This window comes from Leeuwenhoekiella sp. W20_SRS_FM14, from assembly GCF_052119605.1.
In the GTDB taxonomy this organism is placed as follows: Bacteria; Bacteroidota; Bacteroidia; order Flavobacteriales; family Flavobacteriaceae; genus Leeuwenhoekiella.
Map to the genome: position 1 here is coordinate 346,028 of NZ_JBGQOK010000001.1, position 115,343 is coordinate 461,370.

At 36.0% G+C, this 115,343-nt stretch carries 74 protein-coding genes and 1 tRNA gene (2 of these 75 running past the window's edge); 43 read left to right on the forward strand and 32 right to left on the reverse strand.

Annotation, left to right across the window (positions count from 1 at the left end; all coding sequences use genetic code 11):
• On the reverse strand, nucleotides 1-517 hold the beginning of the coding sequence (locus ACEN25_RS01490) for a hypothetical protein (RefSeq protein WP_441801321.1). The gene continues 2,585 nt to the left of window position 1, outside the view; the window shows 517 of its 3,102 coding nt (coding positions 1-517); the start codon lies at nucleotides 515-517; its stop codon lies off the left edge, out of view.
• 188 nt (nucleotides 518-705) lie between these two features.
• On the opposite strand from ACEN25_RS01490, the gene ACEN25_RS01495 reads away from it, so the two are divergent.
• Complete coding sequence (locus ACEN25_RS01495; RefSeq protein ID WP_441801322.1) at nucleotides 706-1,524, forward strand: dolichyl-phosphate beta-glucosyltransferase; 819 nt, start codon at nucleotides 706-708, stop codon at nucleotides 1,522-1,524.
• A 133-nt stretch (nucleotides 1,525-1,657) separates the two neighbouring features.
• Nucleotides 1,658-1,731: transfer RNA gene (locus ACEN25_RS01500), tRNA-Arg, on the forward strand.
• Between the two features lie 78 nt (nucleotides 1,732-1,809).
• Here the strand turns inward: ACEN25_RS01500 and ACEN25_RS01505 are convergent.
• From ACEN25_RS01505 to ACEN25_RS01515, 3 genes are all read right to left on the reverse strand, one after another.
• The gene (locus ACEN25_RS01505) at nucleotides 1,810-5,346 is read right to left on the reverse strand and encodes a VCBS repeat-containing protein (protein WP_441801323.1); all 3,537 of its coding nucleotides are present in this window, start codon (nucleotides 5,344-5,346) and stop codon (nucleotides 1,810-1,812) included.
• 97 nt (nucleotides 5,347-5,443) lie between these two features.
• On the reverse strand, nucleotides 5,444-7,033 hold the full coding sequence (locus ACEN25_RS01510) for a RagB/SusD family nutrient uptake outer membrane protein (protein WP_441801324.1): 1,590 nt from the start codon (nucleotides 7,031-7,033) through the stop codon (nucleotides 5,444-5,446).
• A 17-nt stretch (nucleotides 7,034-7,050) separates the two neighbouring features.
• A complete protein-coding gene (locus ACEN25_RS01515) occupies nucleotides 7,051-10,140 on the reverse strand; it encodes a SusC/RagA family TonB-linked outer membrane protein (protein WP_441801325.1) in 3,090 nt (1,029 codons plus the stop codon).
• 719 nt (nucleotides 10,141-10,859) lie between these two features.
• Between ACEN25_RS01515 and ACEN25_RS01520 the strand changes: the two genes are divergently transcribed.
• From ACEN25_RS01520 to ACEN25_RS01560, 9 genes are all read left to right on the forward strand, one after another.
• Entirely contained in the window at nucleotides 10,860-13,919 is a 3,060-nt protein-coding gene (locus tag ACEN25_RS01520) for a SusC/RagA family TonB-linked outer membrane protein (protein WP_441801326.1), read from the forward strand.
• 27 nt (nucleotides 13,920-13,946) lie between these two features.
• Complete coding sequence (locus tag ACEN25_RS01525) at nucleotides 13,947-15,554, forward strand: RagB/SusD family nutrient uptake outer membrane protein (protein WP_441801327.1); 1,608 nt, start codon at nucleotides 13,947-13,949, stop codon at nucleotides 15,552-15,554.
• Between the two features lie 142 nt (nucleotides 15,555-15,696).
• Nucleotides 15,697-18,054, forward strand: coding sequence for a GH92 family glycosyl hydrolase (locus ACEN25_RS01530; protein WP_441801328.1), 2,358 nt, complete (start codon nucleotides 15,697-15,699; stop codon nucleotides 18,052-18,054).
• Nucleotides 18,044-19,606 carry a glycoside hydrolase family 28 protein gene (locus ACEN25_RS01535; protein WP_441801329.1) on the forward strand — a complete coding sequence of 521 codons (1,563 nt, stop codon included), beginning with the start codon at nucleotides 18,044-18,046 and terminating at the stop codon, nucleotides 19,604-19,606. The genes ACEN25_RS01530 and ACEN25_RS01535 overlap by 11 nt, the downstream gene beginning before the upstream one ends.
• Nucleotides 19,607-19,629: 23 nt before the next feature.
• Nucleotides 19,630-21,867, forward strand: a complete 2,238-nt coding sequence (locus ACEN25_RS01540) for an alpha-N-acetylglucosaminidase (RefSeq protein WP_441801330.1) — start codon at nucleotides 19,630-19,632, stop codon at nucleotides 21,865-21,867.
• The gene (locus tag ACEN25_RS01545) at nucleotides 21,867-23,012 is read left to right on the forward strand and encodes an acyltransferase family protein (RefSeq protein ID WP_441801331.1); all 1,146 of its coding nucleotides are present in this window, start codon (nucleotides 21,867-21,869) and stop codon (nucleotides 23,010-23,012) included. Before ACEN25_RS01540 ends, ACEN25_RS01545 begins: the two co-directional genes overlap by 1 nt.
• A gap of 6 nt (nucleotides 23,013-23,018) precedes the next feature.
• Nucleotides 23,019-25,982, forward strand: coding sequence for a glycosyl hydrolase 115 family protein (locus ACEN25_RS01550; RefSeq protein ID WP_441801332.1), 2,964 nt, complete (start codon nucleotides 23,019-23,021; stop codon nucleotides 25,980-25,982).
• 3 nt (nucleotides 25,983-25,985) lie between these two features.
• The gene (locus tag ACEN25_RS01555; protein WP_441801333.1) at nucleotides 25,986-27,836 is read left to right on the forward strand and encodes a metallophosphoesterase; all 1,851 of its coding nucleotides are present in this window, start codon (nucleotides 25,986-25,988) and stop codon (nucleotides 27,834-27,836) included.
• Nucleotides 27,837-27,849: 13 nt separating this feature from the next.
• Nucleotides 27,850-31,896: a two-component regulator propeller domain-containing protein gene (locus ACEN25_RS01560; protein WP_441801334.1), complete on the forward strand. Its 4,047-nt coding sequence runs from the start codon at nucleotides 27,850-27,852 to the stop codon at nucleotides 31,894-31,896.
• A gap of 31 nt (nucleotides 31,897-31,927) precedes the next feature.
• On the opposite strand, the gene ACEN25_RS01565 is transcribed toward ACEN25_RS01560, so the two are convergent.
• Nucleotides 31,928-33,355, reverse strand: a complete 1,428-nt coding sequence (locus ACEN25_RS01565) for a nucleoside hydrolase-like domain-containing protein (protein ID WP_441801335.1) — start codon at nucleotides 33,353-33,355, stop codon at nucleotides 31,928-31,930.
• Between the two features lie 439 nt (nucleotides 33,356-33,794).
• Between ACEN25_RS01565 and ACEN25_RS01570 the strand changes: the two genes are divergently transcribed.
• From ACEN25_RS01570 to ACEN25_RS01580, 3 genes are read left to right on the forward strand one after another with little or no spacing between them, the layout of a single operon-like run.
• The gene (locus ACEN25_RS01570) at nucleotides 33,795-34,964 is read left to right on the forward strand and encodes an endo-1,4-beta-xylanase (RefSeq protein ID WP_441801336.1); all 1,170 of its coding nucleotides are present in this window, start codon (nucleotides 33,795-33,797) and stop codon (nucleotides 34,962-34,964) included.
• A gap of 59 nt (nucleotides 34,965-35,023) precedes the next feature.
• A complete protein-coding gene (locus ACEN25_RS01575; RefSeq protein WP_441801337.1) occupies nucleotides 35,024-36,757 on the forward strand; it encodes a glycoside hydrolase family 43 protein in 1,734 nt (577 codons plus the stop codon).
• Between the two features lie 46 nt (nucleotides 36,758-36,803).
• A complete protein-coding gene (locus ACEN25_RS01580) occupies nucleotides 36,804-37,766 on the forward strand; it encodes a glycoside hydrolase family 43 protein (protein WP_441801338.1) in 963 nt (320 codons plus the stop codon).
• A 63-nt stretch (nucleotides 37,767-37,829) separates the two neighbouring features.
• Here ACEN25_RS01580 and ACEN25_RS01585 read toward each other — a convergent pair whose 3' ends face one another.
• Together ACEN25_RS01585 and ACEN25_RS01590 are read right to left on the reverse strand one after the other, a co-directional pair.
• On the reverse strand, nucleotides 37,830-40,631 hold the full coding sequence (locus tag ACEN25_RS01585) for a glycosyl hydrolase 115 family protein (RefSeq protein WP_441801339.1): 2,802 nt from the start codon (nucleotides 40,629-40,631) through the stop codon (nucleotides 37,830-37,832).
• Between the two features lie 23 nt (nucleotides 40,632-40,654).
• Entirely contained in the window at nucleotides 40,655-42,805 is a 2,151-nt protein-coding gene (locus ACEN25_RS01590) for an alpha-glucuronidase family glycosyl hydrolase (RefSeq protein WP_441801340.1), read from the reverse strand.
• 247 nt (nucleotides 42,806-43,052) lie between these two features.
• On the opposite strand from ACEN25_RS01590, the gene ACEN25_RS01595 reads away from it, so the two are divergent.
• The 5 genes from ACEN25_RS01595 (at nucleotide 43,053) to ACEN25_RS01615 (ending at nucleotide 54,010) form a co-directional block, all read left to right on the forward strand.
• Complete coding sequence (locus ACEN25_RS01595; RefSeq protein ID WP_441801341.1) at nucleotides 43,053-44,990, forward strand: sialate O-acetylesterase; 1,938 nt, start codon at nucleotides 43,053-43,055, stop codon at nucleotides 44,988-44,990.
• 611 nt (nucleotides 44,991-45,601) lie between these two features.
• The gene (locus tag ACEN25_RS01600; RefSeq protein ID WP_441801342.1) at nucleotides 45,602-48,769 is read left to right on the forward strand and encodes a SusC/RagA family TonB-linked outer membrane protein; all 3,168 of its coding nucleotides are present in this window, start codon (nucleotides 45,602-45,604) and stop codon (nucleotides 48,767-48,769) included.
• A gap of 10 nt (nucleotides 48,770-48,779) precedes the next feature.
• Nucleotides 48,780-50,414, forward strand: a complete 1,635-nt coding sequence (locus tag ACEN25_RS01605; protein ID WP_441801343.1) for a RagB/SusD family nutrient uptake outer membrane protein — start codon at nucleotides 48,780-48,782, stop codon at nucleotides 50,412-50,414.
• Nucleotides 50,415-50,445: 31 nt separating this feature from the next.
• Entirely contained in the window at nucleotides 50,446-51,810 is a 1,365-nt protein-coding gene (locus tag ACEN25_RS01610) for a glycan-binding surface protein (RefSeq protein ID WP_441801344.1), read from the forward strand.
• A gap of 16 nt (nucleotides 51,811-51,826) precedes the next feature.
• Nucleotides 51,827-54,010, forward strand: coding sequence for an endo-1,4-beta-xylanase (locus ACEN25_RS01615; protein ID WP_441801345.1), 2,184 nt, complete (start codon nucleotides 51,827-51,829; stop codon nucleotides 54,008-54,010).
• A 204-nt stretch (nucleotides 54,011-54,214) separates the two neighbouring features.
• Here the strand turns inward: ACEN25_RS01615 and ACEN25_RS01620 are convergent, their stop codons facing one another.
• Nucleotides 54,215-58,333, reverse strand: a complete 4,119-nt coding sequence (locus ACEN25_RS01620; protein WP_441801346.1) for a hybrid sensor histidine kinase/response regulator transcription factor — start codon at nucleotides 58,331-58,333, stop codon at nucleotides 54,215-54,217.
• A 601-nt stretch (nucleotides 58,334-58,934) separates the two neighbouring features.
• Here ACEN25_RS01620 and ACEN25_RS01625 point away from each other — a divergent pair.
• The 3 genes from ACEN25_RS01625 to ACEN25_RS01635 all read left to right on the forward strand — a co-directional run bounded on the left by ACEN25_RS01625 (nucleotide 58,935) and on the right by ACEN25_RS01635 (nucleotide 61,461).
• Complete coding sequence (locus tag ACEN25_RS01625) at nucleotides 58,935-60,821, forward strand: PAS domain S-box protein (protein WP_441801347.1); 1,887 nt, start codon at nucleotides 58,935-58,937, stop codon at nucleotides 60,819-60,821.
• 11 nt (nucleotides 60,822-60,832) lie between these two features.
• Nucleotides 60,833-61,216 carry a response regulator gene (locus tag ACEN25_RS01630; protein WP_441801348.1) on the forward strand — a complete coding sequence of 128 codons (384 nt, stop codon included), beginning with the start codon at nucleotides 60,833-60,835 and terminating at the stop codon, nucleotides 61,214-61,216.
• Nucleotides 61,217-61,323: 107 nt separating this feature from the next.
• A complete protein-coding gene (locus ACEN25_RS01635; protein ID WP_159106006.1) occupies nucleotides 61,324-61,461 on the forward strand; it encodes a hypothetical protein in 138 nt (45 codons plus the stop codon).
• 57 nt (nucleotides 61,462-61,518) lie between these two features.
• Here ACEN25_RS01635 and ACEN25_RS01640 read toward each other — a convergent pair whose 3' ends face one another.
• From ACEN25_RS01640 to sbnA, 5 genes are all read right to left on the reverse strand, one after another.
• Nucleotides 61,519-63,660, reverse strand: coding sequence for a catalase (locus ACEN25_RS01640; protein WP_441801349.1), 2,142 nt, complete (start codon nucleotides 63,658-63,660; stop codon nucleotides 61,519-61,521).
• Nucleotides 63,661-63,938: 278 nt separating this feature from the next.
• A complete protein-coding gene (locus ACEN25_RS01645; protein ID WP_441801350.1) occupies nucleotides 63,939-64,358 on the reverse strand; it encodes a hypothetical protein in 420 nt (139 codons plus the stop codon).
• 67 nt (nucleotides 64,359-64,425) lie between these two features.
• Nucleotides 64,426-65,844, reverse strand: coding sequence for a Y4yA family PLP-dependent enzyme (locus ACEN25_RS01650; RefSeq protein ID WP_441801351.1), 1,419 nt, complete (start codon nucleotides 65,842-65,844; stop codon nucleotides 64,426-64,428).
• Nucleotide 65,845: 1 nt separating this feature from the next.
• Nucleotides 65,846-67,606 (reverse strand): FAD/NAD(P)-binding protein, encoded by a 1,761-nt coding sequence (locus tag ACEN25_RS01655; protein WP_441801352.1) that lies wholly within the window; start codon nucleotides 67,604-67,606, stop codon nucleotides 65,846-65,848.
• Nucleotides 67,606-68,583, reverse strand: coding sequence for a 2,3-diaminopropionate biosynthesis protein SbnA (sbnA, locus tag ACEN25_RS01660; protein WP_441801353.1), 978 nt, complete (start codon nucleotides 68,581-68,583; stop codon nucleotides 67,606-67,608). The genes ACEN25_RS01655 and sbnA overlap by 1 nt, the downstream gene beginning before the upstream one ends.
• 203 nt (nucleotides 68,584-68,786) lie before the next feature.
• Here sbnA and ACEN25_RS01665 point away from each other — a divergent pair, with 203 nt between their 5' ends.
• Complete coding sequence (locus ACEN25_RS01665; protein ID WP_441801354.1) at nucleotides 68,787-69,329, forward strand: DUF421 domain-containing protein; 543 nt, start codon at nucleotides 68,787-68,789, stop codon at nucleotides 69,327-69,329.
• Nucleotides 69,330-69,384: 55 nt separating this feature from the next.
• On the opposite strand, the gene pepT is transcribed toward ACEN25_RS01665, so the two are convergent.
• Nucleotides 69,385-70,620, reverse strand: coding sequence for a peptidase T (pepT, locus tag ACEN25_RS01670; RefSeq protein WP_441801355.1), 1,236 nt, complete (start codon nucleotides 70,618-70,620; stop codon nucleotides 69,385-69,387).
• Nucleotides 70,621-70,947: 327 nt separating this feature from the next.
• Here pepT and ACEN25_RS01675 point away from each other — a divergent pair, with 327 nt between their 5' ends.
• Genes ACEN25_RS01675 through ACEN25_RS01685 form a run of 3 tightly spaced genes read left to right on the forward strand, consistent with a single transcriptional unit; the run spans nucleotide 70,948 to nucleotide 74,895 of the window.
• Nucleotides 70,948-71,967, forward strand: a complete 1,020-nt coding sequence (locus tag ACEN25_RS01675; protein WP_441801356.1) for a quinone-dependent dihydroorotate dehydrogenase — start codon at nucleotides 70,948-70,950, stop codon at nucleotides 71,965-71,967.
• Nucleotides 71,968-72,024: 57 nt separating this feature from the next.
• Nucleotides 72,025-73,971 carry a tetratricopeptide repeat-containing sensor histidine kinase gene (locus ACEN25_RS01680; RefSeq protein WP_441801357.1) on the forward strand — a complete coding sequence of 649 codons (1,947 nt, stop codon included), beginning with the start codon at nucleotides 72,025-72,027 and terminating at the stop codon, nucleotides 73,969-73,971.
• A 57-nt stretch (nucleotides 73,972-74,028) separates the two neighbouring features.
• Nucleotides 74,029-74,895: a hydroxymethylglutaryl-CoA lyase gene (locus ACEN25_RS01685; RefSeq protein WP_441801358.1), complete on the forward strand. Its 867-nt coding sequence runs from the start codon at nucleotides 74,029-74,031 to the stop codon at nucleotides 74,893-74,895.
• Between the two features lie 51 nt (nucleotides 74,896-74,946).
• On the opposite strand, the gene ACEN25_RS01690 is transcribed toward ACEN25_RS01685, so the two are convergent.
• A complete protein-coding gene (locus ACEN25_RS01690) occupies nucleotides 74,947-77,166 on the reverse strand; it encodes a TonB-dependent receptor family protein (protein ID WP_441801359.1) in 2,220 nt (739 codons plus the stop codon).
• Nucleotides 77,167-77,350: 184 nt separating this feature from the next.
• On the opposite strand from ACEN25_RS01690, the gene guaB reads away from it, so the two are divergent.
• On the forward strand, nucleotides 77,351-78,823 hold the full coding sequence (gene guaB / locus ACEN25_RS01695; protein ID WP_441801360.1) for an IMP dehydrogenase: 1,473 nt from the start codon (nucleotides 77,351-77,353) through the stop codon (nucleotides 78,821-78,823).
• Between the two features lie 78 nt (nucleotides 78,824-78,901).
• Here the strand turns inward: guaB and ACEN25_RS01700 are convergent, their stop codons facing one another.
• The 3 genes from ACEN25_RS01700 to ACEN25_RS01710 form a co-directional block, all read right to left on the reverse strand.
• Nucleotides 78,902-79,411 (reverse strand): OmpH family outer membrane protein, encoded by a 510-nt coding sequence (locus ACEN25_RS01700; protein ID WP_028375538.1) that lies wholly within the window; start codon nucleotides 79,409-79,411, stop codon nucleotides 78,902-78,904.
• A 110-nt stretch (nucleotides 79,412-79,521) separates the two neighbouring features.
• Nucleotides 79,522-79,758 carry a hypothetical protein gene (locus tag ACEN25_RS01705; protein WP_441801361.1) on the reverse strand — a complete coding sequence of 79 codons (237 nt, stop codon included), beginning with the start codon at nucleotides 79,756-79,758 and terminating at the stop codon, nucleotides 79,522-79,524.
• 38 nt (nucleotides 79,759-79,796) lie between these two features.
• Nucleotides 79,797-80,240 carry an SRPBCC family protein gene (locus tag ACEN25_RS01710; protein WP_441801362.1) on the reverse strand — a complete coding sequence of 148 codons (444 nt, stop codon included), beginning with the start codon at nucleotides 80,238-80,240 and terminating at the stop codon, nucleotides 79,797-79,799.
• A gap of 201 nt (nucleotides 80,241-80,441) precedes the next feature.
• On the opposite strand from ACEN25_RS01710, the gene ACEN25_RS01715 reads away from it, so the two are divergent.
• The 5 genes from ACEN25_RS01715 (at nucleotide 80,442) to ACEN25_RS01735 (ending at nucleotide 87,190) form a co-directional block, all read left to right on the forward strand.
• Nucleotides 80,442-81,308: a peptidyl-prolyl cis-trans isomerase gene (locus tag ACEN25_RS01715; protein ID WP_441801363.1), complete on the forward strand. Its 867-nt coding sequence runs from the start codon at nucleotides 80,442-80,444 to the stop codon at nucleotides 81,306-81,308.
• Nucleotides 81,292-82,722, forward strand: a complete 1,431-nt coding sequence (locus tag ACEN25_RS01720; protein WP_441801364.1) for a foldase protein PrsA — start codon at nucleotides 81,292-81,294, stop codon at nucleotides 82,720-82,722. The genes ACEN25_RS01715 and ACEN25_RS01720 overlap by 17 nt, the downstream gene beginning before the upstream one ends.
• A 4-nt stretch (nucleotides 82,723-82,726) precedes the next feature.
• Nucleotides 82,727-83,680, forward strand: a complete 954-nt coding sequence (locus ACEN25_RS01725) for an AAA family ATPase (RefSeq protein ID WP_028375533.1) — start codon at nucleotides 82,727-82,729, stop codon at nucleotides 83,678-83,680.
• A 246-nt stretch (nucleotides 83,681-83,926) separates the two neighbouring features.
• The gene (locus ACEN25_RS01730) at nucleotides 83,927-86,191 is read left to right on the forward strand and encodes an aconitate hydratase (protein WP_441801365.1); all 2,265 of its coding nucleotides are present in this window, start codon (nucleotides 83,927-83,929) and stop codon (nucleotides 86,189-86,191) included.
• A gap of 117 nt (nucleotides 86,192-86,308) precedes the next feature.
• Nucleotides 86,309-87,190, forward strand: a complete 882-nt coding sequence (locus ACEN25_RS01735; RefSeq protein WP_441801366.1) for an anti-sigma factor — start codon at nucleotides 86,309-86,311, stop codon at nucleotides 87,188-87,190.
• A gap of 80 nt (nucleotides 87,191-87,270) precedes the next feature.
• Here ACEN25_RS01735 and ACEN25_RS01740 read toward each other — a convergent pair whose 3' ends face one another.
• On the reverse strand, nucleotides 87,271-88,005 hold the full coding sequence (locus tag ACEN25_RS01740) for an XRE family transcriptional regulator (RefSeq protein ID WP_028375530.1): 735 nt from the start codon (nucleotides 88,003-88,005) through the stop codon (nucleotides 87,271-87,273).
• A 412-nt stretch (nucleotides 88,006-88,417) separates the two neighbouring features.
• Between ACEN25_RS01740 and guaA the strand changes: the two genes are divergently transcribed.
• Together guaA and ACEN25_RS01750 are read left to right on the forward strand one after the other, a co-directional pair.
• Entirely contained in the window at nucleotides 88,418-89,950 is a 1,533-nt protein-coding gene (gene guaA / locus ACEN25_RS01745; protein WP_441801367.1) for a glutamine-hydrolyzing GMP synthase, read from the forward strand.
• Between the two features lie 194 nt (nucleotides 89,951-90,144).
• Entirely contained in the window at nucleotides 90,145-92,130 is a 1,986-nt protein-coding gene (locus ACEN25_RS01750) for a LysM peptidoglycan-binding domain-containing protein (protein ID WP_441801368.1), read from the forward strand.
• Nucleotides 92,131-92,461: 331 nt separating this feature from the next.
• Here ACEN25_RS01750 and rplT read toward each other — a convergent pair whose 3' ends face one another.
• The 10 genes from rplT to ACEN25_RS01800 form a co-directional block, all read right to left on the reverse strand.
• Nucleotides 92,462-92,806 (reverse strand): 50S ribosomal protein L20, encoded by a 345-nt coding sequence (gene rplT / locus ACEN25_RS01755; RefSeq protein WP_028375527.1) that lies wholly within the window; start codon nucleotides 92,804-92,806, stop codon nucleotides 92,462-92,464.
• A gap of 109 nt (nucleotides 92,807-92,915) precedes the next feature.
• Nucleotides 92,916-93,113, reverse strand: a complete 198-nt coding sequence (rpmI, locus tag ACEN25_RS01760; protein ID WP_028375526.1) for a 50S ribosomal protein L35 — start codon at nucleotides 93,111-93,113, stop codon at nucleotides 92,916-92,918.
• Nucleotides 93,114-93,226: 113 nt separating this feature from the next.
• Nucleotides 93,227-93,754, reverse strand: coding sequence for a translation initiation factor IF-3 (gene infC / locus ACEN25_RS01765; RefSeq protein WP_051621242.1), 528 nt, complete (start codon nucleotides 93,752-93,754; stop codon nucleotides 93,227-93,229).
• 49 nt (nucleotides 93,755-93,803) lie between these two features.
• The gene (gene thrS, locus ACEN25_RS01770; protein WP_441801369.1) at nucleotides 93,804-95,750 is read right to left on the reverse strand and encodes a threonine--tRNA ligase; all 1,947 of its coding nucleotides are present in this window, start codon (nucleotides 95,748-95,750) and stop codon (nucleotides 93,804-93,806) included.
• Between the two features lie 83 nt (nucleotides 95,751-95,833).
• Nucleotides 95,834-97,168 carry a DUF58 domain-containing protein gene (locus tag ACEN25_RS01775; protein WP_441801703.1) on the reverse strand — a complete coding sequence of 445 codons (1,335 nt, stop codon included), beginning with the start codon at nucleotides 97,166-97,168 and terminating at the stop codon, nucleotides 95,834-95,836.
• A gap of 5 nt (nucleotides 97,169-97,173) precedes the next feature.
• Nucleotides 97,174-98,223 carry an AAA family ATPase gene (locus ACEN25_RS01780; RefSeq protein ID WP_441801370.1) on the reverse strand — a complete coding sequence of 350 codons (1,050 nt, stop codon included), beginning with the start codon at nucleotides 98,221-98,223 and terminating at the stop codon, nucleotides 97,174-97,176.
• Complete coding sequence (locus ACEN25_RS01785) at nucleotides 98,207-99,439, reverse strand: DUF4350 domain-containing protein (protein ID WP_441801371.1); 1,233 nt, start codon at nucleotides 99,437-99,439, stop codon at nucleotides 98,207-98,209. The genes ACEN25_RS01780 and ACEN25_RS01785 overlap by 17 nt, the downstream gene beginning before the upstream one ends.
• On the reverse strand, nucleotides 99,436-100,182 hold the full coding sequence (locus ACEN25_RS01790; RefSeq protein WP_441801372.1) for a DUF4129 domain-containing protein: 747 nt from the start codon (nucleotides 100,180-100,182) through the stop codon (nucleotides 99,436-99,438). The genes ACEN25_RS01785 and ACEN25_RS01790 overlap by 4 nt, the downstream gene beginning before the upstream one ends.
• Nucleotides 100,182-101,039 (reverse strand): hypothetical protein, encoded by an 858-nt coding sequence (locus tag ACEN25_RS01795; RefSeq protein WP_441801373.1) that lies wholly within the window; start codon nucleotides 101,037-101,039, stop codon nucleotides 100,182-100,184. Before ACEN25_RS01795 ends, ACEN25_RS01790 begins: the two co-directional genes overlap by 1 nt.
• Nucleotides 101,036-102,004 carry a stage II sporulation protein M gene (locus ACEN25_RS01800; protein ID WP_441801374.1) on the reverse strand — a complete coding sequence of 323 codons (969 nt, stop codon included), beginning with the start codon at nucleotides 102,002-102,004 and terminating at the stop codon, nucleotides 101,036-101,038. Before ACEN25_RS01800 ends, ACEN25_RS01795 begins: the two co-directional genes overlap by 4 nt.
• Nucleotides 102,005-102,159: 155 nt before the next feature.
• Here ACEN25_RS01800 and ACEN25_RS01805 point away from each other — a divergent pair, with 155 nt between their 5' ends.
• The 4 genes from ACEN25_RS01805 to ACEN25_RS01820 all read left to right on the forward strand — a co-directional run bounded on the left by ACEN25_RS01805 (nucleotide 102,160) and on the right by ACEN25_RS01820 (nucleotide 105,429).
• Complete coding sequence (locus ACEN25_RS01805; protein WP_441801375.1) at nucleotides 102,160-102,882, forward strand: RDD family protein; 723 nt, start codon at nucleotides 102,160-102,162, stop codon at nucleotides 102,880-102,882.
• On the forward strand, nucleotides 102,883-103,521 hold the full coding sequence (locus ACEN25_RS01810) for a trimeric intracellular cation channel family protein (protein WP_441801376.1): 639 nt from the start codon (nucleotides 102,883-102,885) through the stop codon (nucleotides 103,519-103,521). It abuts the gene before it with no gap.
• Nucleotides 103,522-103,537: 16 nt separating this feature from the next.
• On the forward strand, nucleotides 103,538-104,080 hold the full coding sequence (locus ACEN25_RS01815; protein ID WP_441801377.1) for a pyridoxamine 5'-phosphate oxidase family protein: 543 nt from the start codon (nucleotides 103,538-103,540) through the stop codon (nucleotides 104,078-104,080).
• A 65-nt stretch (nucleotides 104,081-104,145) separates the two neighbouring features.
• Nucleotides 104,146-105,429, forward strand: coding sequence for an erythromycin esterase family protein (locus ACEN25_RS01820; protein WP_441801378.1), 1,284 nt, complete (start codon nucleotides 104,146-104,148; stop codon nucleotides 105,427-105,429).
• A 74-nt stretch (nucleotides 105,430-105,503) separates the two neighbouring features.
• On the opposite strand, the gene ACEN25_RS01825 is transcribed toward ACEN25_RS01820, so the two are convergent.
• On the reverse strand, nucleotides 105,504-106,232 hold the full coding sequence (locus tag ACEN25_RS01825) for a peptidylprolyl isomerase (RefSeq protein WP_441801379.1): 729 nt from the start codon (nucleotides 106,230-106,232) through the stop codon (nucleotides 105,504-105,506).
• 2 nt (nucleotides 106,233-106,234) lie between these two features.
• On the opposite strand from ACEN25_RS01825, the gene ACEN25_RS01830 reads away from it, so the two are divergent.
• The 4 genes from ACEN25_RS01830 to ACEN25_RS01845 all read left to right on the forward strand — a co-directional run bounded on the left by ACEN25_RS01830 (nucleotide 106,235) and on the right by ACEN25_RS01845 (nucleotide 111,676).
• On the forward strand, nucleotides 106,235-106,879 hold the full coding sequence (locus ACEN25_RS01830) for an NUDIX hydrolase (protein WP_441801380.1): 645 nt from the start codon (nucleotides 106,235-106,237) through the stop codon (nucleotides 106,877-106,879).
• Nucleotides 106,880-106,946: 67 nt separating this feature from the next.
• Nucleotides 106,947-107,750, forward strand: a complete 804-nt coding sequence (locus ACEN25_RS01835; protein ID WP_028375512.1) for a lysophospholipid acyltransferase family protein — start codon at nucleotides 106,947-106,949, stop codon at nucleotides 107,748-107,750.
• Nucleotides 107,751-107,910: 160 nt separating this feature from the next.
• Nucleotides 107,911-108,849: a serine hydrolase gene (locus ACEN25_RS01840; protein ID WP_028375511.1), complete on the forward strand. Its 939-nt coding sequence runs from the start codon at nucleotides 107,911-107,913 to the stop codon at nucleotides 108,847-108,849.
• Nucleotides 108,842-111,676, forward strand: coding sequence for an Npt1/Npt2 family nucleotide transporter (locus ACEN25_RS01845; protein ID WP_441801381.1), 2,835 nt, complete (start codon nucleotides 108,842-108,844; stop codon nucleotides 111,674-111,676). Before ACEN25_RS01840 ends, ACEN25_RS01845 begins: the two co-directional genes overlap by 8 nt.
• Before the next feature lie 39 nt (nucleotides 111,677-111,715).
• Here ACEN25_RS01845 and ACEN25_RS01850 read toward each other — a convergent pair whose 3' ends face one another.
• On the reverse strand, nucleotides 111,716-112,681 hold the full coding sequence (locus ACEN25_RS01850; RefSeq protein WP_441801382.1) for a tRNA dihydrouridine synthase: 966 nt from the start codon (nucleotides 112,679-112,681) through the stop codon (nucleotides 111,716-111,718).
• Between the two features lie 177 nt (nucleotides 112,682-112,858).
• Here ACEN25_RS01850 and ACEN25_RS01855 point away from each other — a divergent pair, with 177 nt between their 5' ends.
• Nucleotides 112,859-113,809 carry a lipid A-modifier LpxR family protein gene (locus ACEN25_RS01855; protein WP_441801383.1) on the forward strand — a complete coding sequence of 317 codons (951 nt, stop codon included), beginning with the start codon at nucleotides 112,859-112,861 and terminating at the stop codon, nucleotides 113,807-113,809.
• A 1-nt stretch (nucleotide 113,810) separates the two neighbouring features.
• Here ACEN25_RS01855 and ACEN25_RS01860 read toward each other — a convergent pair whose 3' ends face one another.
• Nucleotides 113,811-115,343: the 3' portion of a SulP family inorganic anion transporter gene (locus ACEN25_RS01860; RefSeq protein ID WP_441801384.1), read on the reverse strand. 183 nt of this gene lie beyond the right edge of the window; only the last 1,533 of its 1,716 coding nucleotides appear in the window; the start codon falls outside the window, past its right edge; it ends in the stop codon at nucleotides 113,811-113,813.

Sequence of the window (115,343 nt, forward strand, 5' to 3'; positions counted from 1 at the left end):
AAAGGGATAAGGAGGTAATAAAGTATTTTTTTCGACCGGTAATAAGCCATAAATAGATTTCCGGTAGACAATGCATAAGTATAGAAACACCAATTATACTAGGCAGCTGCCCAAAAACATGAAGTGTTTCAACAAAAGAAGAAGAGAATACAGCCACGATAGCAGCATAACCTGCAGCATTTGCATTTGCGGTAATGAGTAGGGCAAATCGATATACCCCGGTTATAAATAGGATAACACCAATTAAAGCCACGGTAAACATTCCAAATTTTAGTCCGCCTACAAGCGATAAAACGGCAATTGCCTGATGCACCAGCGGCGGATACCCCATAACCGTAAAGCCGGTGTACCAGCTATAATTCCATGGTTCAAACCAGTGTGTAGCATAATGATCTGCAAAGAAGAGGTGTATTAATGCATCGTAGGTACCTTCTAAAGTAAAAAAGATTCCAAAGCCGTGAAAGACAACCCCAATAAGTAGGGCAATGATTAAATATCTGTTTGGAGTACTCTTCATTTATATGGGTAACTACTGGTTTCTTATTTCTTACAAAGCTAAGATAAGACTTTCGATGAATGGCTCGTCTGTCGATGAATGGTTTTCATCTAAAGTGAAAGTTTAGCCATCGAAAATCAACAATTTACCCCTCGTAACCACGGTATGTTTGTAGTGTAATTAATCGATTTAGCAAAAACCCAAACACTATGAAAACTGCAATTATAATACCTTGTTACAACGAAGCTAACCGTATCAACAAAGCTGCTTTTGAAAGATTTATCAAAGAATCTGAAAATTACCATTTATGTTTTGTAAATGATGGTAGTAAAGACGAAACTCTTAAAGTTTTAAAGAATATTCAAAGAGTAAATGAAAATAAAGTAACCGTTATTGATATGAAACGTAATTCGGGTAAAGCTGCTGCAGTAAGAGCCGGAGCACGTTATTTATATAACAGAGAAGATATTGATAATGTAGGATTTATTGATGCAGATCTTTCTACAGATTTTGAAGACTTTATCTCATTAGATGACACGCTAAAGCGTAATACTACTTTGAAAATGGTATTTGGATCACGAGCAAAAGACAATGATGGCGATGGTATTCAAAAAGACCCATTGCGCGCCATATTCTCTAAAATTATAAAAATGTGTGTGTTTTTAATTTTAGGTCTTCCTATAGAAGATACACAGTGTGGTGCTAAGGTTTTTAGAAAAGAATTAATTCCGGTAATTTACTCAACCAGCTTTTTAAGCAAATGGTTATTTGATGTAGAAATGTTTATACGTTTAAAAAAATATATGGGTGGAAAAAATGCTGTTATGCAGATTATACAAGAACAAGCATTAAATAGATGGGTACACGTTGATGATTCTAAATTAGGTTTAAAAGATTCTTTAGAAATACCATTACGATTACTAGTGATCTGGTTTAACTACAATGTATTATCTACCGTAGGTAATTTAAGTACTCGTGAAGAAGGAGAGGCGTTTACAGAAATTGCAAATTTCCCAATGGCTGCATAAATTTACATATTAATTACAACCTTAAAAGCCAGATTTCTAGTGATCTGGCTTTTGTTTTTAAAATAATTTTTATTTTTTTTCAACTAATACTTTAACTTTTTAGTTAAAGCATTATATTTGCACCCGCAAAAAGGGTCGCGTAGCTCAGTTGGATAGAGCATCTGCCTTCTAAGCAGACGGTCACAGGTTCGAATCCTGTCGCGATCACTTCTTCAAAGCCTCAGTTTTACTGAGGCTTTTTTTATTTTTAAGATTTGAACTAAAAATTTTAAAACGCTTAATCTTTTAGAGTTTGTTTTCAAACACATTGCTCTTTTCTCCTTTAGAATTCTCAACTTCAATCTTAGCTATCGTTTCATCAATTTTAATTGATCTGGTAGATTGAGATAAATAGGAGGAGCCGTAATAAAACTCGAGAGCCCGCTTCTTTCCATTTTTATATGTAATTAAACCTTTTGCTGCAAATGCGTTTACTTGTAGCGTTTTAAAGGCTTTTGCATTTGAAGGTTCATAGATTGTGAGCGAATCAGAATTTCGACCAAATAGATAGCGTGAACTTTGATTTCCTGCAAGAACAGCAGAACCACGTACCTGTCCCTCTAAATTTAAACCATCTTCATAAATGCCCATTGGCTGAAAGCCTCCTGTGCCGTTTCCGCTTAATATTAGCCCTTTTAAGGCATCGTATCTCCCGGCATCAACACTGGTCCCAAAATCGTTACCACTCACGATTAGATCTAAGATGCTATCGTTATTTACATCATCAACCAGTATGCTGTAGATGGGGCCTAATTGTGCTGCAGTAGGTAAGGAGTGTATTGCAAAGGTGCCGTCTCCATTATTCATTAATACGGAAGAGGCAAATGTAAATGCACGGGCACTGTACGCGCGGCTTTTTTCTTGCGAAGTAAGCACCTCGTTTAAGCTTGCGTTTGCATAACTGGCATAATTGGGGAATTTTTTCTTCATTGCAGGTATCTGCTTGATCAAATCATCTCTAGAGTGCACAAGTACCTGAACACCATTTTTATATGTGGCTAGGATAGGATCTAAGCTTCCGTTGTTATCATAATCTAAAGCATAAACGGTCATTGGCTCTTCTGAAGAAACCTGATATTTTGTATTTAATCCTAGATTTCCTACCACATAATCTATATCGCCGTCATTATCAAAATCACCGGCATTTATAGAGTTCCACCAACCTGAAGTTTTGCTAAGTCCTGTGGTTGCCGTTTTATTCTCAAAAATTCCGTTTTCATTTTTTATAAATTGAATTGCCATAAACTCACCTACAACCACCAGGTCTGTATCTCCATCATTGTCATAATCGCTCCATAAAGCATCGGTTACCATTCCTAATTTAGATAGGGAAGGAGCTAGACTTTTTGTCTTGTCTTTAAAAACACCATTTTCATTTACCAATAAATAACTTTGTCCCGGTAAAGGATATTTAAGTGCGGACAATCTTCCGCCTACAAACAAATCGAGATCACCATCTTTATCAAAGTCAGCTGCGCGTACACACGAACCGCTAGCAGTAATTTGAGGTAATGCGTAGGGATTCAATTTAAAATTACCGAGCCCATCGTTTATATATAAGCGATCTTGAAAAAACTCAGAATCAGGATAAAATTCATTACTCCCTGATGCTATATATAAATCGAGATCACCATCATTATCGGCATCAAAAAGTAAAACACCGGTGTCTTCTTCAAATTTTTCTTTCTCATTTGCTACAAGCGCTGTTTGAGTAAATGTGCCGTTTTTAGAACCTTTAAAAATCTGACCACTTTGATTGTAGGCACCACCTATAAAAAAGTCTTCATAGCCATCATTATTGATATCTCCTACAGCTATGCCAGGACCTTGAAACGAGTGTTTATGCGGTAGTAAAAATTGGCGATTAAAATCGTTATAAAAAGGATCTGTGTGCAGATAATTAACAGAACTTTTTTTGCTTATCTCAACCATAAATTGTTCCGGTTTTGATTTAGCTTTTGGAATATATTCAGCTAAATCATTTTCTGAAAGCTTCAGTAATTGATTTGCTTTAACGTTTTTTAAAATTCCCATCTTCCCGGTAGGCCAGGAAATGATAAGGCTATCTATTTTTTGTGATGTTAGCCCAAAATGTAAAATGGGATCAACAGAAGATTGATACCCACGGGTAACACTTTGCTTTACTTTTTGAATTTTCCCATCTTGAAAAAGAGATATTTCGCTTCCGAAGGCAAAAGTATTTAATGAATCGCCGGTTAAGGAAACACGTAAGTAATTTCCGTTACTTATTTCATTCTCATAGATAAAAGCTTCCGCATTAATATTATTTACAACCAGATCAAGATCACCATCATTATCAAGATCTGCATAAGCAGCACCATTAGATAGCGAAGGTTCACTTAATCCCCACGGGTTAGAAACGTTTTCAAAACGAAGCGAATCTGTATTTTTAAACATGTAATTTGCCAACTTCAGCGCTGGCATCGTTTTAGCTTTATTTTTTAAAATGGAATCTAAAGTTTTTAATGTAGGATTACCAGAAAGGGTGCTGGTGTAGTTAATAAAATCAAGGTCGGTTATATCGCGTAAATAGCCGTTTGTGATGTATAAGTCTTTGAGACCGTCATTGTCAAAATCTGCAAAAAGCGGCGCCCAGCTCCAGCTTGTAGCATCTATACCTACAAGTTGGCCTACTTCAGAAAAACTTTGTTCGTTTGCAGAAGTACCGCCGGTGTTTATTTGCAAATTGTTACGCATATATTGAGGTAAGTAGCCTTCTTGAAGCGTGTATTGAAATAAATCATTATTTAAGGGGCCAGACATTTTTTTCTCCTGAAAATTATCTGGAGGGAGCATATCTGCAGTTACGATATCAACCAGGCCATCATTATTAAAATCTGCGAGGTCATTACCCATACTAAAATGGCTGTTATGTCCCAGAAATGCATGTGCTTTTTCTGTGAAGGTTCCGTCTTGATTATTTAGGTAGAGATAGTCATTTGCTATAAAATCGTTTGTTATAAAAATATCATCCCAGCCGTCATTATTCACGTCTGCAGTACCTATGCCCAGACCCATACCATCGTAGAGAATTCCTGCTTCGAGGGTAACATCTGTAAAGTTGATGTTGCCGGTCTCAACTTCCATATTTTTATAGAACCGGTCATTTGCGAGACCGCTACCGTCTTTTGTTAATGCCTTTACATTATTAGGATCGCGTATCTCGTTACTGTGATTGAGTAAGTACATATCTAGATCCCCATCGTGATCATAATCTAAAAATGCAGCCTGAGTAGAGTAGCTGGTATCGGCTAAACCATAAGTCGCTGCTTGTTCTTTAAATGTGGTATCTCCCTGATTTATATAGAGTAGGTTTGCACGTTTTTCAGGGGTATAATTCCCAGATCTACTTACATAAATATCAAGTAAACCATCGTGGTTAATATCTATCATGGTAACACCGGTAGACCAGCCGGGTTTATTAATCCCCGCGGAAACGGTAATGTCTTTAAACTTGAAGTCACCTAGATTGAGATATAATTTATCATCCACAAAATTGCCTGTAAAATAAATATCGGTTAGACCATCATTATTAATGTCACCTAGCGCAACGCCACCACCATTATAGACATAAAAATAATCGACCATATTAAAATCGGCATTTTCTACAATGGTATTTGTAAAGTCAACTCCTGTTTCTTTTGAAGTGTGTAACTTAAATAAGCTGCTTTTAGTTATGGCTTCATCGGTTTTAGGTGAAGTACACGAAGCAACACTTAATATGAGCAGTATTGATTTAAAGTATGAAGAAAAACGATGCATTAGTTAGATTTAGATGAGAAAATTAAAGATAGAAATAGGTCATTAAAAAACCTGCCATTGCTGGCAGGTTTTCTTACAGAACAATTAAAAAAAATAATTACTGATATAGAGGATTTTGAGTTACGTTAGGATTACCCAAAACTTCATTTAAAGGAAGTGGTAAAACGTAATCTTTAGCTTTTAAGGTACGATCAACATTGTATTGATCAATGAAACTTTGAATATAATCTCCTAAGTAATCCTGAGCACCACCAAAGGTACTTTTACGCTTAAGTTCAGGATAGGTTTCATTTTCCATAGCAAACTCAAGTACACGCTCGTTTACAATTGCATCTCTCAACGCTGCCTGTCCTAAACCTGATAAAAATGGAAGGCCTGCACGCTCACGTACTAAGTTAATTCCGTAGTAAGGATCGCCTGTGCCGCTCTCGTTAGCTGCTTCAGAATGGCCTAAAAGAACATCAGCATATCTCAAATAAACGATGTTTTTCTCATTTGCATAAGGGTTAGTTAGACCTAGTTCTGTGTATTTAGCAGAGAAACCACTAGAGAAAATTAATTCGTCAGGATTATTAGGATCTGCATCTACAGGAACAAGACCACCAGTTACTCCTAAATTATAAGGTGCATCTTTGCTCCATCTTACAACTGGACGCTCACCGGCTGCATTTAAAGCAGGTCTTGTTGAAGGATATTCACTAATAAAAGTACCAGCTATACGCTTATCATTTACATCATAGCGCTCACGAAAAGCTCGTGTGCTATTAAGCCAATGCCAGCCCACACCACCTAAATCATTAGGTAAATCTCTAGGTACAAAGTGTGCATGGTAATTTTGATATTCATTAGGATTTGCACTAGCAGAAACTTGTGCTTCAAAAATACGTTCTCCGCTGTTTTCTGTTGCAACCGCAAAGTTATCTGCGAAGTCTGTAAATAGACTTATACCAGACTCATCAATAATAGTCTGAGCGGTTGTGTAAGCAGGACCCCATTTTTCATCCTGTAAATAAGCCTTAACCAGTAAAGCCATCGCTGCCCATTTAGTTGCTCTTCCTGAATCTTCGCCAGTATAGGATTCTGGTAATATTTCTGCAGCCATCATTAAATCTGATTGGATTAGGTCTAAAGCTAGACGCTTACCATTTTCATTAGATGGTAAATCTTTATCATCAATAGATCTTGAAGTCTTAACAGGAATATCGTCAAAATAACGTACAAGATTGTAGTAGTAAAAAGCTCTTAGAAACAAAGCTTCAGCTTTTACACGATCTATCTTTGCAACATCGGCTACACCAGCTTCTTTAAGCTCATCTGCTTTTTCAATAAGCGTGTTTGCTCTATTGATGTTTTCATAAGAAATTCTCCAGTATCTACCTATGTAGAAATCTGCAGGATCTACGTTTCCGGTTTGGTAGGCTAGTGGGCCTTTTTCATAGCCTACTTGATACCCTACTAAACATTCAAATACAAATCTATTGTAGTAGTGATTTTCCCAGTCTCTACCGGTACCTATACCATCATATACAGCATTAACACCAAGTTCAAGCTGATCTGCTGTTTGAAAAAAGTTTTCCTGAGTTGTAAAATCTGGATTTTCTTCAAGGTCTGTACAGCTAACCATAGCTGTCACCACTACAAAAGCGTAGAGTAATTTTAAAGGTTTAAATTTTGAATTGTTTTTCATAGTTCAGCAATTTTAAATTAAAATTCTAAGTTAATACCCATTGTAAATGTACTTGAGCGTGGGTAAGCATCATAATCATCACCTCTATTTAGGTTGTTTTGACCGCGGTTGTTTACCTCAGGATCAAATCCGCTATAATCAGTAATGGTAAGTAAGTTTTGACCACTTACATAAAAACGTAGTTTGCTTATGTTTTCATTAAAGTTAGGCAGTGTATATCCTAACGATAAGTTTTGTAAACGTATAAAAGAACCGTCTTCAATAAAGTAATCAGAATCTCTGTATGAGTTTGCAAAGTCTCTACTTGCATCAATTACAGGACGTGAAGCATCTGTATTTGTAGGTGTCCAGGAGTCTGTTAAAATTGTACTTAACTGATTGATACGTTGTACACCGTCACCTAATTCTGATGCCTGTAAGTTACGTACGTCAAAACCTTGTGAGCCTCTAAAGAAGATACCTAAATCAAAATTCTTATAATTTAAAGTAGAGTTAAGACCCCAGGTAAAATCTGGATTAGGATCACCTATAATTACGTAATCGTCTGGTGTAATCTCACCATCTCCGTTAGCATCGCGGTATCTTGGGTAACCTGGTTTATCACCAGATCTGGAAGCATTATTAGCGATTTCATCTTCAGATTGAAAAATACCTACATAGTCATAACCTCTCCATACACCAATAGGATTTCCTGCTTCTACCCAGCTACCATCAACACCTAAGTGACCACTTGTAGTTTGAGAGAAAAATGGAGTACTGTCACCAAGACTGGTAAGTTTATTTCTAAGGAATGATATATTACCAGCGATGTTCCATTTAAAATTTTCAGTATTAACCACATAACCATCTAAACCTATTTCAAATCCTTTATTTTCTAAAGAGCCTGAATTTTTTAAGATAGATTCAAAACCTAAACTACTTGGGATAGATACAAATAGCAATAAATCTTCTGTAGTATTGCTGAAGTAATCAAGTGTTAAATTTAATTTATCATTAAAGAATGATGCATCAAGACCTATGTTTCTCATCGTTGTAGATTCCCACTTTAAGTCTGGATTTCCTAATCTTCCGTCTGCAAGACCAAGAGCGTTACCACCATTAAATACGTAATTAAACTCACTAAGGTTTGCAAGAGAGTTATATACAGGAATTTCTGAGTTACCGGTAAGACCTAAACTACCTCTAAGTTTAAACTTGTTCATCACGTTAGCGATGCTAGATTCTTCGTAAAAAGATTCATTTGCAAGATTCCAACCTAATGCTACAGAAGGAAAATTAGCCCATTTATTTTCGCTTCCAAAACGAGAAGAACCGTCACGTCTAAAGGTAAAAGTAAATAAGTATTTACTGTCGTAGTTATAGTTTACACGACCTAAAAGCGATTCTAATAACCATTCTCTTCTACCTGAAAAGGGAGTTAAAACATCTGGACCACCTTGTAAGGTTGCCTGATCAACATTTGATGCAGTAATACCACGGGTTGTTGCCTGCATATATTTGTTAACCTCTTTTTGATAGGTGTAACCTGCAACTGCGTCAATATTATGTTTTTCACCAAATTTCTTAGTATAAGTAAAGATATTCTCATTTAAAATATTACCTACATCACGATTTGCGAGTGTTAATTCACCAGAATTTTCTCTACCTAAACGCGAGTTACCGGAAGGATAGAACGTTGTTCTGGAAACATTTAATATATCTGCTCCTAAGCTCGTTTTAAACTTAAAGGAATCGCTAAGATTAAAAGTAAGACTGGTTGTTCCTAACACACGATTTGTAATGTCACGATCTGTAACAAAGTCTAATTCTTGTAAAGGGTTTATTGCAAAACGACCATCGTATGACGCTAGGGCATATGAACCATCTTCATTGCGTACCGGTACTGTAGGATCTAGTCCTAAAGCAGTAATAATAATACCACCTGGTCCACCACCATCTGTAGGCGCGTTATTTGATATTGCACGGTTATAAGTCCAGCTAGATGAAACATCTATAAAATCATTAAGTGCTTTATTATCAACGTTTATACGTATTCCGTAACGTTTGTAATTGGTTTCTTTAATAATACCATTGTTATCGTGGTAGTTACCGGTAAGTGCAAATCTATTATTTTCACTACCTCCGGAAAATGTTAACTGGTGATTCTGAATGATTCCAGTTCTAGTTACTTCATCAATCCAGTTAGTACCTGCTCCAAAAGAATCTATTTGTTCCTGGGTATAAACCGGGTTACCACCAGCGCTTTGCTCTAAAATATTGATGTATTGAGCAAATTGAGTACCATTTAATACATCTATAGAGTTGCTTATTGTCTGGGTAGAAAAAGACCCGTCGTAGCTAATTTTAGTTTTTCCTGCTTTACCACGTTTTGTTGTAATAAGTACTACACCATTAGAACCTCTAGAACCATAAATTGAAGTTGCAGAAGCGTCTTTAAGTACCTCAATAGATTCAATGTCATTAGGATTAATAGAAGCCATTACGTTTGTAGGCTGCCTGTTACCACCTGCACCATAGGCGCTGTTATCTGGGTAAATAGGGAATCCGTCTATAACATATAAAGGTTCACTACCACTATTAATAGAGTTAGAACCACGTATACGTACAGATACACCACCACCTGGCGCACCAGAACTTTGAGTTACCTGTACACCCGGAGCTCTTGCCTGAATAGCTTGATCTACAGAGGTTACTGGTAATTCTTTAAAAGCATCCCCGTCTATAGTAGAGACAGAGCCGGTAAGGTCACTTTTCTTAACCGTACCATATCCTACTACAATTACCTCATCGAGATCTTCTGATTTTGAAGCTAGAACTAAGTCTATTACGCTTCTTCCTTCTATCGCAATCGTTTGCGTAGCATAACCTAAAGTAGAAAATGTAAGCTGTGTAATACCTGCAGGTACGGTTACTTCATACTTTCCGTCAAAATCTGTAATAGCACCTGCGGTTCCGGCTATAACATTTACCCCGGGTAGGGGTTCTGCATTGTTAGCGTCTGTAACAGTTCCTGTAATTTTTGTCTGTGCCTGCATAAAAGCACCCGAAAAAAGAATTACAGCAATAAGTACAAATCGGTGATGAAAACTTGAGTAGATTTTCTTCATAAGAATTTGATTAATTGATTTAGTAAAAATGTAATACGGAATAAAGGTATAAAATACTTTTAATATTTTTACAAGTATTTTAAAAATTTGCAAAGTATTTTTTTAATCTATTGTAAATAACTTAAAATATAAGCTAATAAGTGTGAATATGACAATTTTTAAATTTTAGTAAAATTTAGGGATAAAAATATTTAATAAGAACTTTTTACAATTCTTAATCAGTCTTTTCAAGACTTCCTCTTAATATACTTATGGCAGAAATTCAATTTTAAATTCGGATTGTAATTCTCAGTTTAATCATATCTGTCAAATTAGGTTTAGCCTATAGTGTTCTTCACTTAATTAAAATCAATTACACGTTCTTTAAAATTTAAGTTATTGATCTCTTATAGTGTACATTCAATGATGAGGACTAAAATTATATTTCTTGATGAAATTCTATGCTGTTTAAATTTACTTAAAGAGTATAGGTAACCCTATAGGTATATAGATGAATACATCAAGAGTAAGGATTTTCTATTCATAAAAAATTATAATTAGCTAAATATTAAAGATATAAGGTTTATTTAATGGATTAGTTTCTAAAATTTACATCGTTGTAGTTTTAAGTGATTCCTCTATGTTTTTGGGTAATATATCCATTTAATGAACAAGCTGTCTGGGTAATTTCATTCTGTGATTTTTTCACAAGAATTTAACTATTAACCAAACAAACAATAATGGAGAAACTTAGACTTTCATTAATAATCCTAACACTTTGTTTTGTATCCAGTTCCTGGGCACAAAAAAATGTATCAGGGGTAGTCACAGATGCTAATAATATGCCCGTACCCGGGGTAAATATTGTAGTAGAAGGAACATCAAACGGAGCAGTTACCGATTTTGATGGAAATTATTCACTTTCGGTTAACGCAAACGATGTATTAGTATTTACTTATGTAGGATATACTACAGCAAAACGCACCTATACTGGTCAGGCTAGCATAAATGTTAAGCTTGAAGAGAATAGTGCAGAACTTGATGAAGTAGTAGTAATTGGTTACGGTACTGTAAAACGTAAAGATTTAACAGGTTCTGTAGTTTCAGTAGGATCTAAAGACATTGAGCAGGCAAATAAAGTAGACGCAATATCTGCTTTGCAAGGTCAGGCGCCGGGTGTTGTTATTCAGCGTACCGATAATAAGCCCGGTGGAGGCGGTTTTAATATTCGTATACGGGGGGCAAGTACGATAAATTCAAACCAGACTGCTTCAAATGGTGGTTTTAATCCCGGGCAAAATCCATTATTTATTGTTGATGGGATTTTCGTTGATGATATTTCGTTCTTAAACCCGGCAGATATTAGTAGAATGGACATCTTGAAAGATGCCTCTGCAACAGCGGTTTATGGTTCTCGTGGTAGTAATGGTGTGGTTTTGATTGAAACCAAACGTGGTAAAACTGGAGAATTAAAAATAGATTATAGCAATTATGTGGGGTATAAGGAGGCTTATAATTTACCAGATATATACGATGGTCCCGGCTATGTAGAATTATTGAGAGACGTTGCATTAGGACAGGTGTTTAAAAGCACAGATGGTGATCTAAATACGCGACGTGGCGATGTAAATATTGCAGATTATTTAGACGAGCAGGAATTGCAAAATATTGCAGATGGGGTTAGTACAGATTGGGTTGATTTACTTTTAGAAAAGGGCTTTCAAACAAATCACACCATAAGTTTAAGTGGTGGTACTGAAAAGACAACCTATTCTGCGGGTCTGGCTTACACGCTTGATAAAGGAAACTTTGCCGGTGAAGATTTTAAACGATATAATATTAGAGGAAGTTTAAACAGTGATTTGAAAGACTGGTTAAATATTAATATAAGTAATTATATAACTACAGCTACTCAAAATATAGGTACACTTGAAGCATTTAGAAGTGCCTATCGTCTTAAGCCTATCGGTAGCCCGTATAATGAAGATGGTAGCCTTCGTTTTACGCCTATAGATAAAGAAACTCAAATAACGAACCCATTATTTGATCTACAGAACATTACACGTGAGCAAAAATTCTTACAGTATATAGGTGATATTGCTTTAAAAGTAGAACCTATTGAAAACTTAACGGTCACGTCAAAATTTTCTCCAAATATAAAATACCAACGTTATGGAGAATACAGAGGTTTATTTACTAAAAGTACAAGTGGTAATCCCGCTAACCGTAGGGCGGTAACTTCAAACTCAAATTATTTCTCCTATGCCTGGGATAACATTTTAAACTACAGTTTAGAGACCGGTGTACACGCCCTAAACTTTACAGGGGTTGTTTCACGTTTTATGGAACGCAGAGAGAATTATGATAATGAGGTACGTAATTTTACTACAGACGCTTTTACGTTCTATAATTTAGGAGCGGGTTTAAGTATTAGAAACCTGGGAAGCGGTTTTTCTAAACAAACATTAGAATCTTATACAGGTAGAGTAAATTATACCCTTGCAGATAAATATTTATTTACTGTAACAGGTAGATACGATGGTTCTTCAATACTTTCAGATAAAAATAAATGGGCATTCTTTCCTTCAGCAGCATTTGCCTGGCAGGTTATTGATGAGGATTTCTTAGCTGATCAGGATGTATTATCGAATGCAAAATTACGTTTAAGTTATGGCCAGACTGGTAACAATGGTCAGGGTGGTGGCTTAGGGCCTCTTGCATCTCAATCTCTTTTAGGATCTGGTGCTACTAATCTAGGAGACTCATCGGTTTCTACAGCATTTTTAACAGGTATTGCAAATGAAAACTTAACCTGGGAACGTACTACAGAAATAAACCTGGGAGTAGACTTCGGATTTTTAAACAATAGAATTTCTGGTTCTGTAGATGTGTATAGAAGAAAAAACACAGATATTATTTTCTTCACTCCATTACCTAATGTAACCGGTTTTGGAGGAACCTATGATAACGTAGGAGAATCTACAAATCAAGGTATCGAAGTTTCTTTAAACACTACCAATATTGATAATGGTAATTTTAGATGGACAACTAATTTCAACTTCGCTTCTAATAAAAATACCCTTGATAAATTATATGGAGATTTAGATGAGATCATTTTTAACGTAAATGGTACAAATCTTATACATAGAGTAGGTGAGCCTATAGGTGCGGTTTATGATTACGAGTATGCTGGTATCTGGCAATTAGATGAGGTTGAAGAAGCTGCAGCATTTAACCAGCGTCCCGGTCAGGTACGTGTTACAGATGTAAATGGTGATGGTCTAATCACTCCAGGTGAAGATCGTAAAGTGATAGGGCAGGTTACTCCAAAATGGACAGGTGGTATCACGAGTACGATGAACTATCAGAATTTTGATTTTTCATTCTTATTAAACTTCAGTCAGGGCAATACCTATAAAAGTGTTTTCCACAGTAACTATGCCTGGGGGTATGATAATGAGCCTTCTCGTTTATTTAATGGTTATAAAACAGATTACTGGACTCCAGAAAATACTACTAATGATTGGTTTCAGCCGGGTAACCCTGGTCAATATAGAGATGCCATTCTATATATGGATGTGTCTTACGTAAAAGTAGGTTATATGACACTGGGATATACCTTACCGGCAAATATGCTTGATAAGATTAAAATTAGAAACTTACGCGTTTATGCAACAGTTCAAAATCCGTTTGTATTTACAAAATATGATGGTTGGGATCCAGAAAGTGCAGGAAGAGATCAGTATGGTGCGGCTTTTATGACCCGTACGTTTATGACCGGGCTCAACCTTACTTTTTAATTACGAAATAATCTAAAATATTATAAAATGAACTATATAAATTATAAACTAATTGTTGGGTTCTTAGCACTGGGAGCACTTAGCTCTAGTTGCGACAGTTATTTAGAAGAAGAGAATAACACATCTATAAGTATTGAGAACGCAAATAATGATCCGGAAACGTTTAATCAATTAGTCGCTTCTGTTTATGAGCGTTCCCGCGAGACCAGTACCTATTACACATCTAATTTGTATTATGCGTTAGAAGATTTAGGTACAGATATCGTTACCCGTGATGCTCCTATAACAGGAACCAGTGATCTTAATGATTATGTTAACTTCAATTCTTTAAATTATGCAATTGATGTGTATTGGGATAATCAATATAGAATCATTGCAGCTTCAAATCTAGCCATAGATAATGCAGACATTATTCAAAATGTGCCAGATGATGTTAAGACTAGAGGTATTGCAGAAGCTAAATTCTTTAGAGCATACGCTTATTTTAGATTGGTTGAAAACTACGGAGGTGTACCATTAGTACTTAATCAAGTAAGTACTTCAAGTACAGAATATGCGCGCAGTTCTGAGGCTGACGTATATGCACAGATTCTTACAGATTTACAAGATGCTCTGGCAGGAATTCCCGAAACCGTAAATACTTACGGTCGTCTAACAAAAGATGCCGTTAGACATTTTACTTCTAAAGTATTACTTACTAAAGGTTATAAATCTTTTGGTTCTGATGCAGATTTTACTCAGGCAGCAGCTTTAGCAGAAACAGTTATCAGCAAACACCAGTTAGTTCCTTCGTTTAGCGATTTAGTAAGCATTACAAACCAGAGAAATTCTGAAGTTGTTTTCTCTTTTCTATTCGGAAGCAATTCAGTTTCTCGAGGATGGGGTAACTCAAGACATATGCTGTACAAATTTAGATTTTTTGATTACAAAGGTTTATCACGATCTGTAAAAGGATTAGGACCTATGCCTACACCGTTTTTCTACAGTTTATTTTCTGAAGAAGATGAGCGAGCTCAGGCAACGTATGCACGCGTGTTATACGCTACCGAAAATGAGGCGCCTATCGCTATTGGTGATACCGCAATATTTTTTCCTAAAACAGTATGGACTCAGGAAGAGATAGATTCTAAAGAATATGCAGTAATCAATCCCGGAACTTATTTTAAAAATGATGGTACCACGCCAGTTCATTACCCAATGTTTAAAAAATTTGACGATCCTAGCGTTCCATTTACGCAACCAGATCAGCCTTCTCAAGGGGAGCGTGATATGGTAGTTATGCGCTCTGGTGAAGCTTATTTATTTGCTGCAGAAGCGTACCTTCAATTAGCAAACACAGGAGATGCAGCGGCCAGACTTAATACTTTACGCTCTAGAGCAGGTATTACAACTCCACTTGTTGCATCAGATGTTACAATAGATCTTATACTTGACGAGCGTGCCCGTGAGTTGGTAGGTGAAGTAAACCGCTGGATGGATCTTAAGCGTACCGGAAGACTTATTGAACGCGTTCTTGCAAACAACCCACACGCTGCTTTAAACAAAGCACTTCAAGAGAAACATTTATTAAGACCTATACCACAATCTGAAATAGATAATACAGGTGGTTTAATCACTCAAAATCCAGGATACTAATCATAAAATTAATTTGCCGAAAATTGTGTGTATCTAAATAGATTGCAGGCAAGCAATTGCCTGCATCTATTTTTTATACCCAGGTCAATATGGTTCGTTTTGAGCTATATTGCTGCAAAATGACGTTTCAGCCCTAATCAATATGAGCGTGAAAAAAATTAAACTTCACCAAGCATTACTTCTCGTATTAGTAACCCTAATACTGGCTTGTAAAGCAGAAGAACACAAAGTCACAACTTCAGAAGAACTCGTAGATAAGGTATACCCACTATTAGATACCGAAAATTCGAGATGGTTTTTCTTTTCCTCAGCAAGCAGACCTTTTGGTATGGTAAATCTTAGTCCAGATACCCAAACTAATGGGGCGTGGGGTAGCGGTTATCGATATAAGACAGATACGATTAAAAGCTTTAGTCACGTACACGCGTGGCAAATGGCAGGTCTTTCGGTAATGCCTGTAAGTTTAGATTCAATATCTCAAAAAACAATTTTCACAGATTTTTATTCCAAATTTGATCACGATAAAGAAGTAATTCATCCCGGTTACCATAAGTTAGTGTTAGAGCGTTATGGTATTAATGCTCAGTTAACCAGTACAAAACGGGTAGGTTTTCATAATTATACGTTTAAAAAAGATCAGGAACGGGCAATCTTATTCAACCTCAATACCCTGTTAGGACCTTGTGAAAATAGATTGGGTGTGCTTGAACTAAATGGCAAACAGGAGCTTTCAGGAAGCTTTATAATGACACCAACTACACGCAGACCAAAACCACTTACTACGTATTTTAAAATAAAATTAAACACCCCGGTTACTTCTCTAATTAAAGATGAAGAAACAGGAAATTTCCTCATAAAATTAGATCATACTTCAGATGAAGTTTTAATGAAGGTAGGGATCTCATACACCTCCCTGGCAAATGCCGAAAATAATATACAGCAAGAATTGCCCCATTGGGATTTTGATCAGGTGGTTTCAGAATCAAGAACAGCGTGGAATGCAATGCTGGGAAGAATAGAAATTGAAGGTGGAAGTGAAAAACAACAGAAACGTTTTTATACAGATTTATGGCACGCACTTCAGGGGAGACGTACTATAAGCGATTTTAATGGTAATTATCCTGATAATACAGGAACAGAGTTTAGAATAGGACAGTTGCCCCTTGATGATGCAGGAAAACCCTTGTTTAATCATTATAATTCAGATTCCTTTTGGGGTGCACAATGGACGATAAATACACTTTGGGGACTTGTTTACCCAGAGATAATGGATGAGTTTACTTCTTCTTTATTACAATATTATAAAGATGGCGGCTACATTCCGCGGGGTCCTTCAGGAGGAAATTACACCTATGTAATGACCGGAGCATCGTCTACACCCTTTATTGTAAGTGCGATTCAAAAGGGCATTGTTACAGAAAATCTTGATACTTTTTATGCAGCGCTTAAAAAAAATCATATGCCCGGTGGTGCGATGAGCAAAGCAGGTTATGAACATTACACAAATAAAGGTGGTGGTTTAGAATATTATATAGAAAATGGTTTTGTACCGCATCCACTTCCGGTGCCGGAAGATGAGTACGGGATACACAAAGATGGTTCTAGTCAGACCTTAGAATACGCATACCAGGATTATACACTGGCACAGTTAGCTGAAAAGTTAAATAAGAAAGATGAATTCAATTATTTTCTAAGTAGATCAAAAAATTACAAAAACGTTTTTGATACAAAAACCGGCTGGATGTCTGCGAGAAGTGTAGACTTAAGTTTTAATAAAGATTTTGATCCATATCAATATGAGCACGGTTTTGTTGAGGCCAATGCTGCACAGGCAACCTGGTTTGTACCCCACGATTTACCAGAACTAGCCCAGCTTATGGGAGGTGATAAATTAGCTATTGCAAAACTCGAATCCCAATTTGAACAAGCCGAAAAAATGGGCTTTACCTCAGGAACTTCTCACGATGCAGAACTGCATCCGGAATACAGTAGAATTCCTATAAATTATGGTAATCAACCTTCTATACAAACCGCATTTGTATTTAATAAGTTGGGTGCTCCACAGCGTTCACAGTATTGGTCACGTAAAGTGGTAGATCGTGTATTTTCAGATTTATCGCCAAGTAGGGGATATAACGGGGACGAAGATCAAGGGCTTATGGGGAGTCTTGCGGTATTGATGAAAACGGGATTGTTTCAAATGAATGGCGGTACCGAGGCTGATCCTGAATATCAATTAGGAAGCCCACTATTTAATAAAATTACCATACATCTCAATCCCGATTACTATAGTGGGAAAACGTTTATTATAGACGCTCAGAATAATTCGGAGACCAACGTTTTTATAAACAAAGCAGATTTTAATGATAAACCCCTACAGGATTTAAACTTAAAACACAGCGATATTACAGCAGGAGGTGTTTTAAAATTGCAAATGAGCAGCGAAGCACATAAACCATTAGAAACCTTAGCAGTAAAAGCAAAAAGTGATGAAAATTAAAAATAAACTTGTAGGTGTATTACTAATTTTTCAGGCAATTATTTTTGCTCAGGATACAGCTACGCGGGAGTTTTCTATTTTAGATTTTGGGGCCGTTGCAGATGGTAAAACCCTCAATACAGCCCCCATTCAGGCAGCGATTGATAAGGCTTTTGAACAAAATGGAGGCACGGTTGTTTTTCCTAAAGGAACGTTCTTAACCGGAAGTCTGGTTCTTAAAAGTAATGTGCATATAGAAATTGAAGAAGGTGGGGTTTTATTAGGAAGTACATCGCCACAGGATTATAAAAAACTTGATATGCCGGGAAGGCCGGTATCTCCTAAAAAGGATGATAACTCACAACTGGCTTTACTTTTAGCGTATAAAGCGAAAAATATAAAAATAACAGGTAAAGGTAAAGTTGATGGTCAGGGATTAAAACTAGCTCTAGCGATAGATAGTTTACACCACGCAGGAATTGATATTGATACCCAATACAATTACAGGCGTAATCGTCCTAACGAAACCAAACGTCCCAAATTAATTCGGTTTTCACAATGTGAAGAAGTAAGCATTACCGATTTGTCTCTGGGTGCAGCAGCTTGCTGGGGGCTTTCGTTTGAGTTGACCGAAAATTTGATTTTAGACAATCTTAAAATAGTAAACCGCGCTTATTGGAATAATGACGGAATTGATATCACAGATTGCAAAAATGTGAGCATTATCAATTGTGATTTAAATACCGCCGATGACGGGATCTGTTTAAAATCGTATTACCCTGATTACGCAAATGATGGAATTTTAATTAAAAATTGTACCATACGATCGAGCGCCAGTGCTATAAAATTTGGCTCTGCTTCTTATGGAGGTTTTAAAAATGTAACCATAGACAGCATACAGGTTTATGACACCTTCCGCTCTGCCATTGCTTTAGAATCGGTAGATGGTGCAGCAATTGAGAATATCCAGATATCTAATATAACCGCTAAAAACACAGGCAACGCGCTGTTTATACGATTAGGTAATCGTTCTGGTGAGCAACCGGGTTCGGTTAAGAATGTGAGTATAAAAAATATGCTTGTTGAGGTCCCTTTTGGCAGACCTGATATGGACTATGATTTACGTGGACCCGAAGTTGATTTTTTTCACAATCCTTTTCCTGCGTCTATTGTAGGTCTTGAAGATGCTGTAATTGAAAATGTAAAGCTTGAGAATATCACTGTTCTCTATCCCGGTAATGCAACAAAAGGAATGGGGTATATTCCGTTGAGTAGGCTTGAGGCAGTTCCCGAAGAACGCGCAGGTTATCCTGAGTTTTCGATGTTCGGTGAATTGCCTGCCTGGGGGTTGTATGTGCGTCACGCAAAAAACCTGAAACTTAAGAATATCAATTTCGCTTTAGCTAAAACAGATTTTAGACCGGCTTTTGTATTTGATGATGTAAGTCAATTACAATTAGAAAATATAATGTTACCATATAACCTCACACATCAGATTGCATTAAAAAATGTTAAACCTAAGCCCGAAGCAACCGATTGTATTAAAAAACATTTTGATCTTATAGAACAGTAATACCGCAACCTAAAATTGAACATATGCGACTTCTTAATACATATGCCGGTTATCTTGTATTCTTGCTTATATGCAGTTGTACTTCTCAGCAAACTAAAGAGCATACAGAATCTGTAGATACTCCGGAATATGCGTTATTAAAACGCACCTTACCCAACCACGCAGATCAATTTGTAATAGAATTAGACAGTACTGTTCAAGAAGATTGGTTTGAGATTGACTCGCATAATGATAAAATACGCTTAAGCGGAAACAACGGTGTTTCGGTAGCTTCGGCATTATATTATTACATAAAAAATGTAGTTCACGGGCAAATCACCTGGAATGGAACCAATCTTAATTTTCCTGAAAAACTTCCGCTGCTAAGCGAAAAAATAATCAAAAAAACACCTTACGAATACCGGTATTATTTAAACTACTGCACCTTTAATTATACGATGAGTTGGTGGGATTGGGAACGCTGGGAAAAAGAGTTAGACTGGATGGCGTTACACGGTATAAATATGCCGCTTGCCATTACCGGTGAAGAGTTTATCTGGGATAACGTATATAAATCCTATGGTTTTACAGAAGAAGATCTGAGTGGCTTTTTTAGTGGTCCGTCGTATTTCTCCTGGTTCTGGATGGGAAATTTGGACGGCTGGGGTGGTCCTTTACCACAAAGCTGGAAAGAGAGCCACCGCGATCTTCAAATTAAGATTCTTAATCGGGCACGCGAGTTGGGGATGACTCCGGTTTTACCGGCATTTACAGGGCACGTTCCGGCATCATTTAAGCGTATTTTTCCTAATGCAAAACTGAAGCAAACCAATTGGGGTAATGATTTTGAGGACACCTATATTCTCGATTGCGACGATCCGCTTTTTGCTGAAATCGGTAAACGCTTTCTGGAAGAACAAACTAAAATTTATGGTACAGACCATCTGTATTCTGCAGATACCTTTAATGAAAATACACCACCTTCTAACGATCCTGAGTATTTATCAAACCTGAGTAAACAAGTGTATGAGGGGATGCGTTCTGCAGATGAAGAAGCGGTGTGGGTGATGCAGGGCTGGTTGTTTTACAGTCATCGTGATTTTTGGGAAGCTCCGCAAATAAAAGGGCTGCTTGATGCGGTACCTGATGATAACATGATTATTCTCGATTTGGCTACGGAAATTGAACCGGTGTGGAAACGTACCGAAGCATTTTATGGTAAAAAATGGATTTGGAATATGCTGCATAATTTTGGAGGAAACATTAGTATGTTTGGGCGTATTGAAACTGTGGCAACACAACCTGCTGCTGCTTTACAAGATAGTACTTCAGGTAAATTGAAAGGCATTGGTCTTACAATGGAAGCCATAGAGCAAAATCCAGTATTATATGAGTTAATGACCGATAATACCTGGAACAACGAGCCCATTGAACTTAATAACTGGCTGAAAAGTTACAATCTTAACCGTTATGGGGCTGTAAATTTTAAATTGCTTGAAGCCTGGGATATTTTGGTGCAAACGGTTTACAATGGACAAACCATACGCGATGGCGCCGAATCGATTATTGTAGCGCGCCCCACTTTTGAAGGCTATCGCAGATGGGCACGGACAAAGCTCAATTATCCCGCAGAAGATTTACTACCTGCCTGGGATTTATTTGTTGAGGTTTCTTCAGAGTTTGAACATTCTGACGGCTTTAAATATGATGTAGTTGATGTGACGCGGCAGGTACTGGCAAATTATGCGTTGCCGTTGCAGCAGCAAATTTCATACGCCTATAATAATGGAAATCAGGAAGCTTTTAAAATGTATTCCACCGAATTTATAGAACTTATAGAAGATTTAGACCGACTATTAGCCACCCGAAAAGATTTTTTATTAGGTCCATGGATTGCAGATGCGAGAGGTTGGGGAACAACACCAGATGAAAAAGCACTTTATGAGCAAAATGCACGCGATTTAATTACACTTTGGGGAGGAGCAGATAACAGACTTCACGAATACAGTAATCGACAGTGGAGTGGCTTAATGAACGATTTTTACAAACCTCGTTGGGAGCAATTTTTCGCCGAAGTGCAAAACAACTGGAGCGATTTTGATCAAAACCAGTTTGATGAAGCCATTAAAACCTGGGAATGGAATTGGGTAACAACCGAAAAGTCTTTTCCTGTTGAGGCCAGCGGAAATGCAATAGAAGTTGCAAAAGAATTGCACGATAAATACCGCAGTAAAATAGAGCCGTTAATCGCAAAGATGAAACCTATAATTTACGATTATTAATGGCTATAGCATCTGCACTTAAACAATCAAAACGTTTTTTATCTCTTGATGTATTTAGGGGATTAACCATCTGTTTAATGATTGTAGTAAACACTCCGGGATCTGGCGCAAAATTTTACACTGCGTTTACCCACGCATCCTGGTTCGGGTTTACCTTAGCAGATTTGGTTTTTCCGTCGTTTCTGTTTGCTATGGGTAATGCAATGAGTTTCTCGATGCCCAGATTTAAAAATGGTACTTCTGCAGCATTTTGGAAAAAGATTATTAAGCGCTCCCTTATTATTTTTTTAATAGGATATCTAATGTACTGGTTTCCATTTTTTGAGTACGGTACAGATGGTGCATTACAGTTAAAACCTATCTCAGAAACCCGAATTATGGGGGTGTTGCAGCGTATTGCTTTATGCTATTTTTTTACGGCTATTCTGGTTCACTATTTTAAAACAAAATGGATTCTTATAATCTCTGGTGGAATATTAATGGTATACTGGGCATTGCTTTATTTGTTGGGAACTAACGGACACGAATTAGAGATGGCAACAAATGGAATTACCTGGCTTGATCAGACTATTTTTGGCGAAAGCCATATGTATAAAAAAGACCGTATTTCATTTGACCCCGAAGGACTTTTAAGTACACTACCTGCAATAGTTAATGTGGTAGCAGGTTACCTTGCCGGTGCATTTATTATAAAATCTGGTAAAAGTTATAAAACCATTGCACAACTTTTAATCGCCGGTGTTGTGCTTTATGCAGTGGCTTTGATTTGGGAGGTGAATTTTCCGCTAAGTAAAAAATTATGGACCAGCTCTTTTGTACTTTATACAGTAGGGATAGACCTGTGCATCATTGCGTTATTAATTTTCAGTATTGAATTAAAGCAACTCAAATCTGGAACGTATTTCTTTACAGTTTTCGGTAAAAATCCGTTGTTTATTTACCTGTTTTCAGAGTTGTTTTATGTGATTTTAGTACTGATAAAAACTCCGTCGGGACTGTCGGTTTTTGATTGGGTAAGTCAGGAATTTTTTCAAAAATTAGCTTCGGGTAGTTTTGGAGCACTACTTACCGCATTAGTATTTATGCTGCTTTGCTGGTTGTTAGGATATATCTTAGATAAGAAATCAATCTACATTAAAATTTAAGTGTTTATGAAGAGTTCACCTCAAATCTATTTGTTCTTTGCAATCCTCTTTACTTTAGGTGGGATTACAAATAGCACTGCGCAGACATCATTTAAGTTGGTAGATTCTAAAGAAAACACCAGTGTAATTATTGATGAAAGCGAACCAAAAGTGGTTCATATTGCTGCTGAAATGCTTAACGATGACGTGTTCAAAATCACCGGAAAGCAATTAGGAACAACAACAACAACAAATACCACGTCAACGGCTATACTTGCAGGAACTTTAGGTACGAGTTCTTTTATAAATGATCTGGTAGCTGCAAAAAAAATCGATACTACACAGCTGAGTGGTAAATGGGAAACTTATTCAATTCAATTAATAGAAAATCCTACTGAAAATATTAAACAGGCTTTAGTAATTGTAGGATCAGACCGTCGTGCCACAGCATACGGTTTATTAGAAATCTCAAGGCGTATAGGCGTTTCTCCGTGGGAATGGTGGGCAGATGTTACTCCCGATAAAAAAGAACAACTAAGCTTAACTATAACGCCTCAAGTATATGGTGAACCTTCGGTAAAATATAGAGGGATATTTTTAAACGATGAAGATTGGGGCTTGCAGCGCTGGGCCGCTTTAAATTTTGAGCCAAAAACGGGTGATATCGGTCCTAAAACCTATGCTAAAGTTTTTGAATTATTATTGCGTTTACGGGCAAATACCATTTGGCCGGCTATGCATACCTGTACCAAGGCTTTTTACCATTATCCCGAAAATAAAGTAGTCGCAGATGATTATGCGATAGTCGTTGGGAGTTCGCACGCAGAACCCATGTTATGCAATATAAATGCTGAATGGAATCACGATACGATGGGTGATTACCGCTATGATACCAATGCAGGAGAAATCAAAAAATTGTTTAAAAAGCGAGCCAAAGAGACTGCAGATTACGAAGGTATTTATACTTTAGGAATGCGTGGTGAGCACGATTCGCCAATGATTGTGGGAGATGATGACACGCCTTCTCAGGTAAAGTTATTAGAGCAGGTAATTACCGATCAACGGGAAATTTTAAAAGAAACCAAGCAGGATTTAGCTCAAGTTCCGCAGGCCTTTGTGCCTTATAAAGAGGTGCTGCATTACTATCAAAACGGTTTAAAATTGCCCGAAGATGTAACTCTGGTTTGGACCGATGACAACTACGGGTACTTACGCCAATTGAGCAATCCGGAAGAACAAAAACGCAGCGGTGGGGCGGGTATTTATTACCACACTTCATACTGGGGAAGACCGCACGATTACCTGTGGTTAAACTCAACGCACCCGGTTTTAATGTGGGAAGAACTTTCAAAAGCCTATAGCTTCAAGGCAGAAGATATCTGGATTTTAAACGCCGGAGATATCAAACCCCACGAATACAATACTGAGTTGTTTATGGATATGGCCTGGGATATGTCAAAATTTGAAACAAGCGCAGCAGTTGCAAAGCATCAATTCGATTGGGCAGCACGTGAATTTGGTACAACAAATGCTACCCAAATAGATGCTCTTTTAGACAGCTTTTACCAGTTGGCTTTACAACGCAGACCCGAATTTATGGCGTGGAGTGCCGTAGAGCCGGTTACAAAAAGTGGTGAGACGCAGTTAACACAAATACATTATGGCGATGAAGTAAGCAAACGTATTGATGCCTATCAAACTTTAATAGCAGAAGTGGAAGCATTAAAACCAACTATTTCAGCAAATCGAAAAGATGCATTTTTTGAATTGGTTTACTATCCGGTAATGGGAGCAGCACAGCTTAATCAGATGTGGTTATATGCGTATAAAAATAAACACGTGGCAACTCAAGGCCGAGCCAGTGCAGCGGTATATGCACAAAAATCTGCTGAATCGTATGATGCAATAGAGCGACTTACCCGCTATTTTAATGATACGATACAAGACGGCAAATGGCAGCATATTATGAATAAAGCACCGCGTAATTTACCCGTATTTTCAAAACCTGTAGTCTCGCTTGTAAACTCTCAAGAACCTGGTGTAGGTCTCTCTTTAGAAGGCTATAAAATGGAATATAACAACGAAACGACCAATTCATTTGCAGATGTTTTACCGGTATTTAATGCTTATACAAAAAGCAGATATTATATAGATGTATTTTTAAAAGGAAGCGAACCGCAAACCTGGTCTGCTACACCTGCAGAATCGTGGATAGAGCTCTCTACAACTTCGGGTAAACTCTCTTTAGAAAATCCGGAGGAGCGTGTTTGGGTTACCATAAATTGGAATCAGGTTCCGCAGGGAACCAATAAAAAAGAAGCACCGTTAGGCCACGATCATCAATTGATACCGCCCAGTTATAAAGTGAATTCTAAGATAGATTTTAAAACCGGAACTTCAGAAAAAACAGTTGGGGTTTCGGTGTTCAATCCGCAGTTTGAGGCGTTGAAAAATTTTAACGGTTTTGTTGAGGATAAAGGTTTTGTGGTGATTAATGCTGAAAATCCTTCCGCAGTACAAAAAGGAAAAGAAGCATCTTGGAAAGTCATAAACCGACTCGGTTACAGCAATAGCGTAATGCGCGCAGAACCATTTACCGCAGCCTCAGAAACGACACCAGAAGCACTACTGAAAAACGCTCCTGTGCTGGAATATGATTTTTATACGTTTAATTTTGGGACCGTTGATGTTAAGGTAAGCGCATTACCTACACATGCTGTTTATCCCGGAAAAGGGGTGCGTTGCGCAGTATCGATTGATGGTGCGACACCGCAAATAATAGACTTTCAGACTGAAGGCCGCAGCGTGTCCTGGAAAGAAAACGTACTCAAAAACCGAAGCGTACAAAGCGCCTCTCAAATTGTAAATAAACCGGGTAAACATTCGCTAAAAGTTTATATGGTAGATCCCGGTGTAATGCTTGATCAAATTGTGATAGATTTGGGTGGACTAAAGGATGCCTATGCATTTCCCGAAGAGACTAAAAACTAATTTATGAGTATTAATAAGCACGTAAAACATTTAGGATTACTGCTTGGCATTCTTATTTTTTGTGCCTGTAAACCCTTACAAAATACCCCAAAACCCGTTCAGGTAGCATTCTTATCTGATGTACATCTCACTGATATTTATGGCGAATTTTCAGATTCTGACTATAAGGGAGTTTTAAATCCTAAAACAGGTAAGAACACGATTTTAAGAACGATGCAGGCGCAGTTGCATTCTACGCGCTTATTTAATGAAAATTACTTCGCATTTCTTGCTGCTTTAGATGATGTGGTTGCCCGGGGAATAAAATATGTGGTGTTTCCGGGAGATTTTAGTGATGACGGACAACAGTTTAACTTACGCGGCTTACGGAAAATTTTAGAGGAGTATACAGCTAAATATGGCATTCATTTTATGCTCACCACAGGTAATCACGATCCTGTAAAACCCTTTATAACAGATGCGGGTAAGGCAGATTTCATGGGGGCAGGAGGGAAGCAGCAGCCTATTTATAGTAAAGAAGGTTTGTTTAAAAATAAGACTGGTGAGGATTTACCAGTTATCATCACACAAGACTTTGCGCAATTAGGGTATGAAGGTATTCTTGATGAATTAAAAGATTTTGGTTTTTACCCAAAGCCTCAGGATACCTATTGGGAAACTCCATTTACAAACTATAATTATAAAAACTACACCTATCAAATAGCCTCAAATGCTGAAGGGATTGCAGCACGTAATTATACCTTACCCAACACAGATTTAGAAGTACCCGATTTGAGTTATTTGGTCGAAAAAGGAGATAATATTTGGTTTCTGGCCATAGATGCTAATGTTTATATACCTAAATCTAAGGTAGAAAAAGAAGCTGGAGAATCTGTAGAATTTGAAGGAGCAGGAACAGGTTATAAAAATGTGTTGACGCATAAAAAACACCTGTTATCCTGGATTGCTTCAGTTACAAAACGTGCCAAAGTATTAAATAAACAATTAATCGTTTTCAGTCATTTTCCCAGTGTAGAATTTAACGATGATTCTTCAGATTTGATGGGTCAATTTTTTGGTGAAAACAAAATGCAATTGCATCGGGTTCCTACAGAAGAAGTTTCAAAGGCTTTAGCAGAAGCAGGAGTGCAACTTCATTTTGCAGGTCATATGCATATTAACGATACAGGAAGATATGATTTAGATGCATCCAGAACATTATTTAATATTCAGGTTCCGTCGCTGGCAGCGTATATTCCGGGCTATAAAATTGCGACAATTAAAGGGGATTCTAACATCGAAATAGAAACCATAACGCTAGATGAGGTTCCAGATTTTGATGATTTGTTTCCGCTTTATGCGTTAGAAAAAAAATATTTAGAAACTAAGGGAGAAACAGCTGCCTGGAATGCCGAAATTCTTAATGCAAATACGTACAAAGAATTTGTTTTAAAGCATCTGGAAGAATTGGTACGCTTGCGGTTTTTAGAACAAGATTGGTCAGCAGAATTAAAGGATTTACTGGTGAATAAATCGGGTTTAGATCTGCTAAAAATGACTTTTAAAAAGCAAGAGGAATATGAAGTTTACAAAGCTGAAAACACTTTTAAAATCTCGCAAAAAGATTTATCAAGCTGGACCGGTTATGATATGATTCAGGATTTTTATAAATTAAAAAATGCTGATAGACTCGCACTTTCTGATATTGGTAAATCCCGTTTTAATGAATACCTTATGGTTTGTGAGCAGTTGCAAAAGACAGACAATACCCAACTTCAACTCTGGGGAGCAATTTTTAGTAAAATTAGCACCGGTTTACCGGCTACCCATTTTGTAATAGATTTAAATTCAAACACCATAAAAGATCTCAATTGAGCCTTTTAAAATTATGAAGCATACCACATTTTATATTTTTCTTTTAGTCTTAACAGGTATTTCTGCTCAAAATATCAAGTTTGAGCATTATAACGACACCTATGGTTTGTCTCACAATTCGGTGCGGCATATTGTGCAGGATGATCAGGGATTTTTGTGGTTAGGAACCTTTGGCGGTCTTAACAGATTTGACGGTTATCAATTTAAATCGTATTTGAGTACTACAGAAGATTCAAACAGACTGCAGAATGACGACATAACGGCACTCGAACTCGATGCAGATTCTCATAATTTATGGATAGGTACCCGAAAAGGGCTCACTCTTTTTCAAACAGATAAACAAAAGTTTACAACCTACTTATCAGATTCTTCTAAGTCTGGAAGCCTGCCCGACGAGGAGATACGGGCAGTTTTAATAGATAAAAATAAGCGCGTTTGGGTAGGTACAAAGAATGCCGGTCTTTATTTATTTGATTCAGAAAATCAAATTTTCAAAAAAATTGATCTTCCTGATGTTAGTTATGTTAAAGAGATTTTTGAAGATTCTCAGGGGAATATTTGGATAGGAAGTTTTGGTAAGGTAGGAGTTGCTAAAATTACATTGAATTCGGTTAATGCGATTCAAGAAATAAAAACCTACAACTTGGCTATACATAATTCTACAGAAACAAATCCGTATCTCAATTTTATTTTTGAAAATACTCAGGGTGAATTGTTTGCAGGGACCCGCAAAGGTCTTTTTAAATTAGACCGAAGTACCAATACATTCACCGATTTATATATTGAAGACGAGACGATACGAGAAAATTTAGGACCGTATTTTCTATCTATAGCAAAAGCTCCAGATGGTAAATATTGGTTAGGAACTCTTGGCGGACTTATAGTTTGTGATCAATTAGAAGATATTCAATCAGGTAATTTTACGTGGTATTATGCCATACTTTCTGACGATACCTCGCTGATAGATAATTTAATTTCAGCGTTGTATTTTGATGCTTCCGGAGTATTATGGATAGGCACCGAAGATGGTCTCGATAAATACGATCCCTATGAAAATGAGTTTAAGCTCAATAAAGATATATCAACATTTATAGACAATCAGGCTCCCAGAATTCGGGGTTTTGCACAAACCTACACTGGTGATTTAATCGTTGCGACCTGGCATAATGGGCTGTTTTTATATGTTAACAATCACATAAAACCACTACAGGATTTTAAGGAAAATATTGCAAGTATTCATTCTGATGATGGTATCACTTTTTACTGTGGTCTATGGAATGGCGATTTACTGGTTTATAATTATAAAAGTAACACCGGGAAAGTTGTAGATATTGGTTTTACAAACTCGGCGGTACTATCTGTATTAAAATATGATGCTAACACTTTGATTGCAGGGTCTTTTGGTGAGGGTCTGCGTATTCTCGATTTAGAGACGTTGCAACCTAAAGTTGATCACGGTAATTTATTTTCGGGCTACGAGATAAATACTATTAAAAAACTAGAAAATACCTTATGGATTGCTACGGAAACCGGAGTGCTAACCTTTGATGTATCTACTCAAAAAACACGGGAATACCGACATTCAAAATCAGAAAATTTTGAACTTCCGCAAGATAATATCAGTGATATTTATATAGATACATTACACAATAAAATATGGGCAGCCACGCGTCTGGGGCTGGCTGCATATGATAAAACAACAGATCGCTTTAAATTCGTAGAGGAGCCAAAAATTCTAAAAAATAAATGGATTACAGATATAGCCTTAGATAAGCGAGGCAATATGTGGCTCAATATGAATAATAATAGTATTGCAAAGTATGATGTAAACACTAAAACAGCTAACATTTATAATGTTATGAGTGGTAATCGTCTGGATATTTTTAGTTCTAGCGGTTTTTACAATTTTGATGATGCTACGATTTATTTAGCCGGAAAAGACGGTGTTCTATATTTTTCGCCTTATGCAATTACCGAAAATACCTACGCTCCTAAACCCATAATTACCGAGTTTAAAGTTCAGAATAAAGAAATATTACCGGGCACCACTGTAAATGGACAAGTACCCTTTGAAGAGGATATTAACCACAGCAGAAGCGTTACGCTCAATTATGCAAATCGCAATTTTTCGATACAGTTTTCTACACCTACGTATACGAACGAACGTCTTAATAAATTTCAGTATAAATTAGAAGGTTTTGATAAAGATTGGATAGAAACTACCAGCGATTCACGTACGGTGCAATACACAAATTTATATCCCAGAACCTATGTATTTAAATTAAGAGCAGCAAATAGTGATGGCGTATGGAGTGAAACCGCTTCTTATCAAATAGAGATATTACCCTCTTTTTGGCTAAGTTATAAAGGTGTTCTCTTAATACTGCTTTTTGTGGGTATTCTATTTTATATCCTTAGAAAACAACTCAAAATACGACTGGCATTAAAACAGGAATTACTTCTGGAAAAAGTAAAACGAGAGAAGGATGAGAAATTAAATAATGATAAGCTGCGTTTTTTTACAAATATCTCACACGAATTAAGAACACCGCTAACCTTAATCCTGGGTCCTGTAAAGCAATTACTGGAGCTTGATAATACAACAGATTATGCACGCAGTCGTGCAGATTTAATTTATCAAAATGCCAATAGGTTGCTGCGTCTGGTAAATCAAATTCTTGATTTTAGAAGAGCAGAAACCGGTGAACTAAAACTCAGGGTTTCTAAAACTGAAATTTTAGTAAGCACAAAAAATATATTCAACAGTTTTATTGAACTGGCCCATTCTAAAAATATAAATCTTAATCTAAATATTGAAAAGGAACATCTTATGTGCTGGATTGATATGGATAAGTACAATAAAATCCTTTATAATTTACTTTCTAATGCGTTGAAGTTTACAAATACATTTGGTAATGTAGATCTGTATTTAGGTTTTAAAGACGGGAATAAAAAAATATTAGTTATTGAAGTTAGCGATGACGGAATAGGAATTCCTGTAGAAAGTCAGGAAAAGATCTTTTCAAGATTTTATCAGGCTCAAAACAGTAAAGATAATACCACCGGCACCGGTATTGGGTTGTCACTGGTAAAGGCTTTAGTAGAAATTCACAAGGGAGAAATTCGAGTAAGTAGTAATCCCGATAGTGGGAGTGTTTTTACCATAGAATTGCCGGTAAATAAAAAGGCCTATAAACGCGAAGAAATTTATGATTACAAACCAGATCCTAAAAGTATTGAAGAGTTAGTACCCATACAGCATTTAGAAAATACCCTAACTGCTGTAAAATCTGTACCCGGAAATACCAATATAAAGCATAAAATTCTGGTAATAGATGATAATACCGAATTACGTAATTATATTGTAGAATACCTGTCTGGCTATTACAAAGTGTTTGAAGCCGAAAATGGAAAAGAAGGGCTTGAAATCTGCCGTAAGGAAAAACCGGTACTTTGTGTGGCAGACGTTATGATGCCCGTTATGGATGGGTTTGAATTTGTAGAAGAACTAAAAGCAGATGCTAATATTAGTCATACTGCTGTAGTGATGTTAACCGCTTTAGCTGAAAATGAAAATCGAATAAAAGGTTATAAAATAGGAGTAGATGGGTATTTAGTTAAACCGTTTGATCCGTCGCTTTTAAAGACACGGATAGACAACATCATTAAAATTCATTTTGATCTGAAACAGAAATTTTCGGGAGAAGAAGAAGGTGATGTACTCAAGCTGGCACATTCGCAAATAGATATAGATCTTATCTCAACGATAAAAGAAATCATAGATACAAACATCAATAACCCGGAGCTCACTCCCGGCTTTTTAAGTGATGCAATGGCAATGAGTTCGTCAAAGCTATATCGTAAAATCACCCAGCTTACAGATTTATCTCCAAACGAATTTATACGAACCATTCGACTTAAAAAATCTGTACAGTTATTAAAGACAAAAAACTACAACGTCTCTGAAGTTGCTAATTTAGTAGGTTTTAATGATCCTTTATATTTTAGTCGCTGTTTTAAAAAGCAGTTTGGCAGGTCTCCCAGCTCCTTACTTAAATAGAATTAGGTTTAATTTTGATAGACCCTTCAACCTAGGGTTTAATGGTTACTATAACACGTTTATAACTAGACAATGCTGGTTCTCCCTTATCGGTTACTTTGAGTATAAAATGTGCGGTTTCTGGCTTTGTAACACGAGGTGCAATCACATATGCATTGTGTACATTTTCTGCACCACCTACTTTGATTAGCTTTTTATAAGAACCGGCTTCAGGATAATTAAACCATAAAAAACTAAGATTATCGCCATCAGGATCTGTAGTTTCAAAGGCATCTAAAGCAAAACCTTCACCAGATTTTACCGTTAAGCGATCAGAGTGACTCAATTTTATTATCGGATTGTGATTAGCATCGGCGTAGCTTTGAACAGACCAGTCTATACGCGCTGCAAAATCATTCTGAAAATCTGCTCTCCAGCGCCATAAGGTAGCTTTATTATCAGCATAGGTGATAGTGGTGTCGATCTTTACACTTCTGCCATATTCATTAGGTTTGTAGGGTATATACGTGTCTATGGCATCTGTATAAATAGGACGTGTTTCTGCTTCAAAAGGCACTCCAGAATTTCCTTTTTTTTGTTTTGAAAAATCGGGTGTATACAATTCATAGCGGCCACCCCAGCCGCCCCATTCGGGATGTTCAGGAACATTTAGACCGTTAGGGATTAAAGATAGAAAAGAGGGAGTATCACCTTCAACTCCCCACGCAACATCAGGATAAGCAGCACCTAAAGGACCGTGATTTTGCTGAATGTTTTCTGCTAACCACGTATTACTTATTTGCGAATTATCAATTCCCTGAATTACACTGTTTATGGTAATCCAGGTTGCACTACCGTAATTGTCCCCGGGACTTACAATGTAAAATAGATCGGGAAAATTTTTACGTATCCAGACGCCGCTATCATCCTGATCTGAAATAGTATATACTCTAAGTTTTGCAATAAGGCGTTTTGCTTCAGTAGCAGTGCGTGTATTTTTAATAATAAATAAGGCTTGCGCTAAAGTATTTACACCTCCCCAAACAGGTATCCATAACGGGCGGGAATCTTCTTTTTCTAGTTCCTGAATAATCCACTTAGAACCTTCACTTTCTTTTCCTGCACCTACGCCTAACATTCCATAGACAGACGGCCCTTTTTTAACTAAAGAGGACAGAGTAGAAGCTTCGGGAAAACCCTTTGCGTGTTTTAGAAGATTTGGCTGAACTCTAGCATACGCATTAATTATTTTATGAATAGACTCGGGGTTGATTTCTGTTTTATGCCAAACAGAAGTTGTGGCAATAAGACCCTTTAAGTCAATTTCATTAGCATATAAAAACAAACGAATAAAAGATTGTGTATCATCTGGATCAGCTTCAATATCTGATAAAATAATAACTCGATGTTTAGTGACGTCTTGGGCTAAAACCAGCGAGACATTTACTAAAAAGATAAAAGCAATTAAAATTTTTTTCATAATAAATTTTATAGATGAAGCCGCAAATCAGGTACAACTTAGAGTTACCAAAATTTTGAGTTCAATCAGATTCAAGATTTTGAGATTGCTAAATTGTTCTTACAACGCTGCTCTACAGCAAGTTAAAAATATATTTATATCAATATTTAAGAATAGCCTGTAAATATCAATTAATAATACTATACTTGTAGTCAAATAAACTATAACTATTTAAAAGTAGTAAATATTTTAGTTGTTTACATTTTTTGTAGAAGCAATTTTTTAAAAAATCTACATAATGGCTTTGCGTAAATTGAAAGAATAGAAGAATGGTCTTGTTAATTATTATGTGATTTTCATTTTACGAAATCGATATACTTAGAAATTTTTGGTCACTTTAGAGTGAATAAAAATGGTGAATTACGATAGATTAAATTATAAACTTCAAAAATTAAAAATTATGTATAGGATACAGAATTCCATTTTTAAAAACATCGTTCTTGTAGGTTTGATTTCGTTTGCTTTTTTGAGTTGTAAAACCAATAATTCAAAGGAGCAGGATGAAGTTGTTGCTGAAAAAATGCTTTCGTTAAAAGATGCGTTTAAAGGTAAGTTTTTAATAGGTACTGCACTAAATCTAAATCAGATAGAAGGTCGTGCAACTAGTGACATCGCACTCATAAAAGAGCAGTTTAATTCTATTGTTGCTGAAAACTGTATGAAGAGTGAAAACTTATTTACCGCACAAGGGACTTACGATTTTACGGCAGCAGATGCTTTTGTAAAATTTGGTGAAGACAATAATATGGTGGTACATGGACATACGCTTATCTGGCATTCACAACTTCCGGAGTGGTTTTTTAAAGATAGTTTAGGTAATCAAATAGATAAAGTAGCACTTACCGAACGGATGAAGAGTCACATAAGTACTGTTGTAGGGCGCTATAAGGGCAGAGTAAAATCGTGGGATGTGGTAAATGAAGCGGTATTAGATAACGGTGAATTGCGTAAAAGTAAATTTTATGAAATTCTGGGTGACTCTTACTTAAAACTGGCTTTTGAATTTGCTCACGAGGCAGATCCCGAAGCAGAATTGTATTACAACGACTATAACACTTCATACCCAGAGAAAAGAGCAGGAATTATAAAAATGCTCTCAAAACTTCAAAGTGAGGGTGTGCAGCTAGATGGTATGGGAATGCAAGGTCATGTAGGTGTAGATAAACCTACGGTAGCTGAATTTGAAAAAAGTATTACGGCTTTTGCAGATTTAGGGTTAAAGGTTGCAGTTACCGAATTTGACATAACCGTACTGCCATTTCCTAAAAACTTAGATGGAGCAGAAGTAAGCAATAATGCCGAATATAAAGAGGAGATGAACCCGTATATAAATGGAATTCCAGATTCTCTAAATGTAAAGTTTACTAACCGCTATCTCGACTTTTTTAAAGTGTTTTTAAAGCATCAGGATAAGATGGAAAAAATTACTTTTTGGGGTGTTAATGATGGAAACTCGTGGAGAAATGACTGGCCTATAGCCGGTCGTACAGATTATCCTTTACTATTTGATAGAGAAAATAAAGCAAAACCGGTAGTTGATTCTATAATTAAACTGGCACTTAAAAATTAGCTAAACGGTGTGTACAGTTCCGGTAGCATAGTTCAATCTTCAGCATTAAATATGTCTTTATGAATACGCGTATATCTATTGTGTTAGTTAGTTCAGTACTACTTTTTAGTTCGTTTTTAGTACAAAATAAATTTAGTGAGCCTAAGATATCGGCAACTCGTAATCCGGTATTTAAACAGGCTATTTATGAAGGAAAAGATGAGGTATACCAAAATTATCCTCTAGCTGAAGGAGAGTTTTACAACCCTATATTGCAAGGTTGTTATCCTGACCCTGCCATTACACGTAAAGGAGATGATTATTATTTGGTTTGTTCTTCCTTCGCGATGGTTCCGGGAGTTCCTATATTTCATTCTAAAGATTTAGTAAACTGGACGCAGCTGGGTCACGTCTTAGATCGTAAATCTCAATTGAAGGTTGAAAACTCTGGTATTAGCGAAGGTATTTATGCACCAGGGATTACCTATAATCCCAATAACGACACATTCTATATGATTACAACGCAAATTGCCAGCGGTATTGGCAACATGGTTGTAAAAACTAAAGATCCTAAAAAGGGTTGGAGTGATCCTATAAAACTAGATTTTGGTGGGATCGATCCCGGTTTGTTTTTTGATGATAATGGCAAAGCTTATGTGGTGCATAATGATGCTCCAGATGGCGAACCGCTTTACAACGGTCATCGCGTAATTAAAATTTGGGAATACGATGTGGAGACCGATAAAATTATACCGGGTTCAGATCAAATTATCGTTAACGGTGGTGTTAATCTTAACGATAATCCTATATGGATTGAAGGTCCGCATATTTATAAAAAGAATGGTTTATATTATTTAATGTGTGCCGAAGGAGGAACTGGCGATTGGCACAGTGAAGTGATCTTTGTGAGCGATAAGCCCACGGGACCTTACACGCCTGCGCCATCGAATCCTATTTTAACCCAGCGTCATTTTCCTAAAGATCGTAAAAACAAAGTAGACTGGGCGGGTCATGCAGATTTGATACAGGGTCCTAATGATACGTACTATGGAGTATTTTTAGGGGTGCGACCTAATGAGCAGGATCGTGTAAATACAGGTAGAGAAACCTTTATGTTACCAGTGGACTGGTCTGGAGAATTTCCGGTATTTGAGAACGGCTTAGTGCCTTTAAAACCTATATTAGAAATGCCTGCGGGTGTGGTTAATCAAACAGGTAAAGCGGGATATTTTCCTAACGGAAATTTCACCTACACAGAAAATTTTAAAAGTGATACGCTTGATTACCGATGGATTGGATTAAGAGGACCGCGTGAAGATTTTATAAAACAAACAAAAGCAGGTTTAGAAATTAAATCCTTTGCAGTTTCTATAAAAGAGAAGAAGCCCACATCAACATTATTTCACAGACAACAACACAAAAACTTCTCGTTTACAACGACGCTTACCTTCAATCCTAAATCGGAAAAGGAGCTGGCAGGACTTGTATGTCTGCAGAATGAAGGGTTTAATTATGTTTTTGGAGTTACCAAAAAGGGTAGTAAAAATCACCTGCTTCTTGAGCGAACAGAAAATGGAAAATCTACTCTTATAGCTTCCGTTGCGATTGAAAATACAACTAATTTAAATCTTAGAGTAGAAGCTCAGGGCGATGCATATCGCTTTAGTTTTTCCGAAGAAAATAGTAACAATTATATAAATCTGGGAGGTACTGTGTCTGGAGATATATTATCTACAAACAATGCCGGTGGTTTTACAGGATCACTAATTGGCTTATATGCAACAACTGCAAATGACAACATTCTCGGTAAATAGATTATTGAAGACCGCATTAAATTAGAATTAGACAAATACATTATTCATGAAAGAACCAAGATATCTAGTCGATCACGCGTATATGGCAGATCCTTCTGCACACGTTTTTAATGGAAAAATTTACATTTATCCTTCTCACGATGTAGAATCGGGTATTGCCGAAAATGACAATGGCGACCATTTTGATATGCGCGATTATCACGTATTTTCTATGGAAAAGATTGACGGTGCAGTAACTGATCACGGTGAGGCCTTACACGTGAGCGATATCCCATGGGGTGGAAGACAACTTTGGGATTGTGATATCACTTTTAAAAATGGTACGTATTACCTATACTTTCCGCTAAAAGATAAAACAGATATTTTTAGAATAGGAGTAGCAACCAGCGATAAACCCGAAGGTCCTTTTATACCCAGGGACGCACCTATGAAAGGGAGTTTTTCTATAGATCCCTGCATATTTGAAGATAACGGAAATTACTATATGTATTTTGGAGGTTTATGGGGCGGTCAGTTGCAACGCTACCGTGATGGTAAAGCCATTGAGAATCCGTCTGAGCCTGCAGATGACGAACCAGCTTTGCCATCTCGCATAGCAAAGCTTTCTGATGATATGCTTGAGTTTGCAGAAGAATCTAAGCCTATTGTAATTTTAGATGAAGATGGCAAGCCATTAACAGCAGGCGATCACGACAGACGCTTTTTTGAAGCTTCGTGGGTTCATAAATACAACGACACGTATTATTTTTCATACTCTACAGGAAATACGCATAAGTTATGCTATGCCACAGGAGACAGCCCCTATGGGCCGTTTACATATCAAGGAGTTATTATGACACCGGTTGTAGGCTGGACAACCCATCATTCTATACTCGAGTTTGAAGGTAAGTGGTATTTATTTTACCACGACTCAAAACCTTCTGGAGGTAAAACCTGGTTGCGTAGTATGAAAGTGGTGGAGCTTGAATATGAATCAGACGGCAGTATAAAAACCTTAGAAGGTTTGTAAATGCAGAATCAAAAAGAAAAAAAGAGAGGCATTAGCCTCTCTTTTTATTTTACTGCTTGATGTTTACTTCTCAATAACCAAACTTTCTGGAGGAACGAGATATGATTCTTGTTTATTTGAGGAAGCTTGTAAAACTATATGCTGAAGTACAATACCGGGATCTTTACCATAGACGTTGAGTGTATGTTTTCCCGCTTTTAAACGTAAGGAAGTTTTAATACGATTTCTATTAGTACGCAATGCTTCATCCCAATCCTGCAAACCATCTTTCTCTAAATTAAGTGTCTTAATCTCATCATTATCTAGTGAATAGCTAAATTCTAGACCTCCCTGATTAAGAAAGTCTAGGGTAGGAGATAACAAAAACTCAAGATTACCTTCAAAATCTTTTTTAACCGTAAAGTCATAGGTAATCACTGTATTTTTCGGGTTAATGTCTTTACTAAATTTATGTATAGGTCTTATTGCGCTGTTTAGGACTCCTAAATCGGGGATGAGTTCCCAACCTGTTTGAGTTGTAAAAGCCGTTGCCGGATTACTTACTATACCATTATATTCAAGATGTCCTGCAGTTTCTACAATAATTGGCTCATAAACTACGTGAAGTATGGTATTAGAATTACCTTGTGAGATAGTAAATTCTGCAGCTGTTTTAGCGTTTGGAATTTTATCCTTTTTTAATTTTAGCGTTAGCTGAAGATCTTTTGTTAATGCTCCTTTTTTGCTCGAAATACTAAGCCATTCCGGAAGATTTTTTACGTTATAAATAATCTGTTTTTTTCCGCGGTTAAATAAAGTAATGGTCTGCTGACTATGGTATTTGTCAAAGGCTAATATATTTAAGGTGTCTTTTTCAGGAAAAAAATCGGTGCTTCCTGCAGAAGAAACTCCCAGACTTCCGGCTTCGGGAATAATTATAGATGCAATTGATGGCATCGTGTTCTCTTCGGGTTGTTGCCAGTAGGTATATCCTATATGGGTTTGAGACATCATATGATTCCATTTAGAATCGTTGAGCTGGTGGTATTTTTCAGTAAGTTTTTTATCTTTTTCAAAATACTCCTCAACCTGCTTACCATAGTCAGCCGTTGATAATCTGCCTTGCTCTGCATAGCGTTTATTTTTCGCGGAAGCGATATACATACGGTTAAGATTTGCCAGTGCTTGAATGGGAAATAAAACCAATTGATAATAGGCAGCTTGATGAGTTTCGGGTAATTTTTGCTGAATAGCTAGAGCCAGATCCTCAAGATCTGCATACTCTTTTAAAATCGTGTCAGCTTCCTCAAAATTATCTAGACTATAGGTTTCTGAATCTAATAACTCGGGTTTACGTCTACTTGCCAATGTTGAATACGTTTGCAGCAGCTCAGCAATTTCAGCTGAGTAGGTGACACCAAATTGGCCGGTAGCCCATTTTTGAGGATAGGCTTTTAAATCACTAAGTGTAAACGCTTCAGGATTCCAGGCGTAGTCAAGGAAAAAGCTGGTAGGGTATTCCATAGGCTTAATATCGCCAACATTTACAAGCCATATTTTTTGAGCGTTGTAAGCATAAGCGAGTGACATTTGCTCATAAACCCGGCTTATTTGTGTTGTGTTTAGCCACTTATAACTGCGTGGACCGCCCACATAATCAAAATGATAATAAATACCGTAACCCCCTTTACGGTTACCCTCATCTAAAGGCGGCAGTTTTCTAATATTTCCCCAGTTGTCGTCTGCCAGAAGCAGCGTGATATCTTCAGGGACGCGCATTCCCTGATCGTAATAGTCCTGTACTTCTTTGTATAACGCCCAGAGCTGTGGCGTCTCTTCTGCCGGTTTTTGCGTCACTGAGGCAATAATTTTACGTTGCTCGTTTACTATGGTTTCTAACAGCGAAATGGCTGTTCCTTCGGTCATCGGTTCGTCGCCATCTCCCCGCATCCCAACAGTTACAATACTTTCCTGAGCACCCATACGCTCAATACCTGTTTTCCAGAATTCTTGCAGTTTTTTTGCATTGGTATTATAATTCCATTCACCACTCCCATATTTTTTCCATTCAGACTGTGCTCGCATTAAGGGTTCGTGATGAGAAGTTCCCATTACAATCCCGTATTTATCTGCCAAAATAGGGTTTTGAGGATCGTCATCATTAAAAGATTTACCCCACATTGCAGGCCACAGGTAGTTTCCTTTCAGTCTTAAAATAAGTTCAAATACGTGTGCGTAGAACTGGTGGTTAAATCCACCAAATTTTTCCTCAGCCCAACCAGATAGTGCGGGCGCTTCATCATTTATAAATATTCCCCGATACTGTACTTTAGGTCCTGGGTTGACGTACATTTTTTCGGTAACATACAATTCTGATGCCTTCGCTATGGGTACATCTGCCCACCAGTACCAAGGAGAAACGCCCATTGCTTCAGAAAGGGTATAAACTCCGTAAATCGTGCCGCGTTTATCGCTTCCGGCAATGATTAGGTTTCCATTTATTTGTTGAATTTTAAAAGCTTCCCAGGAATTTCTGATTGAGTTTACATCAAGATTTCCTTCTTCAATAAGATTATCTATAAACCTGTTTTTACCAATAGTACCTATAATTATAGATCCTATTTTTTCAACATTATAGCGTTTAGAACTGCTTTTAGCGGTTACCCGTTCGATATCCTTAATAAAGTTATCTGCGGCCAGCAGAACACCTTCAAAATCACTGGAGTCTACTATAACAGGCGCTGTATCTTTAGTAGATGCAAGGGTAAAACTTCCAGTTACAAATTCAGTTGAAATTAATTTTTGCTGCGCAAATAGCGTGCAGTTTAACAGAAGCAACACCAACGTAAAATTTAAGCGCTTTCGATACATTGTATTAGTATTCATAACTGATAATAAAATCTATTCTATTAATCCCATGAGGGGTTGATTCCGGGTGCATACCTATTTCTAAAATTTTTGTAATACCCAAGCGTATGGGGCGCTTTGGGAATAAATGCGGGCATTTCTAATTGCGAAAATTCCTGAAAATACAGCAAACACGCGTCACGCCACCATTGTGCTTCTTTAAGCTGAAGTTTTAAAAGCATTTCGGTTTCTGTAAAAACATCAGTTCCCACATAAGGTTTCATTTGCTGCCAGGTAGTACTCATATTTTCAACAGCTTCAACACCGTTTTGATAGTGCTGCGCAAGATTATACCATAGCGTATTGCCATTGTTCAGGGTATAATCCCAGGGTAAATGATGAAACCAAAGCAGGTAGTTCTCAGGTGTTGTTTTTGGGTCATTATAGCGTTCCTGCAGCTCTGGCGCATATTGTTCTAGCGCATTACTACCCGTTTTAGTGCGGTCAAACCCAATGCCGTTTTTATCTGCTTTGTGATAATACACCGAGTTCCAGTCTGCTCTTCCCAGATAATCTACCCACGGTCCGGGACCCTGGTGATGACCCGCTGCCATAATATGATGCAATCCTAATGGAGTTCTATAATCTACGGCAGCTTCGCGTGAATTTAGAAGCAACCGGGTCATGGGTTCTACAAACTTAGGGTTTGAAGTAAAGGTCATTTTAAGCCATTCTTTCGCAATATTTTCAGCTTTTAAAATGGGATTCCACGCGAGTCTGCCATAGCCATACCAATTGGCCTGTGCAAATGGGTGTCCCGTCCAATTATGGGCGGTTCCTATATTAGATACTCCTGCAATACCGGTAAGTTTTTTAGAACTTAATGACCCATCAATGACTTTAGCCACCGTACTACCTGCTCCCTGCCTAAACGTGTCTTCTTGCAGGGTTTCTTCAAATAATTTAGGCAAGAAGGTTAGATGTGAAATACCTCCCAGATATTCTTGAGTAATTTGAAATTCGATCATTAAAGACGAATTAGGCATAGCGCCAAAAAGCGGATGAAACGGCTCTCTGGGCTGAAAATCGATGGCACCATTTTTTACCTGAACCAGCACATTGTCTTTAAAAGTACCATCAAAAGGTACAAACTCGGTATAGGCTTGTTTTGCCCGGTCGTCTGGTTTTTCGTCTGAATATACAAATGCCCGCCACATTACAATACCGTTATGAGGTTCAAGGGCTTCAGCCAGCATATTTGCACCATCTACGTGCGAACGCCCATAATTATTAGGACCCGGTTGGCCTTCAGAATTAGCTTTTACCAGAAAGCCTCCAAAATCAGGTATCTGCGTGTAAATCTCCTTTACTTTTTGGTTCCACCAACTACGCACCTCTTTATTTAATGGGTCTGCTGTTTCCAGACCGCCTATTTCAATAGGAGCAGAAAAGCGTGCAGTAAGATATACCTGTATTCCATAAGGGCGAAAAGCATCTGCGAGTGCTTTTACTTTTTCCAAATAAAAGGGTTCTAGAATTTCGGCACTTGCGTTTACATTATTTAAAACCGTACCGTTAATTCCTATTGAAGCGTTAGCTCGTGCATAATCTATATATTCTTTTTTAATAACCTCTGGCAATAGGTGCCAATCCCAGATAGAAAAACCGGCATAACCGCGCTCTACGGTGCGATCTAAATTATCCCAATGATTTAAAAGTCTTTTTTGTAATTGCGGATTTTCAAGTACATCTATGTTTTGCAGGGAATTATTTTGCTGCATTTGGTTCAATAGGTAATAGGTGCCGTATAAAAGTCCCTTATCTGTTGTCGCAGTTATAAGAAGAAGCTTCTTTTTATTGACTTGAATAGGTTTAATATAAAAACCTTCTGAACCTATTTCCTGAGTGCTACTAAGTTGTTCTGATTCTGTTTTAGAAAGATCTGCTACTTTAGAGATAAGCAGTGTAGGCGAGGAGGTAGCAAAATTGGGGTTGATACTCAACATAGCTGGTACAGCTATATTTAATTCGTTTTTTATAACAGCTGAAGTGGGTGTAGTACTACGAAGTTCCACAGTATTAAGAATCGCGGTATATTCTTTTGACAGGGTTTCATTTTGAATTGGATGGTATTGTAACCATAAATTGTATGCATCTTGACTGTAAGAATGCATAGAAACGCAAAGCATTATTAAGAATAAAAGTTTTTTCATTGTATACTGTTCTGAATGTGAGTAAGTCGCTTTAAAATGAGCTGTAGGCTACCTTTAAACGAAATCGATTGCATGATTTTAAATTTAATAACACGAATTAAGAGGTGATCAATCAAATTTAATTAAATTTAACCACATATAGTAATAATGACCATATCATAATTTTAATTATTAGTGGTCTTTACGATATTAGAATAACACGTTCACATAAGCCAAAACATCATTTTTTTAAATAAAAGTAGAGACTATGAATACATATATATTTAGAAGCACAAACAGTATTTTAGTTTGTCTGTTCATGTTATTTTCAATATTTCGGGTTGAAGCTCAACTAAAACTACCTAAGCTCGTAAGTGACGGGATGGTCGTACAACGCAATACCGAAATCAATATTTGGGGTTATGCAGATGCCGGTGCGCCTGTAATGGTGTCTTTTTTAGGAAAGCAAAAAAAAGTGAAAACTAATGAAGCAGGAACCTGGCTTACATCATTTAAAACTCCTAATCAAGCAGAAGCATCCTCAATTACCATAACATCTGCCTCAGAAACGCTTACTGTAGACAACGTACTGGTAGGCGATGTCTATCTATGCTCAGGACAGTCAAATATGGAGTTGCCTATGTCGCGTGTAAAACCTCTTTATGAAGAGGAAATCGCCACAGCAAATTTTCCTGATATTCGTTATTTTGAAGTTCCGAAAATATATGATTTTTCAGGCCCTCAATTAGATTTACCGGGTGGTAAATGGGTTGCGGTAAACAGCGCAACTATTGAAGATATTTCTGCAGTTGCCTATTTTTTTTCTAAAGAAATTCATTTAGATCAAAATGTTCCTGTGGGGATCATTAACGCCAGTTTAGGGGGTTCTCCTATAGAATCCTGGTTAGATTATGATGCACTAAAATCATTTCCCGGAGCACAGGCTTCAGCTCAAAAATTTAAAAGTAATAGTTATAGAGATAGTATAGCAACTAGCGATACAAAACGGCAGCAAGACTGGTATTCAAAATTAAATAACGCTGATAACGGCTTAAAGAATAACTGGAAATCGGGAGAATTTGAGATTTCAAATTGGGATTCGATGCAAATACCCGGCTATTGGGCAGAAACTAATCTAGGCGCTCTTAATGGTGTTGTTTGGTTTACAAAGACAGTTAATCTTCCTAAAGAACTCATAGGAAAAGCAGCGCATCTAGAAATGGGAAGGATTGTAGATGCAGATTCAATCTTTATTAATGGGACATTTATAGGAAACACGACCTATCAATATCCACCAAGACGTTATGAGATTCCAAAAGGTATTTTAAAAGAAAAGAACCAGCTTGTAGTTCGGGTAATTAATGAACAGGGACGTGGGGGTTTTGTTGAAGATAAAGACTATGAAATTCGTTTTGAGGATACAGTGATAGACCTTAAAGGCACGTGGCAGTATAAACTGGGAGCTCTCCAAGAGCCGTTAGCTTCTCCTACTTTTATTAGGTGGAAACCTACCGGATTGTACAACGCCATGATAAACCCATTATTAAATTATAAAATAGCCGGTATGCTCTGGTATCAGGGTGAGTCTAATGTGAGCAATGCAGATGAATACGATGAGTTGATAAAAATTTTAGTTACTGACTGGCGTTCTAAATGGGGGCAAGGGGATACACCTTTCTTATTGGTGCAACTTGCTAATTTTCTTAAATCTTATGAAGAACCTACAGAAAGTGACTGGGCCAAGATGCGCGAATCGCAGGAAGCTGTGCTAGATTTAAAAAATACGGCTATGGCCGTTTTAATAGATGTGGGGGAGTGGAATGATATTCACCCATTAAATAAAAAGGATGTAGGTCATCGGCTTGCCTTAGGAGCTAAAAAACTGGTCTATCATAAAGATGTTGTGAGCAGCGGACCCCGATTTAAATCTTTAAAAATTGAAGATAATAAAGCAATCGTTCATTATGACTTATTTAATTCTTCAATTCAAATACAAGGAGCTAAACCCCAGGGATTTGCTGTAGCAGGAGCAGATGGTAAATTTTATTGGGCGGAAGCTCAGGTTGTAGGAAACACGATTGTATTAACAAGTGAGCAGGTTTCAAAACCAGTGTATGTGCGGTATGCGTGGGCAGATAATCCTGATACTGCAAATGTATTTAATACTCAAGGATTACCTGCATTGCCATTTAGAACTGATAAATAGCGATGAGTGCTTTTACCTAATACTTATAGACTCTAGTTAAAATATCTAGTAAAATATAAAAAATACCCCGAGACGTTATTCCGGGGTATTTTTTTTTGGAGTGCGTGTTATTCCAGATCAAATTAAATGCGTGTTATGAGCAATTTTTGTGTGCGATACAAATTGTAATCAAATTATATCCTTCTACGAAGAATGTAAAAAATACATTAATAATTTTGAAAACGTAAAAATTTCAAAATTATAGTCATTTTGACTACAAGTTGTCGTTTTAGCGCGAAATTTTCACCAAAAACTATGTGAAAATTGGTCAAAAAAGCGTGTTTTTCGCCTAAAAATGAAGCGATTTTTGTTAAAAAAATTGGCGTTAGCCCAGTGTATACAGGCAATGCTTCAAAATTACGGTTGGCTTGCTACAAATCTTTTACACAATTCTTGATTCTGCCGATATATTTGTTAGAAGTCATCAAAAAATAATCAACCTCTTATTTACTTCAATCGTTTTCGTTTGATTGAGCAAATTCTAAAAAATAATAGAATGCACATAAATTCAATCGATATAGTAAAGCAGTTGCTTAATCATCTTTAAACTCGTTATTAAACTATCTATGACAATGACAAAACATTTACTTAACAAACTCAAACCGAAGTTTAGTGTTGTGTATCTCACGCTACTGGTGAGTCTGATTTCGCTTGCGGGATTCGCTCAATCTACAATTACCGGTACAGTATCTGATAATACTGCACCTATACCCGGTGTTTCTGTTTTATTAAAAGGAACCCAAAACGGTGTCGTAACCGATTTTGACGGAAATTATTCAATTAGTAATGTTCCTGCAGATGGCGTACTGGTCTTTAGTTATGTAGGATTTCAGACAAAACAAGTACCTGTAAATAACCAGACAACTATAAATCTTACACTTGAGGTTGATGTATCATCTTTAGATGAAGTGGTGGTAATCGGTTATGGTAAAATGAAACGTTCTGATGTTACCGGAGCCGTAGTTTCAGTTTCTAGTGAAGCGATAGAAAAATCGATACCTACCACTCTAGATCAGGTTTTACAGGGTAGAGCTGCCGGTGTTCAAATTCAACAAAACAGTGGTGCTCCAGGCGCAAGTTCTTCTATACGTATTAGAGGGGTGAGCTCAATCACGGGTTCTAATGAACCTATTTTTGTTATAGACGGGGTGATCGTAGACAGCAATACAGGTCAGGGTGGTCAAAATGCATTTGCCTCTATTAACCCATCAGACATTGTTTCTGTAGATATTTTAAAGGATGCTTCGGCAACGGCTATTTACGGTTCGCGTGCAGCAAACGGAGTCATTCTTATCACTACTAAACGAGGAAAAAACGGTGCGGCTACAATCACGTATTCCAATTACATAGGTTATCAGGAAATTCCCAAACAATTAGAGTTATTAAACTTAAGGGAATATGCTATTCATAAAAATAACAGAGCAGATCTGGGTATCGTACAGCGGGATGCAGACTTTATAAGACCAGATTTGTTAGGTGAAGGTACAGACTGGCAGGATGCGATGTTTGACCGGGCGATGATGAAAAATCATAACCTTTCTGTCTCTGGCGGAAATGAGAAAAGTACTTATAATATGAGTATAGGTTACTTAGATCAGGAAGGTATTGCGCTGGGTTCTTCTTTTGAGCGTTTTACGATGCGTGGTGTTTTTGACTCTCAGGTAAAAGATTATGTGAAAATGGGAATCAATTTTGCGTTCAATACCATTAATCAAAATACAACCTTTTCAGATCAATCTTTAATTCTTACGGCCTTAAGACAAACACCTAATGTCGCTGTACGTAATGCAGATGGCGATTTTTCGGGTCCGGTAAATGAAGAGTTTCCGCAGAGTAACCCGGTAGGTTTAGCTTTTCTTCGTGATAATCGTGCCGAAAATACGGGTATACGAGCCAATACTTTTGCTGAGATCGAATTTGTTGAAGGACTTAGTTTAAGAACGGAATATTCTATTGATTACGGTTTTCAAAATGCCTACACATTTAACCCGTCGTATTTTTTTAGTGAAAGTGTTTCTAACACAAATAGAGAGGGAACGCGTACTAAAGGATATAATAAATATTACAACATACGTAACGTATTAACCTATGATCGCTCGTTTGGGGTGCATAGTATAAATGCAATTCTGGGGCAGGAATATCAGGAATCTTATTTTGAAAATTTATTCGGGTATCGATCTGGCTATTTAACAAATGGAGCTACAGATTTAAATGCAGGAGATGCTACTACAGCTCGTAATTCTAATGCCAGTTTTAAAAGTTCTCTTAATTCGTATTTCGCAAGAGCCTTTTATTCATTTGATGACAAATATCTTTTAACGGCAACCATACGTTATGATGGTTCTTCAAAATTTTCAAGAGAAAACAGATGGGGTTGGTTTCCTTCTGCAGCATTAGCCTGGAAGGTTTCAAACGAAGATTTTCTAAAAGAAAATGATTACATAAACAATCTTAAACTACGTCTGGGATATGGAGCGGTAGGGAATCAAAGTGTTCCTAACTATGCATACACATCTATTTATGCCGCTTCTCCTACACCTTTTGGCGCCGGTTTATTAGCAGCAAACACCGCAAATGCAGATTTGCAATGGGAAACTACCTATTCAAGTAATTTAGGTCTTGACCTTAATATGTTTAATAACCGCATAGAATTTATCGCAGACATTTATTATAAGAAAACTAAAGACCTTCTCTTACTGGCTCCCTATCCTGATTATGCAGGTACAAGCGGAGTAGGAGCAACTTCAGCACCTTATGTAAACATTGGGTCGCTTGAGAATAAAGGTCTGGAGCTTACTTTAAATACGGTAAATATTGACAACGGCAATTTTCAATGGAAGTCAAACCTCATATTTACATTAAACAGAAATAAAGTTTTAGGTCTGGCTACCGAAACCGGAATTTTAAATAGAACACTTCAGCAAGGCTCAGATATTACGATTGTAACGCGTACAGCTGTAGGAAAACCTATAGGGCAGTTCTACGGCTATAAAGTGATAGGTCGTTTTGAAGATGCTACAGATTTTTATTACCGAAATGAAGCCGGAGAAGTTGTTCCTACTGCATTACCCGAAGGCTTAACCATAAGTGAAAATGGCGTATGGATAGGAGATTACAAATTTGAAGATATCAATAACGATGGCGTAATTAATGAGCAGGATCGGGATTATATAGGAAACCCATTACCAGATTTTAGTTATGGTATAGGAAACTCGTTTAGCTATAAAGGTTTTGATCTTAACGTACAGCTATCTGGGCAATATGGGAACGAAATTGTTAATTATCAAAGACGTTTCTTAGAAAACCCAAGAGGTAATACAAACCTATTACATACTGCTTTAGGTTATGCAGAACTAGGCTTAATTAATCCTGATGGTCCTAATGATTACCGAAATGTGCAGATTGTAGGCGGCGACCGGTATATGCCTAGAATTGCTGCATCATCGGCGGCATCAACCTCAAACTTTAGATACAGTAACCGCTTTTTGGAAGACGGCTCTTACTTAAGAATTCAAAATATTTCTTTTGGATACAGTCTTCCTAGAGATTTTATAGAAAAATTCGGGTTACTCAATTTTAAAATATTTACAAACCTTCAGAATGTTTACACATTCACGAAATACTCTGGTTACGATCCTGAAGTGGGCTCCCTTAATCAGGATGCACTATTAACAGGTATTGATAATGGTCGTTATCCATCACCTCGTATTTATACACTGGGTCTAAATGTCAATTTTTAATAAAAATACTATGCGAACACATACCTTAATTTATACGTTTTTAATTACCGCTCTGGCACTTAGTATTTCTGGCTGTAGCGATGATCTGGAGATAGAACCTAATGATCAGATTGCAAAAGAAAATTTCTTTCAGTCTGAAGAAGATTTTAGAGCTGCTACTGCACCCTTATACAATCGCGTTTGGTTTTCATTTAATGATAAATTCTATTTTGGTTTGGGAGACGGGCGTTCTTATAATCTTTATGCGCCATTTTCAGATTATATCTATCCGTTTAGTGATTTAACTGAAACAGGACTAACCGGACCTTTAGTTGAAGCCTGGAGATCATTTTATATTGTAATTCAGCAGTCCAATAATACGATTGAAGCCATAGAAGGCAGTAGTGTTGAAGAAGAATTAAAAACGCAATATATCGCCGAAGCTCGCTTTATGAGGGGCGCTGCATACTGGTATATCGCCTCGTTGTGGGGTGATGCTATTATTGCTACCAGTCAGGCAGATATCATTAGCAATCCTATTGTGAATAAAAGCCCGCGTACCGATGTGTACGAGTTTGCAATACGCGATATGGAGTATGCTGCTAAGTTTTTACCAGAACAGGCCGGTCAAGCCGGAAGAGTAACAAAATACAGTGCCTTTGGGATGTTATCACGTTTATATCTGTCATATGCAGGTTTAAGCGACAATGCAAATAGTGGAAACAGAAATCAACAACTACTTGACCTGGCTAAACAGGCTGCGGCAAAAGTAATTGAAGAAGGACCGTATACCTTATTAGATGACTATGAAGATCTCTTTAAAGTCGAAAATAATAATAATTCGGAATCACTTTTTGCATTGCAATGGGTTCCTAACGGAGAGTATGGTGTAAATAATCCGCATCAGGCATTCTTTGCCTTAGGTTCTGAAATTACCGGTGATGATGCTGCTTATGGTTTTTTTACTCGAGCGTCTTATGATGTATTAGAAGAGTATGAAGCTAGAGATTTGCGTCGCAAAGCAACCTGGATGGCAGATGGAGATTTTTATCCCGAGTTGAGCAAAGCTAATGGTGGGTATCTTGTAGATCACGAGAATACGTATGTGAATGTAAAAAAGGGAGTTGTAGGTTCTACTAAAGATAATCCTAGTATTTCACGACAAAATTCTGCTTTAAATACCTATATGTTGCGCCTGGGTGAGGTGTATTTAAATTATGCAGAAGCTGCATTAGGCAACAGTGCTTCAACTACAGATGCAACCGCTTTAATGTATGTAAATGCATTACGTACCAGAGCGGGTCTCTCCTCAAAAACATCTTTAACATTTAATGATTTGTTTCACGAGCGTAGGGTTGAACTGTGTATGGAAGGGCAATTCTGGTATGATATCGTGCGTAGAGCCTATTACAAAGAGCAAGAAATGATCAACTATATAAGTGCTCAGGATCGTGATGTAGTTGTGCCATTTACATATGATGAAGAAAAGAACGAAGCAAATATAGATGATACGCGTGACCCGGAATCTCGTGCTATAGGTGTGGTTGATGAAGGCATTTTTTTATTACCATATCCTGAATCTGAAGTGGTTCAAAATCCGCTATTGAGAGAAGCTGCTGTTCCTTATGAATTTACTGAAGAACGCATTACAGACTTATTTGAATAACACCTAAGAAATAACTAAAACTAGTTTACAGATGAAAGACATATTATTAAAAAACCTGAACAGGAGCATAGCCCATTTTTTTGGGGCATTCTTGTTCATTTTAATTCTTGCAGGTTGTTCTAGCGATGACGATGCAACGGGAGGAGAGATAACCGTAAATGCGGTTTTTCTTCAGGATGTAAATTCTACAGTACCAGACCGTCAGGTAGAATTTGTAAGATTAGGACAATTATTACGCATAGAAGGTTCGGGGTTTACAGGCCTTAAACGCGTATTTATAAATGGTTATCAAACCGGTTTCAATCCGGTTTATGTATCAGATACCTCGATGCTTATTCGGGTTTCGGGTGATACCCCTACGGTAGAAGCAGCTGATGAGGTACGCAATACGATACGTTTTGTAAAAGACAGTTCAGAAAAGATTATTGAATTTGAAATTAGATCATCTGCACCTCAAATAACCCGTATTTCACACACTATGCCCAAGCCCGGTGAAGAAATCACGGTATATGGTTCTGGTTTGATTGAAGTTACCAAGGTAGTTTTTCCGGGAGACGTAGAGGTTACAAGCGGAATAACATTTGACGAAGTTGACGGTGAATTTTTTACGGTTACAATGCCCAATGGAGTAGCGACCTCAGGAGGTTCTATCTATATAGAATCTGCAAATGGCGCAGCCTATTCTCCGGCATATTTCAATTTTAAAGAAGGTGTGATTCTCAACTTTGATGGTATGGGAGGTATTGGTGAATTTGGAAACACCATTCGCACAACTCAATTAGAATCTGAAGTAATTGGAGAAGGTAATACGTCACAAGGTACTTATGTACCGCATCGTCCTGAAGGAACAGGAACGTTTCCGGCAGGTTCAAATCGTTTATCTGAGGTATTTACAACAGGTAGTGAAAGTTGGCGCACACAGTTCACACCCTTTTTCCCAACAACTACTCCGCTTGATTCTTTAGCATTTCAATTTGATATTTATGTTCCTAAGGCCTGGAACACCGGCGTATTACAAATTTTACTCATCAATAATTTTAATGGTGGTGAATGGAGTGGCGGAACCTATAACTATGTACCGTGGATTGTAGATGAGGAGCGTGAACCTTTTATGACTGAAGGCTGGACCACGGTTACCATACCGTTTACAGACTTTTACAATTTTGAAGCTGAAGATACAGAATTCACCTTCGCAGACCTGCTGGCATTCCGTGAAGCGGCTACATATAAAAATTTTGGAATGTTTTTTAATAACACAGATGTTTTATTGAGTAACGTAACCAGAAGTCCCAGTGATATAGAATTTGCTGCCACCCCTACAGATGTAGATATATACACAGACAATTGGAGAATTGTATCATTAGAAGTACCTACAGTTACAGATTTTCCTGAATAACATAAAAAATTGAGCGATGAAAAAATTTAAATTAATACCGGTATTCCTAATTTTTGTAGGATTGATGTCCTCTTGTGAGGATACTATAATGGACTGGGAAGAAGTACCGGAAGAGAATCAAGTCACCACAGCAGAATTACCACTTGAACTTGCTGAAAAAATAAGTCGCTACGAGCCGCTTAAAACCTATACAGATGTTGTTTTAGGTGTAGGTATCGTTATGGATTTATATGTCAATGACGCGGCTTATAGAGCTCTGGTAAATGAGAATTACGATGATGCAACGGTAGGTTATGCGATGAAACATGGCGCGATGGTTAACAATCAGGGGCAAATTAATTTTGGACCGGTAGATAATTTTATCGCATTGACTAATGAAGCCGGTCTTGATGTGTATGGGCATACGCTAGTATGGCATGCAAATCAAAATGCAAATTATCTTAATAGTCTTATAGCACCCACCATAATTCCCGGAACCAGTGGAGGTAATATTTTAGATCTATCAACTCTAAAAGATGGAAGTCTTAACGGCTGGGAAAAAAATGGGACTGTTACAGTTGCAGCAGACGAAGGTCTTGCAGCAGGATCACGAGCAGTAAAATTTGAAGCGGCAACTCCGGCTAATTATTACGATTTACAGTTTAGATCTCCATTAAATACCAGTATTGTAGCCGGGCATACGTATGAGATTTCTTTTTACGTGCGATCAGACAATAGCGGAAACGGTAAAGTTACCTTTAGAGGCTTAGACAATAATTACCCTTATAAAGATTGGTATGGTTCTGGCGCCTCAGATAATTTTGCAACAACCTCAGAATGGAAACAAGTAAAATTTACAGTAAGTGATTTTAAAACTGAAGGTGGCCAATTACAACCTTTTGGAATAGATTTTAATTTCGGTTATGGATCTAATATTAATTATTATGTAGATGTAAATACCTTGAGTCTTGTAGATCTTGATGCAGAAACCGAAGTGGTAAATTTAATCACAAACAGTGATTTTGAAAATGCCTCTTTAAACCCGTGGAGTGGTTATGGCAACGGATCGTCCCGTTCTGTATCTGCACAGGGAGCAGGGTATAGCAGTGATTATGCGATGGTGTTAACAAATCCTGTAGTTGCTAATTCATACTCGGCTCAGCAGGTTTTTGAATTTCCGACAGCTTTAGAGAGTGGGGTAGCGCATACCATCTCTTTCTACATAAAATCTGATGTAGCAGCATCTTTAGAAGTAGAATTGCAAAGTCCAGATTATTCTGCAGATTATTCGGGAGCTATTAATACGACTACAAACTGGACGCAGGTGGTGCGCACAATAACTCCGAGTACAACAGATCGTACCAAATTTATATTTGATTTTGGAGCTTCTGCAGCAACATTTTATATTGATGATATAGTACTTACTACAGGAGAGATTGCGGCAGGTTCAGAAACTATAATCATAGAAAAAACAGACGAAGAAAAAGCAGAGTTAATAGGTGCAGCTATGGAAGACTGGATGTCTCAAATGCTTACTCACTATAAAAGTGATGTTCACGCGTGGGATGTTGTAAATGAACCTATGAAAGAAGGAGGTAATTTGCGTGATGGTAATGTAACAGATCCTGCAAATGATGATTTTTATTGGGTAAAATATTTAGGAAAAGACTATGCTGTAACAGCATTTAAATTGGCAAGACAATATGGTAATCCTGATGATGTTCTGTTTATAAACGATTATAATTTAGAGTCTAGTTTAGCAAAATTAGATGGTCTTATTGAGTATACAAATTACATAGAAAGTCAGGGTGCTGAGGTTGATGGTATAGGTACACAAATGCATATTTCTTTGAATACAAGCAGAGATAATATTGTACAGATGTTTCAAAAGTTAGCGGCCAGTGGTAAACTGATTAAGGTTAGCGAACTAGACGTACGATTAGGCACCGCATCACCCACTATGCAGCAATTGCTAGACCAGTCTGCTATGTATCAATTTGTAGTAGATTCTTTCCGTGAGATTATACCCGCATCGCAACAATATGGGATCACCTTATGGAATTTATCTGACAAAGCAAATGAACATGAGTTCTGGCTACCCGAGGAATCTCCTAACGTATTTGACACTAACTTCGGTAGAAAACCGGCGTATAAGGGTGTGGCAGATGGCCTTGCAGGGAGAGATGTAAGTGAAGATTTTAGTGGCGAACTTGTAGATTAACTCATTTATCTGAATTTACAATTAGCAACGAAAATGAGGGCGAAAGCCCTCATTTTTTTGTTATATATACTACTAAACGGTAAATCGTTCAGCTGTATGCAATCGTGCTATGAGTTAGTTTTATGTAGTTAAATTAGCTTTAAGCGGGATTTTAAATCTTCACCCTGTGAGTTTATTTATTTATTTATTTATGTATAATATGTTTTAATCCTTTTTGATTTCAGTAGGAAGTATCCCAAAGTGTGCTTTGAAGCATTTTGAGAAATAGGAAGGAGACGAGAAGCCTACATTAAAACTGATTTCACTGATAGCAGTGTTGCTCTCTTCAATCAACTTCTTAGCACGTTCGAGACGCAAATTGCGTATAAATTCATTTGCAGTTAAACCGGTAAGTGCTTTTATTTTTCGGTAGAGCTGACTTCTACTTAGGCTAAATTCATCTGCTAGTTTTTCAACATTGAGTTCAGACTCATGAATGTTTTCCTGTATATAAGCGATTATTTTTAATATAAACTGTTGATCTAGAGAAACCGGATTTGTAGCTGGTTTTACCGGGGCTACATTGCCAATAAATTTTTTAAACAGTAATTCTCTGTTTTTAACCAATTGTTTGAGGTGCGATTGCAAGACCTCCATATTAAAGGGTTTGTTGAGGTAAGCATCTGCGCCAGAATCTAAACCTTCTATCCAGTCATCTGCCACTGCCTTTGCGGTGAGCATAAGCACCGGTATATGACTGGTTTTAAGATCGCTTTTTAGATGTGAACATAAGGTTACGCCGTTCATCTTTGGCATAATCACATCGGTTATTATAATATCTGGAGTGGTTTCAATAGCTATTTTTAAGCCTTCTTCACCATCTTCAGCCTCGAGAATAGTATAGTTTTCAGAAAGTTCGGAAACTAAATAGTTTCTGAGTTCGAGATTGTCTTCTACAATTAATAGAGTTTTTTTATTAGTATCACTTTCTACTTCAATAGCAGGAGCTGCTTGCTGAATCTGATTTGTAAGTTTGGCGTTACCCAAGGGAAATTCAATACGATCTGTAGAATCATAATGCTCTTCATGTATGGGAATTAAAATTCTGAATTTTGTACCTACACCTATTTCACTTTCTACATAAATTTCGCCTCTATGAAGATTTACAAAGCTGCTCACAACTTCAAGCCCGATGCCGGTTCCGCCAAAATATTGCTCGTTTAATTCTTTGATTTGATAAAAGCGATTAAAGATTTTCTCCAGTTCATCTGCAGCAATTCCTTTACCGGTGTCTTCTATACTTATTTCAAGAGCTTCTGCAGAAGTATTAGGTATTAGCTTAAAATTATATTGTTTTTTTAGACCTACGTGAACTGTTATAATACCATTATTAGAAGTACTCTTAAACGCGTTTGACAGAATATTGAAAATTATTTTTTCGAGTTTATTTTTATCTGCCCAAATAGATTTTAAGTCTTTTCTAATTTCTAGCGATAACACAATATTGCGTTGATTTGCCTCTTCTTGAAAATAATCGAGTATTTCGGTAACTAATGTTTTGATATTAAATGCTGAAACGTGTAGGGGAATTTTATTAAACTGAAGCTTTCTAAAATCCATCAACTCGTCAATAAGTCGTTTTAAACGTGTTGTATTCTTATGAATTATGCGGTGTTTATTTTTTAGTTTTTCGGGAACAGAAGCATCTTTTAAAATAGCGTCTAACGGACTTAATATAAGCGTTAGCGGAGTTCTAAACTCGTGAGATATATTTGTAAAAAATTGTATTTTTTTTGCGTTAAGAGCTTCTTCCTGCAGGTGATTTTCGCGTTCCTGCTCAAGTGCACGTTTAGATTTTAATCGCGCATCAATGAAGTGATAAATGATGTAAGTGATTGCAATTATTAAAAACAAATAAGATACAAATGCCAGATTACTGAACCACCAGGGGCGTAGTACCGTAATTTTAAGTTTAACAGTATCATCACTCCAAATACCGTCACTATTTGCTGCTTTTACATTAAAAGTATAATCTCCTGACGGAAGATTTGTATAGGTAGCGCTTCTCGTATTTTGAACGTAATTCCAGTTATCTTCAAAACCTTCTAAGTAATATGCAAACTGAATATTTTCGGGTCTTGTAAAGTCTATGGCCGCATAGTCTATTGTAAAAACAGATTGCTCGTGATTAAGGGTAATCTTTTTTGTTTGAGAGATTACCTTATCTAAAACCGATTTTTTTGTACCTGGTTTTACCGAAACATTAAAAAGTTTTAAATCGCTTAAGTAAACCGAAGGCGTGTTTTTATTGACAGGTAATTCTTTTGGATTAAAATAATTAACACCCTCAAACGAACCAAAGTAAATTTGACCATTTTTATCTTTATAAGCTGCACTATTAAAATCATTAGCTAACAAACCATCTGTAGTCGAGTAACTTTTAAGAATGTTTTTATCTTTATCTATACGGGTTAAACCGTTGTTACCGGCAACCCATAAATAGCCAGATTCATCTTCGATAATTGCAGAAACCGTTATCTTATTAAAACCCTTTTCCGGTTCTAACCAGGAAAAGGTATTACTTTTCATCTCATATTTACTCAAACCCGCTACATCTGTACCTATCCAGATATTTTTAGAAGAGTCTTCATAGATTTCAATGATTAAGCTTTTAGGGTTTTTGGCGCTATCGTCCTGATAAAACTGTGTGGTAAGATTTTCTAAGCTGAAGTGACTATCTGTAGTTTTAAATTTATATAGACCTGCATTGCCGCCAATCCATAAGTAATCCTCACTGTCAACATAAACCTTACGAATGTCGCTATAATTCAGATTATTTTTCTTAAATATTTTCTGGTTGTAATTCGAAAACTCTTTCGTATTGGGATTAAAAGAATGAATTCCGTGCGAAAATGTACCTATCCAAATGGTGCCGTTAGAATCTTCAGAAAAGCTTGAAACTCTATTGGAACTTAGTTTACCGGCAGTATTAGAAACTGTGTAATTGATGAATTTATTAGAATCTTTTTCTAAAACATAAATACCATAATCCCAGGTTCCTACCCATAGAGTTCCTTTACTATCCTTAAACAAAGTTTGTACATCTGGAGAGTTAAGGCCGGTAGCTATGTCATTTTCGGTATTTAGTAAATGCGTAAACCTATTGTTTTTTGCATCGTAAACATCTATACCACCACCATCTATACCTAGCCACAATCTGTCTAACTCATCTTTTTGAATACCGGTAACAGAGCTTGACTGTAAAGAATTTGGGTAATTGGGTTTACTTTCTAGATATTTAAATTTATCGTAAAAACGGTCAAATATTCCCACACCGTTGTTGTAATAACCTATCCAGATGCGTTGTTGGTTATCAAGAAACAAGGACCAGATTGAATTTGATTTAATACCAGTATCATTAAACTTTGTATTGTAATAATGGTTAAGTAATTCACCATTAGTATTGAGTTCAAATAGTCCATCATTTTCGGTTCCACATAAAATGGTATTGCGTGGCGTACTCAACAAGGATAAAACGCGTTTTGATGTAATGGGAAACTCTTTAATTGCAAATCTTCCGTTTTGATTTTTATCAATTTTTATTAAGCCTTGATTATTTGTACCTAGCCAGATATTTCCTTTATGGTCTATCTGCATCGTCTTGATAGAATTTTTTACTGTTATCTTTCCTTTTACAGTATTAAAAGAAAATGGTTTTATAAGTTGACTGGCGGTGTCCAACTCAAAAATCCCCAGATTAGTACCTAATAAATAGCGATTGTCAAAATAAGCAAGACTGTTTATGAGTAAATTATTTATTTGTTTTAAACCTGCAGTTTTGAATGCTTTACTTGTGTAATTTTCAGGATTTATTTCAAAAAGGCCGTGTTGATGCGTACCTACCAGAATAGACCCGTTTTTATGTTCTAAAATCGCTTGCACCGAAATAGTAGAATTATCGGTTGCTTCAACCAGAGCTATGCGTTTAAAATTATCCTGATTTCTATTATATATATTAAGACCGGTTTCTGTAGCTACCCAAACGTTGTTTTTACGATCTACATAGGTGGCGTGTATAAGCGAATTACTTAGACTTGTAGAATCTTGTGAGCTAAATTGATAGGGGGTATAGTCAATACCGTTGTATTTATTTAATCCCAAGCCATTAGTTCCTAACCAGATAAACCCTTGTTGGTCCTGAGTAATTGTAGAAACAGCCCGTTGTGTGATGTTATTTTGAAGCTGGGTAAAATTATAGGGCGGATAGCTTTTATTTTGCGAGAAACAAATTGCGGTAGCACCAAAAAAAAGAGCAAAATAGTAGAGGAGTAGTTTATTTTTCAATTTGAGAATATCTGTTTTAATATAAAATAAAGCTTAATTCGTATCAATCTTTGATTAAACGTCAAACGAATTTTAAACCTCTATTTTATGTTTTTAATTTAAAAAATCAAGATTGAATGTTAGTTCAATAAAATCATTAAAAACATCTAAATACGCCACTTTAAAATAAAAGAAAGTACCACTTAAATGTTTAAAAATGAAACTTAACTTATCTTAAAACATCAAATTTTTTAAATGATTATAGTCAAATATACTATTTGATCGTGAATGTATTTTTTTAATAAATAACAGGAAGTAATCAGAATAATTATTAATTTTAAAATGAACCACTTAAACCTCCCCCATTTGAATACTTGAGTATTTTAAATACAAGGTATTCATTATAGTAATTTAGCGTTTATATATAGTCTATCATCGTTAAATTATAAGATTTACTATTTATAGTGATTATTAGTTCCAATTAATTTTTTGAAATGCGATTTGAATCAATCTGTATATAGTTTTACACCAGTCAATTAATTTTCTGTTCGGAAGAAATAATTACAGTGTCGAGCTATTATATATAAGTTGATGTTGTAGCTGGTTTAATGAAATTCTATTTATGTTAAGTTTAAAAAATATCGAGCAAGAACGCCTTAAATCTGTAAGATCTTACCGATTAATACATGATTCAGCAAAGCAAGATTTTAATAAACTAGCGCGAATTGCGGCTATACTTTGTGATGTCCCGGTGATTCTTATAAGCCTTATGGAAGAATGCGAACAGCTTTTTCTATCTCATTATGGTATTGATCTGGATGCAGTACCCCGAGAAGAGACATTTTGCGAAGTCTTATTACAAGATAATTCAGAACCTTTAATTGTAACAGATGCTTTATTAGATGACCGTTTTGTTAATAATAAATATGTAACAGGTTATCCTCATATTCGGTTTTATGCTGGTTTTCCTCTAATTAATGATGAGAATCATGTCTTAGGTACTCTTTGTGTCGTTGATCACAAACCGCGTAATTTATCTAATGAACAGGTTGAAGGTTTACACTGCCTCGTTAATCAAATTTTACAAATTTTTGAACTACAGAAAAAAAGTAACGACCTTAAAATAAGCAGAAAACTTTTTAAAGAAAAGTCAGAACGTTTTGAAAATATTATAGAAGCATCTAACATAGGCACCTGGGAATGGAATTTAGAAACTGGGCATGTATACTATAATGAAAAAACTGCTGCAATCCTTGGTTATAGTCTTGATGAGCTACAACCGGCAACTAAAGACACTTTTTTAAGTAGAATGCACGAAAATGATCGGATTAATTGCGAAAAACAATTATCAGATTACTTTGATGGAACTCTTAATTATTTCACGTGTGAATATCGTATTAGACATAAAAACGGTAATTGGGTTTGGATCTTAGATAGAGGTAAAGCTGTAGCGTGGGACGAGAAGGGGCAACCTCTTTTAATGTTTGGTACGCATACTGACATTACCTTACGTAAAGTTGCATCTATGCGACTTGTAAATTCTAATAAAAGGCTTAAAATAGCTCAGAAAATTGCCAAATTGGGCTATTATGAAATAAATACACGTAAAAACACGGCTTTTTTGTCAGATCAAATCTATGAGATTTGGGAAGTAGACAACCCCGATGAAAAATTTGACATAGATGATTTAACTGCTAGGATTCATCCGGAAGATGTAATCATGTTTAAAAATAAAATTTTTAAAGAAGTAATAGATGTTAATACGACATTCGAGTTTAGAATTGTAATTAATAAGCACAAAATTAAGTGGATACGAGGTAGTAAAATGCTGAGTACTAATGATACTAATCGCATAGAAGGTACTTTTCAAGATATAACCTCTTATAAAAAACTAGAAGTTTCTCTAGTTGAATCTGAAAGGAGATATAGTAATTTATTTCAGATGATGCCCATTCCTTCCTGGGTTTATGATCTCAATACCTTAAAAATAATCGAGGTCAATAAAGCAGCACTTAAAGATTATGGCTATAGCAGAGAAGAGTTTTTGAATTTAACTTTAAAAGATTTACGTCCTGTTGAAGAGATTAATAAATTGATGGAAGTTATAGCGCATACAAAGAATAATGTGAAATCTTATAAAATAGGAGGCTATTTACACAAACGAAAAAACGGCAGCATATTTAATGTAGAAGTACATAGCAATAGATTGTACAGAGATAATGCACTGTACCGCGTGGTAATGGCGGTAAATATTTCTGAAACTCAAAAGTATATCGAAGAGATTGAGAATCAAAATTCAACCTTACAGGAAATTGCAAGAATACAATCACACGTTGTACGGGCTCCTTTAGCTAAAATAATGGGAATTGTCGAGCTTGTTAATGCAAATGTGAATTTAACAGCAGAAGAAAACCGAATATTTTTAAATGAAATATTAAACTCTGCAACAGAGTTTGATCAGATTGTTAGATCAATAGCAGATAATATTGCTCAATTAAAAAATAATTAAAAGACCTCTTCATGAAGTTTGAGATTTTTGCAATTGATGATGATAAAACCATTTGTTTACTTCACAAATATGTTATAAATCTGGTTTATGAGCAGGAACCTGCTATTTATCTCGATGCCAGAAACGCTTTAGAATTTTTTGCTAAACAAACATCAGATTTCAAGGCGCTAATTTTTCTTGATATCAATATGCCGGTAATGAGTGGTTGGGCTTTTTTAAAAGAACTAGAGAAGTTTGATTATAAGGAGCGATTTTCCGTGGTAATAGTTACATCTTCAGTAGATATTTTTGATAAAAAGAGGGCAAATAAATTTGCCTGTGTCAAAGGTTACATCGAAAAACCATTAACTAAGGCTAAATTAACTTCGCTAAAAGCCAACACAGATTTTATATAAAATTCAGTAGAAATTATAGGAAAGAATTAAGAAGATTGTAGTGCTAATCATTTAACTTTTAGGGAGTTTAAATTTTTAACCTTACTAAAAATCCTAAAATTACCATTATGAGCAAAGATGACAAGGAAACTAAGAATGATAAAAAAGAGAAAAAAAGTAATATTGATAAAGGCCCTTTAAAGGATAAGCATGTCAATCAATATGGAAATCAAGATGATAATAAAGATAAGAAACGCGGTGCTTAAAATTATAAGCGAAAAAAAAAAGCTGCCATTTGGCAGCCTTTTTTTATTATGTATATACTATACCGGTATGCTGGCGGCAACCTCCATACGATCCCAGTTTCTATGTTGTGCAATGGCTTTTATAAAATCTTCAGGTTTAGCATTTACAAAAACAGCTTTATCATTTTTATATTCTTTAATGTAACTGTTTTTAATAAGCTCTTCACCTTCATTACAAACTGCAATGGCTTTACAATGTTTAAAAGCTTCACTAATAAACTTACCGTATTTTCCAGTTTTTAAAATCGTTTCTAAAGACTTTTTACCACCCGGCACAAATACAGCATCAAAAAGTACACTTTCTGTAGTCATTATAGCCGCAGCAACATCGTGTTCCATTTGTTCATCGCATTTAATTTTTCCACCGTGTGGTGCAACAATTTTAACCATAGCACCACCTTTTTCTAAAGCATCTTTATAGGGTTTAAAATCTTTCATAGAAAAACCATCTGCCGCTAAAACAGCAATCTGTCTGGTAGCGATACTGTCAAATTTTGTATTTGCCTGGCTTAGGGCCTTATCTTCTTTTAAATATTCTTTTTTTGCTTTAGGCTGAAAGTTTTCAACTTCTGCATCTGCACCAATAGCCTGATTGATAGGTTGCTCAATTTTCTTAGGAATTTCTAACCCTAATCCATCAGCTACTTTTTTCGCTAAATCAGAATCTATTTGATTAATTAACCACAGCATACGTTCTTTTATATACTGGTGTTCACATTTACCCAATTCAAAAGTATAGGCATCAGCAACGTGTTCTTTTTCCCAGGTAGCTAAACTTCTGTAAAATAAAGCCGGTTGAGAAAAATGATCACTAAAACTTTCACTACGCGAGCGTATTTTACGAGCATCTATACGCTCTTCATACGAGGTAAAACCGCCATCTGCCATTTTCGCAAGATGCGGGCAACCCATCGTTAATGAATTTGGAAAATATGCGGTTTGACCTTTTGGTATTTCTGTTTGCATATGCCCGTCACGCTGGTTGTTGTGAGAAGGTACAATAGGTCTGTTAATAGGAATTTGATGAAAATTAGGACTTCCTAAGCGAGAAAGTTGGGTATCTCTGTACGAGAATAAGCGACCTTGCAAAAGCGGATCGTTAGTAAAATCTATTCCCGGAACAATGTGACCCGGCAGGAATGCAACCTGCTCTGTTTCTGCAAAGAAGTTATCAGGGTTTTTATTGAGTGTCATCTTACCAATGATCTCAACAGGAACCATATCTTCAGGAATTAACTTGGTAGGATCTAACAAGTCAAAATCATATTTATGTTCATCTTCTTCAGGAACAACCTGTATACCAAATTCCCACTCCGGGAAATGACCTGCTTCAATAGCATCCCATAAATCTCTTCGGTGAAAATCTGCATCTGCACCATTAATTTTAACCGCCTCATCCCAGGTTACCGAATGTACTCCCAAAACCGGTTTCCAATGGAATTTTACGAAATGCGATTTACCTTCTTTATTTATAAATCTGAACGTATGTATTCCAAAACCTTCCATCATACGTAAACTACGTGGTATAGCGCGGTCGCTCATCACCCAGATATGGTTGTGAAGAGTTTCTGTTGCGTGCGATACAAAATCATAAAACGTGTCGTGAGCAGAAGCCGCCTGTGGTATTTCTTTATTAGGTTCTGGTTTTACAGAATGTATTAAATCTGGAAATTTCATCGCATCCTGTATAAAAAATATAGGCATATTATTACCTACAAGATCCCAGGTTCCTTCTTCGTTGTAAAATTTAACGGCAAAACCCCGTACGTCACGTGCAAGGTCAGGAGAACCTTTTGAACCTGCAACGGTAGAAAAACGAACAAATACTGGTGTCTTTCTTTTTGTATCTGTAAAGAGTCCCGCTTTTGTATAATTTTCGATACTCTTATACAATTCGAAGTAACCGTGAGCAGCGCTACCTCGTGCGTGAACTATACGCTCTGGAATGCGCTCGTGATCAAAACTGGTTATTTTCTCACGTAACAGAAAATCTTCAAGCAATGTAGCTCCGCGTTCGCCTGCTTTTAATGAATTATTAGTGTCATTTACTTTTAAACCCTGGTTGGTTGTTAGGGTTGTACCCTTCATTTCTTTGGTATGCTCAGCAAGTTGATCGATTTTTTTAGAAGTACCTTGTTCTTCTTTTGGTTGTTTGGCCATAATGAAAATATTAGGTTAGTTTAGAAACCTAAAGTTACTAGGTTAGTCCAGTAATTATTCAAAGGAAAGGTTAAAGTATATCTTAAGATAAATTAAAATAATCTTAAATTATATTTAAAGGATGTTTTAGTTTTAAATGTTAGTTGAGTAGAAATTATCTTTTTTATTCAAAATTTATAAATAACCATAGATTTTTCACATTAAAATAAATGATTATAATTGACTTCAGCTTAATTGAGAAAAATAAGCTGACTTCAGTTGTATTATTTTAAATAATATTAAAATAGTGTATTTATACAATAGAGTGCTGTATAACAAAATACCAGGTGTGCACCTAAAAGATTTAAATAGTACCAACTTAATTTAAGTTCTTTCGGCTTAAAACATATTTTAAATAAAATATGCCACATTAAAATACCTAAAAGACCTTCTAACACACCTATCATAAAACCATTAATGAGGAAACCTTCTGAGAGTAATTTTAATGTAAAGAGTTGAAGATACAAGAAGCCTATACCGGTGACGTAGTGTAATACCCATCCTAATGGTCTAAATGCCATTTTAGATTTAAATAAAACAACATTCAGCCAATAGGGTTCAATAAGATTTTTTTTGACCAATAGCGTTACCAAATAACTAAATGCGGTCATCGTAATTGTACTGATTAAGGCAATTTTCAAAACACTAATAACATGCATAATGATTGGTTTTAATAAATCAACTTTAATGGTAAAAGTTATACGGCAGGCACTAATGTACTAGCGTTTATGCTTCTTTAAAATCTTCAACCGTATAATGCTCCTTATTTTCAGAAATAGATAGGTTTTTTGCCCGTTCAAAGAGATGCGCTTCCGTTTCAAAAAAGTGCATCATATATCCCGCAGTATTTACAAAAGTTATGGTGTCACCAATCTCTGGTAACTGTGGTAATTCTATTTTACGTTTTAAAAGAACATCACGCTCCAGACAATAAGCTCCTGTAAAATAAACTGCAACAGGTTTTGCATTAGAATCGGGGTTTTTAAAAGTAGCAAAAGGATCTAAAAGAAAATCTGCACTCGAACTTTTTAATTGAGACATATTCATCTCTAAACCTATCAAGTGATTTCCACGTGCGTCTATCTTACGATGTGCTACGCGAGCCGAGGTAATACCTACTTGATTGAGTAAGCTTCTGCCAGGTTCTAGTCGCAATTCTATGTCTAGTGTTTCCAGGCGTTGATAAACAGTTTTGCTCTCGGCATTGGCAACATCAAGAATTTCTTTTAAAAAGCTCGCTTTTGAGTTTTCATTATAATAGGGATATGTTGCCAGTTGTCCTTCTATAACTCCATTTCTATTTGTAAAACCAAGTCCGTCATTATTGTAGGTTATTGCATCCCTTTTTTCTAAAACAGCCTCCTTAAGTTCTTCTTTAAAGGCATTCCATTCATTTTGATGTTTTAGGTAATTCATTAAAATACCGCCACCTATATCAATAAATGAAAGTGGAAATTGATTTTTTAATAATGCTACTAAATCGAGGGTCTGGTGCAGTGCTTCTCCACGTTGTGCCGTGCTGTACCCATCTAAATGAAAGTGAAAACCGGCAACTTTAAAAAGGTGTTTATTATCTTCATTAAAATATGTTACCATTAAATCGTTAACCTGATCTATGTCAAAACCAAACCTACTCATTAATTTCTGGCCTTCATATTCAAATCCCGAAATACGAATTCCTATTAGCGCCTGTATATTTAATTTTTCAGCAATTTGTGCGACTTGATCGAGCTCGTCATTATTGTCAATAATTAAAAGAACCTGATTTTTAATAGCTACCTCTAAAAGTTTTTTATTTTTTATAGCTGCAGTAGAAATTAACTTGGCAGGATCTACGTTAAGGTCTAAACACTGTTGCAATTCTGGCAAACTAGCAGTATCTACACCAATTCCGTTCTCGACAGCAGCTTGTATTAGATTCTGAAATTTATTTGCCTTACGCGCAAAAAAGATTCTGCTTTTAAATTTATAGGTGCTTAAAATATCCTGATACTCCTTAATATTAGCGCCAAAAGAAGGTAAATCGTGAATATTAATAGGCGAATTATACGTTTTAAATAACGATTCCTGAAGGTTAAAATCATTAATAATTTTAAACATCCATTCTGAAGTTACAGGCTCTAATTTTGGTAAGCTATTTTTCATTTTATATAGTTATGCAGTTGTTTGATTTTGTAAGTTGTGCAACTGTATTTTTTGCCCATTGCGTGGCTGTATCGTTATGTTTTCGTGAAAGCGTGTCGTTATCAAATAGCGTTTCTTCTGTGGGCGTACCGTAAAGTACAATAGATTTTATTGCTGCTCCTGAAGAATCTATGGGATACCCTTCTGGAGTGCATTTGAGTTCGTTATAATTATCAGATTTTTTCTCAAAAGAGAATAAATTTGTTGAAGTGTTTGAATTAAATATTACTGAAGAATTACTGGAAAATCCTCGTGGAAGTCTGGCATCTACCAAATGTTGAATATCTATTTTTTTATTCGGAATAGAGAGTGTTGCATTTTTAGTCATTCGGTCAACAGATGGACTTTGCGAAAACGAAAAATCTAAAATGCCAGCATCTGCGAGTGCAATCATTTTAGCAATATTTGAAACAGGTGGGCCGTAAGAAACCCGATTAAACAAGCCAAAATAAGCTTGCTGAAACGCAGTCTTAGAAGCTTTTGTAAGCCTGTTTCTGCTGTATAAATAATTAAAATCTTCAGACAAAAAACGCCACGCAGCAGCTGCTGCTACAAACGGACTATTTTCCTTTTGGTTTTCGCGTATCCAAAATTCCCAATAATTTTTTGCCGCTAGATGTTGCCCTTTATCTGAATTTAATTGAGGATTTAGTAAGGCTTCAGCAGTAAACTTGCCTAGTTCAGGATGCAGAATGTGAAAATTTTCTATGACCTGTTCTAATTGAGTATACTTTATAGCTGCATCAAACTTAAAATTATTTAATTCAAAAAGACTGTGATAAAAAGCAGCTACAATATCCTGTTTAATTATTGGTAAAACTTCAGATTCAAAATCAAACTGGTGCTTATTTGATTTGCTCTTTTCAACAAATTCTTTTAGATAGAAACTGGTTTGTTTTAGCCTGGTTGTTTGTTCTCCACGCGGTATTATAGGTACGCCAGATCGAGAAAAAGGAAAAATAGTTTGGGGTTCAAGGCCGCTTTTAAAATAGGTTAGTTGGTTTGCGTTAGTTTGTTTAAAATACCCTGAACGTCCTTCGGTAAGACCTAAAATGGTATCAATCGCAGTAAGCCCTATTCCTTTTATAGCCACAGTAGATTGCGACCGAATATGCTTTAATTTTTCGGTAAAAGGATACACAAACGGTATTGTAGATTCATCTGCTTTTGCGCTTTGTAATTTACTCGAAATCGCGGGAGAATGCCCAGTCGTAATGAGGAGAGCATCAAATAGAATATTATTTATCGGAGAACCATTAGTACGCAGCAAAAACCTAGAATCTTTTTCCTCAATATTCTCAACTTTCGTAATGTGTTTTTTTATGGTAATTCGAGAATCAGATAATCTACAAAGTTCATCAAAGAAATAGTTTAGATATAAACCCACTTCTTTTCGCGGTGCAATTTGTGTATTTTCAAACGCTTCAGAATTGTCAGTTTGTTTAGAGCGCCATTCGGTAAAAGTACAAATAGGCAAAATAGGGGCGGGGTTTGTAAAAGGTTTCAGTGAAATATATTGATTGGGATAATTCATCAATAAATAATCTGGTTGCCTTACATCATAAACCCAACCCGTGGCGAATGCCTCAGATTCATTAAATAAATGAATGGTTATTTCAGGAATTTCTGGCTGTTCGTGTAAAGTCGCAATAAGTCGCTCAAACCCGTAAAAACCTTTTGGACCAAAACCTACAATACCTATATTAAAATTAGAGTGAGCCATTAGCTGAGTTTTTTAGCAACCCACTCTTCATTATAAATTGTATCTACATAGCGTTCCCCACGATCACATAATATCAATACGCATTTGCTGTTTTTTGGAAGGCTAGGCACTAATTTTAAAAACGCAGATGTTACCGCACCAGAAGAACCGCCTGCCATAATACTTTCGGTCTCCAATAATTTTTTACAACCCATTACGCATTCCATATCTGAAATGTGAAACACATCATCAACAAGATTTTTATCTAAAAATTGAGAAGGTAGTCCTGCGCCGTGCCCCGGTATAAAACGCTCTTTTGGCTTTGTGCCAAAAATCACGCTGCCCTGAGCATCAACCGCGATGAGTTTTGTTGAAAGGTTTTTCTCTTTAATATAAGCAGCACAACCCATTAAGGTACCGCAGGTGCTTGTTGCAGAAAACACATAATCTGCATCAGGTAAATTGTGTGCAATCTCAGACATTGTTTGAAAATGAGCCTTTGGGTTTGCTTTATTTCCGTATTGATTGGTCCATACAGAATCTTTAATTTCTTTTAAAAGCTCTTGTACGCGATTTAAACGAGCTCCTAAATATCCACCATCGGCAGAGGGTTTTTCAACGATATCAACTTTTACACCATAGGCTTTTAAAATTTTTAGGGTATGACCGTTTGCTTTAGGATCTACCACAATAACCAACGGAATATTATAATATCCACAAACCTGAGCCAGCCCTATGGCCATATTACCGCTGCTACTTTCAATAAGCGTTGTGCCAGGGGTTATATCACCTTTTTTAATCCCTTCTTCTATAATACTTAAAGAAGTACGATCTTTTATACTACCGCCGGGATTTGCCATTTCTAACTTTCCGTAAACATCAACTCCTGTGAGCGTAGATAGCTGTTTTAAATGAACTAATGGCGTATTACCTACAGTTTCTAATATAGAATCAAATTGATGACTTATAGGTTTAGGAGAAGTGAGCGTCGCATTCATAATGGTTGAGAATAGTGGTTTATAAATACTAATTGATTAAGTTTTGAATCAAATCTATATGATTATCAATTTTGGTTTATTTACTATAACAATATTTAACAGCCACTAGTTAAATATTTTAAAAATTTGTGGAGAAATACGCCTTACTCGTTTTCATTATTTTAATTTGACAAAAAACTAACCGATAATAAAACATTCAACCTATGGAAACCTGGACATTTGCTTCAGCATCAATACTTATTAAAGTCATTATCTCACTGCTGGTAATTTTTTCAATCATAATTTTAATAACAAGAATTAGTGGACTTAGAACATTTGCCAAAATGTCTAGCTTTGATTTTGCGTCAACAATCGCAATAGGTTCTATACTGGCAACTGTGGTTATGAATACGAACCAGTCACTCTTAAAAGGTGCAATTGCCTTAGGTGGAATAATTCTCTTTCAGACTTTTTTCTCTTTTGTAATTCGAAAGTCAAAAATGATGAATAAGCTATTAACTAATGCCCCTATGATGCTTATGTATGAAGGGGAAATACTGTATGAGAATTTAAATAAAACCAATGTAGGAGAAGATGATCTTATTGCAAAATTACGCGAATCAAATGCCTTACAGTTGTCTGAAGTGCGTGCCGTAATTTTAGAATCTACCGGCGATATGTCTGTATTGCACAGTTCAGAGAAGTCGACATTAGATAAGAAGATTTTGCAGGGAGTCGTAGGTATTCCTGAATACGCTAAAATCTAATCATTTTTTAAAGTACTTTTCAAAAAAAACCTGACTCGTTTGAGTCAGGTTTTTTTTATTTTTTAGCTGCAAGTTCGGCGATTTTAATAATCACCTCGGTAGCTTTAATCATACTCTCTACCGGTACATACTCAAACCTGCCATGGAAGTTATGTCCCCCGGCAAATATATTAGGACAGGGAAGACCCATAAATGAAAGTTGAGAACCATCTGTACCACCACGTATAGGCTTAATAATAGGTTTTACATTAACAGCACGCATTGCTTTTTCTGCAAGTTCTACAATGTGCATTACCGGTTCAATCTTTTCACGCATATTAAAGTATTGGTCTTTAATTTCTAATGTGATCAATTCAAGTTCATATTGACTATTAATCTCATTAGCTAGATTACTCAGTACCTCTTTACGGGCTTCAAAATGCCCACGATCATGATCTCTAATAATATATTCAAGAACAGTTTGCTCAACATCCCCTTGGATTCCGTTTAGATGAAAAAATCCTTCACGGTCTGAAGTATGTTCTGGAGTTTCTAAACGGGGAAGCGAATTAATAAAATCCTGAGCAATATAAATGCTGTTAATCATTTTACCTTTTGCATAACCGGGATGTACACTTTTTCCGTTTATAAAAACTTTTACACCTGCTGCGTTAAAATTTTCAAACTCCAATTCACCTATCTGGCTACCATCCATCGTATAGGCCCAGTCAGCACCAAATTTTGCAACGTCAAACTTGTGCGCACCGCGACCTATCTCTTCATCTGGCGTAAAACCTACACGTATTGTTCCGTGTTCAATTTCAGGATGATTTTTAAGGTATTGCACAGCTTCCATTATTTCAGTAATACCCGCTTTGTCATCTGCACCAAGCAAGGTGGTACCATCTGTAGTAATTAATGTTTGACCTTCATATTGTAATAGGTCATCAAAATCATCTGGTGACAAAATGATGTCTAATTCCGCATTAAGCACGATATCTTTTCCATCATATTTTTCAATAATCTGTGGTTTTACATTTGTACCTGAGAAGTCTGGAGTGGTATCATAATGTGCAATAAAACCAATGGTAGGAATTTCTGCGGTGGTTGTTGCAGGTAACGTAGCCATAATATAACCATAGTCATCTATTGATACGTCAGTAAGGCCCATCTCTATAAGTTCCTGGTGCAGTTTATTTGCCAGGTCCCATTGTTTTGAAGTACTTGGTGTGGTTGTGCTGTTTTCATCGCTTTGTGTGTCTATAGTGACGTAGCTCGTAAAACGTTTAATAAGGTTGTCTTTGTGTAACATTTTTTGACAATAAATTTTAAAATTGAATTGGTTGCAGGGGCTATTTTTACTAATAATAAAAAGTAATATTATAAATAATACATTTATTTAGCTAGGGGCCTACTAAACTCTTTGTAAAATTAGTACTATAGTTAAACAATACACCGTCACTTATATATTTTGTTTAGGAAGTTAGCTAACAAAATTAGAGATTAAACATACACAAGACTTAATGCATTTAAGACTTCTAATTTTAGAAGAAACCTCTTGAGAGAGGTTTTTTATGTTCATTTTTCTTTTTGATTTCCCATTAGCGAGTGTATTTTTGGGCGCACTTACTATCACGCTATGTACAAATCTATTATCCGCCCATTACTTTTTAAATTTGATCCTGAATCGGTACACCATTTCAGTTTTAAAAGTATTCGCTTATTGAGTGGATTAGGAATAACAAAACTTCTAAGACCAATTTTTAAAATCGAAGATAAGCGGTTAGAGCGTGAAGTTTTTGGTCTTAAATTTAAAAATCCGGTGGGACTTGCCGCGGGTTTTGATAAAGATGCGAAGCTGTATAAAGAGCTGTCAGATTTTGGTTTTGGTTTTATTGAAATAGGAACGCTAACTCCAAAACCCCAAGCCGGAAATCCAAAAAAGCGCTTATTCCGTCTAAAAGAAGATGAGGCGATTATTAACCGAATGGGGTTTAATAATGGTGGTGTTGAGCAAGCTGTTAAAAGATTGAAGAAAAATAAAAGTGTTTTAATAGGAGGGAATATTGGTAAAAATAAAGTAACTCCTAATGAAGATGCTTATAGTGATTATCAGATTTGTTTTGAAGCTCTTTTTGACTACGTAGATTATTTTGTGGTAAATGTAAGTTCGCCAAATACGCCTAATTTAAGAGCACTGCAGGATAAAGAACCTCTTACTCAATTACTTTCTGGCCTGCAAGATTTGAATTCTAAGAAAAATAAACCTAAACCTATATTACTTAAAATAGCTCCAGATCTTACTAATGATCAATTACTAGATATAATTGATATCGTAAATATTACGCGTATAGCAGGTGTAATCGCAACAAATACAACTATTAGCAGAGCAGGTTTAACTTCAGCAAATAAAGCAGAACAAGGCGGTCTTAGCGGTAAACCTTTGCGTGATCGTTCTACTGAAGTTATTCGGTTTTTAGCTCAGGAAAGTAAAAATGCTTTTCCAATAATAGGAGTTGGAGGTATTCACAGTGCAGCAGATGCCATTGAAAAATTAGAAGCAGGCGCGTCTTTAATTCAGCTTTATACCGGTTTTATATATGAAGGACCGCAGGTCATAAAAAGCATAAATAAAGAAATTTTAAGAAGAGGATTGTAGTTTGATTAAAAAATCTACTTAAATTACATTAGATTACCTCAAATCTAATTTTTTACAATGTCAAACGTAAGCTACTTTACAATAAAGATGCAGTACATTTCTGTGCTATGTAGTTGTATTTCGTTTTTTGCAGTATCTCAGGCTTTTGCTCAAAGTAAAAAAATAGACTCCCTTTCTCAACTTTTAAAAGAAGCAAAGTCAGATACCATTCGCAGCGATATAAATGAGCAAATAGCCTATCAATATTTATATTACAAGCCAGATTCTACCCTGATTTATGTGAATAAGGCTCTTCAACTTGCAGAAAAAAACAAGTGGTTATCAGGAATTGCAAAAGCACATAACAGAAGAGGTACATATTATGTTGTTACTTCACAATATACAGAGGCCATATTAGAATTTCAGAAAGCACTGCAGTTTTATCAAAAAACCGGTGATATCTCTGGTTTAAGCTTAACATATGGAAATCTTGCATCTCTAGATTTTTACTTAAAAGATTTTGATGCAGCACTTGAAAATTTTCATTTGTCTATAAAACTTTTAGACACCATAAATCAATTTGATCAGTACACTAAAGAGACACTTAATTTAAGTGCTGCACACAGAGAAAAAAAGAATCTGGATAGCGCAGTGTACTATGCAAAGCGAGGTATTGAATTTTCAAAAAAACTTTCTGACAAGCGTTTTCTATCGGTAGCTCATTTTAATATGGGAACTGCTCAATATCTTATTAATAATCCTGAAGAGGCTCTTATAAATTTAAATGCTTCACTAAATCAAGAAAATATTCCGCTGCAATTTAAACTTTTGGCAAAATGTTACAGGGCTAAAGTATATCTAGATTTAAATCAACCTGCAAGATCTGAAAATGAAATAGCCGGTCTTGAAGAACAAATTATATCACTTAATGATCACTATTTAACGCTTATTTATTTTGAAACAAAACAGGCTATCTACGAGATTTTAAATCAAGATGGTAAAGCTTTAGAGTATTCAAAAAAATATATAGAACTTAATAAAGAGGTACATAATAGAGAACAGTCTAATATTTTTCAGAATATAAAAGCAAAATATGCACAGGAAGAACGTGTGTTTGAAAATGAATTGTTGCGTAATGAATCTGAGATTCAGGCATTGCAAATAGAACGACAAAAGTATACCATCTATGCAGTAATTATAATAGCTGGTCTTTTATTAATACTCATATTTATATTATACCGCCTTTATAAATTTAAATCTGAAAATAATCAGATTCTAAAGGAAAAACAGGAAGTATTGAATGCGAGCAATCAAGATCTTGAAGCTATAAACCGTCAAAAAGACAATCTTTTTTCTATTGTAGCACACGATGTAAAAAGTCCGGTGGCAGCGATACTTAACAGCATAACGCTGCTCAATGAAGATCATAATAATTTTTCTGAACCTGAGATTCAACAACTTTATAAAGAACTAAAAAAGCAAACATCAGACTTATATTATTTAATTGAAAATGTATTAGTCTGGGCCAAGTCTCAAATGAATGGATTTAGATTCAATTTTAAAGAATTAATTATTAATGAATTTATTGAAGAAACTCTTGAAATTGAATCGATTTTTATCACGAGAAAGAAAATAACGGTTGTTAATCATATTTCTAAAGATGCAGTTATATATACAGATCCTCAGGTTCTGAGAGTAGTATTGCGCAATTTAACTAACAACGCAGTTAAATTTACTCCTGTTGCCGGGCAGATAACATTCAGTAATTCATTTACAGAAGGTTTTTGTCATATTCACATCACCGATACCGGGCAGGGAATGACTGTAGAAATGATTAAAAAAGTGCTAATTGACCAAGAGCGACACACCTTAAAAGGAACGGCAAATGAGCCTGGTAATGGTATAGGCTTAATTTTATGTCAGGAAATTGCAGGAAAAATAGGGGGGCGTATAGAGGCTCAAAGTGTTCTGGGTGAGGGCTCCACATTTACTTTGGTTATTCCTTCAGACATTACAACTAGATAGAAGGTTATACACGATTTGTATATATCGTATATTTATCCTGTTATTTAAAAAATCTCAATGAGCCGAGCGCTTAAAATAATTGAATGTCCCAGAGATGCTATGCAGGGGATAAAAGATTTTATACCTACCGCCTCTAAGGTGCAGTATTTGCAATCCTTATTACGATGTGGGTTTGATACACTAGATTTTGGGAGTTTTGTATCTCCTAAAGCAATACCGCAAATGGTAGACACGGCAGAAGTTCTAAGTAAATTAGATTTGAGCAGAACTTCTACAAAATTACTTGCAATTGTTGCTAATCTTCGTGGTGCAGAAAGCGCCGTTCAACATAGCGAAATAGATTACCTGGGTTACCCTTTCAGTATTTCTGAAAACTTTCAAATGCGTAATACGCATAAGACTATAGCAGAATCTGTTAATCTGTTACAGGAGATTTTAAACCTCGCAGATACGCATAATAAAAAAGTGGTAACCTATATTTCTATGGGTTTCGGAAATCCGTATGGAGACCCCTGGAATGTAGATATAGTAGGAGAGTGGACAGAAAAACTCTCTAATATGGGTGTTTCTATTTTGTCGCTATCTGATACTGTAGGGACTTCTGATGCCGAAACGATAGATTATTTATTTAGTAATCTTATACCTAAATATCCTGAGATTGAGTTTGGGGCTCATTTACATACCACGCCTACAAAATGGTTTGAAAAGGTAGATGTTGCTTATAAAGCCGGCTGTCGCAGGTTTGATGGGGCAATACAGGGTTTTGGCGGATGCCCTATGGCTAAAGATGACTTAACGGGCAATATGCCTACAGAAAAAATGCTCTCTTATTTTACCAGCGTAAAAGAAGATTCTGGGGTACGCCCTATGAGTTTTGAATCTGCCTATAACGAAGCTTCTAAAATATTTCTCAATTATCATTAAACGAAAAATGGCATTGTTTACAATGCCATTTTCGCTATAAAATAAATGCTTTTAAAACTTATAAGCTATTCCGGTATTTATACTAAAGGGCATTCCCGGTCGCAATCCTGATGGAACTCTTGATACAGCATACGTAGTGCCAAACAAATTATTAATGTTTCCGGAGAGAGTAACATTTTTGCTAACATAATAACGTGTAGCAAAATCAACTATAAAATTACTGGGCACTTTAAATTGTTCTGGAATTGAACCACTTCCGGCTTGTGTTCTAAATGCGTCTGTATATCTTCCGCTTAAACTTATATTGAAGCTTTTATGATCTAGAGTCGCAGTGATATTAAATTGATTTCTAGCAATATATGGTATTTCGTCTCCTTCAGTAACATCACCATAAATAGCATCACTACTTTCAAAACTGGAGTTAAATTCACTATTCGTCAACGTGTAGGCAAAAGTTATAGGCAGTTGTAGTGAACTACCTGTATTTTGTAAAATATTATAATTTAATAAGAGTTCTAAACCATTAACGGTAACGGCTCCTGCATTAAATTGATCTAAAGTTCCGGTACCACCAGATGCTGCAAGATCGCTACCTAACAAATTACTATAGTCATTGTAGAAACCTACTATTTCACCATTAAAGCCGCCCAGAAAAAAGCGAGAACCTAACTCAAAATTTATACTCTCTTCAGGTTTCTGACCTTCTGAACTGCCGGGAGGTGCAAAACCTTTATGAACCCCTCCAAAGAAACTAAGGTTTTGAGCTAGTTTATAGTTTGCTCCAATTCCTGGTATCCAAACATCAACTTTATTCTCACGTGTAGAAAGGTCTATGCCTGTTCTAGCGGTATCATTTGTACCGTAATCTTTTCGCTTTAAGGTAATATTTTCATAGCGCAATCCTGGGGTAAGCGTTAAATCACCTAAGGTTATTTTATATAATACATGCGCGGCAAGTGCATCTGCACTTGCAATACGATTAGCATCTGTTCCTTTTTCTGCAACAGTGGTACGTATCATTTCACCATTTTGAATTGCATACCGGTCTTCCCATTGAAAACGATCTTCTTCATCCTGATGAAAACGCAACCCGAGTTCTAAGGTTTGCAAATTTTTACTTCCCCATAAAAAAGTACCTATGGTTTGAATACCCTGTGCATAATATTTACGATTATTAGCCTTGACTCCAAAAGCATCATTAGGAGTATCTGTAGTTCCTAAAAGCGAGCGATATTCAGCTTCATAAGTTAAGGGATCTGCAAGTACATTGCTTATAGAAACAGTATTTTCTAGGTTTACATCATCTAATTTATACCAGTTTCTTTTAAAATTATTGCGGTAAATAGTGGTATTTAATTTAAAACCAGATTGTAGTTTTAAAAGATGATTCAGTTGAAACTGGCTGTGGTCTGCATTCATTTGATCTTCTTGAGACGCAGCATAGCGACGATACGGATCAATATCAAAATCGGTATCTGTTAGACCTAAATAAGTCTCATTAGAAGTCTCTTCAGAATATTGAATTTTTGCTGTAATAGCTTGAAATGTTTTGTTTTCAGCAGACGTATTCCATCTAAATTTACCTACATAATCACTTTTGTCAAATCCTGTATTTCCACCACCGTCTAGTGATTTAAATCCATCAGAATTGTAATTATAGTATTCGGTATTCCAACCAAAGTTTTCATAGCTGTCACCCACATTTGCCTCAAGTGTTCTCGTATTGTAGTTCCCAATTGTAAAACGAGCATTACCAGAAAAACAATTTGGAATCTCTTTAGAAATCATATTAATAGCACCACCGGTCGTATAAGGCCCATATTGAATTTGACTGCTTCCTTTTAAAACTTCTACAGCCTGCATTCTACCTATTGTAGGAAAATAGTATGCAGATGAAGCACTATATGGCGCAGGAGCAATTAATACGCCGTCTTCCATTATAGTAATACGCGCACTTCGCTCTGGTGAAGTACCTCTAAGACTTATGTTAGGTCTTAGACCAAAACCGTCTTCTTCGTATATTGAAATTCCTGGTACAGCACGTAAAACTTTGTTTACATCTGTATATTCAAATTGTTCAAGATCTTGAGGAGATATATAATAAGCAGAACCGGTTCTATTTTTAACTTCAAATTTGCTGCCTAAAATATTATTAGACAGTAAAATTTCTTTTAACTCCTGGCGTGTGAGGGTGTCGCTTTTTTGCTCTTGTTGTGCATAAATGCCTACTGAAATAAGCATTAGTAATAAATAGGGTAATATTTTTTTCATAACAATTCTATTATTTCTATTTTTTTTGCGCAAAAATATTAGAGACATTAATAAATAACAAGCTTATTTAGACTTATTTAAAATTATAATATCAAATTAGGTTCAATTCTAATACTAAGAAGACTTTATATCCTGTAATTAAGATTTAAACAGTAACTTTGCACGCAATTAAATCTTAATTGCAATGACGGCACACGAAACTAAAATAGTAGGAGAAGGTCTAACTTATGATGACGTACTCTTAGTTCCCGCATATTCTGAAGTACTTCCTCGAGAAGTAAATATTCAATCTAAATTTTCTAGAAATATAACGCTTAATGTACCTATCGTTTCTGCAGCGATGGATACGGTTACCGAATCGCGAATGGCCATAGCTATTGCTCGTGAGGGCGGTATTGGCGTTTTGCATAAGAATATGAGTATTGAAGAACAGGCGGTAAAAGTGCGTCGTGTTAAACGTGCAGAAAGCGGGATGATTATAGATCCTGTTACTTTAAAGCGTGATGCTTTTGTAAAGGATGCCAAGCGCCTTATGGCCGAGCACAGTATTGGGGGAATTCCTATAATTGATGATGAAGGCCGTTTGGTGGGAATAGTTACTAACCGGGATTTGCGTTTTGAAAAAGATGATAAGCGACCTATAGTTGAGGTGATGACTTCTGAAAATCTGGTAACTACAGCTGAAGGTACTTCTTTAGGACAGGCTGAAGTCATTTTACAGGAAAGCAAGATTGAAAAATTACCAGTGGTTACCAATGATAACAAATTGATTGGTTTAATCACATTTAGAGATATTACAAAACTTACTCAAAAACCTATTGCAAATAAAGATACCTTCGGAAGGTTGCGTGTAGCAGCCGCTGTTGGCGTTACTGCAGACGCAGTAGAAAGGGTAGAGGCTTTAGTTAATGCCGGAGTAGATGCTGTGGTCATTGATACGGCACACGGGCATACTCAGGGTGTCGTAAAAGTACTTAAGGCGGTTAAAGATAAATTTCCTGAACTTGATGTTGTGGTGGGTAATATCGCTACAGCAGAAGCTGCCAAATATTTGGTTGAAGCCGGGGCAGATGCTGTTAAGGTGGGTATAGGTCCCGGTTCAATTTGTACCACGCGTGTTGTTGCTGGTGTAGGTTTCCCGCAGTTTAGTGCCGTGCTTGAGGTAGGAGCTGCGCTAAAAGGTACCGGTGTGCCAGTAATTGCAGACGGAGGTATACGTTATACCGGGGATATTCCTAAAGCTATTGCTGCTGGAGCAGACTGCGTAATGCTGGGTTCACTGCTTGCAGGAACTAAAGAATCTCCCGGAGAAACCATAATTTATGAAGGTCGAAAATATAAAACTTATCGCGGTATGGGTTCTGTTGAAGCAATGAAAACAGGTTCTAAAGATCGTTATTTTCAGGATGTTGAAGATGATATAAAAAAATTAGTGCCGGAAGGTATTGTAGGTCGCGTACCCTATAAAGGTGAACTTTACGAGAGTGTTCACCAGTTTATAGGTGGCTTAAGAGCCGGTATGGGATACTGTGGAGCAAAAGATATTGCAACACTTAAAGAAAATGGTCGTTTTGTTAAGATTACCGCAAGCGGAATTAATGAAAGTCATCCCCACGATGTTACGATAACTAAAGAATCTCCTAACTACAGTAGGTAATTAAGTTTTGTACGCTATCGAGCATAAAAAAAAGGGAGCAATTTGCTCCCTTTTTTTATACTTCTATTTTAGAGATAATTACTCTGTTTTTAAAGTAACACCTAATTTTTTGGCAACAGCCTCGGTAAGATCTAAAGCCGGGTCAAAATAAGCAACTCCTGCATTTAGCGTTAATACTTGCGAGTATTGTTGTTCTTTAGCAACAGCATCTAAAGCCTGTCCTACTTTCTGATACAAAGGTTGCATTAATTCGTTTTGCTTTATTTGTATAAGACCTTGAGAGTTTTGACGGAAACGTTGAATATCTTGCTCCATGCTTACAATCTCTTCTTGCTTGGTTTTTTTATCTTCTTCAGTAGCGGTAGCCTCAGCATTCTGGTATGCAGTAACTGATGTTTGATATTTAGAAACCAGGTCTTTAAACTGTTTGTCAAGATCTGCACCGTAGGTTTCTAAATCTTTCTGAACCTGTGTGATTTCATTTAAACTTGCGATTACAAGATCGCTATCTATAGTACCTACTTTTGATTGAGCAAAAGCACTTACACTAATAAGAAACGCTGCTAAGGGGATAAATATTTTTTTCATTCTTTTAATTTTGAGCCTCTTATGAGGAAATAGTTATATTAATAATTGATTTTTTAAAATTTTACGGACAAAGATAAAAAAGCGGGTGAGCTAAAAAAGTTTTTTATTAGTTAATCAACGAATTCACCGCGGTGTGGTTTTAAAGAATCTCTTACAGGTAACATTTCTGACTTATATACGATTATATATGCTATACTGTACGATTTGCTAAATACTTCAACACCTGTTGTGTGTTCCTTCAAATTACTTGAAGCACTATAATCATTAAGATGTATTACGTGATGTTCTGCAATTTTTTGAGAGTCGGGGCCTCTAAAATCCCAGATTAGTTTAATTTTTCTATCCATTTATTTTGATATTTCAATTCTCGTGCCAAAATAGTTGTCTACACACTTTTAGATTCGGCAAACTTTTTAAAGTCACGCATATATTTTAGCGATTGTTTTTTGAATGTTCCCGGTACTAGTAGTCCTAACATTTTCATACCAAAGCCTTCAAATCTAAACTCGCTATCAGATTTCCAAATAGTTTTACCATCTTCAGTAGAAGTAAAAGTGTTATTCTGAATATTTAAAACACCTTTTGTTTTATATGCTGCAACTAGGCTATGCGGCATATTGGTTTCAAGAATAGTTTCAATAAGGGTCATTTTTCTATTTCCGAAGTCATATTTCAATTCAGTTTGAGTTCCTTTTTCACCAAATTTTCCTGATATAACTCGCGCCTCGGTTAAACCCTTCTGCCATTTCTTCAAATTTTCAAGACTGTCCATTTTCTTGATTGTTTCATCAAGTGGTAAATCAATGATGATTTTATGAGAATACTTCATTTTCTTTCTTTTGTTGCAAATTTAAAGTTTGAAAAGTAATGATATTTTATTTGAGTTACTATTTGATTAATTAGAGTTCTCTACCATCTAATATTTAATGTTTAATTTTGCAGGCTTTTAAAGGAGTTAACATTGAATTTAAAAGGTTTATTTTTAGTTACTACATTTATAAATCTAAATCTTTATTTTTTGATTAAAATTATGTCACACTTAATAAAAAGGGTCGTCTTTGTTATCGCCTGTACATTTGTACTTGTTGCTTGTGATTTATTAGAATCTAAAGCACCCGCAGGAATTCCTGTAGCACGTGTAGGAGATAGTTATTTGTATACTGAAGATATTGCAAATTTAGTCACAGCAGAGATGACGCAAGAAGATAGTGCTCTGGTCGTATCAAGTTTTATCAACCGCTGGGCAACTCAAAAATTATTAATGAACGGTGCTCAACGTAATATTTTAGCTGAAGAGCAGGAGCGTTTAAATAATTTAGTAAATCAGTACCGGTCTGAGTTGTATGCACAGGCTTATAAAGATGCACTGGTAGAACGTAATCTAGATAGTACAATTACAGACGCCGAAGCAAAAAATTTTTATAAAGAGAATAAATCTAACTTTAAGTTAAATGAAGAGCTGTTGAAGCTGCGTTATATTAAAATGGCAGATACAGACTATAATATTGAAGAAATTAAAAAGAGATTTACTCGATTTAATAAGGAGGATAAAAAATATTTAGACTCGATTTCTGTACAATTTAAGGCACAATACTTAAACGATTCTACGTGGATTAGAAGAGATAAAGTTATCGCTATTATTCCTCCGGTTTCGGTTGAAAACAGTGATCAGTTACTAAATAAAACTGAATTTTTACAGTTGCGTGATTCATTAGGATTATATTTGATCGCTGTAAAAGACAAGCTTAATCGCAATGCAGATGCGCCTTTAGAATATGTTCTGCCTACGGTTAAACAAATACTTCTAAATAGAAGGAAATTAGAATTTATTAAACAATTAGAAAAAGATATTACTAAAGATGCAATTAAAAATAAAGAATTTGAACTCTACAATTAGCCTTTATATACTGCTTCTTATTTGCACACTTTCTGGTGGTGCGTTAAGTGCACAGGAAATTATTGAAGAAGTAGAAAATGCTGATACCGCTCAGGTAGAAACTAAATCTTTAACTACCGGTACTACCTTTAAAGTAGATGGGGTAGCTGCAGTGGTAGGGGAGTTTGTAATTTTAGACAGTGACATCAAGCAGGCAATAGAATCTTTAAAACAACAAAAAGTCGAGGCAGAAGGTCTTTCAGACTGTAAAGTGCTAGACAAGCTGATGGAAGATAAGTTATATGCGCATCACGCGGTTGTAGATAGCGTTTCAATTTCTGAAGATCAGGTAAGATCATTTACTCAGCAACAAATAGATTATTTCCTAAATCAATTTGGAGGTTCAGAAGAACGCCTTTTAAAGTTCTACCGAAAAGACAAAATGAGTGATCTTCAAAAAGAACTTTTTGACTTAAATAAGAATCAGGAATTGGCTAAAGCTATGCAGCAAAAAATTGTTGAAGATGTAGAAGTTACTCCAGAAGAAATACGTGATTATTATAAAGGTCTTGAGCGTGACGGTTTACCGCAGTTTGGTATTGAGTTAGAGGTTTCAAAAATTATGATTGAGCCTGAAGTACCGCAAGAAGAGAAGCAAAAAGTAATTGATGAGCTCAATGGCTACCGCAAAGATATTCTTGAAAACGGAAGTAGTTTTGCAACCAAGGCTGTTTTATGGTCTGAAGATGAGTCGAGCCGTGGTGATGGTGGTTTAATCAAAGATGTTGACCGTAAGTCGCAGTTTGTTAAAGAATTTAGAGATGTTGCTTTTAGCCTAGAAGAAGGTGAAGTGAGTAAACCTTTTGAAACTGAATTTGGTTATCATATTATAAAAGTTGAAAAAATACGAGGTCAGAAAATTGATTTAAGACACATTCTGCGTATTCCTAAAGTTACTTCAGCTTCAGAAGCTGCTGCAAAAGATAAAATTGAAAAGATAAAGAAACGTATTGAAGCAGGTGAACTTACCTTTGCTGAAGCTGCAAAAGAATTTTCTGATGAAAAAGAAACAGCAAGTGACGGAGGTATAATGATTAATCCGGTTACTCAGGATCGTATGTTTGAATTAAAAAACCTGCCACCAGATTTATATCCTAAAGTTCAGAATTTAAAAGAAGGTGAGATTTCGATAGCCTTTAACAATCCTACACGTACCGGTAAAACTCGTTATGAGATTTATACAGTTTCAGACCGTGTAGAAGAACACAAGGCAGATTTTGCTTTGGATTATGTGAAAATTAAAGATTTCGCTTTACAGGCAAAACGCATTAAAGCTATTGAAAAATGGCAAAATGAGAAGATTGCAGAGACTTATATTAAACTAAACGGAGACTACAGAAACTGCGATTATAGCAGCAACTGGTTAAAAAAATAGATTTATGTCTGATGTAAAGGCGATAGATACGCTTGTTGTTCGTTTTAAAGATTTAAAAAAGGAAATAAGTAGAGTTATTATAGGTCAGGATGAAGTTGTAGAGCAAATTATAATTTCTATTTTTTCCGGAGGCCACGCATTGTTAATTGGTGTTCCGGGACTGGCAAAGACCTTAATGGTAAATACGGTCGCCCAGGCACTAGGATTAGATTTTAAACGTATTCAGTTTACTCCAGATTTAATGCCTAGTGATATTGTAGGTTCTGAAATACTTGATGAAAACCGAACTTTTAAGTTTTTAAAAGGTCCTGTTTTCTCAAATATTATTCTGGCAGATGAGATTAATAGAACACCACCTAAAACACAGGCGGCGTTACTTGAGGCCATGCAAGAAAAAGCGGTGACCGTTGCAGGTAAGCAATACGCTCTGGATGCTCCTTACTTTGTATTGGCAACTCAAAACCCGATAGAGCAAGAGGGTACATACCCCTTACCCGAAGCGCAATTAGACCGTTTTATGTTTGCAATAAACTTAGCGTATCCTACTTATGAAGAAGAAGTCGCTATTGTAAAAGCGACTACAGCAGATCATAAAGTCTCCATAAATGCGCTTTTTACTGCAGAGGATATTGTGGGTTATCAGCATTTATTACGCCGTATTCCTGTAGCAGACAATGTTATTGAATACGCTGTAAAACTGGTAGCTAAAACAAGACCTGATTCTAATGCAGCCCCACAAATTGTAAAAGATTATATAGATTGGGGAGCCGGACCTCGTGCTTCTCAAAATTTAATCCTGGCTGCAAAAACTCACGCTGCAATGCAAGGAAAGTATTCACCAGATATCGAAAATGTACAGGCTGTGGCACAGGGTATTTTAGGACACAGACTTATTAAAAATTATAAGGCCGAAGCAGAAGGGGTTACCTTAAATGCAATCATTAATTCGCTGCTGTAATATAATATAGATTCACTCTAAATAGATGAAATAAGGTAGGTATTGAAGACTTCATCCTTGTAACTATCTAATTCTTAAAATCAATCAACGATATCGTTATATATTTATCAAAATTGAAATATTTCTGATATTTATTCAATGCGGCTTAATCTGTTGAAATGCTTCTTATTTTGCTGGCTTTTTCGTATTTTTCCTTCCGCTTTCAAGCGTAATTTTTATACATATTCATTTAACTAAAATTTAGATATGGCATTTGATATTGATATGATCAAATCGGTTTACAGTAATGTAAAGGAGCGCGTAGATGCAGCTCGTGAACTTACCGGTAAGCCTTTAACATTGGCAGAAAAAATATTATACTCTCACCTTTGGGACGGTAAAACTGAGAAGGCATTTGTGCGTGGTAAAGATTACGTAGATTTTGCTCCAGATCGTATCGCTTGCCAGGATGCTACTGCTCAAATGGCATTATTGCAATTTATGCAAGCCGGAAAGAAAAATGTAGCAGTACCTACAACAGTACATTGTGATCACCTTATACAGGCTAAACAAGGTGCAAAAAAAGATTTAAAACGTGCCAACGAAACAAGTAATGAAGTTTTTGACTTCTTAGAATCTGTTTCAAATAAATACGGTATTGGTTTCTGGAAACCGGGTGCAGGTATTATTCACCAGGTAGTACTAGAAAATTATGCATTCCCCGGTGGAATGATGATAGGTACAGATAGTCACACGGTAAATGCCGGTGGTCTGGGTATGGTGGCTATAGGTGTAGGTGGTGCAGATGCTGTTGATGTGATGGCTGGAATGGCCTGGGAACTTAAATTCCCTAAACTTATCGGGGTTAAATTAACCGGTGAGTTAAATGGGTGGACAGCTTCAAAAGATGTTATACTTAAAGTAGCCGGTATTCTTACTGTTAAAGGTGGTACTGGTGCTATTGTAGAATATTTTGGTCCAGGTGCTAAAAACCTTTCTGCAACAGGTAAAGGTACAATTTGTAATATGGGTGCAGAGATAGGTGCTACTACCTCTACCTTTGGTTATGATGATTCTATGGAGCGCTTTTTACGTGCTACAGATCGTGCTGATGTTGCTGATGCAGCTAATGAAATAAGAGAATACTTAACAGGGGATGATGAAGTTTATGCAAATCCTGAACAATACTTTGATGAAGTAATTGAAATTAATCTTTCAGAATTAAGACCACACCTTAATGGTCCTTTTACTCCAGATTTAGCTACTCCGGTAGGTGAGTTAGGAGAAAAAGCAAAGAAAAATGACTGGCCTCTCAAAGTAGATTGGGGACTTATAGGTTCTTGTACAAACTCTTCTTACGAAGATCTATCAAGAGCGGCTTCAATTGCACAACAGGCAATTGATAAAAAACTGAAACCAAAGAGTGATTTTGGTATAAACCCAGGTTCTGAGCAAATTCGTTTTACTGCAGAACGCGATGGTTTACTTCAGGTTTTTGAAAATTTAGGAGCAACTATATTTACAAATGCATGTGGTCCTTGTATTGGTCAATGGGATCGTAGTGATCGTAAGGGCGAAGAAAAAAATACTATTGTACACTCATTTAACCGTAACTTCTCAAAACGTGCTGACGGGAATCCTAATACCCACGCATTTGTAGGTTCGCCAGAGATGGTTGCAGCTATTGCAATTTCAGGGAGATTAGATTTTGATCCTATGAATGATACCCTGCTAAATGAAGATGGCGAACAGGTGAAATTAGATATTCCGGTAGGTTTAGAGCTTCCTCCAAAAGGATTTGCTGTAGATGAAAACGGTTATCTAGCACCCACTGAAGATGGTAGTTCTGTAACCGTGAAAGTAGCAGAAGATAGCGAGCGTTTACAATTATTAGAACCTTTTACACCTATTCAGGATTCTGAATTAAAAGAGGTTAAATTACTTATCAAAGCATTTGGTAAATGTACTACAGACCACATTTCTATGGCGGGTCCATGGTTACGTTACAGAGGTCATTTAGATAACATTTCTAATAACTGTTTAATAGGAGCAGTTAATGCGTATAATAAGAAAACAAACTTTGTGAAAAACCAACTTACTAACGAGTATGGTGGGGTACCTGATACACAAAGAGAATATAAGGCAAAAGGGATTAAAACTATTGTTGTGGGTGATCACAACTATGGTGAAGGTTCTTCTCGTGAGCACGCAGCTATGGAGCCACGCTTCTTAGGTGTTGCTGCAGTTCTAGTTAAGTCTTTTGCTCGTATTCACGAGACAAACCTTAAAAAACAAGGGATGTTAGGTTTAACTTTTGCCAATGAAAATGACTACGATTTAATACAGGAAGACGATACATTTAGCTTTGTTGATATCGAATCATTTGCACCAGACAAGCCTTTAACTATTGAAGTTACTCACGCAGATGGAAGCAAAGATACAATCATTGCAAACCACACGTACAATGATGCTCAAATAGCCTGGTATCGTGAAGGTTCTGCACTTAATCTTATTAAAAAGCAAAACGCTTAATCATTTTATTAAATATTTATTAAAACCAAACCGCTTTATGGCGGTTTGGTTTTTTTATTGAAATTTTTGTACGCTATTTGCGTTACCATAAAAACAACTTAAAACATAAACATAGATATGAAAAAAATTAAATTTCTAGGACTATTAACCGCAGCAGCATTATTAGCTTCATGTTCAGGTGATGATGATTCAGTACAACGATCAGATATCACTATAACCTCGCTTACAGGCCTTGAAAGATTAGGAACAAACGCAGAATATCAGGCTTGGATTACAGTAGATGGTCAGGATATTTCTTTAGGAAGATTCACAGATGTTAATGTGCCTAAAAGTTTTTCTGCTCCCACATCTCAAATAACTTCTGCCACAAAATTTAAAATTAGTGTAGAAAAAAGTACTGGAGATAGTCCTGAAATAAGTAATTCGATTATTCTGAGCGGAACCTTTGGAGGTAATTCTGCTTCTTTAAATTCTAAAGAAGGAATAGGTGATTTCGTAGGTTCTTCAGGTGTATTTACGCTACAAACCCCAACAGATAGCAATGCAAATAATGAGCAGAGTGGAGTTTATTTTTTTAATGCGACTAATGGGACTGCAGGTTTAAATTTACCTACTTTACCAGCGGGCTGGAAATATGAAGGTTGGGTTACTGTGCCTAATGCTTCCGGAGAAATGAAAAATTTATCTACCGGTAAATTTACAAAAACAAATACTAGTGATGAAACTTCACGTTTTGGAGGACCATTGGCAGATCCTAATTTTCCTGGAGAAGATTTTCTAGATACGGGTCTTTTAGCCTTAGCATATAATATAAATGTTGAACCAAACTTAATATCTAAAAGAGTTTTTATATCAATTGAACCAGCTGATGATAATGATTTAAATACTCCTTTTTTCTTACAACCTTTAAGTGGTACGGCAAATAATGGTGTAAGTCCAAATATTAATACAATGGGGTTAAATACAGGATCTTTGCCCGAGGGTAGAGTTGTATATTAATCTTTTAATACATTTTAATAGAATAAAAAAACCGGTCTATGACCGGTTTTTTTTATTTGAAATAACTCGTATAAATATAATTATACGATTTTACTTATTTTCTCTATAAGCTTACTCATATCACTCTGTAGTTTATCTACCTGACTTTCTAAATGTTGTACGCGCTTGTTAGCGTCCATATCAATTACATTAAGTGAGCTTGTTATTTTACCACGCACAACCAGTATTTCTAGAATATTGCTTAGCTCGTAGCTTATACTTTCATACTTACTATTATCACTTATTAAAATTACAGCGTCGTTTGCTAGATCTTTTTTAATACGTTTGGTAAGTACAGATTTTGCCGTTACAATAACTGCAACAGAGCCATCAAGAATTTCAGTTAAATCATCTGCATGCTGTGTGATTAGAATGTCACCGTGCATTAAAGTAGGCATCATACTGTCGCCTTCAACTTCAAAGAGCTTTTGTCCTTCAGCAGGTTCATAACCTGGTAGCTTAAACATGTCTAGCGTAGACATCCATTGCTCATTATCTCTATTTTCAATAAAACCTGCGCGAGCTTCTACGTTAATGAGTGGAACAAAACCGTTAGAAGAACTCATCATAATAGAATTATGAGATCCTTTTAATATACGATCTGTAGGGACACTGTAAAGTTTACTAAGAGTTAGAAGATGTTCTGTAGTTATTGAGTTTTGTCCGTTTTCAATTAAAGAATAGGCTCCTTGCGTAATACCAAGCTCAGTAGCTACTTTTTTTTGTGATAAAGCAGAACGTTCTCTTAGTAGTTTTAGTTGTTTAGATATAGACATTTTATTAAGGTTTAGGGAACTTAAATTAAATAGATACTGTAAAGATATGATTTATATCCTTTGTATTGTTTTTAGTTATATTTTTAGTGATATATTGTTTTTTAACGTCTAAAAACCAATATTATATAATTTTATTCTTTTAAATAGGAATTATCCTAATAATATTGCAAAAAAGTATAATGAATTTTCAGATTTAATTTTATAAAAAGAATTGGTTTTAACGATAATTACTTAATTTTCATCTGCTTATAAACTTAAGTATTAAGATTCTTCCTAAGAAGATAAATACAATATCCTACACATTAGTATTCAATTACTCCTCAATTTATAAAGTTTTATAACAAGTGTATTTTATCTAAAATTTGAATATAAATTGAAGTAGTCAAAATAGATAGAAATACTATTTTTGCCTATGCAAAATAACGTACTCATTTTAGATTTCGGTTCGCAGTATACACAACTTATTGCTAGACGCATACGTGAACTCAATATTTTCTGCGAAATCAAACCTTTCAACAAATTACCGGAAGACTTGAGCAGCTACAAGGCTGTCATACTATCTGGCTCACCATCTTCAGTAAGGGCAGCAGATGCGCCTCACCCTGATTTGACTAATATACGCGGTAAAAAACCACTTCTTGGGGTTTGTTACGGTGCTCAATATCTCGCACATTTTCATGGTGGAGAAGTAGGGCAGTCAAATACACGTGAATACGGCCGGGCTAATCTTTCTATGATTAAAGAGGATGAAGCTTTTTTTAAAGGTGTTACAATAGGTAGCCAGGTTTGGATGAGCCACAGTGATACTATAAAACGTTTGCCCGAAGGAGCTGTTTTATTAGCAAGTACGCACGATGTAGAGAACGCCGCATATAAGTTAAAAGATGAGGATACTTACGCCATTCAATTTCACCCAGAGGTTTATCACTCTACAGACGGAAAGCAAATATTAGAAAATTTTCTCGTAAATATCGCTCAGGTTGAGCAAAGCTGGACACCAGATAGTTTTGTAGAAAGTACTGTCGAACAACTTCAAAAGAAAATAGGGTCAGATAAAGTAATACTTGGTCTTTCTGGTGGTGTAGATAGTTCTGTTGCTGCTATGCTTTTGCATAAGGCCATTGGAGTCAACCTGCACTGTATATTTGTAAATAACGGTCTGCTTCGTAAAAATGAGTTTCAAGATGTATTGAAACAATATGAAGGTATGGGACTAAATGTAAAAGGAGTTGATGCTTCAGACCGATTTCTTGAAGCGTTAGCCGGTAAAAGTGATCCTGAAGAAAAAAGAAAAACTATAGGGCGTGTTTTTATTGACGTTTTTGATGATGAATCGCATCAGGTAGAGAATGCAAAATGGCTTGCTCAGGGCACTATATATCCAGATGTAATTGAGTCGGTATCTGCAACAGGTGGACCTTCGGCAACTATAAAATCACATCATAATGTAGGCGGTTTGCCAGATTTTATGAAGCTTCAAGTTGTAGAACCGTTGCGAATGCTTTTTAAAGATGAAGTGCGCAGAGTGGGTGCCAGTATGGATATGAATCCTGACTTATTAGGTAGACATCCTTTTCCGGGGCCTGGTTTAGCAATACGTATTTTAGGAGACATTACTCCTGAGAAGGTTAGAATTTTACAAGAGGTTGATGCTGTTTTTATTAATAGTCTACGAGAATGGGATTTATATGATAAAGTGTGGCAGGCCGGTGCAATTTTATTGCCGGTAGATTCGGTAGGGGTAATGGGAGATGAGCGTACCTATGAAAAGTGTGTAGCATTACGCGCTGTAGAAAGCACAGATGGTATGACAGCAGACTGGGTTAACCTACCTTATAATTTTTTACAAAAGGTCTCTAATGATATAATAAATAAGGTTAAGGGCGTTAATAGAGTAGTCTATGACATCAGCTCTAAACCACCTGCAACTATTGAGTGGGAATAACCAAAAGTTATTTCATTAAATAGTAAGCATAAATTATAGTAAAGAAGGTCTTTGTTTATAGTATTAAAAAATGAACTTACTGTTCAAATTATATTTTTTAATATTCAAATTATCAGAGACTTATATTTTAAATTTAAATCAAAAATGGGATTTTGAGTTTTAACTTAAAATCCCATTTATAATAAAGCCCACTAATGAGAAATGTAACCCTATTATTTATTTTCATTTTCGTTGTATTCAGTTGTTCAAGTATAGGTCAGCAAACCTACTCAAGTCACCGTGTTGTACAAGGAGAAACTGTATCTAGTATTGCAAATAAATACAATGTTACCGTGTACGAGATTTACCGTCTTAATCCGGAAGCAAAAAATCAATTGTACCCGGGTTTGGTTTTAATTTTACCTGGCGGAAACGCGGACGCCACTGTATCAAGTAGCAGTGAAAATGAGAAATTTATTTTTCATACCGTACAAAAAGGGGAGACTCTTTACAATCTCTCAAAAAAATATGAAGTTGCAGAATCTACAATTAAGCGGTACAATCAGCATTTATACAGTGCAGAACTAAGAAACGGGGAGACGATTAAAATTTTAAAACCCGGCTCAGGTACTTCTGCTGTTACTGAAATTTCAAAACCAACTTCTACAAATAGAAAGCACATTGTAAAACCTAAAGAAACTAAATACGGTTTGGCATCTATGTATGGTATTTCGGTAGCAGAATTAGAAAACCTGAATCCGGATATTGTGGATGGTTTACAAATAGGGGATATCGTTAATGTGCCAGATAAAGCCTATACAAATGATGCGGTTATAGAAGATAGTATATATGGTTTTTATGAAGTAAAGCCTAAAGAAACGTTATTCAGGTTAACCCAAAGATGGGGTATGACCGAGGAACAACTTACTACCCTAAATCCTTCATTAAAAGATGGTCTTAAGAGTGGTATGGTATTGACTTTACCAAAATCTAAACTCACAAATGAGGTACAGGTTACTACAACGGGTGGAGCTATAAATTTAGCGAATAACTTAAAGAACTTGTCTGTAAAAAATATTGCTGTTATGCTTCCATTTAATTTAGGAAGTGCACAGGTAGACTCTGCAGAATTGAATAAAAGTGCTTTAAAATCTGACCGTGTTATGAATATAGCGTTAGATTTCTACAGTGGGTCATTAATGGCTGTAGATTCAGCTAAGGCTTTAGGTATATCTTCTAATCTATATGTTTATGATACCGAATATTCACGTTCTGCAGGTAAGGCTAGTAATGATCGCAAGATTGAGGAAATAGTGAATCGTAAAGATTTTGATAAGATGAACGCTGTTATCGGGCCCTTACTTACCTCAAATGTTGAAAAAACGTCTTCCTTATTACGAGCGAGAGCTATTCCCGTTGTTTCACCCATTGTGCCTTCTTTAACTATGAGTGCAAATTTGTTTCAATCACGTCCTGATGACAAAATATTAAAAGAGCAAATGCTTGGTTTTATAAAGCAGGATGGCAAAGGCAAAAATATTATTATAGTTGCAGACTCTAAAAATTTAAATACAAAAGAGCGCATTCTTTCTCTGTACCCTGATGCAAAAATTATTTCTCCCAGAAGTAGTGGAAATGGGTACTACATAAGATCTAGTGACTTAGTATCTAAACTCTCACGTACTATAGAAAATTGGGTTATTCTTGAATCTAATGATATTGCGCTTATAAGCAATATAACAACAACCTTAAGCACACAGCTTTCTAATAGCGCAATTACGTTATTAACAACAGATAAAGGTTCTGCATACGAGAGCGATGATGTATCTAATATTACATTGATGAAGTTAAACTTTCATTTTCCGTCTGTTGACAGAGAATATGATTTTAAACATAAGGATTTCATAAATGCGTATACTTCAAAATACGGTTATGCGCCCAGCAGTTATGCGGTGAGAGGTTATGACATTACATTTGACACCTTATTGCGTTTAGCAGCAGCAGAGAGTCTGTACAGTGCTGCAGATGCCGGTTACATCACTCAGTATGTAGAAAATAAGTTCAATTATGTGCAGGATCCTATTTCTTCAGGATATTATAATAAAGCTTCATATATTATTAAATACGGAAAGAATTTAGAAGAGATTGTTGTGGAAGTTTCTAATGATATGAAAAATACTTCAGGAGTATTGAAGAATTAAACAAGGTAAAAAGCAAAGTGTCTATTTAGCTAGCTTACGCACAAGTTGTCATCATTTAAATTTTGATTTATATGTGTTGTATAGGCACCTTTAGACAATAAACGAAAAGAGAATCCTCAACTGTGTCAATGATTCTAGCAGGTTCAATGTGAATTTTACACGTATAACCTAAGTATATAAATCTTGTGATATGTGACTAATTCAATAGAAAGTGTATTCAAGACTATTAAAATTTTTAAAATTACGAGAAGTATTTAAACCTAAAAAAGCCCAATCATTACTGATTGGGCTTTTTCGTTATAAGCGGAATATTGTTAATTAGGCGTTAGCCTTATTTTACTTTATTTACGATTGCTTCAAAAGCTTCTGGGTGATTCATCGCTAAATCTGCTAAAACCTTACGGTTAAGCTCGATGTTTGCAGACTTCACTTTGCCCATAAACTGAGAATAAGACATACCGTGTAAACGTACACCCGCATTGATACGAGTAATCCATAAAGCACGGAAATTTCTTTTCTTTTGGCGACGGTCGCGGTATGCATATAGCATTGCTTTGTCAACCGCATTTTTTGCAACTGTGTAGACGTTTTTACGTCTTCCAAAGTAACCTTTGGCTTGCTTCAATACCTTTTTTCTTCGGGCTCTAGAAGCAACTGAATTTACTGATCTTGGCATAATTTAATTGTTTTTGTAGCAGGCGGGTAATTAATACCACTTTTAAAACATTTTATTTAGTGTTTTGCCTAACTCCAGGGTTTATAAAATAATTGAACCGGTTACGTTCTTATTTAAGACGTAACATAATTTTCACGTTGTTCTCGTCAGCTTTGTGAACGATAGTATCGTGAGTTAATGCAAGCTTACGTTTCTTAGACTTTTTAGTCAAGATGTGACTCTTAAACGCATGCTTTCTTTTGATTTTACCAGTACCGGTAAGCTTAAAACGCTTTTTAGCACTGCCTTTTGTTTTCATTTTAGGCATAATTCCTAGTTTATTTAATTAATCCGCTTATTTTTTTGTCCTGATCTTTTAATATCAAAACAATCCCGGCCTTCTCAGGTCGGGATTTTATTTTAATGTGTCTTAATGACTGCTTATTTACTTGCTTTCTTAGGAGCTAAGAACATAATCATTCGTTTACCTTCTAATTTAGGCATCTGTTCTACTTTGCCGTAATCTTCAAGTTCCTGAGCGAGACGTAAGAGCAGTATTTGACCCTGATCTTTATAGATTATTGAGCGACCTTTAAAGAAAACATACGCTTTTAATTTAGAACCTTCTTCAAGGAATTTAATTGCGTGTTTCTTTTTAAACTCGTAGTCATGATCATCTGTATTAGGCCCAAATCTGATTTCCTTTACGACTACTTTTGACGCTTTGGCCTTCATGACCTTTTCACGTTTCTTCTGCTCGTAAACGAACTTTTTATAATCCATCACTTTACAAACAGGAGGTTCTGCATTTGGTGATATTTCAACCAAATCTAATTCCTGCTCATCTGCGATTTCTTGTGCCTTACTGGTGGGATAAACCCCCATTTCTACATTATCTCCTACAAGACGTACTTCACGAGCACGTATCTTTTGATTGATAAGGTGTTGGTCTGTCTTCTGAACCCTCATGGGTCCTTTTGATCTTTTTCTACGTATTGCTATGGCTATATATTTTTAATTAAACTTCAAATTTCTTTAGTGTTTTGTTGATTTCGGTATTAACAACTTCTGCAAATTCTGCAACTGTCATCGTTCCTAAATCCTCACCACCATGTTTACGTACAGAAACCGTACCATCATTAGCTTCTTTCTCACCAATAATCAACATGAAAGGTAGTTTTTGCATTTCCGCTTCCCGAATCTTACGACCCATAGTTTCACCGCGGTCATCTACCGTGGCGCGAATTTCGTGATTTTCTAACAATTCTAAAACATTTTCGGCGTATTTCTCGTAATTCTCACTGAGTGTTAAAACGATAGCCTGTTGTGGCATCAACCAAAGTGGGAAATTACCCCCTGTATGCTCTAATAAAATTGCTATAAAACGTTCCATACTTCCAAAGGGAGCACGGTGTATCATTACCGGGCGGTGCTCTTCATTGTCACTGCCTTTATAAGTAAGTTCAAAACGTTCTGGCAGATTGTAATCTACCTGAATGGTTCCCAGCTGCCAGCTGCGCCCTAATGCATCTTTAACCATAAAGTCAAGTTTAGGGCCGTAAAACGCTGCTTCTCCGGTTTCTATAACATAGTTAAGACCTTTTGCTTTTGCTGCATTTATAATAGCAGTTTCTGCTTTAGCCCAGTTCTCATCAGAACCTATGTATTTTTCCTTGTTTTCAGGATCTCTTAAAGAAACCTGCGCGGTAAAGTTTTCAAACCCTAAAGATCCAAATACATATAGTACCAAATCTATAACTTTCATAAACTCTTCATCCAATTGATCTGGAGTACAAAAAATGTGTGCGTCATCCTGTGTAAAACCTCTAACACGTGTAAGACCGTGTAATTCACCACTTTGCTCATAACGGTAAACGGTACCAAATTCTGCAAAACGCTTGGGTAAATCTCTGTAACTCCACTGTATAGAGTTATAAATTTCACAGTGATGTGGACAATTCATCGGCTTTAGAAGAAATTCTTCTCCTTCTGCAGGTGTCGTAATAGGTTGAAAACTATCTGCACCATATTTTGCATAGTGACCAGAAGTTACATACAGTTCTTTTTGACCTATATGCGGTGTAACCACCATTTCGTAACCTGCTTTTTTCTGTGCAGCCTTTAAAAAGTTTTCAAGACGCTCACGCAAAGCGGCACCTTTAGGCAGCCATAATGGCAGACCTTGTCCTACTTTTTGAGAAAATGTAAATAATTGTAATTCTTTACCTAATTTTCTATGATCTCGTTTTTTAGCTTCTTCAAGAAGTTCTAAGTATTCTTTTAGATCTTTTTGCTTCGGAAAAGAAATACCATAAATACGAGTTAACTGATTGTTTTTTTCATCACCTCTCCAATATGCGCCGGCAACGCTCATCAATTTTACCGCTTTAACAAAACCGGTATTGGGTAAATGTCCCCCGCGGCATAAATCTGTAAAGCTGTCGTGATCACAAAAAGTGATTGTACCGTCTTCGAGGTTTTCTATAAGTTCAACCTTATAGGGGTTGTCTTGTTTTCTATATAATTCTAGAGCATCTGCTTTTGAAACACTACGCATTGAAAACTCATGTTTTCCGCGGGCAATGTCAAGCATTTTATCTTCAATCTTTTTAAAATCACCTTCTCCTAAAGTTTGAGCTCCAAGATCTACATCATAGTAAAAACCTTTATCTATAGCAGGGCCTATGGTTAACTTTACGCCCGGATACAATTCTTCTAATGCCTGCGCTAAAATGTGTGCGGAAGAATGCCAGAATGCTGTTTTACCTTCGTCATCATTCCAGGTGTAAAGAACTAACGAGCCATCCTCTGTTAAGGGTGTTGTAGTCTCTACCGTGGTAGTATTATATTTTGCTGAAATAACATTACGTGCAAGACCTGCACTGATGCTGTTTGCGACATCAAAAGGTGTTACGCCGCTTTCAAATTCTTTTACACTGCCATCTGGCAAAGTAACCTGGATCATAATTAAAATTTAAGCTGTAAAGATAAGGGCTTTCCCGTCAAAATTGAAAAATTCAAATTCAAAGTTTGAGAATACTTTTTAACTCAAAGAATTCCGCGGGCTTTTATCTCTAAATATTTATTGATTGTGTTTACAGAAAGGTCTTCGGGTTTTGTCAGGACGGTTTGTATTCCGTGTTTTTCAAGCTCCTTTACCATAAGTTTTTTATCATATTCCATCTTTTGAGCAATGGTCTTGTGGTAAATTTCTGCAGTGCTAGTTGCTTTTTTAGTAATTAAGTCATCTAACTCTGTATTCTCAAAAAAGATAACGACTAGAACATGTTTTTTAGCTAAACCTTTAAGATAGGATAGTTGGCGTTGTAAACTACTTATGTGCTCAAAATTTGTGTAAAGCAATAATAAACTTCTGTGCGTTATTTTTCGTTTTACTTCGGCATATAACCTGCTAAAATCACTATCTAAAAACTGTGTATTTATAGCATACAGTACTTCAAGTATTGTATTTAAATGTGTCTTTTTATTACTTGCTGCGAGATGATTTTGAATGGTATTACTAAACGTTAGTAAACCGGTTTTGTCATTCTTTTTTAGCGCAATATTACTAAAAGCTAAAGTGCTGTTTATTGCATAGTCTAAAAGGGTAAGGCCCTTAAAAGGCATTTTCATCACGCGACTGGCATCAATCAACGAATAAACAGGTTGTGATTTCTCATCCTGAAACTGATTAATCATTAAAGCGCCACGTTTTGCAGTAGCTTTCCAGTTGATGGTGCGTATGTCATCGCCTATGACATAATCTTTTATCTGTTCAAATTCCATCGTGTGACCAATGCGGCGTATTTTTTTTAAACCGAATTGTGTCAATTTATTATCAATAGCCAGAAAAGCATATTTTTTCATTTGAATAAAAGACGGGTACACCTTTACCGTTTGACCGTTACTAAATGTATATCTCCGCTTCACTATTTTAAGCGGAGAGCTTACGTAGATATTCAATTTTCCAAAATTGTAAATACCGCGATCTACGGGTCGTAAACCATAATTTATAGAAACCTGATCGCGGGAAGGAATACTCCCTATTTTTAAAAAATCTCTTTTTTGAAACTGAACAGGAATCTCATCAATCACAGAAAATGAAATTTTAAAATTGTATTTGTTCTGTATGGTAAGCGGTACTTCATTGAGATCGCTGTTCGAAAACTTTTCGGGTAGCTGCCGGGTAGCAAAAATTCCTTCCTTCTTTTTATACAAAGTCAAAACATCAAATACAACAATAAGCAAAACCAGCCACAGGCCTATAAGCGCAATAGGGTATAAAGCGTGTACCCAATACGAGAACAGGAAGAGTAGAACAAGTGCAGCTAAAACATAGAATACCCGTGTTCCTAAATAAAGACTTTGTATAAATTTAATAATGCGCACTAGCGGGGTACTTCTACAGATTGAACAAGCATATCTATTACCGTTTCAGGGGTCATACCTTCCATCTCGCGTTCTGGTGATAATATTACACGGTGTCTCAATACCGGAGTAACTGATTTCTTAACATCTTCCGGGGTCACAAAATCCCTTCCATTAATTGCGGCAAAAGCTTTTGAAGCGTTCATTATGGCTAATGAAGCTCGAGGAGATCCTCCTAAATATAAATGCGGATGGGTACGCGATTTTACTGTAATAGATGCGATGTAGTTTAAAATCTTTTCTTCAATGCGTATATGATGAATTTGTTTTCTATACGCTTCAAGCTTTTCTGTAGAAAGTACCGCATTGATTACAGCTTCCTGGCTGGTGTGGCGTTCGTTATGGCTTTTAAGAATTGCGATCTCATCGGTAAGATCAGGGTATTCTACTTTTATTTTAAACAGAAAACGATCTAATTGTGCTTCGGGTAAGGCATAGGTTCCTTCCTGCTCAATAGGATTTTGGGTGGCTAGTACCATAAAGGGTTTATCTAACTGATATTGTTGACCATCTATAGTGATCTGGCGCTCCTCCATCACTTCAAAAAGTGCAGCCTGTGTTTTTGCAGGTGCTCTGTTTATTTCGTCTATAAGTACAATGTTTGAGAAAATAGGACCGTGCTTAAATTCAAAATTGCTAGTACTCATATTCAATACAGAAGTTCCCAATACATCACTGGGCATCAGGTCTGGAGTGAATTGAATTCGGCTAAATGCGGTACTTAGTGTTTTTGCAAAAAGCTTAGCGGTAACTGTTTTTGCAATACCGGGAACCCCTTCAATCAATACATGACCTTCAGAGAGTAACGCAACGATTAGTAATTCTATAAATTCATACTGCCCTATAATCACTTTAGCCAGCTCAGCTTTTAATTGATCAACTGCATCACGAAGTCCTTCAAGAGGAATTCGGTTTGTAAATTCTAAATTTTCTGAATTGTCGTTTTGATTGCCAGTTTTAGGTGCAGCCTCGTTGTTTATGTTTTCAGATAAATTAGTTGATTCGTCCATCCTGATGGTTTTTTTTAAAGTTTTCAATATAAGTGTTTAACTGTATCAATTCGTCTTCAGTAATTTCTACTTTCTGTTTGAGGCTTATGATATAGTCAATGGTATTTTTAATTTCTACTACGGAAACATTACTTTTTGCCGCGAGATTTTCGATAAATGCAAGATCTTTTTTATCTGTGGCAAGTATAAATGTACTTCGTATATACTCCATAAAATGATTGATCTGATGCATTGCAATTTGCCTGTTGTCTTTTTTATCAAGATACATCCCGGCGATTGTTCTGGTATAATCAAGCGTTTTATTAGAAAGCGGTTGAATCACAGGGATACTGCGCTGCTTGCGTTTTCCTTCAAAATAAACCCAAATGAGTGCGGTAATTAGTAAGGTGTACCACGACCATTTTAGGTATTTGTTATTTAAAATTATAAATAAGGGAGAAACGGCAACTGCTTTACTGTTTTTGTAATGCTGATCTAAATAAACCATACCCTTAGCTGGTAAATAGGCGAGTGTTTTTGCAGTATATTCTGCATTTATGCTATCTAGCATAAATACATTCGTGTATGCTTCTGGAAATGTATTTATAATTACGGTTCCCTTTTTATAAGGTGTTTTTGTAAAGTTAATTTTAGGTTTAAGCAACAGCTTATTTCTTGTGCTATTTGCTAGATGAAAAACCCCTAAAACTGTTGTTTGTAGCGTGTCTATTTCATCAAAGAAAACCGTACTTACATCTTTATCTAAGCGGTAAGCAGTCTTTTTATTTAATTTCGGGTTACTCAAATAAACCACCGGGCGCTTTTCAAGAGCTTCGGTTTCGGTATAATAACTCGTGTTAAGATTTAAGGTATCTAAAATTGTTTCACTAACTGCATTGGCAGCAATAAAAAGCGTATTGCCTTTTGCAACCCAATCAAGTAATTTATTTGCTTCTGCCTCATCATTATATACCGAACTATTCAGAAAAAAGTAGGTGCCAGAAACAGTGTTGTCTAACAGGAATTCAAATGGAGGTACATTAACTTCCTGAATTCTTTCCTCGTCAATAACTGTATTTAACTGGTCATAAAAAACATAGGTACCAAACGGGATTTCGTCTAGTTTACCGTAAGCCGGAAACCAGTTAATAGGTTCGGGTTTTGAAGCTTCCGCAGCGATAAGAAGCGCCACACAAAGTATAAGTATACCCGCGAGTATTTTATAACGGGTGGTCATAAAGTTGCAGTTGTTTTTTTAAATTCTTGTTCGGCTTTGCTAAAGGCAGATTCGCTTACTTCAAAATTACCATACCAGATAAAATCATAGATACGGGTAAGCTTAGTAAATTCAATACGCAACTCGTTATTTTTGATTTCATATACATAATCGGCATTTGTTTTTTGCACCTGCCAGTCTATAATGTCTTTATTTGCTAATTTTTGTAAAAGCAATAAGTAATAATAGCGCACGGCCAACTGGTAATTTTTTTGAAGCAACGCATCATCTATGAGTTCCTGAATATTTTGAGTCTCTATAATCTGTTGCTCGTCTGTAAGAATCACTTTATTTAAGCTGCCGTTTTTTAACCCAGAACCACCCATATCAATTTTTAAAAATAGCCAGACCAGTAGTGTTACAACACCCAGTAGTAGTAAATAGGGTAGTGCCCGTACTATAAGGCCTAACAGACCTGTTGCTTCATTACCTTGAAGAATCCAATTTATAAAGGTATCCCACAAATCATCTAGCCAGGTTTTGAAACGCGTCCACAGGTTATCTGGCGGTATTAATTCTACATAGTTAAACGCCTCATCCTGTCTGAAATTTTCAAGAGTTTGAGCATCAAATTGCTGTACGCTAATGACGCTATCATCATACCTAATATCTTTTGAAACCTGTGTTGAATCTAAAATTTCAGCTTTTAAACTGAAACTAAAGACACAAAAAAAGAGAACTACTATGTAAAATGGGTGTTGCATTAAAGGTCAGATCCTATACTGTCTATAGTTTCAAAAGTTCCGGTTTGATTTATTTTTTCATTTAGATTGAAATAAATAAATGCAATAGCTATAGCATAAATACCTGCTAAAATGTATTGAATAGCAGTAGATATAGCATTTAATGTGATGTAAACCCAGTCAATCATACTCGACACATCACCCTGAGAAATTTGATCTGCAGAAGTAAATGTTTTTACAAGTGAATAGATAATAACGGGTACCGAAAATACAATGTTGGCAACATAGAGTAATAAACCCATAACTAAAATAGTAGCAAAAGTCATCCACCACTCGCCCTTAATTAATCTGAAACTATCTGAAATCGCATCAACCGCAGACTTATTATTGAAAACCAATATGGCAAAAGTTAAAGATAGCGGGACGCTTATATAAATGCCTGGTAAAATACATAACATAAAACCTGCCATAAGCAGCATAGCAGATAAAAATGAAAGACCTGTTAAATTACCCAGTGAATTTCTAACATTGGTGTTTAGCACATGTGGATTTACGTTACCGTCGTTTTGAATATATAGTTTAATATAATTGAGAATTGTCCCATACAAAATAGCATAATAAAATAGCAAGGCGATAAACATTCCCAAGATGGAGAAGAGTATTACTGAAACATCAAAATTACCGGAAGTTAATTCGCTAAAATCTGATATTAGGGTATTGAAATAAGCAGAAATAGCTATTAAAATAATAAATGGTATTGCTGCATTACGCATCAATGCTTTAAAAAGAGGTTTGTATTCTAAACGTAAAAATTTAAAGGTATCAGACAGGATATCACCTAGTTCACGTTGCTTTTTAAAGTGGATTAGTTCTTTCATAATGTGTTAAGCGTTTTTTTATAAACGATGTGAGGATATAGGACGTAGTAAAATAGAATTAGTAACAAAGAAATACTAATAATTGCGATAGCGAGCCAGTCTGGCATTTCGGTATGGCGGGTTACAAAACCTTCCAAAAATCCTGCGACTATAAAAAAAGGAATGGTACTCACCACGATTTTTAAACCATCTTTCATGCTGCGTTTAAAAGATTCTAAACGGGTATAGGTTCCGGGAAATAGAATTCCGCTACCTAGTACTAATCCGGCAGCACCTGCAATAATAATTACTGAAATTTCTATAGTACCATGAATCCAGATGGTACGTACAGATTCCCATAAAACTCCTTTTTCATAAAAGAAATACTGAAAAGAACCCAGCATAACGCCGTTTTTCATCATCATAAAAAGTGAGCCTACACAAAATAAAATTCCGAAGATAAAAGCCATCAGCGCAACTTTAATATTGTTTATGGTGATGCCTAAAAACATTTCGGTTTCATTCATTTCTTTATAAACCCGCATCGGGTCATTGTTGGCAATATTTTCTAAGGTCATATTTACATAACCATCGCCTAAAATGCTGCGTACATAAGCGTCATCTGTAGCCGCACTATAGGCACCTATAATAGCAAAAAGTATAAATGTTGCAAACGATAGGAGTAAATGCTTTTGATAGCGGTGCATCAGCAAGGGGAATTCATCTGTAAAAAAAGTGATGAATCTTTTACTTGACTCTCGCTTGGTTTTATAAATTTTCTGGTGCGATTGGGATGCTAATTGATTGAGATACTGCGTAGTTTTACTCTGCGGATAAAAGGTTTTTGCAAAACTCAAATGATCTGTCACTTCTAGATATAAGGCCGAAAGTTCATCTGGTGATAAATCATTTTGATTACCTACCATAACGTTTTCAAATCTTAACCATTTATCCTTATTTTGCTTCACAAAAGCTGCTTCACGCATAAAATGAGTATTAGTAGTATCGGTTTTAACAAGATAGTTTGTGAAAACTAGTTTAAAAATTTAAAATTCAGAGTGATCTCTGAAGCAATTAATACATAGTTTTAATCTGTAAGGGTTACTGCCAGATCTAACTTAAGGAGTAAAGAAAAGAATAAATGGATAACTTTCAAATTGAAACTGCCCAAAATGTAAGCATTCAACAAAACGTTGCGGGAATTGGCGAGCGTATACTTGCTTATTTAATAGACTTGCTAATTTTGATTGCTTATTTTGTACTCACCATTTTTATATTGGCCTCATTTGGTATAGATAGTAACTCTACGGCATCTGTGGCTATTTTTTTTATGATAATTAGCATACCGGCTTTTTTATATTTTCTATTTCTTGAAGCCTTCTGGAACGGTCGTACGTTTGGTAAAGCAGCTTTAAACTTGAGAGTAGTTAAAATTGATGGCTCAAAGCCCGGTTTTGGAAGTTATTTTGTAAGGTGGATTATGCGCACCATTGATATCTCATTAACCAGCGGCGGTATTGCTGTATTTACTATTTTATTAAATGGAAAAGGGCAACGATTAGGAGATATTGCAGCGGGTACGACTGTTATTAATGAAAATAAAAAAGTGAGTTTAAGTCAAACATTACTTAAAGATATCCCTGTAGATTATGTGCCAAAATACCCACAGGTGACTGTATTTAGTGATGCAGATATTCAAAAAATTAAAACAATATATAATCAATCTCGATTTAGCGGAAAACACAATGTAATTGTTAAGCTTAGTGATAAGTTAGCTACCACAATGCAAATTACACCAGACGAGAAGCCTCTTCAATTTGTAGATCGTGTGCTTAAAGATTATAACTACTATACACAATTATAGATGGAAAGTGTTGCAGCAGATATCATTGATATTTTAGGAACTATAGCTTTTGCGATTTCGGGAGTTATTACCGCTACAAAAAAGAGAATGGATCTGTTTGGCATTCTCATTATTGCGACCGTAACTTCGGTAGGTGGTGGTACTTTACGTGACTTATTAATAGGTAAATCTCCTGTAACATGGATTCTAAACACCTCTTTTGTTTATCTTATTTTTATCGCAACAGTTGTTGCGATTATTTTTAGGAGACAATTACGCTATGTGCGTAAATCATTATTTTTATTTGATACTATAGGTATTGCATTGTATACAGTCACAGGTGTTCAAATGGGGATTTTAATTGGTTTAGCTCCGGTAATTTGCATTGCTTTGGGTACGATTACAGCTTGTTTTGGTGGTGTATTGCGTGATATTTTATGCACTGAAATCCCGGTGATTTTTAGAAAAGAAATTTATGCGAGCGCTTGTATTGTGGGAGGGAGTATGTATGTGCTTTTAGATCATTTTGATGTTAACACGGTAATCAATTCGGTAGTATCGGGGTTTTTGGTAATTTTTATACGTACCATGGCTGTTGTGTTTAAACTTCAGTTACCATCAATTTACACGAATGAGGCAGCGCCGGAAAATCAGATTTAAATATAATTTTAATAGTATGGGTAAAAAACGTCCTGATCTAACTCCACAGTTACAAGAATTTATAAAAGAGCAAAAGATATTTTTTGTAAGCACTGCAGCAGACAGTGGTTTTGTAAATGTCTCTCCAAAAGGAATGTCTACTTTTTATATACTGAATTCACAGGAAGTGTTGTGGTTAAATATGACGGGTAGTGGCAATGAGACCGCAGCTCACGTTCTTAAAGATGCACGTATGACGGTTATGTTTTGCTCTTTTGATAAAAATCCACTTATATTAAGGTTATACGGTACGGCTGAAGTGTATCACGAGCGTGATGCATTATTTTCTGAATATATGAGGTATTTTGAAGAAACGGCAGGTGCCCGTCAAATTTTTAAGTTATCTATAGAATTAGTACAATCTTCTTGTGGATTTGGAGTCCCATTTATGGACTATAAAGGAGAGCGTGACACCTTAAAAGTTTGGGCAGAGCATAAAGGTGAAAGTGGAATTAAAGAATATTGGACCGAGAAAAATCAAACCAGTCTTGATGGTTTTGATACCGGGATTTTTGAGTAATTCCTATAATTCTGATTTTAAAAATAACCGATTAAGTATTTATAAATTATTTAAAGTGAATGTAAATGAGACATTTAATTGTAGCTCTACTACATTTTTTTTCAATTCAAATATATAGTCAGAATGATAATGTGGTAAATTGGATTAATGAGAATTCGATTAAAATAGAAGATGTAGATCCAGACACAAAGCTTTCAATCTTCAATGACAATATTCCACAGAAATTTGCAAATGCCAGAATTTTTGGATTTGGAGAAGCCACACATCACGGAAAGGAATTTTTCGATATTAAAGCTAAATTTTTCAAATATTTAGTAGAAACTCAAAATGTAAAGATATTTATAATGGAGGATTCGTACCCTTCAGAGAGCGGTATCAATGAATGGATAAGCGGAGGAACTGGAAGTGTTGAAACTATCGCTGAAAATTTCAGTACTTACATTTGGTATACAAAAGAGGTAGTTAATCTTTTAGAATGGATGCGAAATTACAATCTCGGTAAACCTGAAAATGAACAAATTCGTTATTATGGAATGGATATTCAGAATGTGAAAAATATCAATCTAGAATTACGAGAATTAGTAAAAAAGTTTAATATCCCTGTTAGCGAAGAACTTCTCTTAATAGCAGATGCATGTGTAGAAAAACGAGTAGAATATGGTAAGAAAAATGACTGGGCAGACATTCATATTCCTAATCTTCTTAAAATAGAGAGTATTGTATCAGACTTCCAAAAAATTAATAAACTTGAAAATAACAGAGACTTTAAATCACTAATTAGAGCAATTAAATCTTTAATTAATTATACCCACTACGTTCAAGATTCAAAAAGTGAAATTAGAGATCTTGGAATGTTTAAAAATGTCAATAATATAATTGATAATGAAACCGAGAATGGTAAAGTATTTATTTGGGCTCACAATCAACACATTAATAACAAAGAATTTTTATCCTATGGGAGTGGTTTGATTAATTTAGGAAGACATTTAAAAGATTTTTACAAAGACGATTACTACAGTGTATATTTTGACTTTGGGAAAGGTAAATTAAAAGGAAATGTATTTAAGAAAGGTAAACCCAATCATTGGGAGGTTTATGAAATTGAGAAGCCATTTAAAAAAACCTATGCAGAAACACTTATTCAAGCCCAGAATGATATTTACTTTGTAGACATGCAAAAGGCCTTAAACAGTGATATAGCTGCTTTTTTTAGCGATAAGAAAAAGCAATTATTACTAGGTGGGCCTGGTTATAATCCGAAACGTATATCACTAATACCTAAAAAATATTCCGAAACATTTGATGGTTTAATTTTTATCAAAGTAATAAACCCAACAAATTTTTTTTAAAAACGGATACATATTTGAGCTTAGTAAAAGAACGTACTTATAAACTTAATAAGCATAAGGATACTTCAATTGAATTAGTCAATTATTTCAACCTTTTCTAAATAAATATTCTTAATAGGCCATTCATTTTCATCCACGGCCACTTTATTAATTTCATCTACTACATTCATTCCTTTTGTTACACGCCCAAAAACGGTGTGTTCACCGTCAAGATGATGTGCGCCACGCTCTGGTTGCACAATAAACCATTCAAATGGTGATGAAGCATCACTTACATTTTGTTCTAAATATTTTGCGGCAGAGAAGGCCCCGCGAACGTGTGTATGATTTGCACTGGCTTCGTTAGGTATTAAATAATTGCCTATATGCTGTCTTTTTTTTGGAGTCTCGTAACCGTCACTATTACCTCCCTGAACCACAAAACCGGGAGAATTACGATGTATCATTGTGTTTTCAAAATAGTTCTGTTTAACCAACAAAATAAAGTTTGCACGATGAAGAGGTGTATCTTTAAAGAGTTCAATTTCAATGTCACCATATTCTGTTAAGATACGCACACGGGTCTCTTGATTTTTTTTACCGTATTCTGTTAAGAAAGGAATAAGTTCTGCCTGAGATTCTATTATGGAACCTGCCTTGGTTTTTAATTTCTCATTTTGAGCCTTGTTTTTCTCTGCTTCGGTACTATCTGCTTTTTTTTCAGTGGTTTGAGTTGGGATGTCTTTTGCCTTTGATTTTTTATCTTCACAACCGGTACCGGAGAGAAGTAGTGCACTTAATAAAATAGAAATACGAATACGCATATATGCAATTTGAAGAATTTATAGAAAGGTTGCCAAAAATAAGCAATTTAGAATTATTGGGCCAAAAGGCTCATTACCTGATGGCGCCTACAGAACGAATTGAGGCATTAAATGAACTCGATATTGAAGCTCGCAAACCCAGATGGGCGGGTGTTATGTCATTATTCTATCCGCATAAGTTGAGTGGCGAGACCATGCTTGTACTTATTCTACGCAAAACCTACAAAGGTGTTCATAGCAATCAGGTAGGTTTTCCCGGTGGGAAGGCAGAAGATTTTGATGAAAATATACAGGCGACGGCTTTACGGGAAACTGAAGAAGAAATAGGAGTAGACCGAACCAGTATTGAGGTTTTTAAAGAACTCACGAAGGTTTATATTCCGCCAAGTAATTTCTGGGTACAGCCATTTATTGGGGTAGTTAGGCATACACCAAAATTTGTAAAAGAAGATTCTGAAGTAGAAGCTATTCTAGAAGTACCACTAGCTGAATTTCTTTCAGAAACCAGTATAATATCGCAAACAGTTGATACATCATATGGTAAGATGGTAGATGTCCCAGCTTTTTTGCTTACAGAGAAGGTGGTATGGGGTGCAACAGCCATGATGCTTAGTGAAGTAAAGTGGGCATTACAACAATTAGCTTGAGATAAGGTATATATTTTAAAGTATTAATTTTATATTTCACAAATCGCTGTACGAGTTATAACAAATTATGGGTCTTTTTAAAACCAATCCTTTTGGACACTACTTAATCATTAAAAAATGGTTGATACGTATTATGGGAGTTATGTCTCATAGACGCTATAGGGGATTTAATGCACTACAAATAGATGGTTCTGAAATTATAACAGAACTTCCCGATACTAATGTTCTTTTTGTTTCTAATCATCAAACCTACTTTGCAGATGTTGTAGCCATGTTTCACGTATTCAATGCCAGCTTGAGCGGGAGAGTAGATTCAATTAAAAATGTGGGTTATTTATGGGACCCTAAACTCAATATTTATTACGTGGCGGCAAGTGAGACTATGCGTAGTGGCTTATTACCGCGTATTATGGCATATGCCGGTGCTGTTTCGGTTAGCAGAACCTGGCGGGAAAAAGGACAGGAGGTAGAGCGTCCTGTAAATTTAAGTGATACCGAAAATATAGGTATCGCCTTACATGATGGTTGGGTTATTACGTTTCCGCAGGGAACAACAAAACCCTGGAAACCCATTCGCAAAGGTACCGCTCATATAATCAAGCAATACAAACCTGTTGTGGTACCTATAGTTATTGATGGTTTTAGAAGGTCTTTTGATAAGAAGGGAATACGTATAAAAAAGCGAGGGATTCTTCAAACTATGGAAATTAAAAAGCCGCTTGATATTGATTATGAGAATGATTCTGTTGAGGATATCGTAGAAATGATTGAGTATGCGATAGAACAACATCCTTCTTTTCTAAAAGTTATTCCTACTGAAGAACTTAAAAAAGAAGAAGAATTGAATCAAACACGTCGCTGGGATTATTAAAAATCATAAATAATTATCTTAACAGTATTTTGGTATCGTAATTGCGCTTAAACGATTATAAATGTTAAATCTCATGTTTGTGGTAATTTTTCGTTAACCTTTGCATACTATTGATGTAAACAGTTCGTTAAACCCCAAACGCACAAGCTAAAAATTGTTTATGAAAAAAATAAAATTGCTAATTGTATTGCTTGTAGTAGCAATATCTTCAAATATTTCAGCTCAAGAATTACCTTTAAAAAGCTGTATTGATGCACCCCTAGAAAATTTCAACAGTAAAATCTTAACTACCCAACTTTATAATCAAATTTCTCAAGATCCTAAACTTAAAAGTTTAATTGCTAATAAGAAGATGTCTGTTGGTATCGTAAGCTTAGACGATCCTAACGCCATTCAATACGCAGGTATTAATGGTGAAGAAATGATGTATGCTGCGAGTTTACCTAAAATTGCAATTTTATTAGCCGCAATGGATGCTATTGAAAAAGGCGAAATGAAAGAAACCGCAGAGATTAAACAAGATATGTGGTTAATGATTAGTAAATCTAACAACCAAGCAAGTACTCGTATGATTGATAGGCTGGGTTATGATAAAATATCTAGTGTTCTTACCAGCGACAAATACAAATTATACGATAAGAAAAATGGCGGTGGTTTATGGGTAGGTAAACGCTATGCTGCTGCTGGTGAGCGCAGACCAGATCCTTTAAAGGGACTTAGTCACGCAGCTACAGCAGAGCAGGTTTGTCGTTTCTACTACAAATTAGTGACGGGGACTTTAGTAAGCCCAGAGCGTTCTAAAGCCATGTTAGATATTATGGAAAATCCTTCATTACATCACAAATTTGTAAACACGCTAGAGCGTATTGCTCCTACAGCACGTTTATTTAGAAAATCTGGATCCTGGCAAAATTACCATTCAGATTCTATTCTGGTATGGGGAGAAAATGGTCGTAAGTATATTCTTGTGGCTCTTGTTGAAGATCCTAATGGTGAACAAATTATTAGAAATTTAGTATTTCCAGTTGAGAAAGCTTTACAAAAATCTCGAACTTTACTGGCAAGCGCTACAAAAGGTGCTGGTCGTATAGGTGATTAGAAAATTTCTGAAAAAGACGTTTAATATAAGAGATGGTGAAATCACCATCTCTTTTTTAATGCAGTTATACGTCTTTCTAATTATTACCATACTGCTTATTGTAAAGCCTACAGTAAATGCTCTTTTTCTTAAGGGTTTAGGAGCAGATAATCTGGCGTTTGCCTATTTATTAATTGCAGGTATAGCAGTCGTTACATCGTATTTTTATAACCGTGCTGTAAGAGTGTATTCTTTAAAGCGCATTATAATTTTTTCTCTTACTTTCTTTGCGTTAGCCTTTATAATACTAAGTGTTTTATACAAGCTTAAACTTATAAGTGCAGCTACTTTATATATTTATTACGTAATAAGTGGCATTTTTGCAGTTTTAACTACGAGTCAGTTTTGGTTACTGGCTAATATGGTATTTAATGCGCGCGAAGCTAAGCGGTTATTTGGTTTTATAGGCGCTGGTGCAATTGCAGGAGGTATTTTTGGAGGTTATCTTACAACCATTTTAGCACCTTTTATAGGAAACGGAAATATGCTTCTCATCGCTTCCGTTTTTATTCTATCGTGTATTCCCATCCTATTGCAGATTTATAAAAAAGGCTATGTGGGTAGAACTTCCCGTTCTACAGATGTGCATAATGCTCTAGATGATTCTGCATTTAAATTATTACTGAAGTCCAAACATTTAACCTATCTCGCCCTAATAATAGGTCTGAGTGTTATCATTGCAAAATTGGTTGATTTTCAGTTTAGTGACTTTGCCAGTAGAGCCATTACTGACGCAGATGAACTCGCTTCGTTTTTTGGATTTTGGTTTTCTACTTTCAACTTGTTCTCATTAGGAATTCAACTATTTCTTACCAATAGAGTAGTAGAAAAACTAGGTGTAAATAGTTCGCTGTTAATACTTCCTTTAGGTATTGCTTTGGGTTCACTTCTGTTTCTAACATTTCCCGAGTTATGGGTGTTGATTATCATTAAGGGGCTTGATGGTAGTTTAAAACAATCTATTAACAAAGCTGCTACAGAGCTTGCTATGGTCCCTATTTCTCTAGAAATAAAGAACCGTACCAAATCTTTTATAGATGTAGTTGTTGATAGTGTAGCTACCGGTATTGCTGGTTTTCTATTAATTTTTATAATCAAAGGTTTGTCTTTACCCACAAACTACGTGACTGTTATTATTATCTTCTTAATTCTGGTCTGGATTGTAGGCATTTTTAAAGTGCGCGACACTTACTTTAAGAGTTTTAGAAAAAGTTTACGTGACGCTGTTGCCATATCAGACGGCGTTCCGGTGCGTAAGCGTAAGTCACCACTAGAATTAGGTAAGCGCATACTTGCAACGGGTGAGCCTGAGCAAATACGCATGTATCTCGATCAATTATCGGGTCGTAATGCTAAGATTTTGATGCCAAAAATTCTTCGGTTATTAGAACATGAGGATAATGATGTAAAAATTGCTGCGATTAATCAATTGTATCATTATCCTGAAGGAACGGCCGTAGAGATAATTCAAAAACTCGTTTATTTTAAAGATGATGAAGTAGTCTATGCAGCGATGAATTATCTCATTTTACATACTTCGCTTAATGACAGTCGTATTTTTGACTCATACCTTAACCACAGTAGCGATTACATCGCACACGCAGCATTATTATGTCTTGCCAAAGAATCTGCTACTAATAAAAAAATAGCATCTCGTTACAATCTCGAACTTCGCATTGAGTTATGGCTTGCAGAATTAGAGCTACCTAATAGCATACACCGGCCAGAAGAATTATCATTTTTACTACAGTCGATTGGGTACGCTAAGCTTCCGCAGTTTTATTCTTTTATCTCCGTAAATTTTAATAACAGAGATTCGCATATTGTGCGTCATGCAATTATTGCAGCAGGTATTTCTCAAGAGCCTATGTTTATAGACGCTCTAATCGAATTTTTAACTATTAAAGAATACCGTCAGGATGCTATAGAAGCCTTGCGTTCTTATGGAGAAGCTATTAGCGAAAATCTACTGGCGCGGGAAGCAAATAAGTCTTTAAAAAACAACGTAAAAAAGCATATTCCGGCTGTAATACAGACTTTTGAAACACAGGCATCGGTACGTATATTATTGAGATTATTAAAAAGTAAAGACAATCTGATTCGGAAAGCTTCGGCTAAATCTTTATATAAGCTTAAGCGAAAAGAGTCTAAACTTAATTTTTTTCCAAAAACTATTTTTAAAGAACTGCTTAATTTAAGTTTTGAGTATCGCGATATCATAAGTAGTAAAAAAGTGATTACCGGCAATTTTAAACGCGAGCAATATGCAGGATTGTCTCTTGATGATCAAACCGAATTGAGTACAGCCCGAGAGGGGCTTTTAGAAGTTCTTGAACTGCAATTGCAAACCCGTATTGAAACTATATTTAAATTGCTTGCAGTTTATTACGATCGAAGAGATCTCGATGTAGCCTACAAAGGATTTATTAGTCAGGATAGAGACACCCGTGCAAATGCAATAGAATTTTTAGATAACATTCTCTCCCCAAAACTGAAACATACCTTGTTGCCTTTATTAGAATTAACCATTATTGAAGATCAGGATATGTATGATGAAATTCTTGAGGATTCAGATATAAGTTTTAATAAGGCACTAATACAGCTAATAGAAGTAGGTGATGGTAACTTGCGTTTACCTGTAATTTATTTAATTCAGTATTTAGGAGATACCAGTTTCTTACCGCTTTTAGCAGGATTACAGATTACAGCAAAAAATCACGAAGTACGCTCATTCGCTGCTTTGGCACTTAAGAAATTACAACCTTCACTACTAGCAGCTTCAAAATAAACTCTAATACAACGATTTACTTACTTCACAATATAGCTTTTAAATCGAATTCTCCAGTTTTATTTCAGCATTGAGTATTTGAGCAACAGCTTGTTTATATTTTATAGGATTAGAAGCTTTTTTTATGGCTTTATAAACCTTTTGCGGGTTTGAAGTAGATTGTGAAAAAAACTCCCAAAATCCCAACATTTTCATTTTAATAGGTGTGGGGCCAGATAAATACTCATCATAGTCTTTGTAAATCGTATCGTGAAATTCTGAAAAAATAGACCACCTGTTTTTAGGATATTCTGTGGTGTTATTTTTAATCATCGCCGGTAGAAACGGATCAGCAATTAATCCACGACCTATCATAAAATGATCTATACTGGGAAAACGTTGCTCGATATCTTTAAATGCAGCAACACTGGTAATGTCTCCGTTGTAATACAATTTATGCTTAGTGCTGCTTATGCATTTTTCAAATGCGTCTAAATCAACCGGGCCTTTGTAAAGTTGCTTTCCTATACGGGCGTGTATGGCAATACTCTTAAGCGGGTAATTGTCTAGAATAGGAAAGGCATCTAAAATTTCTTCGGCGTGCTCATATCCCATTCTCATTTTCATAGAAACCAGAATATCGGTCTCATTGTGTGCGCGGTGCAACACTTCATTTATACGTTGAGGATTGCAAATTAAACCAGACCCCATACCCGATTTTGTAACCATAGGATACGGGCAACCTAAATTCCAGTTGAGTTCTTTATATCCTAAACTACGTACATATTTGGCTACAAATATAAACTCATCAGGGTCGTTAGTAATTATTTGCGGAATGACTTCTAGTGTCGTATTATTTTCAAGCAATAAATCATTTTGATACGACTGTTTAATTTTCAGCTTTCCGTTTAATCGTATGTAGGGTGAGTAAAAGGTATCAATTCCGCCAAAATAATGGTTGAATGCATTGCGAAATCTGAAATCTGTAAAACCTTGTAAAGGTGATGAAAGTAGGGTAAAAGCCATCGTAGTATTTAGTGTGGTAAAGATAGAACAATTGGTTGATGCTTTATATACCAGCAACGTCACATATTGTTTTCAATATGTGGCACACTTTATATTCTAAACATAATATTGAATCTAATGAATAGCCGCTTTCAAAATTGGTTTTGAGTTTTAATAAAAAGGAAGTAGCTTTCAAATGTGAAGGTATTTAATAGGCTATGTATTTCTTTTTTAATGTTTTTTTGTGCTGTACTTCACGCACAGGATAACGGCTATAAGTACGAATTAACGATAGGGCACGATAATGATTTTACGGTTTTTGGGACACGTACAGATTGGCATTATACTTACGGAATTCATCTGGACGTTGCCTGGCTTCCAGAAAAGGAAACAGTTCTATCTCGTCTATTTACTTCTAAAGAAGGGTATATGCAACGCGCGGGCTTGCACATACAGGCCTATACACCAGATTATTCAACTACACGGCAACTTGTAAACATACGGCAACCCTATGCCGGTTGGGGGTATGCAGATTTTGAAGCTGCCTACGCGTTTAAACAATCCTTTTTTAAACTGAAGTTAGACCTGGGAATTTTAGGACCGGCGGTACAAGCCGGTGAAATACAAAATTTTATACATCAGTATGTGTCATATGATATTTTAGTCAATCAATGGGATGATCAAATCCCTAATAAATTAGGTGTGAACCTAAATGCGTCTTATGCTTCAGAAGTTTTTAATACTAAATGGATGGGTATTTACGGGAAAGTAGACGCTTCGGTAGGAACGATTTTTACTTTCGTAGAACCCGCACTTCACCTACGATTGGGTAAATTTGAAACAGTTTCTAAAACAAATTCGCAAAGAAATACACTTTTTGCTAAAGGATCTCAAGAGTTCTTTTTTGAAGGATCATTAGCTGCAAAATATTCAATTTATAATGCTACAATAGAAGATGCAGATGCAAACGGAACGGTATTAGTACCAGACAGCCTTGTTGATCACTTTTATATTAATGCTTCATTAGGCGCTTTTATTTCTCTAAAACGCTATTCATTGGGTTTAAAATGGAATTATACAGACGGTGAAATCAAAGGCAATAAGCCGCACAGATACCTTGTTTTAAAAGGGAGTTTCCGATTTAACTAACTTAATAATTTTGATGTGAGATACGATCTTCAATTTCTGTTCTGGGGTGTATTCCATCTACATATTCAACGGCTTCCACCACACGTACAAAAAGGTTTTCACGGCCTAATAAATCTACAACTCCTGTTTTAAATAAAATATCGCGTGTAGGTCCTGTAGCACCGGCAATCATTAATTGAATCTGTTGTTCTTTAAGTTCGAGAATAAGATGTTTTATGATGTAAGTCGCACTGCTGTCTACATAATTTATAGCTTCGGCATTTATAATAATAACCTTTAAATCGGGGCCTTTTGCAATTTTATGACGCTTTAACTGCTTGTAGAAATAATCTTTATTGCCAAAAAATAACTGAGCATCAAAACGCAGTACCAGGATGTCTTTACGATCTATAATATCTGGCGCAAAACGCGAAATATTTTTAAAATAAGTAGTTCCTTTAATTTGGCCTAAAACTGCCATATGAGGCTTAGAAGTTCGGTAAACCATAAGTAATAACGAAAACAATACACCTAGAATGATACCTTCTTGTATGCCTACAAAAAGAGTTATTAGGAAAGTAGCCATCAATAAAACAAATTCGTCTTTTTGATATTTATACAGTTCTTGAGGGTATCTAAAATCAATGAGACTGGTAATTGCCAGCATAATTATCGAGGCCAGAATCGCGTTTGGCAAATAATAGAATACCGGTGTCAAAAAGAGTAAGGTTAGAGCAACAAGCGCGGCACTTATAAAAGCTGCAACTCCAGTTTTTGCACCTGCCTGAAAATTAACGGCGGTTCTGCTAAAACCGGCTGTCGTAGGGTAACTTTGAAATAATGAACCCATAATATTACCAGCTCCTAATGCAATTAATTCTTGATTAGGTACGATGGTATTGGCATTTACTTTTTCGTCAAGTGCTTTACCTATAGAAATTACTTCCATAAAAGCAATTAGCGACATAGCCAGGGCTATAGTAAATAAATCTCCCAGATTTGCCCAGGGAATTTCAGGAATTTTAAAACCGGGTAGTCCTTCAGGAATTTTACCTACAAGTTTGAGACCATACTCTGGCAGTGGAGTAAAATAGGCCAGTGAGATTCCTAAAATAACAACTACAATAGCCGCCGGTATCTGGCTGTGTATTTTCTTTATTAAAAGCATAACACCTATACCGCAAAGTCCTACTACCACAGCATATGGGTTAATTTGATCCAGTTGTAAAGCGGTTTGTTTTAATATTTGAAGAGTTTTGTTGCTGGTTATTTCAATACCTAGTAAATGTTTGAGTTGGCTTATTCCTATAATTAGCGCTGCCGCGGAAGTAAATCCGTTGATTACCGGTTTTGATAGAAAATTAACCAGAAAGCCCATCTTCAAAAAACCCATTGCAACCTGTATCGTTCCTATAAAAAGGGATAAAAATATCGCCATCGAGATATATTCATCAATGCCTGAAATAGACAAAGCACCCAACCCCGAAGCTATTAATAAAGAATCCATCGCTACCGGTCCTATTGCGAGCTGCCTGCTTGTGCCTGTAATGGCATA

Coding starts and splice junctions, on each gene's coding strand:
- ACEN25_RS01555 (WP_441801333.1), top strand. CDS start 25,986: ATGAGTATTAATAAGCACGTAAAACATTTAGGATTACTGCTTGGCATT.
- ACEN25_RS01835 (WP_028375512.1), top strand. CDS start 106,947: ATGGGTCTTTTTAAAACCAATCCTTTTGGACACTACTTAATCATTAAA.
- ACEN25_RS01705 (WP_441801361.1), bottom strand. CDS start 79,758: ATGGATAGAAAAATTAAACTAATCTGGGATTTTAGAGGCCCCGACTCT.
- thrS (WP_441801369.1), bottom strand. CDS start 95,750: ATGATCCAGGTTACTTTGCCAGATGGCAGTGTAAAAGAATTTGAAAGC.
- ACEN25_RS01675 (WP_441801356.1), top strand. CDS start 70,948: ATGTACAAATCTATTATCCGCCCATTACTTTTTAAATTTGATCCTGAA.
- infC (WP_051621242.1), bottom strand. CDS start 93,754: ATGAGGGTTCAGAAGACAGACCAACACCTTATCAATCAAAAGATACGT.
- ACEN25_RS01740 (WP_028375530.1), bottom strand. CDS start 88,005: ATGTCTATATCTAAACAACTAAAACTACTAAGAGAACGTTCTGCTTTA.
- ACEN25_RS01730 (WP_441801365.1), top strand. CDS start 83,927: ATGGCATTTGATATTGATATGATCAAATCGGTTTACAGTAATGTAAAG.
- ACEN25_RS01515 (WP_441801325.1), bottom strand. CDS start 10,140: ATGAAGAAAATCTACTCAAGTTTTCATCACCGATTTGTACTTATTGCT.
- ACEN25_RS01735 (WP_441801366.1), top strand. CDS start 86,309: ATGAAAAAAATTAAATTTCTAGGACTATTAACCGCAGCAGCATTATTA.
- ACEN25_RS01605 (WP_441801343.1), top strand. CDS start 48,780: ATGCGAACACATACCTTAATTTATACGTTTTTAATTACCGCTCTGGCA.
- ACEN25_RS01810 (WP_441801376.1), top strand. CDS start 102,883: ATGGAAAGTGTTGCAGCAGATATCATTGATATTTTAGGAACTATAGCT.
- ACEN25_RS01830 (WP_441801380.1), top strand. CDS start 106,235: ATGCAATTTGAAGAATTTATAGAAAGGTTGCCAAAAATAAGCAATTTA.
- ACEN25_RS01710 (WP_441801362.1), bottom strand. CDS start 80,240: ATGAAGTATTCTCATAAAATCATCATTGATTTACCACTTGATGAAACA.
- pepT (WP_441801355.1), bottom strand. CDS start 70,620: ATGTTACACAAAGACAACCTTATTAAACGTTTTACGAGCTACGTCACT.
- ACEN25_RS01625 (WP_441801347.1), top strand. CDS start 58,935: ATGTTAAGTTTAAAAAATATCGAGCAAGAACGCCTTAAATCTGTAAGA.
- ACEN25_RS01640 (WP_441801349.1), bottom strand. CDS start 63,660: ATGGCCAAACAACCAAAAGAAGAACAAGGTACTTCTAAAAAAATCGAT.
- ACEN25_RS01580 (WP_441801338.1), top strand. CDS start 36,804: ATGAAAGAACCAAGATATCTAGTCGATCACGCGTATATGGCAGATCCT.
- rplT (WP_028375527.1), bottom strand. CDS start 92,806: ATGCCAAGATCAGTAAATTCAGTTGCTTCTAGAGCCCGAAGAAAAAAG.
- ACEN25_RS01715 (WP_441801363.1), top strand. CDS start 80,442: ATGTCACACTTAATAAAAAGGGTCGTCTTTGTTATCGCCTGTACATTT.
- ACEN25_RS01790 (WP_441801372.1), bottom strand. CDS start 100,182: ATGCAACACCCATTTTACATAGTAGTTCTCTTTTTTTGTGTCTTTAGT.
- ACEN25_RS01690 (WP_441801359.1), bottom strand. CDS start 77,166: ATGAAAAAAATATTACCCTATTTATTACTAATGCTTATTTCAGTAGGC.
- ACEN25_RS01645 (WP_441801350.1), bottom strand. CDS start 64,358: ATGCATGTTATTAGTGTTTTGAAAATTGCCTTAATCAGTACAATTACG.
- ACEN25_RS01840 (WP_028375511.1), top strand. CDS start 107,911: ATGAAAAAAATAAAATTGCTAATTGTATTGCTTGTAGTAGCAATATCT.
- ACEN25_RS01650 (WP_441801351.1), bottom strand. CDS start 65,844: ATGAAAAATAGCTTACCAAAATTAGAGCCTGTAACTTCAGAATGGATG.
- ACEN25_RS01795 (WP_441801373.1), bottom strand. CDS start 101,039: ATGAAAGAACTAATCCACTTTAAAAAGCAACGTGAACTAGGTGATATC.
- ACEN25_RS01520 (WP_441801326.1), top strand. CDS start 10,860: ATGGAGAAACTTAGACTTTCATTAATAATCCTAACACTTTGTTTTGTA.
- ACEN25_RS01780 (WP_441801370.1), bottom strand. CDS start 98,223: ATGGACGAATCAACTAATTTATCTGAAAACATAAACAACGAGGCTGCA.
- ACEN25_RS01540 (WP_441801330.1), top strand. CDS start 19,630: ATGCGACTTCTTAATACATATGCCGGTTATCTTGTATTCTTGCTTATA.
- ACEN25_RS01825 (WP_441801379.1), bottom strand. CDS start 106,232: ATGCGTATTCGTATTTCTATTTTATTAAGTGCACTACTTCTCTCCGGT.
- ACEN25_RS01800 (WP_441801374.1), bottom strand. CDS start 102,004: ATGCGTGAAGCAGCTTTTGTGAAGCAAAATAAGGATAAATGGTTAAGA.
- ACEN25_RS01590 (WP_441801340.1), bottom strand. CDS start 42,805: ATGAAAAAACTTTTATTCTTAATAATGCTTTGCGTTTCTATGCATTCT.
- ACEN25_RS01545 (WP_441801331.1), top strand. CDS start 21,867: ATGGCTATAGCATCTGCACTTAAACAATCAAAACGTTTTTTATCTCTT.
- ACEN25_RS01575 (WP_441801337.1), top strand. CDS start 35,024: ATGAATACGCGTATATCTATTGTGTTAGTTAGTTCAGTACTACTTTTT.
- rpmI (WP_028375526.1), bottom strand. CDS start 93,113: ATGCCTAAAATGAAAACAAAAGGCAGTGCTAAAAAGCGTTTTAAGCTT.
- ACEN25_RS01805 (WP_441801375.1), top strand. CDS start 102,160: ATGGATAACTTTCAAATTGAAACTGCCCAAAATGTAAGCATTCAACAA.
- ACEN25_RS01505 (WP_441801323.1), bottom strand. CDS start 5,346: ATGCATCGTTTTTCTTCATACTTTAAATCAATACTGCTCATATTAAGT.
- ACEN25_RS01750 (WP_441801368.1), top strand. CDS start 90,145: ATGAGAAATGTAACCCTATTATTTATTTTCATTTTCGTTGTATTCAGT.
- ACEN25_RS01550 (WP_441801332.1), top strand. CDS start 23,019: ATGAAGAGTTCACCTCAAATCTATTTGTTCTTTGCAATCCTCTTTACT.
- ACEN25_RS01685 (WP_441801358.1), top strand. CDS start 74,029: ATGAGCCGAGCGCTTAAAATAATTGAATGTCCCAGAGATGCTATGCAG.
- ACEN25_RS01700 (WP_028375538.1), bottom strand. CDS start 79,411: ATGAAAAAAATATTTATCCCCTTAGCAGCGTTTCTTATTAGTGTAAGT.
- ACEN25_RS01595 (WP_441801341.1), top strand. CDS start 43,053: ATGAATACATATATATTTAGAAGCACAAACAGTATTTTAGTTTGTCTG.
- ACEN25_RS01495 (WP_441801322.1), top strand. CDS start 706: ATGAAAACTGCAATTATAATACCTTGTTACAACGAAGCTAACCGTATC.
- ACEN25_RS01570 (WP_441801336.1), top strand. CDS start 33,795: ATGTATAGGATACAGAATTCCATTTTTAAAAACATCGTTCTTGTAGGT.
- ACEN25_RS01535 (WP_441801329.1), top strand. CDS start 18,044: ATGAAAATTAAAAATAAACTTGTAGGTGTATTACTAATTTTTCAGGCA.
- ACEN25_RS01525 (WP_441801327.1), top strand. CDS start 13,947: ATGAACTATATAAATTATAAACTAATTGTTGGGTTCTTAGCACTGGGA.
- ACEN25_RS01815 (WP_441801377.1), top strand. CDS start 103,538: ATGGGTAAAAAACGTCCTGATCTAACTCCACAGTTACAAGAATTTATA.
- ACEN25_RS01785 (WP_441801371.1), bottom strand. CDS start 99,439: ATGACCACCCGTTATAAAATACTCGCGGGTATACTTATACTTTGTGTG.
- ACEN25_RS01585 (WP_441801339.1), bottom strand. CDS start 40,631: ATGAATACTAATACAATGTATCGAAAGCGCTTAAATTTTACGTTGGTG.
- guaA (WP_441801367.1), top strand. CDS start 88,418: ATGCAAAATAACGTACTCATTTTAGATTTCGGTTCGCAGTATACACAA.
- guaB (WP_441801360.1), top strand. CDS start 77,351: ATGACGGCACACGAAACTAAAATAGTAGGAGAAGGTCTAACTTATGAT.
- ACEN25_RS01610 (WP_441801344.1), top strand. CDS start 50,446: ATGAAAGACATATTATTAAAAAACCTGAACAGGAGCATAGCCCATTTT.
- ACEN25_RS01630 (WP_441801348.1), top strand. CDS start 60,833: ATGAAGTTTGAGATTTTTGCAATTGATGATGATAAAACCATTTGTTTA.
- ACEN25_RS01615 (WP_441801345.1), top strand. CDS start 51,827: ATGAAAAAATTTAAATTAATACCGGTATTCCTAATTTTTGTAGGATTG.
- ACEN25_RS01600 (WP_441801342.1), top strand. CDS start 45,602: ATGACAAAACATTTACTTAACAAACTCAAACCGAAGTTTAGTGTTGTG.
- ACEN25_RS01565 (WP_441801335.1), bottom strand. CDS start 33,355: ATGAAAAAAATTTTAATTGCTTTTATCTTTTTAGTAAATGTCTCGCTG.
- ACEN25_RS01820 (WP_441801378.1), top strand. CDS start 104,146: ATGAGACATTTAATTGTAGCTCTACTACATTTTTTTTCAATTCAAATA.
- ACEN25_RS01530 (WP_441801328.1), top strand. CDS start 15,697: ATGAGCGTGAAAAAAATTAAACTTCACCAAGCATTACTTCTCGTATTA.
- ACEN25_RS01560 (WP_441801334.1), top strand. CDS start 27,850: ATGAAGCATACCACATTTTATATTTTTCTTTTAGTCTTAACAGGTATT.
- ACEN25_RS01510 (WP_441801324.1), bottom strand. CDS start 7,033: ATGAAAAACAATTCAAAATTTAAACCTTTAAAATTACTCTACGCTTTT.
- ACEN25_RS01725 (WP_028375533.1), top strand. CDS start 82,727: ATGTCTGATGTAAAGGCGATAGATACGCTTGTTGTTCGTTTTAAAGAT.
- sbnA (WP_441801353.1), bottom strand. CDS start 68,583: ATGAATGCGACGCTCACTTCTCCTAAACCTATAAGTCATCAATTTGAT.
- ACEN25_RS01635 (WP_159106006.1), top strand. CDS start 61,324: ATGAGCAAAGATGACAAGGAAACTAAGAATGATAAAAAAGAGAAAAAA.
- ACEN25_RS01655 (WP_441801352.1), bottom strand. CDS start 67,606: ATGGCTCACTCTAATTTTAATATAGGTATTGTAGGTTTTGGTCCAAAA.
- ACEN25_RS01680 (WP_441801357.1), top strand. CDS start 72,025: ATGTCAAACGTAAGCTACTTTACAATAAAGATGCAGTACATTTCTGTG.
- ACEN25_RS01665 (WP_441801354.1), top strand. CDS start 68,787: ATGGAAACCTGGACATTTGCTTCAGCATCAATACTTATTAAAGTCATT.
- ACEN25_RS01850 (WP_441801382.1), bottom strand. CDS start 112,681: ATGGCTTTTACCCTACTTTCATCACCTTTACAAGGTTTTACAGATTTC.